The 115,343-nt window shown below is 68.9% G+C and carries 85 protein-coding genes and 2 pseudogenes (2 of these 87 running past the window's edge); 36 read left to right on the top strand and 51 right to left on the bottom strand.

Features of this window, described 5'->3' with window-relative positions:
• Positions 1 to 1,194: the 5' portion of a Glu/Leu/Phe/Val family dehydrogenase gene (locus BLU09_RS16105; protein ID WP_011555824.1), read on the bottom strand. Its footprint begins 36 nt before the window's first position; 1,194 of the gene's 1,230 nt are visible here — the first part of the coding sequence; the start codon lies at positions 1,192 to 1,194; its stop codon lies beyond the left edge, outside the window.
• A 71-nt stretch (positions 1,195 to 1,265) separates the two neighbouring features.
• Between BLU09_RS16105 and BLU09_RS16100 the strand changes: the two genes are divergently transcribed.
• Positions 1,266 to 1,778, top strand: a complete 513-nt coding sequence (locus BLU09_RS16100) for a helix-turn-helix domain-containing protein (RefSeq protein ID WP_090490414.1) — start codon at positions 1,266 to 1,268, stop codon at positions 1,776 to 1,778.
• A gap of 4 nt (positions 1,779 to 1,782) precedes the next feature.
• Here BLU09_RS16100 and BLU09_RS16095 read toward each other — a convergent pair whose 3' ends face one another.
• Positions 1,783 to 4,209 carry a DEAD/DEAH box helicase gene (locus tag BLU09_RS16095; RefSeq protein WP_090490413.1) on the bottom strand — a complete coding sequence of 809 codons (2,427 nt, stop codon included), beginning with the start codon at positions 4,207 to 4,209 and terminating at the stop codon, positions 1,783 to 1,785.
• A 68-nt stretch (positions 4,210 to 4,277) separates the two neighbouring features.
• Here BLU09_RS16095 and BLU09_RS16090 point away from each other — a divergent pair, with 68 nt between their 5' ends.
• Positions 4,278 to 5,384 (top strand): sigma-70 family RNA polymerase sigma factor, encoded by a 1,107-nt coding sequence (locus BLU09_RS16090; protein WP_090490412.1) that lies wholly within the window; start codon positions 4,278 to 4,280, stop codon positions 5,382 to 5,384.
• 92 nt (positions 5,385 to 5,476) lie between these two features.
• The gene (locus BLU09_RS16085; RefSeq protein WP_090490411.1) at positions 5,477 to 6,028 is read left to right on the top strand and encodes a hypothetical protein; all 552 of its coding nucleotides are present in this window, start codon (positions 5,477 to 5,479) and stop codon (positions 6,026 to 6,028) included.
• Positions 6,029 to 6,050: 22 nt separating this feature from the next.
• On the opposite strand, the gene BLU09_RS16080 is transcribed toward BLU09_RS16085, so the two are convergent.
• The 4 genes from BLU09_RS16080 to BLU09_RS16065 all read right to left on the bottom strand — a co-directional run bounded on the left by BLU09_RS16080 (position 6,051) and on the right by BLU09_RS16065 (position 10,153).
• Entirely contained in the window at positions 6,051 to 7,619 is a 1,569-nt protein-coding gene (locus BLU09_RS16080; RefSeq protein WP_090490410.1) for a beta-ketoacyl synthase N-terminal-like domain-containing protein, read from the bottom strand.
• Between the two features lie 19 nt (positions 7,620 to 7,638).
• Entirely contained in the window at positions 7,639 to 9,072 is a 1,434-nt protein-coding gene (locus tag BLU09_RS16075) for a DUF6250 domain-containing protein (protein ID WP_090490409.1), read from the bottom strand.
• An 80-nt stretch (positions 9,073 to 9,152) separates the two neighbouring features.
• Positions 9,153 to 9,857 carry a hypothetical protein gene (locus BLU09_RS16070; protein ID WP_090490408.1) on the bottom strand — a complete coding sequence of 235 codons (705 nt, stop codon included), beginning with the start codon at positions 9,855 to 9,857 and terminating at the stop codon, positions 9,153 to 9,155.
• Between the two features lie 32 nt (positions 9,858 to 9,889).
• On the bottom strand, positions 9,890 to 10,153 hold the full coding sequence (locus tag BLU09_RS16065; RefSeq protein ID WP_090490407.1) for a molecular chaperone DnaJ: 264 nt from the start codon (positions 10,151 to 10,153) through the stop codon (positions 9,890 to 9,892).
• Positions 10,154 to 10,210: 57 nt separating this feature from the next.
• Here BLU09_RS16065 and BLU09_RS16060 point away from each other — a divergent pair, with 57 nt between their 5' ends.
• Both BLU09_RS16060 and BLU09_RS16055 read left to right on the top strand, forming a co-directional pair.
• Positions 10,211 to 10,969, top strand: a complete 759-nt coding sequence (locus tag BLU09_RS16060) for a DUF4159 domain-containing protein (protein WP_090490406.1) — start codon at positions 10,211 to 10,213, stop codon at positions 10,967 to 10,969.
• 27 nt (positions 10,970 to 10,996) lie between these two features.
• Positions 10,997 to 13,276 (top strand): glutamine amidotransferase, encoded by a 2,280-nt coding sequence (locus tag BLU09_RS16055; RefSeq protein WP_090490405.1) that lies wholly within the window; start codon positions 10,997 to 10,999, stop codon positions 13,274 to 13,276.
• A 55-nt stretch (positions 13,277 to 13,331) separates the two neighbouring features.
• On the opposite strand, the gene BLU09_RS16050 is transcribed toward BLU09_RS16055, so the two are convergent.
• The 12 genes from BLU09_RS16050 to BLU09_RS15995 form a co-directional block, all read right to left on the bottom strand.
• Positions 13,332 to 13,886, bottom strand: coding sequence for a superoxide dismutase family protein (locus tag BLU09_RS16050; RefSeq protein ID WP_090490404.1), 555 nt, complete (start codon positions 13,884 to 13,886; stop codon positions 13,332 to 13,334).
• 115 nt (positions 13,887 to 14,001) lie between these two features.
• Positions 14,002 to 15,570 (bottom strand): HsdM family class I SAM-dependent methyltransferase, encoded by a 1,569-nt coding sequence (locus tag BLU09_RS16045; protein WP_186817840.1) that lies wholly within the window; start codon positions 15,568 to 15,570, stop codon positions 14,002 to 14,004.
• Between the two features lie 347 nt (positions 15,571 to 15,917).
• Positions 15,918 to 16,631, bottom strand: coding sequence for an MBL fold metallo-hydrolase (locus BLU09_RS16040; RefSeq protein WP_090490403.1), 714 nt, complete (start codon positions 16,629 to 16,631; stop codon positions 15,918 to 15,920).
• 149 nt (positions 16,632 to 16,780) lie between these two features.
• Positions 16,781 to 17,608: an ion transporter gene (locus tag BLU09_RS16035; RefSeq protein ID WP_090490402.1), complete on the bottom strand. Its 828-nt coding sequence runs from the start codon at positions 17,606 to 17,608 to the stop codon at positions 16,781 to 16,783.
• A 43-nt stretch (positions 17,609 to 17,651) separates the two neighbouring features.
• Entirely contained in the window at positions 17,652 to 19,286 is a 1,635-nt protein-coding gene (locus tag BLU09_RS16030; protein WP_090490401.1) for a sodium:solute symporter family transporter, read from the bottom strand.
• 7 nt (positions 19,287 to 19,293) lie between these two features.
• On the bottom strand, positions 19,294 to 19,578 hold the full coding sequence (locus BLU09_RS16025; RefSeq protein WP_011555808.1) for a DUF485 domain-containing protein: 285 nt from the start codon (positions 19,576 to 19,578) through the stop codon (positions 19,294 to 19,296).
• Positions 19,579 to 19,594: 16 nt separating this feature from the next.
• Positions 19,595 to 21,559 (bottom strand): acetate--CoA ligase, encoded by a 1,965-nt coding sequence (gene acs / locus BLU09_RS16020; protein WP_090490400.1) that lies wholly within the window; start codon positions 21,557 to 21,559, stop codon positions 19,595 to 19,597.
• A gap of 28 nt (positions 21,560 to 21,587) precedes the next feature.
• Positions 21,588 to 22,694 carry a hypothetical protein gene (locus tag BLU09_RS16015; RefSeq protein WP_244171756.1) on the bottom strand — a complete coding sequence of 369 codons (1,107 nt, stop codon included), beginning with the start codon at positions 22,692 to 22,694 and terminating at the stop codon, positions 21,588 to 21,590.
• Between the two features lie 154 nt (positions 22,695 to 22,848).
• Complete coding sequence (locus BLU09_RS16010) at positions 22,849 to 23,676, bottom strand: hypothetical protein (RefSeq protein WP_090490398.1); 828 nt, start codon at positions 23,674 to 23,676, stop codon at positions 22,849 to 22,851.
• A gap of 135 nt (positions 23,677 to 23,811) precedes the next feature.
• Positions 23,812 to 25,194 carry a sigma-54-dependent transcriptional regulator gene (locus BLU09_RS16005; protein WP_090490397.1) on the bottom strand — a complete coding sequence of 461 codons (1,383 nt, stop codon included), beginning with the start codon at positions 25,192 to 25,194 and terminating at the stop codon, positions 23,812 to 23,814.
• On the bottom strand, positions 25,191 to 28,163 hold the full coding sequence (locus BLU09_RS16000; protein WP_090490396.1) for an ATP-binding protein: 2,973 nt from the start codon (positions 28,161 to 28,163) through the stop codon (positions 25,191 to 25,193). The genes BLU09_RS16005 and BLU09_RS16000 overlap by 4 nt, the downstream gene beginning before the upstream one ends.
• Positions 28,160 to 28,354 carry a hypothetical protein gene (locus BLU09_RS15995; RefSeq protein ID WP_090490395.1) on the bottom strand — a complete coding sequence of 65 codons (195 nt, stop codon included), beginning with the start codon at positions 28,352 to 28,354 and terminating at the stop codon, positions 28,160 to 28,162. Before BLU09_RS15995 ends, BLU09_RS16000 begins: the two co-directional genes overlap by 4 nt.
• 221 nt (positions 28,355 to 28,575) lie before the next feature.
• On the opposite strand from BLU09_RS15995, the gene BLU09_RS15990 reads away from it, so the two are divergent.
• The 3 genes from BLU09_RS15990 to BLU09_RS15980 all read left to right on the top strand — a co-directional run bounded on the left by BLU09_RS15990 (position 28,576) and on the right by BLU09_RS15980 (position 31,700).
• Complete coding sequence (locus tag BLU09_RS15990; protein WP_244171755.1) at positions 28,576 to 29,763, top strand: GNAT family N-acetyltransferase; 1,188 nt, start codon at positions 28,576 to 28,578, stop codon at positions 29,761 to 29,763.
• Positions 29,764 to 29,840: 77 nt separating this feature from the next.
• On the top strand, positions 29,841 to 30,836 hold the full coding sequence (locus BLU09_RS15985; protein WP_090490393.1) for an NAD-dependent epimerase/dehydratase family protein: 996 nt from the start codon (positions 29,841 to 29,843) through the stop codon (positions 30,834 to 30,836).
• 3 nt (positions 30,837 to 30,839) lie between these two features.
• Positions 30,840 to 31,700 (top strand): WGR domain-containing protein, encoded by an 861-nt coding sequence (locus BLU09_RS15980; protein ID WP_090490392.1) that lies wholly within the window; start codon positions 30,840 to 30,842, stop codon positions 31,698 to 31,700.
• 67 nt (positions 31,701 to 31,767) lie between these two features.
• Here BLU09_RS15980 and BLU09_RS15975 read toward each other — a convergent pair whose 3' ends face one another.
• Positions 31,768 to 32,610, bottom strand: a complete 843-nt coding sequence (locus tag BLU09_RS15975) for a hypothetical protein (protein ID WP_244171754.1) — start codon at positions 32,608 to 32,610, stop codon at positions 31,768 to 31,770.
• 170 nt (positions 32,611 to 32,780) lie between these two features.
• Here BLU09_RS15975 and BLU09_RS15970 point away from each other — a divergent pair, with 170 nt between their 5' ends.
• Positions 32,781 to 33,983, top strand: a complete 1,203-nt coding sequence (locus tag BLU09_RS15970) for a substrate-binding domain-containing protein (protein ID WP_167371090.1) — start codon at positions 32,781 to 32,783, stop codon at positions 33,981 to 33,983.
• Positions 33,984 to 34,010: 27 nt separating this feature from the next.
• Here the strand turns inward: BLU09_RS15970 and BLU09_RS15965 are convergent, their stop codons facing one another.
• Positions 34,011 to 34,808, bottom strand: a complete 798-nt coding sequence (locus BLU09_RS15965; RefSeq protein WP_090490389.1) for a M14 family metallopeptidase — start codon at positions 34,806 to 34,808, stop codon at positions 34,011 to 34,013.
• Between the two features lie 93 nt (positions 34,809 to 34,901).
• A complete protein-coding gene (locus tag BLU09_RS15960) occupies positions 34,902 to 35,345 on the bottom strand; it encodes a Spy/CpxP family protein refolding chaperone (protein ID WP_244171753.1) in 444 nt (147 codons plus the stop codon).
• Positions 35,346 to 35,727: 382 nt separating this feature from the next.
• Here BLU09_RS15960 and dnaE point away from each other — a divergent pair, with 382 nt between their 5' ends.
• From dnaE to BLU09_RS15935, 5 genes are all read left to right on the top strand, one after another.
• Positions 35,728 to 39,285: a DNA polymerase III subunit alpha gene (gene dnaE / locus BLU09_RS15955; protein WP_090490387.1), complete on the top strand. Its 3,558-nt coding sequence runs from the start codon at positions 35,728 to 35,730 to the stop codon at positions 39,283 to 39,285.
• Between the two features lie 70 nt (positions 39,286 to 39,355).
• Positions 39,356 to 40,069, top strand: a complete 714-nt coding sequence (gene sitA6, locus BLU09_RS15950; protein ID WP_244171769.1) for a SitA6 family polymorphic toxin lipoprotein — start codon at positions 39,356 to 39,358, stop codon at positions 40,067 to 40,069.
• Positions 40,070 to 40,075: 6 nt separating this feature from the next.
• Positions 40,076 to 40,804 (top strand): SitI6 family double-CXXCG motif immunity protein, encoded by a 729-nt coding sequence (sitI6, locus tag BLU09_RS15945; protein WP_090490385.1) that lies wholly within the window; start codon positions 40,076 to 40,078, stop codon positions 40,802 to 40,804.
• 5 nt (positions 40,805 to 40,809) lie between these two features.
• Positions 40,810 to 41,637 (top strand): crotonase/enoyl-CoA hydratase family protein, encoded by an 828-nt coding sequence (locus BLU09_RS15940; RefSeq protein WP_090490384.1) that lies wholly within the window; start codon positions 40,810 to 40,812, stop codon positions 41,635 to 41,637.
• 81 nt (positions 41,638 to 41,718) lie between these two features.
• Positions 41,719 to 42,756 carry a prephenate dehydrogenase/arogenate dehydrogenase family protein gene (locus BLU09_RS15935; protein WP_090490383.1) on the top strand — a complete coding sequence of 346 codons (1,038 nt, stop codon included), beginning with the start codon at positions 41,719 to 41,721 and terminating at the stop codon, positions 42,754 to 42,756.
• A gap of 18 nt (positions 42,757 to 42,774) precedes the next feature.
• On the opposite strand, the gene BLU09_RS15930 is transcribed toward BLU09_RS15935, so the two are convergent.
• Positions 42,775 to 45,411 (bottom strand): U32 family peptidase, encoded by a 2,637-nt coding sequence (locus tag BLU09_RS15930; protein ID WP_090490382.1) that lies wholly within the window; start codon positions 45,409 to 45,411, stop codon positions 42,775 to 42,777.
• 118 nt (positions 45,412 to 45,529) lie between these two features.
• Between BLU09_RS15930 and BLU09_RS15925 the strand changes: the two genes are divergently transcribed.
• From BLU09_RS15925 to BLU09_RS15915, 3 genes are all read left to right on the top strand, one after another.
• Positions 45,530 to 46,333, top strand: coding sequence for an SDR family oxidoreductase (locus BLU09_RS15925; RefSeq protein ID WP_090490381.1), 804 nt, complete (start codon positions 45,530 to 45,532; stop codon positions 46,331 to 46,333).
• Positions 46,334 to 46,500: 167 nt separating this feature from the next.
• Positions 46,501 to 52,065, top strand: coding sequence for a lamin tail domain-containing protein (locus BLU09_RS15920; protein WP_090490380.1), 5,565 nt, complete (start codon positions 46,501 to 46,503; stop codon positions 52,063 to 52,065).
• Positions 52,066 to 52,221: 156 nt separating this feature from the next.
• Positions 52,222 to 54,174 carry a M3 family metallopeptidase gene (locus BLU09_RS15915; RefSeq protein WP_090490379.1) on the top strand — a complete coding sequence of 651 codons (1,953 nt, stop codon included), beginning with the start codon at positions 52,222 to 52,224 and terminating at the stop codon, positions 54,172 to 54,174.
• Between the two features lie 15 nt (positions 54,175 to 54,189).
• On the opposite strand, the gene BLU09_RS15910 is transcribed toward BLU09_RS15915, so the two are convergent.
• The 3 genes from BLU09_RS15910 to BLU09_RS15900 all read right to left on the bottom strand — a co-directional run bounded on the left by BLU09_RS15910 (position 54,190) and on the right by BLU09_RS15900 (position 58,569).
• Positions 54,190 to 55,263 (bottom strand): hypothetical protein, encoded by a 1,074-nt coding sequence (locus BLU09_RS15910; protein WP_090490378.1) that lies wholly within the window; start codon positions 55,261 to 55,263, stop codon positions 54,190 to 54,192.
• Positions 55,264 to 55,591: 328 nt separating this feature from the next.
• On the bottom strand, positions 55,592 to 55,996 hold the full coding sequence (locus tag BLU09_RS15905; RefSeq protein WP_244171752.1) for a nuclear transport factor 2 family protein: 405 nt from the start codon (positions 55,994 to 55,996) through the stop codon (positions 55,592 to 55,594).
• A 68-nt stretch (positions 55,997 to 56,064) separates the two neighbouring features.
• A complete protein-coding gene (locus tag BLU09_RS15900) occupies positions 56,065 to 58,569 on the bottom strand; it encodes a glycogen/starch/alpha-glucan phosphorylase (RefSeq protein ID WP_090490376.1) in 2,505 nt (834 codons plus the stop codon).
• A gap of 225 nt (positions 58,570 to 58,794) precedes the next feature.
• Between BLU09_RS15900 and BLU09_RS15895 the strand changes: the two genes are divergently transcribed.
• Positions 58,795 to 59,379 (top strand): DUF2378 family protein, encoded by a 585-nt coding sequence (locus BLU09_RS15895; protein ID WP_090490375.1) that lies wholly within the window; start codon positions 58,795 to 58,797, stop codon positions 59,377 to 59,379.
• Between the two features lie 47 nt (positions 59,380 to 59,426).
• On the opposite strand, the gene BLU09_RS15890 is transcribed toward BLU09_RS15895, so the two are convergent.
• The 4 genes from BLU09_RS15890 to BLU09_RS15875 all read right to left on the bottom strand — a co-directional run bounded on the left by BLU09_RS15890 (position 59,427) and on the right by BLU09_RS15875 (position 65,596).
• Positions 59,427 to 60,605 (bottom strand): M23 family metallopeptidase, encoded by a 1,179-nt coding sequence (locus BLU09_RS15890; RefSeq protein ID WP_186817839.1) that lies wholly within the window; start codon positions 60,603 to 60,605, stop codon positions 59,427 to 59,429.
• 266 nt (positions 60,606 to 60,871) lie between these two features.
• A complete protein-coding gene (locus BLU09_RS15885) occupies positions 60,872 to 62,365 on the bottom strand; it encodes a SpoVR family protein (RefSeq protein WP_090490374.1) in 1,494 nt (497 codons plus the stop codon).
• A gap of 35 nt (positions 62,366 to 62,400) precedes the next feature.
• Complete coding sequence (locus BLU09_RS15880; protein ID WP_090490373.1) at positions 62,401 to 63,510, bottom strand: DUF444 family protein; 1,110 nt, start codon at positions 63,508 to 63,510, stop codon at positions 62,401 to 62,403.
• 22 nt (positions 63,511 to 63,532) lie between these two features.
• Complete coding sequence (locus BLU09_RS15875; RefSeq protein WP_090490372.1) at positions 63,533 to 65,596, bottom strand: PrkA family serine protein kinase; 2,064 nt, start codon at positions 65,594 to 65,596, stop codon at positions 63,533 to 63,535.
• 1,034 nt (positions 65,597 to 66,630) lie between these two features.
• On the opposite strand from BLU09_RS15875, the gene BLU09_RS15870 reads away from it, so the two are divergent.
• Together BLU09_RS15870 and BLU09_RS15865 are read left to right on the top strand one after the other, a co-directional pair.
• Positions 66,631 to 67,473 carry a hypothetical protein gene (locus BLU09_RS15870; RefSeq protein WP_244171751.1) on the top strand — a complete coding sequence of 281 codons (843 nt, stop codon included), beginning with the start codon at positions 66,631 to 66,633 and terminating at the stop codon, positions 67,471 to 67,473.
• A gap of 80 nt (positions 67,474 to 67,553) precedes the next feature.
• Positions 67,554 to 69,140, top strand: a complete 1,587-nt coding sequence (locus BLU09_RS15865) for an ArnT family glycosyltransferase (RefSeq protein WP_244171750.1) — start codon at positions 67,554 to 67,556, stop codon at positions 69,138 to 69,140.
• Positions 69,141 to 69,170: 30 nt separating this feature from the next.
• Here the strand turns inward: BLU09_RS15865 and ruvX are convergent, their stop codons facing one another.
• Positions 69,171 to 69,626: a Holliday junction resolvase RuvX gene (ruvX, locus tag BLU09_RS15860; protein ID WP_090490369.1), complete on the bottom strand. Its 456-nt coding sequence runs from the start codon at positions 69,624 to 69,626 to the stop codon at positions 69,171 to 69,173.
• A 202-nt stretch (positions 69,627 to 69,828) separates the two neighbouring features.
• Between ruvX and BLU09_RS15855 the strand changes: the two genes are divergently transcribed.
• Entirely contained in the window at positions 69,829 to 71,259 is a 1,431-nt protein-coding gene (locus BLU09_RS15855; RefSeq protein ID WP_090490368.1) for a hypothetical protein, read from the top strand.
• 6 nt (positions 71,260 to 71,265) lie between these two features.
• A complete protein-coding gene (locus BLU09_RS15850; RefSeq protein ID WP_090490367.1) occupies positions 71,266 to 71,787 on the top strand; it encodes a tetratricopeptide repeat protein in 522 nt (173 codons plus the stop codon).
• A gap of 128 nt (positions 71,788 to 71,915) precedes the next feature.
• Here the strand turns inward: BLU09_RS15850 and BLU09_RS15845 are convergent, their stop codons facing one another.
• The 4 genes from BLU09_RS15845 to BLU09_RS15830 all read right to left on the bottom strand — a co-directional run bounded on the left by BLU09_RS15845 (position 71,916) and on the right by BLU09_RS15830 (position 76,587).
• Positions 71,916 to 73,109, bottom strand: a complete 1,194-nt coding sequence (locus BLU09_RS15845) for a M48 family metalloprotease (RefSeq protein WP_090490366.1) — start codon at positions 73,107 to 73,109, stop codon at positions 71,916 to 71,918.
• A 60-nt stretch (positions 73,110 to 73,169) separates the two neighbouring features.
• The gene (locus BLU09_RS15840; protein WP_186817841.1) at positions 73,170 to 74,282 is read right to left on the bottom strand and encodes a tetratricopeptide repeat protein; all 1,113 of its coding nucleotides are present in this window, start codon (positions 74,280 to 74,282) and stop codon (positions 73,170 to 73,172) included.
• A gap of 278 nt (positions 74,283 to 74,560) precedes the next feature.
• Complete coding sequence (locus BLU09_RS15835) at positions 74,561 to 75,676, bottom strand: ArsA family ATPase (protein ID WP_090490364.1); 1,116 nt, start codon at positions 75,674 to 75,676, stop codon at positions 74,561 to 74,563.
• Positions 75,673 to 76,587 (bottom strand): ArsA family ATPase, encoded by a 915-nt coding sequence (locus BLU09_RS15830; protein ID WP_090490363.1) that lies wholly within the window; start codon positions 76,585 to 76,587, stop codon positions 75,673 to 75,675. The genes BLU09_RS15835 and BLU09_RS15830 overlap by 4 nt, the downstream gene beginning before the upstream one ends.
• A 168-nt stretch (positions 76,588 to 76,755) precedes the next feature.
• Here BLU09_RS15830 and BLU09_RS15825 point away from each other — a divergent pair, with 168 nt between their 5' ends.
• Both BLU09_RS15825 and BLU09_RS15820 read left to right on the top strand, forming a co-directional pair.
• Positions 76,756 to 77,061: a hypothetical protein gene (locus BLU09_RS15825; RefSeq protein WP_020478456.1), complete on the top strand. Its 306-nt coding sequence runs from the start codon at positions 76,756 to 76,758 to the stop codon at positions 77,059 to 77,061.
• Positions 77,062 to 77,111: 50 nt separating this feature from the next.
• Positions 77,112 to 77,912: a ParA family protein gene (locus tag BLU09_RS15820; protein ID WP_043611587.1), complete on the top strand. Its 801-nt coding sequence runs from the start codon at positions 77,112 to 77,114 to the stop codon at positions 77,910 to 77,912.
• Positions 77,913 to 77,922: 10 nt separating this feature from the next.
• Here the strand turns inward: BLU09_RS15820 and BLU09_RS15815 are convergent, their stop codons facing one another.
• Positions 77,923 to 78,600, bottom strand: coding sequence for a polyhydroxyalkanoate synthesis regulator DNA-binding domain-containing protein (locus tag BLU09_RS15815; RefSeq protein ID WP_090490362.1), 678 nt, complete (start codon positions 78,598 to 78,600; stop codon positions 77,923 to 77,925).
• A gap of 166 nt (positions 78,601 to 78,766) precedes the next feature.
• Between BLU09_RS15815 and BLU09_RS39895 the strand changes: the two are divergent.
• From BLU09_RS39895 to BLU09_RS15805, 3 genes and pseudogenes are all read left to right on the top strand, one after another.
• Positions 78,767 to 78,865, top strand: a pseudogene (locus tag BLU09_RS39895) (zinc-ribbon domain-containing protein); the annotation flags it as partial.
• 1,467 nt (positions 78,866 to 80,332) lie between these two features.
• Complete coding sequence (locus tag BLU09_RS39385; RefSeq protein ID WP_244171767.1) at positions 80,333 to 81,199, top strand: hypothetical protein; 867 nt, start codon at positions 80,333 to 80,335, stop codon at positions 81,197 to 81,199.
• A gap of 6 nt (positions 81,200 to 81,205) precedes the next feature.
• The gene (locus BLU09_RS15805; RefSeq protein WP_090490360.1) at positions 81,206 to 82,000 is read left to right on the top strand and encodes a hypothetical protein; all 795 of its coding nucleotides are present in this window, start codon (positions 81,206 to 81,208) and stop codon (positions 81,998 to 82,000) included.
• Between the two features lie 30 nt (positions 82,001 to 82,030).
• On the opposite strand, the gene BLU09_RS15800 is transcribed toward BLU09_RS15805, so the two are convergent.
• On the bottom strand, positions 82,031 to 82,300 hold the full coding sequence (locus BLU09_RS15800) for a twin-arginine translocase TatA/TatE family subunit (RefSeq protein ID WP_171444987.1): 270 nt from the start codon (positions 82,298 to 82,300) through the stop codon (positions 82,031 to 82,033).
• A 69-nt stretch (positions 82,301 to 82,369) separates the two neighbouring features.
• Here BLU09_RS15800 and BLU09_RS15795 point away from each other — a divergent pair, with 69 nt between their 5' ends.
• The gene (locus BLU09_RS15795; RefSeq protein WP_090490358.1) at positions 82,370 to 83,095 is read left to right on the top strand and encodes a glycerophosphodiester phosphodiesterase; all 726 of its coding nucleotides are present in this window, start codon (positions 82,370 to 82,372) and stop codon (positions 83,093 to 83,095) included.
• 3 nt (positions 83,096 to 83,098) lie between these two features.
• Here the strand turns inward: BLU09_RS15795 and BLU09_RS15790 are convergent, their stop codons facing one another.
• The 3 genes from BLU09_RS15790 to BLU09_RS15780 all read right to left on the bottom strand — a co-directional run bounded on the left by BLU09_RS15790 (position 83,099) and on the right by BLU09_RS15780 (position 88,426).
• On the bottom strand, positions 83,099 to 83,995 hold the full coding sequence (locus BLU09_RS15790; RefSeq protein ID WP_167371089.1) for a hypothetical protein: 897 nt from the start codon (positions 83,993 to 83,995) through the stop codon (positions 83,099 to 83,101).
• Positions 83,996 to 84,174: 179 nt separating this feature from the next.
• Positions 84,175 to 87,393: an MXAN_5808 family serine peptidase gene (locus BLU09_RS15785; RefSeq protein WP_090490356.1), complete on the bottom strand. Its 3,219-nt coding sequence runs from the start codon at positions 87,391 to 87,393 to the stop codon at positions 84,175 to 84,177.
• 214 nt (positions 87,394 to 87,607) lie between these two features.
• A complete protein-coding gene (locus BLU09_RS15780) occupies positions 87,608 to 88,426 on the bottom strand; it encodes an EI24 domain-containing protein (RefSeq protein WP_090490355.1) in 819 nt (272 codons plus the stop codon).
• Positions 88,427 to 88,484: 58 nt separating this feature from the next.
• Between BLU09_RS15780 and BLU09_RS15775 the strand changes: the two genes are divergently transcribed.
• Entirely contained in the window at positions 88,485 to 89,822 is a 1,338-nt protein-coding gene (locus BLU09_RS15775) for a glutamate--cysteine ligase (protein WP_090490354.1), read from the top strand.
• A gap of 12 nt (positions 89,823 to 89,834) precedes the next feature.
• Here BLU09_RS15775 and BLU09_RS15770 read toward each other — a convergent pair whose 3' ends face one another.
• The 6 genes and pseudogenes from BLU09_RS15770 to BLU09_RS15745 all read right to left on the bottom strand — a co-directional run bounded on the left by BLU09_RS15770 (position 89,835) and on the right by BLU09_RS15745 (position 99,566).
• Positions 89,835 to 90,503, bottom strand: coding sequence for a hypothetical protein (locus BLU09_RS15770; RefSeq protein ID WP_090490353.1), 669 nt, complete (start codon positions 90,501 to 90,503; stop codon positions 89,835 to 89,837).
• A gap of 120 nt (positions 90,504 to 90,623) precedes the next feature.
• Positions 90,624 to 92,264 carry an Hsp70 family protein gene (locus BLU09_RS15765; protein WP_244171766.1) on the bottom strand — a complete coding sequence of 547 codons (1,641 nt, stop codon included), beginning with the start codon at positions 92,262 to 92,264 and terminating at the stop codon, positions 90,624 to 90,626.
• Between the two features lie 1,926 nt (positions 92,265 to 94,190).
• Positions 94,191 to 94,487, bottom strand: a pseudogene (locus tag BLU09_RS39380) (TIGR02266 family protein); the annotation flags it as partial.
• Positions 94,484 to 95,137, bottom strand: a complete 654-nt coding sequence (locus tag BLU09_RS15755) for a hypothetical protein (protein ID WP_090490352.1) — start codon at positions 95,135 to 95,137, stop codon at positions 94,484 to 94,486. The pseudogene BLU09_RS39380 and the gene BLU09_RS15755, both read right to left, overlap by 4 nt.
• Positions 95,134 to 97,830 carry an alanine--tRNA ligase gene (gene alaS / locus BLU09_RS15750; RefSeq protein ID WP_090490351.1) on the bottom strand — a complete coding sequence of 899 codons (2,697 nt, stop codon included), beginning with the start codon at positions 97,828 to 97,830 and terminating at the stop codon, positions 95,134 to 95,136. The genes BLU09_RS15755 and alaS overlap by 4 nt, the downstream gene beginning before the upstream one ends.
• An 896-nt stretch (positions 97,831 to 98,726) precedes the next feature.
• Positions 98,727 to 99,566: a hypothetical protein gene (locus BLU09_RS15745; RefSeq protein ID WP_090490350.1), complete on the bottom strand. Its 840-nt coding sequence runs from the start codon at positions 99,564 to 99,566 to the stop codon at positions 98,727 to 98,729.
• A 351-nt stretch (positions 99,567 to 99,917) separates the two neighbouring features.
• On the opposite strand from BLU09_RS15745, the gene BLU09_RS15740 reads away from it, so the two are divergent.
• Together BLU09_RS15740 and BLU09_RS15735 are read left to right on the top strand one after the other, a co-directional pair.
• Complete coding sequence (locus BLU09_RS15740) at positions 99,918 to 100,667, top strand: HEAT repeat domain-containing protein (RefSeq protein ID WP_090490349.1); 750 nt, start codon at positions 99,918 to 99,920, stop codon at positions 100,665 to 100,667.
• Positions 100,664 to 101,401, top strand: coding sequence for a methyl-accepting chemotaxis protein (locus tag BLU09_RS15735; protein WP_090490348.1), 738 nt, complete (start codon positions 100,664 to 100,666; stop codon positions 101,399 to 101,401). Before BLU09_RS15740 ends, BLU09_RS15735 begins: the two co-directional genes overlap by 4 nt.
• Positions 101,402 to 101,414: 13 nt before the next feature.
• On the opposite strand, the gene BLU09_RS15730 is transcribed toward BLU09_RS15735, so the two are convergent.
• The 6 genes from BLU09_RS15730 to trmB all read right to left on the bottom strand — a co-directional run bounded on the left by BLU09_RS15730 (position 101,415) and on the right by trmB (position 108,376).
• The gene (locus BLU09_RS15730; protein ID WP_090490347.1) at positions 101,415 to 104,381 is read right to left on the bottom strand and encodes a helicase C-terminal domain-containing protein; all 2,967 of its coding nucleotides are present in this window, start codon (positions 104,379 to 104,381) and stop codon (positions 101,415 to 101,417) included.
• A gap of 57 nt (positions 104,382 to 104,438) precedes the next feature.
• Complete coding sequence (locus BLU09_RS15725; protein WP_090490346.1) at positions 104,439 to 104,849, bottom strand: cupredoxin domain-containing protein; 411 nt, start codon at positions 104,847 to 104,849, stop codon at positions 104,439 to 104,441.
• Positions 104,850 to 104,893: 44 nt separating this feature from the next.
• A complete protein-coding gene (locus tag BLU09_RS15720; RefSeq protein ID WP_244171748.1) occupies positions 104,894 to 105,799 on the bottom strand; it encodes a hypothetical protein in 906 nt (301 codons plus the stop codon).
• Positions 105,800 to 106,124: 325 nt separating this feature from the next.
• A complete protein-coding gene (locus tag BLU09_RS15715; RefSeq protein WP_090490344.1) occupies positions 106,125 to 106,544 on the bottom strand; it encodes a nuclear transport factor 2 family protein in 420 nt (139 codons plus the stop codon).
• A gap of 56 nt (positions 106,545 to 106,600) precedes the next feature.
• Positions 106,601 to 107,644, bottom strand: a complete 1,044-nt coding sequence (locus BLU09_RS15710; RefSeq protein ID WP_090490343.1) for a diguanylate cyclase — start codon at positions 107,642 to 107,644, stop codon at positions 106,601 to 106,603.
• A gap of 111 nt (positions 107,645 to 107,755) precedes the next feature.
• Entirely contained in the window at positions 107,756 to 108,376 is a 621-nt protein-coding gene (trmB, locus tag BLU09_RS15705) for a tRNA (guanine(46)-N(7))-methyltransferase TrmB (protein ID WP_090490342.1), read from the bottom strand.
• Positions 108,377 to 108,451: 75 nt separating this feature from the next.
• On the opposite strand from trmB, the gene BLU09_RS15700 reads away from it, so the two are divergent.
• The 5 genes from BLU09_RS15700 to BLU09_RS15680 all read left to right on the top strand — a co-directional run.
• Positions 108,452 to 109,378, top strand: coding sequence for a bifunctional riboflavin kinase/FAD synthetase (locus BLU09_RS15700; RefSeq protein ID WP_090490341.1), 927 nt, complete (start codon positions 108,452 to 108,454; stop codon positions 109,376 to 109,378).
• Between the two features lie 204 nt (positions 109,379 to 109,582).
• Complete coding sequence (gene pilB, locus BLU09_RS15695; RefSeq protein WP_011555739.1) at positions 109,583 to 111,283, top strand: type IV-A pilus assembly ATPase PilB; 1,701 nt, start codon at positions 109,583 to 109,585, stop codon at positions 111,281 to 111,283.
• A 43-nt stretch (positions 111,284 to 111,326) separates the two neighbouring features.
• The gene (locus BLU09_RS15690; protein ID WP_011555738.1) at positions 111,327 to 112,445 is read left to right on the top strand and encodes a type IV pilus twitching motility protein PilT; all 1,119 of its coding nucleotides are present in this window, start codon (positions 111,327 to 111,329) and stop codon (positions 112,443 to 112,445) included.
• A 57-nt stretch (positions 112,446 to 112,502) separates the two neighbouring features.
• A complete protein-coding gene (gene pilC / locus BLU09_RS15685) occupies positions 112,503 to 113,756 on the top strand; it encodes a type IV pilus assembly protein PilC (protein WP_090490340.1) in 1,254 nt (417 codons plus the stop codon).
• A gap of 61 nt (positions 113,757 to 113,817) precedes the next feature.
• Positions 113,818 to 115,343, top strand: partial view of a two-component system sensor histidine kinase NtrB gene (locus BLU09_RS15680; RefSeq protein ID WP_090490451.1) — the 5' portion only. Its footprint extends 7 nt past the window's final position; only the first 1,526 of its 1,533 coding nucleotides appear in the window; its start codon is at positions 113,818 to 113,820; the stop codon falls past the right edge of the window.

The raw sequence follows: 115,343 nt of genomic DNA, 5'->3' as shown, positions 1-115,343 counted from the left end.
GCCAATCGCCAGGATGTACGCGGCCGTCCGCATGGAGACCTTCCGGGAGCGCGCCACCTGCGCCACGCGCTCGTAGGCCTCCTTCATGGACTTCTCCAGCTCCGCGTTGACGCGGTCCTCCTCCCACGACAGGTGCTGGAGGTTCTGCACCCACTCGAAGTAGCTCACCGTCACGCCGCCGGCGCTGGCGAGCACGTCCGGCACCACGAAGATGCCGCGCTTCTCGAAGATTTCGTCGGCCTCCGGCTGGGTGGGGCCGTTGGCGCCTTCGATGATGAGCTTGGCACGCACCGCGTGGGCATTCTCCCGGGTGAGCACATGGCCCAGCGCCGCGGGGATGAGGACCTCACAGTCCGCGCCCAGCACGTCATCGTTGCTGCACGAAGCACCCCCGCTGAAGCCCGTCACCGTGCCGGTGCGCTTCACGTGCTCGAAGAGGGAGGGGATGTCCAGGCCCTGCGGGTTGCGAACGCCGCCCAGCGCGTCCGCCACGGCCACCACCACGCCGCCGTCCTCCCAGAGGAGCTGCGCGGTGTGGCCGCCCACGTTGCCGAAGCCTTGGAGCGCGAAGCGCGTGCCCTTCACCGGCAGGCCCAGGTCGCGCAGGATTTCACGCGCTACATAGAGCAGCCCGCGGCCGGTGGCGGCCTCGCGGCCCTTGGAGCCGTAGAGCTCCAGCGGCTTGCCCGTCACCACCGCGGGAGAGTGGCCGTGGTAGCGCGAATACTGGTCCATGATCCACGCCATCACCTGGGGGTTGGTGTTGACGTCGGGGGCGGGGATGTCGCGCGTGGGGCCGATGACGTCCTGCACCTGGTCCACGTACTTCCGGGTGAGGCGCTCCAGCTCCTTGATGCTCAGCTGGGACGGGTCGCAGGCGATGCCGCCCTTGGCGCCGCCATAGGGGACATTCACCACGGCCGTCTTCCACGTCATCAGCGAGGCGAGCGACGCGCACTCGTCCTGGTCCAGCATCGGGTGGTAGCGCAGGCCGCCCTTCATGGGGCCGCGGCTGTTGTCGTGCTGAATCCGGTAGCCGAGGAAGGTGCGAATCTCGCCGGAGTCCATCTCGATGGAGACCTGGACCTTCACCTCGCGCAGGGGCGTGGCGAGCAGCGTTTCGATGGGGGTGCCTACGTCCATGATCCGCGCGGCTTTGCGGAAGTAGTAGTTGGTACCCTCGACGGCGCTCATGTGTCGGCAAGCTCCTGGATGGCGGCGCGCGAGACCTTAACAGAAGGGGTGCGCTACCATAGGAAACTGCCATGCCGCCCGAACCGTCGGACGCTTCCACCGTGAGTGGACACCTCCAGGGACTGGCCCGGCGCATCCGGACACTGCGGGAGCGGCGGGGACTCACCCAGGAGGACTTCGCCGCCCGCTGCGGCATCTCCGTGTCCTTCGCGTCCCTGCTGGAGCGAGGCGAGCGCAGCCCCAGCTACGAGACGCTGCTCCAGGTGGCCGCCGCGCTCCAGCTCCCGCTGTGGGAACTCTTGCGGCTGGAGGACACGCAGGACGCGGGTGTCCACCGGCTGGAGGCCTTCGTCCGGGGGCGCGGCCTGGCCCGCGTGGACGTGGACCGGTTGCTGTCGGTGGCGGAGGTGATGTTCAACGAGCCCGCGCGGGCAACGGAGGACCTCCAGGCCGTCCGGCCGGAGCCCGCCCGCTGCGGCGAGCCCGGCTGTGAGAAGCCCGTGCTCGCCCGGGGTCTGTGCGCCGCCCATTACCACCGCGAGCGGCGCCGGAAGGCCGCCAGTCCAGGGACTGGCGGCACCTGAGGGACTACTTCCGCTTGGCCTGCTCCACCTTGAGCGTGCGCTCGCCGTGGGGCTTTCCGTGCGTGGCTTCGAAGGCCGCCACGTCCTCGTCGGCGACGAAGACATACGCGTAGGTGGGGCGCAGGTCCGTGCGCAGCACCTTGCCGGCCGGAGCGCCCGCGGCCTCCAGCGCGGCGGCGACGCCCGCCTCGTCCAGCCCGTCCTGCTTGCCCAGACCCACCCACAGGCGCGTCTGGCCGGGAACCTCCGGCAGGGCCTCCGTGCGAGGACGGCGCTCCGGGCGCTGGCCGCGCGGACGGTGCCGCTCCACCTTCAGCGCCTTTTCTCCATGGAGCTTGCCGTTGACGGTCTCGAAGCCGGGCGCGTCCTCCTCGGCCACGTAGGCGTAGCCGTAGGTGGGGCGCAGCAGGGTGCGCAGCACCTTGCCGGCCGGAGCGCCCGCGGCCTCCAGCGCGGCGGGCAGCTTCGCCTCGTCCATGCCGTCGTCCATGCCCAGGTTGATCCACAGCTTCGCCTCGCCGGGGCCCGCGTCCGGGGACGGGGGCGGGCGGGGCGTGGCGTCACGCTCCGTGCGCGGCTTGCTCTTCTCCACGCGCAGCGTCTTGGTGCCGTGCTGCTTGCCGTTGATGGTCTCGAAGGCGGCGGCGTCCTCCTCCGCCACGAAGACATAGGCGAAGGTGGGGCGCAGCTCGGCGCGCACGACCTTGCCCACCGGGGCGCCCGCGTCTTCCAGCGCCGTGGCGATGCTGCCCGGCCCCAGGCCATCCGCGGTCCCCAGGTTCACCCACAGCTTCGCCTCGCCCGGACCGGCCTCCAGCGCCGCCGCGCCGCGGCCACTCTCACCGCCGCGCTCGCGCCGCGCGTCGTCCCGGCGGGGCCGGCGCTCGCGCTCGCGCTCGGAGGACTCGCCGCGCTTCTCGCGCCGGTCGTCGCGCTCCCGGTCGCGGCGCTCGCCACGCTCCTTCCGCTCGCCGCGCTCACGCCGGCCGCCCTCGCGGCTCTCGACCTTGCGCTCCTTCGGAGGCTCACGGCCTTCCGCCGCCATCGCCGCGGCGGCCTTCTCCATGCGCAGGTGGCTGAAGAAGTACTTCAGCAGGAAGGCGATGAGGTCGTCGGCGTCCGCGCGGGGCTTGAGCTGCGCGGCCAGCGGCAGGAAGCCCTCGAAGACGGAGCCGCCCGCGGCCTCCTGGATTTCGCGCACGTGGCGCTCCGTCCACAGGCGCATGGCCTCTTCCGGGGCCGGCATCTCGCGCTTGTCGAACTTGATGCCGTACTTCTTCTCCAGCGAGGTGTACGTGGCCAGCTCGCGCCCGGAGAAGAGGTTGATGGCGGTGCCCTTGTTGCCGATGCGGCCGGTGCGGCCCACGCGGTGCAGGTACACCGCCGGGTCCTCCGGCAGCGAGTAGTTGATGACGTACTCCAGGCCGGAGATGTCGATGCCGCGCGCCGCGATGTCCGTGGCGACCATGAAGGCCACCTCGCCGCGCTTCACCTTGCCCATGACCCGCTCGCGCTCCTTCTGCGGCAGGTCGCCATTGAGCAGCTCCGCGTCGAAGCCGTTGCGGTTGAGCACCGCCGTCACCAGCGCCGTGTCATCCCGCGTGTTGCAGAAGATGATGGCGTTCTGCGGCTCCTCCTTCTCCAGCACGTAGATGAGGTTGCGCGGCTTGGGGAAGGCGTCCGACACGTCGTAGCGGATGTGGTGGATGTGCTCCACCGTGAAGACGTCGCCCGACAGCAGCAGCGTCTCCGCGTTCGTCGTGTAGCGCGCGATGAGGTTCTGGATGTCCGTGGGGACGGTGGCGCTGAAGAGCAGCACCTGGCGCGTCTTGGGAAGGCGGTCGAGGATGCGCGTGACTTCCTCGTAGAAGCCCTGGTTCAGCATCTCATCCGCTTCATCCAGGACGGCGTGGTCACACGCGTCGAGCTTCAGGTTGCCGCGGTTGATGTGGTCGAACACGCGTCCCGGCGTGCCGACGATGATGGGGGTGCCTTCCTCCAGCGCGTCCTCCTGCTGCTTCATGGAGGCGCCGCCGTAGATGGCCGCGATTTTCAGGCCCTTGTGCTTGGCGAGCATCTTCAGCTCGTCCGCCACCTGGAGGGCCAGCTCGCGGGTGGGGCAGAGGATGAGCGCTCGGACGCGGCGCTCGTCGGCGGGAATCTTCTCGAGCAGGGGCAGGCCGAACGCGGCCGTCTTGCCGGTGCCCGTCTTGCTGCGAACGATGAGGTCTTTTCCCTCCATGGCGGGCCGGAAGGCGCGGGCCTGGACAGGGGTGGGGTTGGTATAACCGCGCTCCGCCAGGGCGAGGCGGATGGGCTCTGACAGGTTCATGTCGTCGAAGCCGATGTCCGCGATGTACTCGGCGGGACGTGTCGGGGCTTCGTCAGGCGCCGGACTCCCCGGCGCGTTTGGCTCTTGGATGTCGCTCATCAGGCATGGGCATAGCCCCTGCATTACCCTGTGGCAACAATCGCGGCACTTTGCTGTATGGAGCCCCCATGGCGAATGGGAGGAAAAGAACCAAAGGTACGTCCCCCCGACCCCGCGTGAAACGGCCGGCCTCGCCCGGGGCTGGCGACATCGTGGACGCCGAGGTGGAGGGGGCGGAGGTCGAGGCTCAAACGGACCCGGATTCACTGGAGCCGGACGCGGCGGAGCTGGCGGAGGTCGAACCGGAGGCCGAGCTGGACACCCCCGTGGCGCCCCCCCGGGCGCTCATCCGCTCGGCGGAGACGGGGCTCACGCCCAGGGACCCCCTCCAGGCCTACATGGCCGAGGTGCAGCGCCATCCGCTCCTGACGCGGGAGGAAGAGCTCCAGCTGGCCCGGCACTACAAGGAATCCGGGGATGTGAACGCCGCCTACCGGCTGGTGGCGTCCAACCTGCGCCTCGTCGTCAAGCTGGCCCACGAGTACCACCGCAACCCGCTGTCCCTGCTGGACCTGGTCCAGGAGGGAAACATCGGGTTGATGCAGGCGGTGAAGAAGTACGACCCCGAGCGCGGCGTGAAGCTGAGCAGCTACGCCGCCTGGTGGATTCGCGCGTACATCCTCCGCTACATCATGGATAACTGGAAGATGGTGAAGCTGGGGACCACCGAGGCCCAGCGGAAGCTCTTCTTCAAGCTGCGCCAGGAGCAGGAGAAGCTCGTCGCCCAGGGCTTCGAGGCCAGCCCCAAGCTGCTCGCCGAGCGGTTGAACGTCACCGAGCAGGACGTGGTGGAGATGGACCAGCGGCTGGGGCACGACGAGATGTCCATCGACGCGCCCCTGGGCAATGACGACGACTCGCGGACCACCCGGGCGGACCGCTACCTGCCATCCAACACGATGCCGGCGGACGAGCGCCTGGGCGCCGAGCAGCTCAAGGCCCTCTTCCGGGAGAAGCTGTCCGAGTTCGCCCGGACGCTGGAGGGCAAGGAGCGCTTCATCTTCGAGAGCCGCCTCGTCTCCGACGAGCCCCTGACGCTCCAGGACATCGGCGACAAGTACGGCGTCAGCCGGGAGCGGGCCCGGCAAATCGAGGCGGCCCTCATCAACCGGATGCGTGAATTCATGCGTGAACACATCCCGGACTTCGACCTGGTGGCCAGTCCCAAGGCCTGACGGCGGGGGGAGGGGGCGAGGCAGCCGGCCGCGCACTGGCGATATGCTGGGGGGCGCCCGGCCGTTCTCCTCGCACCCTCAGGAGCCCCCTCATGCACCGCTCCACCCGCCTCGCGGGAGTCTGTCTCGTCGTCGCCACGTTGCTGACGCTGACGGGTTGTTCCAGCTCGCTGCGCAAGAACTACGTGCGCGACAAGGCGGCCAACCACGTCTACCGCCAGGAGCTGGCGCAGCTGTGGCCCCACGTCCAGGAGGTGCTGCGGGGCCACGGTTACTCCTGGAAGGAGATGCCAGGCCGCTACGTCCTGGAGACGGAGTGGCTGGACTCCGGCGGAGGCAGCCTGGGCCCCGGCACGGCGTCTCGCTTCCTGGTGCAGGGCATCGTGCTCACCGGCGGCGGCACGGCCCTGCGGGTGATGCGCGGAGACCGCGTCACCCAGTCCATTGGCGTCGGTTACGTGGACAAGGAAATCAAGACGGACGAGGACTACGCCCAGGCCGTCCACGACAGCCAGGCCAGCGGCGTCCTGCCCACCCGGCAGAACTACTTCCGGGACCTGGAAATCGAGCTGGAGATTCTCCGCCGCAGTGACCCGGAGGCGGCCGCGCGCTTCGACGCGGACGCGCTGGCCGCACACCCCTGAGTCCCGCGCTTGGACCCCGCCCCTACTTCGACCAGGGGCGGGAGATGACGCAGGCGTTGATGCCGCCCACGCCCATGGACAGCTTGCCCGCGCAGCCCGCGGGCGCCTCGACGGCTTCGTCGAAGACGAAGCGGCCGTGCACGTGGGAAATCTGCTTGTTGAGCTCCGCTTCCTTCAGCGGCGTGGGGAACACCTTGCCCTGGCCGTAGCCCAGGTACTGCGCCGTCAGCTCCCAGCCGCCGCCGGCGGACATGCCGTGGCCGAAGGTGCCCTTGCGCGCCGTAATCAGCACCTGCTCGGGCAGCACGTCGCGCAGGTTCTGGACCTCCAGGTAGTCACCCGGGGTGGCGGTGGCGTGCAGGTCCCAGCTCCCCACGTCCTCCGGGGCGCAGCCGGCCGCGGCCAGGGCCTCGCGGATGGCCAGCGTGGGGCCTTCCTTGGACGGGGTGATGATGTGGTCGGCGTCCGCGGTGACGCCCACCGCGATGGGCTCCATGCCCAGCGGCTTGAAGCCCTTGGCCGTGAAGTGCTCCAAGTCACCCAGCACCCACACCACCGAGCCGCCCGCGATGTGCGTACCGCGCAGCGCGGTGAGGGGCTTGGAGACGGCGGCGTCCGCGGAGATGACGCGGGCGTTGTAGAAGCCGCCCACCGTGAGCGGCATCGGCGGCGGGTCCGTCATGCCCATGACGACGGCCTTCGCCTGGCCCAGTTGAATCGCGTTGATGGCCAGCCGCAGGCCGTAGCCGAACGACGAGCACGCGGCCACCGGGGCGAACGTCATGCCGGTGATGCGGCCCATCATCGAAATCTGCGAGGCCGGCGTGTTGTGGATGTTCCACAGCACGTTGGAGGACACGGCGTTCCACGGCGGCTCCGGCGACATCCACTTCTTCTGGAGCCGGGCGTTGCGCGTGCGCTTCTCCTTGATGACGGCCAGCTTGGCGGACTCCACGTCGCCATCCTCGGGCACGCCAATGGCTTCGATTTCGCGCAGTTCGTCCAGGTACTCGCGCAGCTCCGGCGAGCGGCCCGCCCAGAAGTGCCACCACGCGTCCTCGGCCTCGTCGCGCGTGGCCTCGTCCACCGTGGACGGCTCCGGCGGAAGGCCGGGCAGTGCCTCCTGCGTCTCACGCCACTTCCGCAGGGCGCCGTTGCGCTCCGGCGCGGACCAGAAGCGGTCCCACCGGCGCTGCGCGCGGTACAGGTCCAGGGAGATGGAGCGGATGGTGGGCAGGTCGCCCAGGCCGGTGCCCACGTAGACATGCGCGCGGGGCCCCAGCGCTTGCAGCTCCTGCTCCAGGCCCGGGTTCTGCGCCAGGGACTGGATGAAGGCGCCAATGGCGAACTGGGTCGGCTGACCCATCTTCCGCTCGAGCTGCGAGAAGCGGCTGCCCGGGAAGCGCGCGTCAATCCACGGCTTGTAGTCGGCCAGGTCGAACTCCGGCATGCCGACGAGGAAGTTGTCGGGGCCGAAGCCGTTGAAGGGGGACAGCCAGCTTTCGGACGACGAGAGGTTGCGCTCGAACGCCTCGATGTTCCTGGACCGGGGGGCGACCACGCCCCAGCCGAAGATGCCTACTCTGCGCACGTGTGATTGTCCTTCGCCGCTAGGGGGCGAGCGGCTGAATCTTCAAGTTGTCGAAGTGAACCCGGTTCTTCCAACCGGAGAAGCCGAAGTACTGATTGCGTGGGCCCTCCAGCGGGACGGGGTCCTTGAGCGTCAGGTAGGGCTGGCCATCCAGCTCCCACGCCAGGGTGCCGCCGTTGCGGGTAATCTTGATGTGGTGGCGCTTGCCGGGCACCACCGCGGCGCCGTCGCGCACCGCCCGGTCATTCGCGTGCTCGTTCTGCCGGGCGATGGCGGACTGGGTGTTGCGCCAGCCACCGAAGATGATGACGTACCCGGTGGCGGTGTACTGCAGCCGCAGGTCGCCCGCGTAGAACGAGCGCCCGTCACCCCACACCTCCACCTTGATGTCGCCCTCCGGGTTGTCCGTCCAGGCGTCGAATTCAATGGTGGCGTTGGTGGGGATGGGCTGCTTCAGCCACACCGGCCGGTTGTGCATCAGCTCCACCACCAGCGCCCCGTCCACCAGCTTCACCGCGGAGGGGTTGGTGGCGTTCCACGCGTCACCCAGCGTGTCGCGGTTGAAGTCGTCCGCGTAGGGGCCGGGGGGCGGCGTGGGCGCGCGCGGCGCCGCCGTGAAGGGCAGCCGGTCCGGCGTGTCCACCCGCAGGTTGTCGTAGAAAATCTGGGACTCGAAGCCGGACAGGCCCAGCCGGTCCTGCCCGGGGCCCTTGAGCGGGAAGGGGTCGTCCAGCTCCAGCATCAGCTCGCCGTCGACGAACCAGCGCAGCAGCGAGCCCCGGCGCTCGATGCGCCAGTGATACGTGCGGCCCGCCTGCACCGGCTGGCCTCGCAGCTCCACCCGGACCTTGGTGTTCTCCTTGAAGAAGCCGCTGGCCTTCAGGTCCACGTTCTCCTTGCCTCCGCGAGCGGCGCGGCGCCGGAGGGCGTCCAGGGAGGGCGCGTTCATGTCGCGCCGGCCGATGACGGACATGGCGTTGTTCCAGCCGCCCTGCACCAGCACGTACCCGGAGGCCGGGTCCACGCCGTTGCCAAAGAGCTCCACCCGGATGTCACCGGCGGGCAGCTCCGACCGAACGTCGAATTCCACGGCGACGTCATCCGGCAGCGGGGCCTGCAGCCACAGCGGGTTGTTCTTCACGCCGGGGGCGAGCAGCTCGCCCTGCAGCACGCGCCAGTAGCCACCCGTGGAGAAGAAGTCGCGCTCCACCACGCCCGGGTCGGAGAAGTCCTGCGTGTAGGGCAGCTTCGCCGTCACCTCCGCCTGTCCGCGCAGCAGCGCGTAGTGGATGAGCGGGTACTGGATGACGAGGATGAGGCCGACGAGCACGGCCCACCCCTTGCGAGTCAGTCCCGTCGGCTTCACCCACGCGGTGCTCGCGGGAGGCTCCTGCCGGGGAGCGGACTCCGTGGGGGACTCGTGCTGCTTCTCCTGACGCCTGGCCTGACCCATCAATCCTTCCGGGGGGGAAAGGCGGCGGAATCTACGCCCCGGGCAGGGGGACGTAAAGCACGGCCACCAGTCTCTGGGGGCTACTTGACCCCCCACCGTTTTTCGAGCGCATGTTGCTCCGCCTGCCGCACCTTGAGCCGCTCACGCTCCGCGCGAAGTTTGTCCGCCTCCTCGGGTGAGGGCCGGACGGCCAGCTGGTACACCGCGCCGGCCACGGCGAAGAGGCCCGCGGCGATGATGACGCCCCAGGGCTTGCTGGCCACCGCCTGCACCACGCCGCCCACCTGGTGGAGCGCCGCGAGCGCGCCGATGACGAACATCCACGCACCCACCGCGGAGGCCACCAGCACGGCCACCGGGCGTTGCAGCATCGCGCCCACCAGCCCGCCGATGATGAAGCCCGGCGCGAAGCCCAGCAGGAAGTCCTGCTGCCCGGCGATCTGCCCGGCCAGCAGCCCCAGCGGCACCCCCACGCCCAGGAAGGTGATGGCCGTGGGGAGCAGGAAACCCAGCGCCATCAGCACCGCGGCGGCGATGGTGGCCATCTTCGCCACGTCCGGCAGGCCCAGCTTCATGACGAGCACGGGCGTCCACAGCAGGCCCAGCACCGCGCCGATGGGGCCCGCGAGCACGCGGAACAGCTTGCCCCCACCGGCGACGAGCAACGTCACGCCAGCGACACAGCACACGATGCCGGCCCACATGGGCAGCATCCGGTAGACGGCCACCCAGCCGGTCGGATTGAACGTCTGGTAAGCCCCGAGGGCCTGGAGGAGGCCTTCCATGGCAGATTCTCCTTGATGCGGTCCGCCGAAGCTTACGCGTATCGGACGATTGCGAGTACGAGCAGGAGCACGAAGACGGTGGCGGCGAGCAGGGCGAAGCCGTACAGGGCGCGCGGGGTGGTGGTGCGCCGCAGCAGCTCCTCCGCCTCCGCGCGGTCCTCGGCGGACGGGCTGCCCGCGAGGATTCGCTCGGCGTCGCGCCGCGCCCCCGCCACGTCGCCCGCCTCCTTCCGGGCCCAGGCGGCATGGGTCTCCGCCGAGCCGGGCGCCGGGGGCGTCTGTCCGCCTTTCGCCATGACGCCGTTCTATACCGGGGAATGCGCATACCCGTCGACGGTATATAGATACGCCCTATGTCCGCGCGGCGTCTGACCCGTCGAAACCTCCTGCTCGGCACCGCCGCGCTCGCCCCACTGCTGGCGCGGCGGGCGCATGCCTTCGGTGAGAAGAACCGCTTCATCCCCGCCGTGGCCCGTCACAAGGGCCGCTGGGATACACGGCTGTCCGGGCTGCGCCGCATCACCTGGGAGCTCCAGCGCCGCACCTCCGTGGAGGTCGTGCCGGACGCGCGCCCGTTTCCGCTCAGTTCACCGGACCTCTTCGAATACCCGTTCCTCTACTTCGGCGGCGAGGGAGAGTTTCCCCCGCTGGAGGAGGCGGAGGTGGCCAACCTGCGCCGCTACCTGACGTACGGCGGCTTCATGCTCGCGGACGCCAACGACGCCAGCGACGGGGCCGGCTTCGACGCGTCCTTCCGCCGGGAGATGGCGCGGGTGCTGCCGCAGAGCCCGCTGGCCGAGGTGCCGTCGAAGCACGTGGTGTTCAAGTCCTTCTTCCTGCTGGACGCGGCGCCAGGGCGGGTGCTCAACAAGCCTCAGTTGATGGGCTGCAACCTGGGCAAGCGCGCCGCGGTGCTGTACTCGCAGAACGACTTGGCCGGGGCATGGAGCCGCAACGAGTCGGGTGACTACGAGTTCGACGTCTCGCCGGGTGGCGAGCCCCAGCGCGAGCTGGCGGTACGGCTGGGCATCAACGTGTGCATGTATGCCCTCTGCCTGGACTACAAGGACGATGCCGTCCACCTGCCGCTCATCCTCAACAAGCGGCGCTGAAGCCCCGGCCCTCCGCCGAAAGCCTGGATGAATTCCCCCACGTTCAACGCCTGGAAGCTCGTCACCCTCTCGCCATTGCCACCGTGGGCGCTGGTCCTGCTCGCCCTGGGGTTGGTGCTGGGCGTGGCGCTGGCCGCCTGGGGCGTGCGCCGGGAGCCCTCGCGCGGGCGCCGGGTCCTGCTCTGGGCCCTGCGTGTCGGCGCCGGCGTGGCCGCGCTCTTCTTCCTGCTGGAGCCCGGCATCCGTCACCTGCAGGTGGCGCGCATGAAGAACCGCGTCGCGGTGCTGGTGGACCGCTCCGCGTCCATGAGCTTCCCCGCGGAGGTGGGCGGACGCTCTCGCTCCGAGGAAGTGGCCGCGTTCCTGGAACGGGCCGCGCCGCGCCTGGCGGAGCTTCAGGACCGCTTCACGGTGGAGCTGTACGGCTTCGACCCGGAGCTGGCGCCGGCGACGCCGGAGACGCTGATGACGCCCGCGCGCGCGGGCACCACGGACCTGCTCTCGGCGGTGCGCGCCGCGGCGGGGGCGGGGCAGGGCTCGCGCAAGCTGTCCGGGGTGCTGCTGTTCAGCGACGGCGCGGACAACACCGAGCTCAAGGCGGGCGTGGTGGGCCGGGCGCGCGCGGCGCTGGCGGACCTGAACGTCCCCGTCTCCACCTTCACCGTGGGGCAGGAGACGCTGAGGGATGTCGCCGTGGAGGGGCTGAAGGTGGATGACTTCGCCTTCGTGCGCAACTCGCTCACCGTGGAGGTGGAGATTCACGGCCGCGGCTTCGCGGGGCAGGACATCCCCGTGGTGCTGAGTCAGGAAGGCAAGACGGTCGCCAGCAAGGTGGTGCGGATGGAGTCCGCGGACGACGTGAAGCCCGTGGCCTTCACCTTCACCCCGGACCAGACGGGGCGCTTCGTCTACACCGTGACGGTGCCCACCTTCCCGGGCGAGGCCGTGGCGGACAACAACACGCGCTCCTTCACGCTGAAGGTGATTCGGGACCGCGTGCGCGTGCTGCTGGTGGTGGGACGGCCCTCCTGGGACGAGCGCTACCTGCGTGGCCTCTTGCGCCAGGACGCCAACGTGGACCTGGTGTCCTTCTACATCCTGCGCACGCTGTCGGACGACCCGGGCGTGGTGAACGACCAGCGCGAGCTGTCCCTCATCCCGTTCCCCATGGAGGAGATTTTCGACACGAAGCTGGACACCTTCGACGTCGTCATCTTCCAGAACTTCGGGCACGCGGACCCGTCGCTCTCCATCGCCGAGTACGAGCGCAACCTGGAGCGCTACGTCCACAACGGCGGCGCCTTCGTGATGATTGGCGGCGACAGTGTGCTGGGCGAAGGCCGCGCCACCATGCCCACGCTGATGGAGGCGCTGCCTGTGGCGGCCGCGGGCCCCGCCAACCTGGACGCCTTCAAGCCGCGCCTGACGCCCGAGGGCCTGCGCCACCCGGTGACGGGCATTGGCATGGGCGCCGCCAGCACGGAGGCCGCGTGGGCGGAGCTGCCGCCCATCCCTGGCGCCAACCTGACGCAGGCGCGTCCGGGGGCCACGGTGCTGCTGGACCACCCGCACCTGACGGTGGGCGGGAAGAACGCGCCGCTGGTGGCCGTGTGGGACTACGGCCGGGGCCGCTCGCTGGTGATGGCCACGGACGCCTCCTGGTACTGGGCCTTCGCGGCGCACAAGCACGGCTCGCCCAGCCGCGCGTATGACCGCTTCTGGGGCAACGCGCTGCGGTGGCTGGTGAGGGACCCGGACCTGACGACGCTGAAGGTGACGGCGGACCCGCCGTCCGTGGAGCCGGGCCGGCCCGTGGGCGTCGTGGTGCAGGCGCGGATGGCGGACTACCAGCCGGCGCAGGACGCGCAGGTGCGGGTGGAGCTCTTCTCCGTCGCCACGCAGAAGCCGGTGGCGGTGCAGACGGGCACCACGGGGACGGACGGCGTGGTGCGGCTGGAGTTCGAGCCCCCCGCGCCCGGGCCCTACAAGCTGCTGGCCTCCGCGAAGAAGGGCGAGACGGACCTGGGCAAGGGCGAGGACGCGGTGGCCGTGCGCGCCGTGGGGCCCGAGCTGTCGGACGCGTCCGTGCGGCCGGAGTTGATGGCGCAGATTGCGAAGGAGACGGGCGGCAAGTCATACACGCTGCCGCAGGACGGCCTTCCGGATGTGCCGCTGCTGGACCCGCCGGTGGTGGAGGTGGGCCGCGCCAGGGACCAGCCGCTGTGGGACCGCTGGTACTACCTGGTGGCGCTCATCGCGCTGCTGGGCGCGGAGTGGTTCGCCCGCCGGCGCTTCGGCTACGTGTGACAGCGGCCTCTCCCTGTGCGAGGGAGAGGCCGGGTTGCTTCCCGCGCGGGGCGGGCTAGGTCTTCTCCACCACGCCGCAGGCGATGCGGCCGCCCGCGTCGCCCGTCGGGTCGGTGTGGTAGTCGTCCTCCTTGGCGTGCACCACCATCGCGGAGCCGTCCTTGTCGAACAGCGACTTCACGGTGAGGCCGTTCTGCGAAAAAATGTCGAACTGCACCGTGCCGTCCTGGGCCACGTAGAGGTTGGGCAGGTCGCCGTGGTGCTTGCCCTTGGGCGCCAGCAGGCCGTGGGCCTTCTTGCTGGGGTTGAAGTGGCCGCCCGCCGTGGTGAAGGCGGGCCCCTCGCACTTGCCCACTTCATGGATGTGGAAGGCGTGCTGGCCCGGCGGCAGGTTGCTCAGCTTGCCCTTGATGAGGATGCCTTGCTTGGTCTGCTCGAGGGTGATTTCGCCCACGTCCTTGCCCTCGGAGTCCTTCACCTGGGCCTTGGCCGTCTGGCCCTTGGGCGGCGTCTTCTTGTCCGCTGGCGGCGGCGTGCCCGCGCCCTCCTGAGCCAGTGCGGGGAGGGCGGCGGTCAGTGCGGCGGCGGTGAGCAGGGCTCGAATCTTCATGAGTGTGTCTTCCTCCTGGGGTCGTGCGCTACGGAGCGAAGGTGGACACTAGCGGTTGCTCGTGCCCGCCGCAGGGGAAAGCAAGCGGGCATCCGAGCCATCTGCTCTGTAGCGCTCACTCCTCCGCGAGGGGCACGGGCACGACGCGGGAGGCACCAAAGGCGGGCGCCCAGATGCCTTGGACTTCCGCCCCGTTGAGGAAGCGGACCAGGGCCTGGAAGGCGGGCAGGGGGCCGCCCAGGCGTTCGGCCCATGCCAGGCCCCGGGGAGAGAGGTTGGGCACCAGCGGGCCCAGTTCGTCCCGTGTCTTCACGGACCGGGTGAGGCCCAGCCCCTCGTCGCGCAGGCGCTGCGGCACGTAGAGCGGGGCGAAGCGCGCGTGGCGGTGGTCATGCACGCAGCCTTCGTCTTCCAGCAGCGCGGCCGACAAGGGCAGCTCTCGCACGTTGAAGAGCAGCTTCACCGCGCCCAGGTGCGGGTCGTAGGGGCCGCGCAGCCGGTGGTCACCGCGGGGGACGAGCCGCCGGTCCAGGTAGCAGTAGGCGCGGGCCTCGGGGGGCACGCTGCCGCGGTGGCGCGCGCCGCCGTAGCGGTAGAAGGGCCGTATGTAGCTGGCGTCCACCTCCAGCGGCGGACCGGCCTTCAATGCGCGCAGCTTGGGCAGCAGCTCTTCGGGCAGGCCGTGGGCCTTCGCGAACTCGGGCAGGGCTTCTTCGGGCGTGGCCGCGAAGTCCTTCACGCGGGTGAGGAGCCGCTCCGGGTCCGCGTCCACCAGCAGCTCGTCGAAGCGTGTCTTCACGCCGGGGAGGCTGACGGGGACGAGCCGCGTCAGGGGCTCTCCACGCTCTCTCCAGCGGGCATCCAGGGCGGACGCCTCGGGCGCGGTGGGGGCGAGCCGCCACTCGGGGGGCTCGGGGGTGAAGTGTTGTCCGATGCCGCGCCGCTCGAAGCGCGGGGCGGGGTGGGGGCCCGGGAGAGAACTCCACACGGTGATGCAGGTCCGCACCTGGGTGCCCGCGAAGGCGCCGGGGCCCAGGTCCACCACCTCGCGCAGGGAGAGTGTCTCCAGCAGCGACTGGCGCAGCGGCGCGTACATGAAGGCGTCGAGGAAGCTCGCGGGGATGATGAAGGCGAGCGCGCCGGGACGGGTGGCCAGCCGGTGCGCGGCCACCAGGAGGAAGAAGGCGAAGTCGTCTCGCAGGCTGGTGCCAGGCATCAGCGCCAGTGGGAGCAGGGCGCGCAGCCGCGCATAGGTGCCCGGGTCCTTCAGCACGGAGGAGGTGCCGTTGTAGGGCGGGTTGCCCACCCACAGCTCCTGGTGGTCCGGCGGAATGGTGGCGAGCAGGGGCTCCAGTCCGTCTCGCAGCGCGTCTCCCGCGCGCACAGTGGCCTCGGGCACGCGGGCCTGGCAGAGGCGGGCGACCTCGGGGTCCAACTCGAGGCCACAGAGCCGGACGCCGGGCCGCAGCCGCGAAGCGGCGGTGAGGAAGGCGCCCGCGCCGCACGAGGGGTCGACAACGGTGAGGGGGCCTCCGCCTACGTGCTGGAGCGCGAGCGCGAGGGTGCGTTCCGCCAGCGGTGCCGGCGTGAAGAACGCACCCACGGCCTTACGGTCCAGGCTGGGGAATTGAAGGACGAGCTTCTCCTCATCCACTTCCAGCGGCCTATGCGCGGTGCGAGGCATGGAACCGCATCCTACCCAGCGTGGTGCGGAGTGAACGTCGGGGGCCTGCTTTCTGGCGGATGTTTCATCGAGTTGTGCGTTTGGCATCAACAGACCTGCCCTGGAGTCGCAGGCCTGTGTGATGTCTGGGTGGGGCTCGCTGCCGTGTTGTGACAGGTGGGCCCAGGAACGTGACAGGTGCGCCAAGATTCCCAGAGGCTCGCGAGTCGATGTCGTGGCGTGCTTGCGCGGGCTCCGGGCCGGATGGGCAGCTTGCTGTTCGGAAATGTCGGGGGTTTTCGCGCCACAAATGTCCCGACATTTCCGAACAGCAAGCCTTGAGCCGGTGCCGCCCCCCTCCCTGTACCTCAATGTGTGAGGCTGCCTTGCGCGCGGACCGGTGCCGTCAGTCCACAAGCGCGGTTGGCGGGAACCGCCACGTCGATGAGCTTGGGCTTCGGCAGGCCCAGGTTGTTCATGAGCTGGATGAAGCCGTCGCGGCTCCGGCCGGCCACGCGTGGGTTGTGTCGCTTCTCCTCGCCGATGGTCGTCACCGTCAGCCCTTTGTAGTCATGGGCCGGGTACACGAGCGTCTCATCGGGAAGCGCGAACAGCACTCGGGTGATGGAGTCATACAGGGTGCCGGCGTTCCCATTCTGGAAGTCTGTCCTGCCATTGCCCCGGATGAGCAGGGCATCCCCGGTGAAGACACGGTCTCCCAGCAGGTAGCTCACGCTGTCATCCGTGTGGCCCGGCGTCGCGAGCACCTGGAGCGTGAAGGTCCCGGCGCGCAGCGTGTCGCCATGCTTCACGTGGATGTCAGCGCAGGGTGCCCCGGCGATGCCACCCACCACCTTGGCGCCCGTGCGAGCCCGAAGCAGGCCAGACGCAGTGACATGGTCCGCGTGCACGTGCGTGTCGAGCACATGGGTGAGGGAGAGGCCAAGCTCCCGCAGCAGCGTGAGGTCCCGGTCGAGCTTCTCCGCGACGGGGTCGATGAGGAGTGCCGTTTCTCGCTCCTCGTCCCCAAGCAGATAGGTGTACGTCGACGACGTCGTGTCGAAGAGCTGGCGGAAGAGCATGGTTGCCTCCAGGGCATCGAGAGCCAGGGCTCCGTCGATAAGCTTCACCCTATGAGGGGCATTGGCTGGAAACGGACGTCCGTTCTGCCTCCGTCCGGCCCAGGAAGCGCCCGGCCGCCGGTACGGGGGACGATGCGAGCGCTCGCGACCTAGAGCCCGTGGCCGCAGTGCTTGCAGAAATGCGCATCCAAGTCATGCCCCTGCTGGCCACAGGCGGGGCATGCCCGGTTGTCCACCGCGTGCCGCGTGGCGGCGGCCAGCTCCACGGAGACGATGCCCGTGGGCACCGCGATGATGCCGTAGCCCATCACCATCAGAATGGAGGCGATGAACTGCCCCGGCACTGTCTTGGGCGTGATGTCGCCAAAGCCCACCGTCGTCACGGTGACGATGGCCCAGTACATGGCGCGGGGGATGCTGTCGAAGCCGTTTTCCTGGCCCTCCACCACGTACATCAGCGCGCCCATGATGACGACGATGGTCAGCACCGTACCCAGGAAGACGATGATTTTCGGGCGGCTGGCGCGCAGCGCGGTGAGCAGCACCTCCGCCTGTCCGAGCAGGTGCGTCAGCTTGAGCACGCGGAAGACGCGCAGCAGCCGCAGCACCCGAATCACCAGCAGGGATTGCGCCCCGGGGAGAAGCACGCTCAGGAAGGTGGGCAGGATCGCCAGCAAGTCCACCAGCCCGAAGAAGCTGCGGGCGTAACGCAGCGGCTTGCTGACGGAGAAGAGCCGGAGCAGGTACTCCAGGGTGAACAGGCCCGTGAAGAACCACTCGACGCCGAGCAGCACGCTCCCGTACCGGGCTCGCACGGAGGCGACGCTCTCCAGCATCACCGCGATGATGCTGAAGAGGATGGCCCACAGGAGGCCGACGTCGAATGCCCTGCCCGCGGGCGTCTCCGCCTCGAAGATGATTTCGTGCAACCGACCGCGGAGGCCCTCGGTGGGGCCCTGCTCTGAGGCGTTGGACACGGGCCCAGTGTAGGCGACCCGTGCCCCAGGGGAATGCCCGTCCTCAGGCCTTGGCCTCGCTGCCCGTGGCGGCGGGGCGGGGCGGCCCATCCGCGGGCTTCGAGGCCACGGCGGCCACCGCGGGAACCGGCTGGGGCACCCCCACGTGCATCCGGTGCTTCACCTCGGCGAAGCGGGCGGCGGACTCGTGCTCGGGGAAGAGCAGCGACACCGCCGCGCCCACGATGAAGGCCAGGGGAATGGTGATGACGCCTGGGTTGCGCAGGGGGAACAGCGCGGACGTGTTGCCCAGGAGGTCCACCTGCACCGTGGGGGACAGGAAGATGAAGAGCACCGAGCTGATGGCGCCCGTCAGCATGCTGGCCACCGCGCCATTCGTGGTGAACTTCTTCCAGGCCATGGACAGGAGCAGCGCCGGGAAGTTGGCGCTCGCCGCGATGGCGAAGGCCAGCCCCACCATGAAGGCCACGTTCTGCCCCTTGAAGGCCACGCCCAGGATGATGGCCAGGACGCCCAGGAAGAGGCTGGCCAGCCGGGCCACCTTGAGCTGCTCCGCCTCGGGGGCCTGGCCCTTGCGCACCACGCTGGACCACAAGTCATGGGACAGCGCCGCCGCGCCGGACAGCGTCAGGCCGGCCACCACCGCCAGAATCGTGGCGAAGGCGACGGCGGAGATGAAGCCCAGGAAGCCCGTGCCACCCACGACTTCGGCGAGCATGGGCGCCGCCATGTTGCCGCCCTTGTCCACGCCGGTAATCGCCTGACGGCCCACCAGCACGGACGCGCCGAAGCCCAGGATGAACGTCACCAGGTAGAAGTAGCCGATGAGCCCCGTGGCGTAGAAGACGCTGCTGCGCGCCGCCTTCGCGTCCGGCACCGTGTAGAAGCGCATCAGGATGTGCGGCAGGCCCGCGGTGCCGAACATCAGCGCCACGCCCAGGGAGATGGCCTCCAGCGGGTTGTTCACCAGCTTCCCAGGTGCCAGCACCTCCGCGCCGTATTGGGTGGCGGCTTCGTTGAAGAGCCGCAGCGGGCTGAAGCCGAACCTGGACAGCACCATGCCCGCGAGCCCCGTGGCGCCCGCCAGCAGCAGCACCGCCTTGACGATCTGCACCCACGTGGTGGCAATCATCCCGCCGAAGAGCACGTAGAGAATCATCACCGCGCCCACGATGACGACCGCCATCTCGTAGGACAGGCCGAACAGCAGGTGGATGAGGTTGCCGGCGCCCACCATCTGCGCAATCAGGTAGAAGCTGACCACGGTGAGCGTGCCCACCGCCGCGGACAGGCGCACTGGCGTCTGCTTCAGCCGGTAGGCCACCACGTCCGCGAAGGTGTACTTGCCCAGGTTGCGCAGGGGCTCGGCGATGAGGAACGTCACCACGGGCCAGCCCACCAGCCAGCCCACGGAGTAGATGAGCCCGTCGAAGCCGGACGTGGCCACCAGGCCCGCGATGCCCAGGAAGCTGGCGGCGCTCATGTAGTCGCCCGCGAGCGCGAAGCCGTTCTGCGCCGCGCTCACGCCGCCGCCCGCGGCGAAGAACTCCGAGGTCGTCTTCGTCTTGCGCGCCGCCCAGTACGTAATCGCCAGGGTGACGCCGACGAAGAGGAGGAAGAACAGGATGGCCGTCGCGTTCGGCTGGCCGAGCTGCGTCGTCGTTTCTGCGGTGTTCATGCCTGCCTCACTTCCCACCGCGGAGTTGGTGCAGGGCGCGGTCGTACTTCCCGTTCGCCCACAGCATGTAGATGCCCGTCAGCGCCCAGGCCGCGACGATGACCAGCGCGCCCAGCAGGATGCCAATGGACAGGCCGGGGACGAGCTGCTGCCCCATGAGCGGCTTGTCGAACGCCACCAGCAGGATGAAGCCCAGGTACGCCACCAGCGTCGTCACGGTGAGCACGCCGGCCACGCGCCAGCGCGCCGCCGCGAGCGCTTCCAGCGCTTCCTCATTCGGATTCGTGGACATGGGATGTCTCCTCCGGTCAGCGCTTCGCCTGTGGGGGCGTGGCCTTCGCGAGCAGTTCGTCGAGCACCGACGGGTCCGCCAGGGTGCTGGCGTCACCCAGGTTCTCCACCTCGCCCGAGGCAATCTTGCGGAGCATGCGGCGCAGAATCTTCCCGGAGCGGGTCTTCGGCAGGCCGTTGACCAGCACCACCCGGTCCGGCGTGGCGATGGGGCCAATGACATGCCGAACCTGCTCCTTGAGCGCGCCCACCATCTGCTCGGAGGCGGACTCCTGCCAGTCCGGCTTCACCGTGACGAATGCGCACACGCCCGTGCCCTTGAGGTCGTGCGGGAAGCCCACCACCGCGGCCTCGGCGACGGCCTCATGGGCCACCAGCGCGCTCTCCACCTCGGCGGTGCCCAGGCGGTGCCCGGAGACGTTGAGCACGTCATCCACGCGGCCGGTAATCCAGTAGTACCCGTCCTCATCGCGGCGGCACCCGTCACCGGTGAAGTACAGGTTGGGGAAGCGCGCGTAGTACGTCTCCTTGAAGCGCTGGTGGTGGCCGTACAGCGTGCGGGCCTGTCCCGGCCACGAGCGCGCCAGACACAGGTTGCCGCTGACGCCGTTGCCTTCGATGACGCGGCCCTCGTCGTCCACCAGCACGGGCTCCACGCCGAAGAAGGGCAGGGTGGCGGAGCCCGGCTTGGTGGGCGTGGCTCCCGGCAGCGGGGCAATCAGGATGCCGCCCGTCTCCGTCTGCCACCACGTGTCCACCACCGGGCAGCGGCTTTCGCCCACGACGTCGTGGTACCAGCGCCACACCTCCGGGTTGATGGGCTCGCCCACGCTGCCCAGGAGGCGCAGCGACTGGCGCGAGGACTTCTTCACCCACGCGTCACCCTCCTTGATGAGCGAGCGCAGCGCGGTGGGGGCGGTGTAGAGAATGGTGGCCTCGAGGTCGTCCACCACGCGCCACAGCCGCCCCGCGTCCGGGTAGGTGGGCGTGGACTCGAACATCACCGTGGTGGTGCCGTTCATCAGCGGCCCGTAGAGGATGTAGCTGTGTCCGGTGACCCAGCCCAGGTCCGCCGCGCAGAAGTAGACGTCCTCCGGCTGGATGTCGAAGACGTAGCGGAACGTGGTGGCCGCGTAGACGAGATAGCCGCCGGTGGTGTGCAGCACGCCCTTGGGCTTCCCCGTGGAGCCGGAGGTGTAGAGGATGAAGAGCGGATCCTCGGAGTCCATCCACTCCGCGGGACAGACGCCGCGGTGCTTCGCCATCTCCGCGTCCAGCCAGTAGTCGCGGCCGGCGAGCATGGGCACTTCCTTGCCCGTGCGGCGCACCACGAGGATGGACTCCACCAGGGACAGGCCCTCCACGGCCTCGTCCGCGATGGCCTTGGTGGGCACGAACTTCGGGCCGCGAGGCCCTTCGTTGGCGGTGATGAGCACCTTGGCGCCGGAGTCGAGAATCCGTTCGCGCAGGGCCTCCGATGAGAAGCCGGCGAAGACCACGGAGTGCACCGCGCCGATGCGCGCGCACGCGAGCATGGTGTAGGCCAGCTCCGGCACCATGGGCAGGTAGATACAGACGCGGTCGCCCTTGCGCACCCCGTGCGCCTTCAGCACGTTGGCCACGCGGCCCACGTGGTGCTGGAGGTCGCGGTAGGTGATGGATTCGTACTCGCCCGGCTCGTTCTTCGCCCAGATGATGGCGACCTTGCCGGGGCGCTCCGTGGCGTGCCGGTCGATGCAGTTGTAGGCCGCGTTGAGCTTGCCGCCGCCGAACCAGGAGAAGTCCACCTGCTCCGCGTTCAGGTCCATGATGGCGTCTGGCTTGTGGAACCAGGTGAGCTGTTCGGCCATCTCGCTCCAGAAGGCCTCGGGCTGCTGGATGCTGCGCTGGTAGAGGCGCTGGTAGTCCTCCAGGCTCTTCACGTGGGCTTTGCGGCTGAAGGCGTCCTTCGTGGGAATGAGCGCGTCCTGCGTCTGGGCCATCGTCGGCTTCCTTGGGAGTGGAGGAGGGTTAGTAGAAGAGCTGCAGCTGGCTCGTGCCCGTGACGGAGGCACGTGCCTGGGAGATGTCGCCCGTCCACGCGACGGCGACCTCTGTCCGGAGGTTGAGCGTGTGCTTCTGGAACCAGATGTTGAAGCCGGGCTTGAGCGCGAGCAGGTCCTGGCCGGCCACGCGCGCGTTGAAGTACTCGCCGGAGATGAGCGGTTGGAACTTGCCGAAGCGCCAGCCCGTCTCCGCGTAGAAGCCCGTGCCGCTCTGCGGGTTGTCCAGGCCCTGGCGGTAGTGGAAGAGGGTGGCGTTGAAGACGAACTCCTGGTCGTTCGCCAGGGGCACGTCGAGGAATACGTCCGCGGCCGTGCCCAACGCGTCATGGAGACCGGATTCGGTGGCCACCGCCTGGGGCTGGTAGTCGGCGCCGATGCCCACCGACAAGCGCGGCTCGGAGGCGAAGTAGATGCCTTGGAAGAAGAGGTCCTCCTCGCGCGTGAAGAAGTTCCAGCGCGCCATCGCCGTGACGCGAGGCAAATCGTCCGGGTTGAGCACGGTGCCCTCCGGGGTCGTCTTTCCGTTGACGCCATTGAAGATGGCGGCCCGGAATCCCAAGGGGCCGGCGAAGCCGCGGACCTGCACGCCGATGTCCCGCCACACCTTGCCCACGCCAGGTGCCCAGCGGACCAGGCTGGAGTGGTAGTCCACTGCCTGCAACGCGACGGCGCCCTGGAGGACATGGCGCGTCAGCGGTGGCAGCAGCATGCCCACGTCAATCCAGACTTTCTCCGCCATCTCATAGGAGATGAACGCGTCCTGGATGAAGAAGGCGACGTTCCAGTCGCCGTTCTTGCCGAAGTTGGGCTGGTCCGTCTCGGCGAAGAACGACAGCTTCTGGGTGACGTGGCCGAAGACGAGCAGGCGCGTGCGCCGCAGGAACATGTCGGAGCTGGGGCCGCCGGACGGCGCGCCTTCGTCGACAAGCTGGAGCTGCGGCTGCAGGAGGATGGCGACGTTGAGGTAGGACTCCTCGCTGATGGGAATCTTGAATGCGCTCGACGGCGTGGCTGACAGCAGGACCGCGAGCGCGGCCATGAACGACAGCATGCGTGCGGGGGCAGTGCGCATGCCCCAGCACAGAGCAACGTGTCTGCCAACACGCCGCGCTCGGAGATTCAAGACGTTGCAGGTTGGCCCGGCGCGTCAGGACGTTACCGAAGGTGACGTTCGCGTTACCGTGGTAACGCTTCATGCGCTGCGTCGTAACGCTTCGCGCGCGGCGTCAGGTCTGCTTGGAGTTCGAGTGGTCGCCTGTCTTTCCTAGCAGGTATCCACCATGGCTGATGGCCAGCAGGGCGAGCATGCCTTGCGACAGGGCGGGCATCGCGTGGGTCGTCCCGCGCGCCACCGACATGGCCACGTCCATGAAGTAGCCCACCGCGGCGATGAGCGTGAAATAGAACATCTGCACCTTGGCCAGGTCGATGTGCGCGGTGTTGCCCACTTCGTCTCCCTGGAACATGTCCGCCATGCGCGCGTCCGTCATGTTCGCGTTGGCGTAGAGCACGCCCTGGCGGTGAGCGTCGATGTCCGCGGGGGCCTCCGCGAGCTGGACGGAGGTGTTCTGCACCAGCTTCTCGTCCGGGCTGCGCGCACGCTTGCCGCCCAGCACCAGCGGTGTGCCCAGCAGGGACGTGGTGGAGATGCCCATGGCAATCCAGAGCTCCTGGGGGATGTCGACCCCCACGGCGTTGGGCGCGCCCGACTTCACGCGGGAGAGTGTCATCGTCAGGTAGCCCGCCATCACCACCACGGTCCACACGAGCGCCTGGAATCGGGAGAGGCTCATCAGGTTGCGCTCACTGATGAGCAGCGCCAGCGGCACGCCCGCGATGGCCTTGCCCAACACCAGCAGGAAGCCGGTGAGCATGGCTGCCGTTCCGAGCAGGTTCCATCCCGGCGGCAGGAACCACGTCGTGGTGATGACGGCCATGGGCATGACCGTGGTGAGCACCACCATCCGCCCGTACTCCGCGCGAGGAATGACGCCAACGCCTTCCCCCGCGCGATTGCCAGCCCCACTGCCAATCACAGGCACGCTGTCTGCCATGAGCTCCCCCTGCGGTGTGTTGGCGGAAATCCTAGCGATGGGGCGCGGCAGGCGTTCCGCCGTGCCGGGGCTGCGCCCCTGGCGGACGGGCTTCCAGCACTGGAGGGCAGTGGACAGGCGCGAGGGCGACGTGCCTCAGGCGCGCGTGCGAGGGATTCCCAGCTTCTGGCGCTTCTCCCACAAAGCCTTGCGGCTGATGCCCAGGCGCTTCGCCAGCTCCGTCTCGCCCATGCGCTCCTGGTGCTCCATGACGAAGCGGCGGAAGTACTCCTCCATGGAGTCCGGTGAGGCGCAGCTGGCTTCCTCGGCGGCGGCAGGGCTCGTGTCGGCGGACTCGGTGGACGCTCCGAAGCTGTCCGCCGTGTCGGGCAGCTCCAGCGCCAGGAGTCCCGCTGTCACCACCGGGCCATCCGCGAGGATGACGGCGCGCTCCAGGGCGTTCTCCAGCTCGCGCACGTTGCCCGGCCAGGGATGGGAGGTGAGCGCTTCCAAGGCCTCGGGAGACAGGCTCGCCGTGGGGCGGCCAAGCTTGCGGCTCGCCTTCTCCAGCAGGTGCCTGGCCAGCGCGGGCACGTCCTCCGTGCGCTCGCGCAGCGGCGGCAGGCGGATCTCCACCACGCGCAGGCGGAAGTAGAGGTCCTGACGGAAGGACCCCTCCTGTACCCGGCGGGGCAGGTCCCGGTGGGTCGCCGCGACGATGCGCACGTCCACCTTGCGGGGCCGCGTCGCGCCCACTCGCCGCACTTCGCCGTCCTGGAGCATGCGCAACAGGCGCGCCTGCGCGGGGGCGGGCAGCTCGCCAACCTCGTCCAGGAAGAGCGTGCCGCCGTGCGCCGCCTCCACGAGCCCCGGGTGCGCGGCCTGCGCGCCGGTGAAGGCGCCCTTCTCGTGGCCGAACAGCTCACTCTCCAGCAGGCCTTCGGGAATGGCAGCGCAGTTCACCGCCACCAGCGGCCCGTCCGCCCGGGGGCTCTGGGCGTGGAGGGCCCGCGCCACCAGCTCCTTGCCGGTGCCGGACTCGCCCAGCACCAGCACGGTGGCGGGGGAGGGCGCCACCTTGCGGACGCGCTCGAAGACCTCGCGCATCGCGGCGCTGTTGCCCACCATTCCGCTGACGGGGTGGGCCTGCTCCACCTCGCGCTTGAGCGCCGCGTTCTGCCGCGTCAGCAGGCCTTCGCGCAGCACCCGCTCCACCTGCATCAGCAGCTCGTCATGGTCGAAGGGCTTGGCGATGTAGTCCACCGCGCCCAGCTTCATCGCGTCCACCGCCGACTTCACGGTGGCGTAGCTGGTCATGATGAGCACCGGCACGCCCGGACACATGGAGATGATGTCCGTCCCCGGGGCGCCCGGCAGGCGCAGGTCCGACAGCACCAGGTCGAACGAGTCCAGCGGGTAGTCGCTCGACGCCTCGTGCACGGAGCCCGCTTCGGACACGTCGTGCCCCGCGCGCACGAGCAGCCGGCGAAGCTCCGTGCGGATGATGGGCTCGTCTTCGATGACCAGGATGCGGCTCATGCCGGGGCCTCCCGCTCGGGGTTCACGCTGGCTTCCATCCGGCGTGGCTCCGGAAGGCTCACCACGACGCTAGTCCCTCCCCCCTGCCGCTTGTCCACCTGCATCGTTCCGCCGTGCTCCCGGACGATGCCCGCCGCGAGCGCCAGGCCTAGGCCCGTTCCCTCGCCGGGGCCCTTCGTGGTGAAGAAGGGCTCGAACACGCGCTGCGCCAGCTCGGTGGGAATCCCGTGTCCCCGGTCCATGACGCGCAGCCGCACCGCGCCACCGTCGATGTCCGCGTCCAGCTCCACCACGCCGTGCTCGGGTGAGGCGTCCATCGCGTTGGTCAGCAGGTTGACGAGCACCTGCTCCAGCCGCTGCGCGTCGCCTTGCACCTCCAGGCCCTCTGGACAGCGATGCTCGAAGCTCACCCCATGCTGCTTGCGCGCCAGCCGCGCCAGTTGCACGGCTTCGCTCAGCAGTGGCGCCACGGCGACGCGCGTGAAGGGCCGAGCCTGTCCGCCCACCGTGCCTTCGTGGCTGAAGCCCACCAGCGTCCGGACGATGGCGTCGATGCGCCGGCACTGCTGGAGGATGAGCCCCGCGCGCTCCTGCACCGCCGCCGGGTCCTCCAACTCGTACTTGAGGTTCTGCGTCAGGCTGGCGATGGCCGTCAGCGGGTTGCCAATCTCATGGGCCACGCCCGCGGCCACGCGCCCCAGCGAGGCCAGCCGGTCCTGATGCGCCATGCGCGCGTCCACGGCCTTTCGTGCCGTGAAGTCCTCCACCAGGAGGGCCATGCCCTCGGACGTGCCCGTGCCCTGCTCCGCGGGAGAGAGCCGCGAGCGGTGCAGCCGGAGGATGCGCTCGACGCCCGACACGGTGACGCGCGTCTCCGTGTCCCCGTCCACACCGCTGGCGAAGCCGGACAGCAGCGGGCCCCAGGGGGCGGGCAGGGCCTCCAGGGGATGGCCGCGCACGGTGTCCACCGGCACGCCGGAGAGCTGCTCGAGCGTCGCGTTCCAGAGGACGACCTCGCCATCCGGCCCCACCGCGCAGACGCCCACCGGGAGGTCCTCCAGGATGCGGCGCAGGTAGCGGCGCACGGCCTCCAGCGCGGGCACCGGGCCTTGCAGCCCTCGCGCATCGCGGAGGCGCTCCTCGACGAAGCGGAGTTGTTCGGCCAGGGCCGTGCGCGCGCCGGGCTCCAGCCGCAGCGCCTCCTCCACCGTCATGCGCGCGAGCACGGGTCCCAGCAGGCCCGACAGGTTTCGCTCCACGCCGTCGCGCAGGCGGCGCAGCTCGGAGGGCCGGCGCTCGTCCTGCGGCAGCGACAGGGACTGCAGCGCCCGGTTCACCTCCGCCGTCGCGGCCTCCTCACCCAGCAGCGGGGCCAGCTTGCGGCGGAACTCGTCGGGCGAGCCCGCCACCACGCCACCCGCGGCGGGCGCGGCCTCCTCGCGTGTGCAGGCCCGCGCGGCCTCTGCTTCCTCGGCGGACTGACGCGTCGCCAGCGACACGCCGATGAAGGCCAGCCCGTTGAGGCTGAGCGAGGCAAAGGTGGCGAAGCCCCAGGGCTCACTGTCGGAGAAGCCGAGCAGCGCCGCCATGCGGTGCGTCCACGCGACGACGCCCGGTGACGCCCACAGGGGCACCACCAGCGTCAGCAGCCACAGGCTGGCGCCCGCCACCAGGCCCGTCAGCAGCCCGGCGCGCGTGCCCCGCTTCCAGAACAGCAGCCCCAGCACGCCCGGGATGAACTGCGCCACCGCGACGAAGGACACCAGCCCCAGGTCCACCAGTCCCGTGCCGCGAATGTTCAGCAGCCAGTGGAAGCCGTAGCCGGCCAGGATGATGATGCCGATGAGCAGCCGGCGCGCCCACAGCAGCCAGCCGTAGAGATTCGGCTGCCCGCGTGCGTAGCCCAGGGGCAGCACCAGGTGCGTGAGGCACATGGGCGCCAGGGCCAGCGTGGTGACGATGACCATGGCGCTGGCCGCGGAGACGCCGCCCAGGAATGCACCCAGCGCCAGCCACGTGGCGCCGCGTGACGCGGGCACCGCCAGCACGTGGAAGTCCGCGGGCCAGGGCAGTCCCAGCGCCTCGCCGCTCCAGAGCACCACGGGGACGACCAGGTTCATCACCAGCAACAGCAGCGGGAAGGCCCAGGTGGCGGTGGCCAGCCCCTCACGCTCCGGGGCCTCGGTGAAGGCCACGTGGTAGCTGCGAGGCGTGAGGAACGCGGCCGCGCAAGAGAGCACCAGCAGCGGTGACCAGGAGGCATCTCGCGCCGGGCGTTGAAGTGCGTCGATGGCCTCTGGATGCGCGTCGACCCAGGCCAGCAGCCCATCCACGCCGCCGAATACGTTGGAGACCGCCCAGACGCCCACGGCCACCAGTGCGACGAGCTTCACCGCGGACTCGAAGGCGATGGCCAGCATCAGGCCTTCGTGCCGCTCGCGCGGGGTGAGGTGCCGTGCGCCGAAGAGGACGGAGAAGACGGTGAGGACCGCGCAGAAGCCCAGGCCCACCAGCGTGGGAGACGCGGAGGGACTGAGGACGCGCGCGGACTCCACGACGGCCCGCACCTGGAGCGCCAGATAGGGCAGGCTGCCCGCCAGCAGGAACAGCGTCACCGCCGTGCCGGTGGATTGCCCCGGGTAGCGGAAGGCCAACACGTCCGCTAGCGACGTGAGCTGCAACTCGCGGGACAGGCGCAGCAGCGGGCGCCACAGCACGGGAATCAGCAGGCACGCCAGGGTGACGCCCAGGTAGATGCCCAGGTAGCGGAAACCATGCCGGGCCGCGTAGCCCACGCTGCCGAAGTAGGACCACGACGTGGCGTACACGCCCAGGGCCAGTGCGTAGACGAGCGGATGCTGGGTGATGCGCGCGGGGATGGCGCCTCGCTCCGCCGCGTAGGCCACCAGGAAGAGCACCAGCAGGTAGGCGACGGACGCGGCGACGAGCGAGCCGAGCTCGAGCGTCATGGGGCACGACTCCGGTGCGCAGCCCAGCCGCCCAGGAGGATGACGCCCAGCCACACCGCGAAAGGCAGGTACCCCGGCGCGCCCTCCGCCAGCCACAGTCGGCGCAGGGGCGAGCCGAAGAGGAGCACCGCGACGGCGAAGACGAGCAGCGACGGCATCACGGGGGCGTCGGGCTCGGTAGGGCGCTTCATGGCGGCGAGGATACCAGCCGTGTCGCCTTCGGGTGACGCAGCCGCCACGCGCGTCGTGTGGAGGCGGTGGGCCTGTTCGCCGGGCGCGGGAGGCGCACCTGCTGTCCGGACGTGGGCGCACGGGCCTGCCTGGTCGTGGATTGTGGCTCGACAGGCAGGCCGGGCCGTCCTGAGAATGCGGGCGGCCGAGCGGTGCCTGCGTGCGCCGTCGGGGAACGGAGATGCGAGTGGAGACGCAGCCTGGCGACTTCGGACCGCCGAGAGACGAACGTGAGATGGCCGCCGTCGCGGACATCATGATGCAGTCGTATGCCCTGTCCCCCGCCGACACCGCAGCCTGGGTGCAGCGAGCGTCGCGGCCGGACCTGCGGTTGTTGCGCGAGGGCGGTGAGGTGGCGGCCACGCTCGTGTTCATCCGCATGGGGCAGTGGTACGGCGGGCGCAGCGTGCCCGTCATCGGCGTGGGGGGCGTGGGTGTGTCTCCCGTCCACCGGGGACGCGGCACCGCCACGCGACTGATGCAGCACCTGCTGCGCGAGGCTCGCGCGACGGGCGCTCCGCTGTCGGTGCTCTATCCCGCGACGCAGCCGCTCTACCGGCGCGTGGGGTACGAGCACGCGGGCACGCGGCAGGAGATTCGCATCCAGGTCCCATCGCTGGACTTCAGTGAGCGGGCGTTGTCGCTCCGGGCCATCGAGGAGAAGGACACGCAGGCTATCGTCCTGAGCTACCAGCGCCACGCGCGTCACCGGCCGGGCTGGCTGGACCGCGGGGACTTCTCATGGGGCCGCGTCCGCAACATGCGCGGCGAGGTGGCACATGGCTACCTGGTGGAGGGCAGCGCCGGTGTGGAGGGCTACCTCTACGTCATCCGCCGGCAGCTCAAGGACTTCAATCAGGAGCTGTTCCTCACCGACGTCGTGGCCCATACGCCCGCGGCGGCGCGGAGGATTCTGAGCTTCCTGGGCGACCACCGTTCCCTGGCCACGGATGTCTTCTGGTACGGCGGCGTGGACGACCCGCTGCTCCTGCTGCTTCGCGAGCAGACGTACGCGGTGAAGCAGGCGACGCACTGGATGGTGCGGGTGCTGGACGTGGCCTCCGCGTTGGAGGCGCGCGGCTGGCCGGAGGGACTCTCCGGCACCCTCCATCTGGACGTCGAGGACGACCTCTTCCCGGAGAACCAGGGCCGCTTCGTGCTGGAGGTCTCGGACGGTCAGGCGCGCGTGCGCCGTGGCGGCGACGGCGGCCTGCGGCTGCACGTGCGGTACCTGGCGCCGCTCTACACCGGCCACCTGTCCGCGGCGTCGCTGCGGGCCATGGGCGTGCTGGAGGGGGATGATGCCTCGGTGCGCGCGGCGGGCAGTCTCTTCGCCGGGGCGCCGCCCTCCCTGCGCGACATGTTCTGACCCGGGCCGGGCGCTCTATCGGGCCCGGCGCGGGAGTGCTAGGAGCGCAAGCAGTCCTTCACAGGAGCGTGCAGGCAATGCGGGCATTCGTCACCGGTGGTTCAGGCTTCGTGGGCAGGCACCTCCTCACCGCGCTGAAGGTGCGCGGGACGCCCGCTCGGGCCCTGGCGCGCTCCGCCGCGGCGCTGGCCTCGGTGACGGAGGCCGGCGGGGAGCCCTTCGAGGGCGACCTGTCGGACGTGGAGAAGCTGAAGGCCGGCATGGAGGGCTGTGACACCGTCTTCCATTGCGCCGCGGTGGTGAAGGGCTGGGGCGCGCGCAGCGCGTTCTACGAGACGAACGTGCGCGGCACGGAGCGGGTGCTGGAGGCGGCGCGAGCCGCGGGCGTCAAGCGACTGGTCCACGTCAGCACGGAGGCGGTGCTGGCGGATGGCTCGCCCCTGGTGCGGGTGGATGAGACGATGCCCCTGCCCGAGCGCCCCATTGGCGACTACCCCTCCACGAAGGGCGAGGCGGAGCGCCGGGTGCTCAGCGTGAATGCGCCGGACTTCGTCACCGTGGCGGTGCGTCCCCGCTTCATCTGGGGCGCCGGTGACACGTCGCTGCTGCCGCAGTTCCAGGAGGCGGTGCGGACCGGGCGCTTCCGGTGGTTCGGCGGCGGCCGTTACCTGACGTCCACCTGCCACGTGGCCAACTGCGTGGAGGGCATGCTGCTGGCGGCGGAGAAGGGCCGCGGCGGCGAGGCCTATTTCCTCACCGACGGGGAACCCGTGGAGTTCCGGGGCTTCATCACCGCCATGCTCGCGACGCAGGGCGTGGACGCGGGCGAGCGCACCCTGCCATACGGCGTGGCCGCGACGGTGGCCACGGTGGGGGACTTGCTGTGGGGCACCTTCGGCCTGGGCGGCCGGCCTCCGCTCACCCGCACCGAGGTGCTGCTCATGGGGCGGGAGGTGACGGTGCGAGACGACAAGGCCCGCCGGGAGCTGGGGTACGAGGGCCGCCGCTCCCGTGAAGAAGGGCTCCGGGAGATGAAGGCGGAGCATCAGAGCACGGCGTCGCGTATGCTCTGAAGCATGCGAAGGTTCGAGTTCGTGGAAGGCTCCAGCTCCAAGTTCTGGGAGCCGGAGCTCAAGGGCAACACCTTCATCGTCACCTTCGGCCGCATCGGCACCGCCGGTCAGCGGCGGGAGAAGGCTTTCGCGGACGAAGCCGGCGCCCGGAAGGAATACGAGAAGAAGGTCGCTGAGAAGCTGCGCGAGGGCTACCTCGAGGTGACGGAGGGCGGCGCCGCGGAGGCTGCGCCCGCGCCACCGCCCGCGCCGAAGAAGGCGGAGCTCCCCCGCCGCGTGCCCGCGGCCACGCCCACGCCCGAGTCGCTGAAGGCCGCCGCCGAGGCGCTGGCCGCGCTCCGGGCCCGGCTGGGGTGGCGGAGCTGGGAGGTGACGTCGCGGGCCCGGCGTGCGAAGCGCGCGCTGCGGGCCCTGGGCGGCGTGGACCCCGCGGCCCACTCGGAGCTGGCGGGCACCTTCACCGCGTTGATGGAGCGCGTCGTCGCTCCCAAGCAGGACGGCCGGCTCCCGCTGCGGCACGCGCTCGCGTTGCTGGGCGAACTGGACGTGGCCGCCTTCACCCGCGCGGCCGAGGTGTGGCTCGCCGCGCCGGACGCCGTCCCCGCCGCGACGACCGTGGCCCGGCAGGCGTCGGCGCTGGGGCAGCCCGAGCTGGCGCTGCGCATGGGCATGCTGCTGGCGGAGCGTCCCGGTCAGGCGGGCGCGCCTTCCGAGGAGGGGTGGAGCAAGCGGTGGACGCGCCTGCGGCCGCACGTGGAGGAGCAGCTGTCCTCCAGCGGCGGCTCGCTGGCCACCTGGGCCCAGTCCATCGATGCCTCGAAGGACGCGCACCTGGCCAGCCGGTTGGCCCGCCTGGAGGCGTGAGGCGCCGGCGTCGCTGGCTTTCAGGAGCGCGTGGGAGTGCCCCACGCGCTCCGCGAGAGGCGGTGGGCTAGCCCGGGCCGCCGTCGCTGGGCGCGGACGACTTCTTGGCGGCGCCCTGGCCCGAGGACGGGACGCTGTCGGGCTGACGGTCCATCTCCGCCGTCGGATAGGCGCGCGCGGCATCCAGGTAGGACTGGGGCTTGATGCGCCGGCGCATGCGCCACGTCAGGTTGTCGGGCTGCACGAGCACGGGCTCACCTTCGGCGCGCTGCTCCACCAGGTGTCCGTCGCAGAAGCGCCAGAGCTTGCGGCCGTCCACCTCCTGCCGCGCGTAGAACAGGTCCGTCTGCCCCACCTGGGGGTTGGGCGGGCACCAGGTGCGGCGGGCGGCCTCCTCCCGCTCGGGCATCTCCTCGCGCCACTGCCGGCGGGCATCCTTCAGTGCCACGGCGGCCAGCACCTTGGGCCCTTCTTCCAACCGGGCATCCACCTCCGTCAGCAGCTCCTGGCCACGACGGGCAATCTCCGGGAAGGCCCCCGTGTTGCGGAAGCTGCACTCCTTCAGCCGGTTGAGCGTGTAGCGGTGCACCTCCATGAGGGGCGGAAGCGAGCCGGTGGCCTCTCGCATCATCGCCAGTTGGCGAGCGTGGTCCGGCGCGTCCAGCTTGGAGAGGTTCTCCGTCTCCCGGAGGAAGCGGGCCATGGTTCCATTCACCGTCGTCAGCTCGTCCGCCAGCCACCGCGGTTCCGAGGACGCACAGGGGTCCGCTTTCGCCTTCTTGTAGTCCCGGTACTCCGCTCGGGACATGCCGAGCGAATAATGCTCCACCGGAGGAGCGGGCTTGGTCGCGCACGCGCTCAGCGCCGTGCCCAGGCCCGCAAGCACGAGCTGCCGAATGTTGGGCGTCATCCGCCCATTCTGGCATGTCATTTGTGTTCAAACAAACGTGTAGAAGCGGACATTTCGGATTCCAGGCCTGGGTTTCGAGGCGGACGTGCCGCCCCTGTACGGCGTCGCGGAGGTTGCCTACAAGGATGCTCAGGCGCAGAGCACCCGTTCCCAGAAGTGCGAGCCGGTCCATGAAGCCCGCGGTCCTCATCATCATTGGGGTGCTCACTGCGTTGGGTGGGGCCCTCTACCTGTCGTCGCGGCGCGCCGCGGAGCGAACGGAAGAGGCGCGTCCCGCGGCGCAGGCGCCCGTCTCCACCCGCGCGGTGCGGACGGAAATCACGTTCCTCTACAGCACGGAGAAGAAGGCGTGGGTGGAGGAGGCCGCGGCGGACTTCCAGAAGGCGCATCCGCTCATCCGGGTGAACCTGGTGGGCCAGGGCTCGCTGGAGGCCGCGCGGGCCATCCTCGAAGGCCGTGAGCGGCCCACCGTGTGGAGCCCCGCCGACAGCGCGGTGCTGCGGATGCTGGAGTCGGACTGGGCCACGGACGCCACGCGTGAGCCGCTGTTCGCCTCGGAGGGCGAAGCGGCGCCGCGGCCGTTGGTGAAGACGCCGCTCGTCTTCGTGGCGTGGGAGGACCGGGCGGAGGTGCTCCTGCGCGCCAGCGGCGGGGGCGCGGTGTCCTGGAAGGTCATCCACGACGCGGTATCCAGTGACCAGGGCTGGCCGGCGGTGGGCGGCCAGCCGGAGTGGGGCTTCGTGAAGCTGGGCCACACGGACCCCACGCGCTCCAACTCCGGGCTCCAGGCGCTGCTGCTGGCGTCGCTGGAGTTCTACGGCAAGCAGAGCGGATTGACGGTGGCCGACCTGCTGGAGCCGCGGTTCCAGACGTGGCTGAGCCAGTTGGAGCGGGGCACGGGCCGCTTCGAGCAGTCCACGGGCGCGCTGATGGCGGACATGGTCCGCTTCGGCCCGTCCCGCTACGACATCGCCGTGGTGTACGAGAACCTGGCCATCGCCCAGCTCTCCCAACCGCCGGGGAACTGGGGGGCGCTGAAGGTCCTGTACCCGACGCTCACGTCCTGGAGCGACCATCCGGCGGCGGTGCTGGACGGGGACTGGGTGCTGCCCCGCCAGCGTGAGGCCGCGCTGGAGTGGCTGCGCTATCTGCACAGCCGGCCGGTGCAGCAGCGCGCGCTGGCCTTCGGCTTCCGCCCCGCGGATGCCTCCGTGCCGCTGACGCCCCCCGGAGAGGCCAGCCTCTTTCCCCCGCTGGCCGCGCGGGGCCTCCAGGTGGAGGTGCCGGACGGCGCGGAAGTCCCCGAGGGCGCGGTGGTCCGCAACCTCCTCACGCTGTGGACGCGCCGGGTGGGCAACGCGCGGTCGCCGTAGCCCGCCGCTTCGTCCGGTGCTCCGCCCTCAGCCGCCGCGCGCCACCAGGTCGATGAAGCCGCGAATCCAGATGAGATTCACCGCGTCACAGACGTCACGCGGCGTCGGCGTCGTCGTCTCCAGCGCGGCCGTGTAGGGCACGCCCTGGCGCGCGTACCAGTCGGTGACGCTGCCGTCGTGGTACTCGATGAGGCCGTCCGCGTCGGCGAAGCTGTGGTCGTCCACCTTCTGGCTGCGCACCACCGCGACGTGCTTCGCGCTGGCTTCCACCAGCGGGCGGTAGGCGGCCTTGTCTCCGAAGGTGTACGCATACGTCGACGCCCCGCCCAGGTAGTCGTCCTGGTGGATGTCGAGCGCGGCGGCCGGAGCGGCATAGCGCGCCAGCTCGCTGCGTATCGCGCGCGTCTCCTTGGGGCCTCCGTCATACAGCGCCCAGCGGAGGATGGGGCGCGCGACGTTCAATTCGCCCACCCACTCCCCGGGGGCGACTTCGTAGCGGAGGAAGTCGTTGTTGGGCTTCTCGCCGCTGCGGTTGTACCGGGTCCCCGCCTCGAAGCCGGACGGGTTGATGCAGGGGTAGACGCGCAGCCCCACGCCGCGCTCCACCGCGTACGCCGCCACCGCCGGGAAATGCTCGGCCAGGGTGAGGGGACCGGCGGGTTCCTCCCCGTGGAAGCCGGAGGTGATGACCAGCCAACGCTCCCCCGGGACGACGAGCCGGAAGAGGGGGTAGTCCTGGTCCCCCTCCGTCACGCGGCCGTATTCGGAGACGTCCGCGACCTGGGCGTGGGCGCGGATCCGCTTTGCGTAGTCGGTGTAATTCACGCACCTAAACTAGCCGTGCTTCGCCGCCCCGCCCACCCTTTCCCGCAAGCACACACCCCACCTGTCCTGACGCCACGGTGGCGTGCGCGCGGACTACGGGCCTACGTGCTCGCGGAACTGTTCGGCCAGCGCCTGGCGCTGCTGCGGCGTCAGCGTGCCGTGGACCTCCAGGGCGGCGTCTGTCGCCTGGTGAGCGAAGGCGCGCATGGCCTCGATGCGCGCGTCCACCAGGGCGTGGAGCTTCTGCTGGTCTGGCGTGTCCGACGCGAGCTGTTGGAAGGCCTCCTCGCGCACCGCGCGGTGCTCCTGCATCAGCTGCACCCCGTCGGAGAAGAGTCGGTCCTTCACGGCGTGGATGGACTGGCGCTGGGACTCCGTGGCGTCCAGCGTGTCCAGCTTGTCGTCGAGCTTCCACGTCACGAGTTGCTTCACGCGCTCCGGGTCCTTGCCCCAGCGGGGGCCTCCCCGCAGCGCGAAGCCGCTGAGCAGCGCGACGGCGAGCATCGCGGAACCGACGACGGCGAACCTCTTCATCATGGCCTTCTCCTGGGTGGAGCGCGGACGGCTCCACGTGAAGTCGCCACCCCTCGCGGCGACGATGGGCAATGTGCCGGCCCGCCGTTGCTGGGACTTGTACGAGGCGTGAAGAAGTATGAAGCCGCCCGTGCGCTCACCGGCCCAGGGGCCACGTCCCGGCGTCTGAGGGTTGGACGCATCGTGAGTTCCACGGAGACGGGCGGTGGGGAGGGCGGGCCGTTAGCGTTCCGTCCAGGGCTTCCGCTCATGGCGGAACGCCGCAAGAGGCCGATTTTCCGGCTTCCCCCGCGCTTCTCCGCCAGGGGCAACACTGGACTGGCGAGCAGGGGAGCACGGCCCTAGTGTTCGGCGGCACCCCGGCCTCCAGGAGCGGAACGCGCTTATGTCCTTTACCCACCTCCACCTGCACACCCTCTACTCGCTCCTCGATGGGGCGATCCGGATGAAGGACCTCATCAAGACGGTGAAGGAGAAGGGGATGAGCAGCGTTGCCGTGACGGACCACGGCAACATGTTTGGCGCCATCGACTTCTACAAGAAGGCGAAGGACGCCGGCATCAAGCCGATTCTGGGCATGGAGGCCTACGTCGCCGGACCCAAGGGGCGTGAGGACCGGTCCGAGAAGGTCTCCCACCACCTCATCCTGGTGGCGAAGAACGAGGAGGGTTACGCCAACCTGCGCTACCTCTCCTCCACCGCATACATGCACGGGTTCTACTACCACCCGCGCATCGACAAGAAGGTGCTCGCCGAGCACAGCAAGGGCCTGTTCGCGCTCACCGCGTGCCTGGGTGGTGAAGTCACCAGCGCGTGCTTCCGCGGCGACATGGACCACGCCCGCCGCGCCGCGCAGGAGTACAAGGACATCTTCGACCCGGGGCACTTCTTCCTGGAGGTGCAGTCCAACGGGATGCCGGAGCAGGACAAGGCGAACGAGAACCTCAAGCAGCTCTCGCGCGACCTGGACATCCCGCTGTGCGCCACCGCGGACGCGCACTACATCAAGCGCGAGGACGCGCGTGCCCACGAACTGCTCATGTGCATCGCCAGCGGCAAGACGCTGGCGGACGGCAAGCGCATGAAGCACTCCACGGACAAGCTCTACGTCACCAGCCCCACGGAGATGCTGGAGTTCTTCAAGGACACGCCCGAGGCGGTCCACAACACCCAGCGCATCGCCGAGCAGTGCAACCTGGAGCTCAAGCTGGGCAAGCCGATGTTGCCCACCTTCAAGGTGCCCGACAGCCACACGCCGGACAGCTTCATGGCGGAGCTGGCGTACGAGGGCCTGCGCGAGCGCTTCAAGGAGCTGGCGGCCACCGTCACGTACCCCATCGACCGCGAGCAGTACCAGGCGCGGCTGGCGCTGGAGATTGGCGTCATCCAGAAGATGGGGTTCAGCGGCTACTTCCTCATCGTCCAGGACTTCATCAACTGGGCGAAGAAGATGAACATCCCGGTGGGCCCGGGCCGTGGCTCCGGCGCCGGCAGCCTGGTGGCCTACGCGCTGCGCATCACCGACGTGGACCCCATCCCGTACAACCTCCTGTTCGAGCGCTTCCTGAACCCGGAACGCGTGTCGATGCCCGACTTCGATATCGACTTCTGCCAGGACCGCCGGGACGAGGTCATCCAGTACGTCGGCCGGAAGTACGGCGAGATGAACGTGGGGCAGATCATCACCTTCGGCTCGCTCAAGGCGAAGAGCGTGCTGCGCGACGTGTGCCGCGTGTTCGCGCTGCCGTTCAGCGAAGGCGACCGCATCGCGAAGCTGGTTCCCGAGGTGCTCAACATCACCTTGAGGGAGGCCATCGAGATGGAGCCTCGCCTCAAGGAGATGATGGAGACGCCCTCCAACATCGGCGAGGTGGAGGGCAAGCCCGTCACGACCAGGGACGTGCTCGAAATCGCGCTCGCGCTGGAGGGCCTGCACCGCCAGCCCGGCATGCACGCCGCAGGCGTGGTGATTGCCGACAAGCCGCTGTGGGAGTTCGTGCCCGTCTACCAGCCGCCGGGTGAAAAGACGCTCATCACCCAGTTCGCCAAGGACGAGGTGGAAGCGGCCGGCCTGGTGAAGTTCGACTTCCTCGGTCTGAAGACGCTCACGGTGATTCAGCACGCGCTGGACCTGGTGAAGCGCAACCACGGCAAGGACATCCCGCGGCACGAGATTCCGCTCAACGACGAGAAGACCTGGGAGTTGATGGCCAAGGGCGACACGGCCGGCATCTTCCAGATGGAGTCCAGCGGCTTCACGGAAATGGTCGTGAAGCTCAAGCCGAACTGCTTCGAAGACGTCATCGCCGCCGGCGCGCTCTACCGCCCGGGTCCGCTGGACTCCGGCATGGTGGACGTCTTCATCAACCGCAAGCACGGCCGGGAGAAGGTGTCGTACCCGCACCCCGCGCTGGAGCCGGTGCTCAAGGACACCTACGGCGTCATCGTGTACCAGGAGCAGGTGATGCAGATTTCGCAGGTCCTGGGTGGCTACACCCTGGGCCGCGCGGACCTGCTTCGCCGCGCCATGGGCAAGAAGAAGGCCGAGGTCATGCAGGCCGAGCGGGCCGGCTTCCTCGAGGGCTGCGCGAAGAACAACGTCGACCTCAAGGTCGCCGGTGAAATCTTCGACCTGATGGAGAAGTTCGCCGAGTACGGCTTCAACAAGAGCCACTCGGCGGCCTACGGCCTGGTCACCATCCACACGGCCTGGCTGAAGGCGCACTACCCCTGCGAGTTCATGGCGGCCCTTCTCTCCAGCGAGAAGGACAACACGGACAAGGTGGTGAAGCACATCGGCGAGGCGCGCGAGTCGGGCCTCGAGGTGCTGCCGCCGGATGTGAATCAGTCCGACATGGAATTCGGCGCGGTGAGCGGGAAGATTCGCTTCGGCCTGGGCGCCATCAAGGGCGTGGGCGAGGGCGCCATCGAGTCCATCCTGGAGGCGCGCAAGGACGGCCCCTTCAAGAGCCTGTTCGACTTCTGCGAGCGCGTGGACAGCCGCAAGGTGAACCGGAAGGTGATGGAAGCGCTGGTGAAGGCGGGGGCCTTCGACTTCGAGAAGCGCTCACGCCGGCAGATTTTCGACACCATCGAGAAGGCGATGAACCGCGGCTCGGCCAGCCAGAAGGACAAGGCGGCCGGCCAGAGCTCGCTGTTCGGCATGCTGGCGGGTCCGTCCTCGGACGGTGGTGGCGGCGGGTTGAAGGACGACTACGTCGAGGTGGAGGACTGGTCGGAGAAGGAGCGGCTGTCGCTGGAGAAGGAGGCCATTGGCTTCTACGTGTCCGGCCATCCGCTGCACCAGTACGACAAGGAGCTGAAGCGCTACGCGCGGCCGATTACGGCGGTGCAGCGCGCGCGCAAGGACGACAAGCTCACGGTGGCGGGCATCGTCACGGTGCTGCGCGAGCGGCCCACGAAGACGGGCAAGCGCATGGCGTGGGTGACGATTGAGGACTTGTCCGGCTCCATCGAGCTGGTGTGCTTCCCGGGCAAGGACGGCACGCGCAACGTGATGGGCCGGGACGGCAAGTGGGCGAAGCAGGGCCCCAAGCCGGGCTTCGAGAACTGGGAGCACCTGCTCAAGTCGGACGACCCCATCCTGGTGTCGGGCACGGTGCAGATCAGCCAGCGTGACGAGGACACGCCGACGCCGGAGCTCATCGTCGACGACATCCAGAGCCTCAAGGCGGTGCGTGAGAAGCGCACCAAGCGGCTGGAGCTGCGCGTGCCGGCGGACCTGCTCACGGAGGAGCGGGTGGCGAAGCTGCACGAGTTGGCGAAGAAGTACGCCGGCGCCACGCCCGTGGCGGTGAGCGTGCTCTTCAAGGGCGAGGGCGAGGCGCTCATCGGCAACACGTCCATCAAGGTGCAGGTGAATGACGACCTGCTGCTCGCGGTGGACCGCCTGTTCGGCATGCGGGTGGTGGAGTTCGGCTGAGCCGGGGCTGATTTCTAAAAGCCGGATTCCATGACGGCTGATGGGCCAGCGCCAGTACTGTGGCTGGCCCATGGAGCTTGAGTGTCGTGGATGGCTGCTGCTGCCTGGGCTCGTGAGCCTGCTGTTGGTGGGCTGTGCGTCGACGGCACCTGGGCTCGCTTCGCTAGGCGAACCTCTTTCCTCGCTGGAGTGCGAGCGCTCGGATGAGGGCGCCTGCGTGGTCCTCGCTTGCGAAAGCGGGACGTGTGGGCTGTTCGATTGCGAAGACGTCGCGCTGGAGGCAGAGGCGCAGGCCGCATTCAGGCCGGTGCTGGCTGGAGCGTTTCGCCCACCGGCACGTGGAGTTCCCTCGTTTCGCCACTGGCGGAATCTGGGGATTCGCTCCGGTTCACGGCCACGGATGACGTTCCACTTCCGTTACCGGGAGGGCTTTCTCCCCGCGCTGCCGAGAGGTCCCGGCAAGTTGGTGCATCACCACCTGTTTCCTCAACAGCCAGAGCTTGCGAGGTGGTTCAGGTCGCACGGCGTCGACATCCACAAGTTCACCATCCTCATTCCCGAGCACATCCACCGCCAACTCCATAGCGGCAAGGGGCGGGGTGGTATGTGGAACCAGGCGTGGCGGGATTTTCGGGACAGCCAGCAGGGGCGTTCGATGACGTCAGAGGAACTGCACCGCAAGGCGGTGGAGTTGATCTTCCGCTTCGAGCTGACGGGGCCCGTCGTGCCATACAATGCGCCGGTCTCGCCCTATCAAGCAGTGCCATCCATCCGTGCTCCGTGAGGAACCTTGAAGTTCTACCGAGTTCATCCAGACACGGCGTCGGGCTACACGGGCTCTGTGGACGCGGTGAACAAGTGGTGTCTTCCTGGCGTGCATCCCTGTCCCGTTTGCCGCGCGGGCGGAGGGGCTCCCTGGCTCGCATACCCGTGCGTGGACCTGTCCAGCCTTCCTCGCGACGAGTTGAAGAAGCTGTCCGACCCCTGGCCGGTCTCTCGTGAGGAGTTCTCGCGATTGAAAGCGTTGATTGCGCCCCTGGCTCCGTCGTGGGCATTGCTGGAGCCAGGGGCCCAGTTCGGACCGTGTGAAGGGAAGGGCGCTGGCCGTTTCGGCCCGCTCTTCATGCAGGACGCACCCACGCTGTTTGTTCAGCGGGCCGCTTTCGAGCGATTGAACGCCGCGGGCGTGCGAGGGCTTCAAGGGGCGTTGGTCGAGGTGCGTTTCCGTGGAAAGGCTCCGCCCGAACTGCTCCAACTGCAACTGGAGTTGCATGGACTGCTGCATCAAGCCTGTCTCCCGAAAGAACGCGAACCACCATGCCCGGCATGCGGCGCCAGCAAACAGGCCTGGCCCCGCACCGTCGTCCTCGACGCAGCTTCTTTGCCGGGAGACCGGGACGTCTTTCGTCACCGGCAGGGCTGGGCAACCGTCATCGTCAGTGAGCGCTTCGTCGAAGCCGTGAATGACCTCGAACTGGATGGCGTGACGTTCGAGGAACTCGAAGTCCGGGAGGGCTGAGCTGAATGGACGGGACCTACAAGTCGCTGCGCATCGAGAGGAATGAAGGCGTCGCCGAGTTGGTGCTCACCGGCCCTGGCAAGGGCAACGCCATGGGGCCCGACTTCTGGCGGGAGATGCCCGAGGCCATCCGCGCGCTGGATGCGGATGACTCCGTCCGGGTCGTGCTGGTTCGCGGCGAGGGCAAGCACTTCACCTTCGGCCTGGACCTCATGGGGATGATGGAGTCACTGGGGCCGCTGCTCACCGGCGAAAGCAACCTGGCCCTGGAGCGCTTGAAACTGTTGTCGCTGATTGGCGACATGCAGCAGGCCACCGAGGGCATGGCCCGCTGCCGCAAGCCCGTCATCGCCGCCGTGCACGGCTGGTGCATCGGTGGAGGCATGGACCTCATCGCCGCGTGTGACTTCCGGTACTGCTCCCAAGACGCGAAGTTCTCCCTGCGCGAGGTGAAGGTGGGCATCGTCGCCGACCTGGGCGCGCTCCAGCGGCTGCCTCGCATCATCGGCGAGGGCCACACGCGCGAGCTGGCCTACACCGGGGGGGACGTGGATGCCGCCCGCGCCCTGCGCATGGGGCTGGTGAACGAGGTGTTCCCCACGCCGGAGGCCCTGCTGGAGGAGGCCCGAGCGACCGCGAAGCGAATCGCCGAGAATGCCCCGCTCGTCGTCCAGGGCGCCAAGCAGGTCATGGAGTACTGCGCGGACAAATCCATCGCGGATGGCCTGCGTTATGTGGCGGTGTGGAACTCCGCGTTCCTTCAGTCCCATGACCTGGCCGAAGCCTTTTCCGCATTCGTGGAACGCCGCCCCCCTCACTTCCAGGGGCGCTGAGCCCCTCGGCCGAGGGGCTTCCTCCGCTTGCGCTGGCGATGCGAGAATTCCAGGAACATCTGGAATTTGGAGTCCGGCGACATGACGGAAAGCATCGCGCTGCTGGGGTACGGCCGCTTTGGCCGTGCCTTGTCTGGCCTCCTGCTGGAAGCGGGCCTCCCGCATCGGGTGTTCGAGCCGCGTCAGGATGACGTGCCCGACGCACTGAAGGCACCGACGCTCGCGGAGGCTGTGGAGGGCGCGGGGCTGGTGGTGCTCGCCATGCCCGTGTCTGGAATGCGCTCGGTGCTGGAGGCGCTTCGCCCGCGCCTGTCCCCCACGCAGACGGTGCTCGACGTCGGAAGCGTCAAGGTGCGCCCTGTGCAGGTGTTGGCCTCCGTGTTGGGGCGAGACATCCCCTGGGTGGGCACGCATCCACTGTTCGGCCCAGCCAGTCTGGCGAGGGGCGACCTGCCTCGCCGCACGGTGGTGTGCCCGAACGAGCTGCACCCAGAGGCCGTGCGCAAGGCCCGGGGACTGTTCGAGCGCATCGGCTGTGAAGTGACGGAGTTGTCGCCGGATGCGCACGACGCGCTGATGGCGCGCACGCACGTGCTCACCTTCTTCCTGGCCCACGGGTTGCTCAAGGCGGAGGCCGGAAAGGACCTGCCCTTCGCGCCGCCCAGCTTCCAGCCGGTGGCCCGCCTGGAGGAGTACGCACGGCTGGAGGTGCCCCACCTCTTCGGCGTCGTGCAGTCGGAGAACCCCTACGCGCGGGACGCACGCGTGCGGCTGCTGGATGCCCTCACGCAGCTCCACCTGGGTTGTGAATCAGGGCGCTCGGGCGCGCCGGAGCCTGTCGCCGCGCCGCCCGGGCTGACGGACGTGCGGGAGCGCGTGGATGCGTTGGACCTGGAGCTGGTTCAACTCCTGAATCGTCGCGCCCAGCTCATCCAGCAAGCAGCACACCTGAAGGCCGAGCACGGACTCCCGCTGCCAGACGCGGAGCGCGAGGCGAGCCTGCTGGAGACCCGGCGCCAGTGGGCCGAGGAGCAGGGGATGGACGCGGACGACACGGAAGACGTGTTCCGCGCCGTCCTGCGCTTCTCACGCCGCGCCGTGCCCACGGGCTCCCGCTGAACGCGGTGGGCTTCGGCGTCAGCGCTGTACGGTGAAGGTGGGGTTGAGCACCTTCATCGTGCCCTTCGTCACGCCGAACTGTTCGTGCACCGCCGCGCGGCGCACGGCCTCCGCGGGGGAGATGCGACCGGCCAGCAGCTCCTGGTACGCGGAGAGCACGCGCGAAGCTTCCTCGCGGGACTCGCGCACGAACTCCACCCGGAAGCGCCGCATGCCCCGCGTGAGCAGCGACGGCACGAGCGACGCCGCGCTCTGCGCCTGCGCGTTGAACACCGTGTTCCGGCACCCCACGTCCACCACCACCGGATGCTCCAGCCCCTTGTGGTCCCTCAGGGACACGCGGTGCTTCTCGCATGGCCGTCCACAGCTCCGGTAGTCGCGCCCGTGGGACAGCGTGTGGGAATACACGCAGTGCTCGGTGTGGAACGTGGAGATGTGGTGATGCACCGTCACCGTGAAGCGCTCCGCGGGCAGGTGCTCCAGCATGGCCCCCAGCTGCACCGCGTCCAGGTCATGCGCGAACGTCAGCGTGTCCAGCCCAAGCCCCAGCAGATGCAGCGCCGTCACGGAGTTGGTGACGTTGAGCGAGAAGTCCGCGTGCAGGGCGGGGCGCGTCTCCCCGGGCGCGGGCGGACGCTCCAGGAAGTGCATCATCGCGCCCCAGTGCCGCACCAGCACCGCGTCCGGCTTCAGCTTCGCGATGCGCGCGTCGTAGCCTTCCTCGCCCGGCTTCTGCACGCGCACCGTGGCAATCGTCACGCGCAGCCCCGCCGCGCGCGCACGCTCCACCGCGCGCTGGAGGCCCACCAGCTCCATCCAATCCAGCTCGACTTCGGGCAGCCCCGCGGCAATCACCGCTTCGAGCTGCTCGTCCGTGCGGCACAGCGGCAGCAAACGCACGTCCTCCACGGCGCGGGGCGTCGGCTGCACGCGCTCACGCAGCGACGCGCGCAGGGACTCCAGCGTGGAGCCTTCGTTCACGGTCCGCACCGGACCGCGCGCCACGGCTTCCGACAGCTCCGCCACCAGCCGGCGCCGCAGCGCCTTCATCTCCGACACCGGCAAATGGAGCCCCGCCGCGAGCCCGGACGTATCCAGCCCCGTCAGCGTGAAAGGCGTTCCGCCCAGCGCCGCCAGCTTGTCCCGCAGCAGCGCTTCGTCGATGCCGCCACCGCGCGCCTCGGCCAGCGCCACCTCGCTGGACACCGAATAGACGTGTCCACCGCGCGCCCGGCCCAGCACCGTCAGCGGCGAACCGGCGGCGCCTGTCACGGTGAGCTCCAGAGGCACGCGGCCTTCAGGCTCGCCGCGCCCCAGCAACTCCTCCGTGCGCTTCGCCAGGGCCGGGTCGCTCGTCATCCAGACGCGCTGGCCCGGCTTCACCCGGCCCAGGTCCGGACCGGGATTGCCGAAGCCCAGCACCCATCCACGGCCCTTGCGCTCCACTCGGAACAGCGGACCGCCGGGTTCGTGCTTGTCCTCGGGGTGCCCGTCGTCGAATACCACGCCCATGCCGGGGCGGGGTGACACCTCGGCCGCCACCGGTGTCTCCGTCTCCAGCGGAGAGGACACCTTGCCCACGGGCGCATCCGGACGCATCTTCTCGTCGTCCTGGCCCAGCCCGCCCGTCCAGGGACGGCCCTCCGTGTCGTCCACCACGCGCACGTCACGACCGTGCACGGACTCCACGCGGCCCAGGTACGCGCCCCGGTGCTTCGGGAAGCGCCCCTCCACCAGCGTCTGGTGGTCCGAGCCCGCGAAGAAGCCGTGTGAGAAGCCCCGGCTGTACGACAGCGTCATGTCCGCCAGGTCCTTCCGCAGCGCCCCCGTGTCCGGCGTCCCCGCGGACACGCCATCCACCCAGCGCCGGTAGCCCTGCACCGCCGTGGCGACGTACTGAGGCCCCTTCTGCCGACCTTCAATCTTCAGCGAGTGGACGCCAATCTCCACGAGCTGCGGCACCGCCATCACACCCGCGAGGTCCTTGGGGCTGAGCAGGTACTGCACGTCGCCCAGCTCCCGCGTCTGGCCATCCACCACCAGGTCGTACGGAAGCCGGCACGACTGCGCGCACTGACCGCGGTTGGCGGAGCGTCCCCCCCACGCCTCGCTGGTGAGGCACTGACCGCTCCACGACATGCAGAGCGCGCCGTGGATGAAGACCTCCAGCTCCACGTCCGTCTCCGACGCCAGCCGGCGAATCTCCGCCACGGACAGCTCGCGCGGCACCACCACGCGCGTGGCGCCCAGGCCCTTCGCGAAGCGCGCGCCCTCCGCGCTCGAAATGGTCATCTGCGTGGAGGCATGGACCTCCATCTGCGGACACACCGCGCGGGCCACCAGCGCAATCGCGGGGTCCTGGACGATGAGCGCGTCCACGCCGGCTTCGGCGATGCGGCGCAGGATGTTCTCCACCACCGGGAGCTCGGGCTCGAAGACCAGGGTGTTCAGCGTCAGATAGGCGCGGGCGCCGGCGCGGTGCACGAGCGCCAGCGTCCCCGGCAGGGTGGCGAGCGAGAAGTTCTCCGCGCGTGCGCGTGCGTTGAACCCTTCGTCCAATCCGAAATAGATGGCGTCCGCGCCACTGGCGAGCGCGGCCTTCATCGAGTCGAGGTCCCCAGCGGGGGCGAGGATTTCGGGGCGGCGGCGGGTCATGGCGCGACCTCTAACACACGGCCCCGGGTTCCGCTGTCCGTCCGGCGAACCTCATGGACGCAGTGCGGCAGGTTTGTTCAAGTCCCTGCCCGGTTGCTTCCACAGGAGACGGGTCCAAATGGCTGATGGCGTGTTCCGGGACGGGCTGCTCGCGGGCAAGGTGGCGTTCATTTCTGGCGGCAGCAGTGGCATCAACCTCGGCATCGCCGAGGCCTTCGTGAAGGCCGGCGCCAAGGTGGCCATCAACGGCCGCAACGTGGAGAAGCTCGAGGCCGCGGTGAAGGGGCTTCAGGCGCACGGCACCGCCATGGGCGTGGCCGCCGACGTCCGGGACTATGCCGCGGTGGAGAAGGCCCTCCAGACGGTGCGCGAGGCCTACGGTGAGCTGGACGTCGTCGTGTGTGGTGCCGCCGGCAACTTCCCCGCGCCCGCGCTGGGCATGTCGTCCAACGGCTTCAAGGCCGTCATGGACATCGACGTGCTGGGCACCTTCAACATCAGCCGCGCCGCCTTCGAGCATCTGCGCAAGCCGGGCGCGTCCCTCATCAACATCTCCGCGCCCCAGGCCTATCTCCCCATGGCCATGCAGGCCCACGTCTGTGCCGCCAAGGCCGGCGTGGACATGCTCACCCGCGTGCTGGCCATTGAATGGGGTGGCTCCGGCGTGCGCGTCAACGCGATTACTCCCGGCCCCATCGACGACACGGAAGGCATGCGCCGGCTCGCCCCCAGCGACGAGGGCCGCGACAAGCTCGCCCAGGCCCTGCCGCTCCAGCGTTTCGGGAAGAAGCAGGACATTGCCCAGCTCGCGCTCTTCCTGGCGTCGGAAGGCTCGTCCTACATCACCGGCTCCATCATGGTCTGCGACGGTGGCCAGTCCCTGCTGGGCGGCGGCGCGCTCATGGCCGCGCTCGGCATGTAGTGGGGACGCACTCAACGGGGCATGGGTCACGATAGCCCCGTGGGTTCCACCCGGGATGCAAAGCTCTGGTGGAGGTCTACGTGGTGAAGGGACTTGTCTGGTAGAAGTCACTGGGACCTCGCGAGTGCTCTCTTCCGTGCGGGGTCCGTTCGTTCCCGGAGCCGCTCATGTCCCGTTGTCCTCTCGCGCTCACCCGGTTGCTGGGGTTGGGCGTGCTGTGCCTCGGCGTTGTGCTGGTGGGGTGTGGTGACAGCGCCACGTCGCCGCTCCCACCGCTAGCGAAGTCTCTGCCCGACGCGGCGCTCTCCACGGTGCAGGTGGACCGGGTGGAGCAGGTGCTGGCGGACGGCGTGGACCGGGTCACCATCACCGTGACGGTGCGGCAGAAGGACGGCGCTCCCATGGAGGGCCGCACGGTGCGGGTGGAGGTCTCCGGCGACGGGAACACCGTGACGCAGCCCGCGGACCGGACGAATGCCCAGGGCATGACCACCGCGTCCGTGGTGTCCACGCGAGGCGGCTCGAAGCGGGTGACGGCCTCGGTGGATGCCGAGGGAGGCGCGGTGGTGCTGGGCTCGCGTCCCGTCGTCGGCTTCACCGTGCTGCGGGCCTCGAGGCTGGCCTTCGCGGCGGCCTCGCTGTCGGCCCGAGCCGGTGCACCCATTGGCGGGCTGGACGTCGAGTTCCGGGACGCTGACGGCCGCCCGGTTCCCTCCGTTACGGGGGAGGTGACGCTCTCGTTGGCCGCGGGCCCGGGTGGGGCTTCGCTGGGAGGCACGCTCCGGGCTCAGGCCGTGGACGGCGTCGCCCGCTTCCAGGAAGTGGTGCTGACGCGCGCGGGCCTGGGCTATCAGCTCAAGGCCGAGGCCACCGGCGTCGAGGGCGCGGTCAGCCCTTCGTTCGACGTGACGCCGGCCGCCGCCGCCACCGTCGAGGTGACGGGGCTGCCGCAGACCGCCATCGCGGGCTCCACGCATGATGCGGAGGTGACGGTGCGTGACGCGTTCGGCAACGTCGCCAGTGGCTATCGCGGCACGCTGAGCGTGCAGTCCTCGGACGCCACGGCCACGCTGCCGGGTGGGCACACCTTCACGGAGGTGAACGCGGGCCGCTTCCGTTTCACGGGCATCACCCTGCGGCGGGCGGGCACCCAGCGTGTCGATGTACAGGACGCCGCGCAAGCGGGACTGGCGGGGCGCCAGGACGTTCGCGTCGCGGCGGACCGGACCTCGGCATTGGCTTTCGCGCGCGTGCCCTCGCATGCGTCCGTTCGTGCCGCGCTGACCGCCGTGGAGGTGGTGCTCCAGGATGCGCATGGCAACCAGACGCCCGTGGGCGCGCCTTCGGTGACGCTGTCCCTGGTGCCGGCGGGTGGCGTGCCACTGCGTGGTGTCACCGAGGTGGCGCCCCTGGAGGGGCTGGCGTCGTTCTCCAGCGTGCACGTGGACACGGAGGGCCGCTTCCAGCTTCATGCCACCGCGGATGGACTGACGCCCGCCACGAGCACGGACATCGACATCATCGATGATGTGTTCCCCGCCATCCCTGTCCTCGCGGCGACCGCGGCCACGCCCGACAGCGTCACGGTGTCCTGGATGGCCGTGGGTGATGACGGCGACCAGGGGCGGGCCGCGTCGCATGCCCTGCGTTACTCGCTGAACCCGATTGAGACGGATACGGACTTCAACCAGGCGACGCCGGTGGGCGGTCTGGGCGAGCCCGCGGAGGCCGGTACGCAGGAGTCCGCCGTCCTCACGGGCCTTCAGCCCGGCACGAACTACTATGTGGTGCTGCGCGTGGCGGACAACCAGGGCAACGCGGTTCGCTCCTCCAGCTTGATGGTGCAGACGCAGGTGCAGGGCGTCACCCGGCTCGTCTTCTCCCAGCAGCCCGCGGATGGTGACGCGGGTGCCACGCAGCCGGACATCCGCGTCTCGTTGCTGGATGACGACGGACAGGTCGTCACCACGGCCACTTCGCCGGTGACGCTCACGCTGGAGGATGAGCCCGGCTTCACGCCGTTGCAGGTGGCGGCGGTCGCGGGCGTGGCGACCTTCTCGGGCGTGGTGGTGGAGCAGGCGGGAACGCACCGCTTCATCGCGGCGGCCACGGGGTTGGACTCGGAGCCCAGCGACACGTTCACCATCGCGCCGGGCGACGCCGTCCGTCTGGCGCTCACGGGCCTTGTTTCACCCGTGGCCGCGGGCGCCGCGGGCAGCGTCGTGGTGACGGCCCATGACGCCTTCGACAACGTGGCCACGGGCTACACCGGCGCGGTGCGCTTCTCGTCCACTGACGCCGAGGCGGAGTTGCCTGGCGACTACACGTTCACCGTGGCGGATGCGGGCCGGCGGACCTTCAGCGGCGTGAGGCTGCTGACCTCTGGGCCTCAGAGCGTCGCCGTGGTGGACACGGCGCGGCCGGGGCTGACCGACATGCTCGATGTGGAGGTGAGCACCGGTGCGGTCGCCGTGTTGGAGCTGAGCGCGCTTCCCGCGGAAGTGGAGGCCGGCGAGGCGCAGAGCCTCACCGTCACCGCGCGCGACGGCTTCGGCAACATCGTCACGGGCTACACGGGCACGGTGCACTTCGAATCGGATGACCCGGGGGCGACGCTGCCCGCGAACTACACCTTCGTTCCCGGGCAGGACGCGGGGCAGCGCGCGTTCTCGGTGACGCTGGTGACCTCCGGCGCGCGTTCGGTGACGGTGCGGGAGGTGGGCAACACGGAGCTGGCGGCGACGGTGAACACCCAGGTCCTGTCTGGCCCCGCTGTGCAGTTGACGGTGCAGTTGGACTCATCGACGACCCGCGCGGGCGAGCCCGTGGGGGCCACCGTGTCGGTGCGGGATGTCCACGGCAACCTCGCCTCGGGCTACCGGGGCACCGTCCACTTCGAGATTCCAGGGGACGCCCAGGCCACCGTGCCTTCGGACTACTCCTTCACCGAGTTGGACGCCGGTCAGCGCCTCTTCAATGTGGAGTTCGCCACAGTGGGCACGGGTCAGCTCGTCGTCGCGGACACCACGACGGCGACGTTGACTGGGAATGCCTCGGTGACGGTGCAGCCCGGGCTCCTCGCGGCGTTGTCCGTGGCGGGGCCGACGGAGGCCATCGTCGCGGGCGAGCCTCAATCCTTCACCGTCTCCGCGCGTGACCGCTTCGGCAACGTGCTGACGGCGTACGAGGGAACGGTGGCGCCCGCGTCCACGGACCCGGAGGCTGCGCCCCTGTCGGCGCACGTGTACACCGCGGCGGACCAGGGAGCGCACACCTTCACCATCACCTTCGAGACGGCTGGAGCGCAGTCGGTGACGTTCACGGATGGCGCTGCCTCGGTGTCCGGTACGTCCGACTTCACCGTGGAGGCGGGCGCGCCCGTGCAGCTCGCGTTCGTCGCGCCTCCGGAGCCGGGCACCGTCCTGGAGCCGCTGTCCGCGACGCGGGTGGCCTTGCAGGACGCGTTCGGCAACGTCTCGAACGTCACGGCGCCGTCCGTGACGCTCCAGTTGGTGGGGGCGGTCGGGGTGACGCTGGGAGGCACCTTGACGGTGGCGCCGGAGGCGGGCGTAGCCGTCTTCAGCGACCTCACGGTGGACCAGGCGGGCAGCTTCGTCCTCTCCGCGACCACGGAGAACCCGGCGCTGCCCTCCGTTGACACGATGGTCACCATCACCGACGACGTCGCGCCCGCCGAGCCCGTGATGAGCGCCAGCCTGGTGGACAACACGACGGTTCGCCTGACGTGGCTGGCCACGGGAGACAACGGCGTCGTGGGCAACGCCGCGCGCTACGAGCTGCGCTACAGCGCGGGGCCCATTGACCCGCAGAGCTTCGCGCTGGCCAGCGAGGTGCCCACGGCGGCGCCCCGGGCGCCGGGACAGGCGGAGGAAGTGATTCACGCGCTGCCGCCGTCCCAGGCGGCCACCTGGTACTTCGCGCTCCGCGTCTTCGACGGCGCGAACAACGGCAGCACCGTGGCGTTCGTCTCCATCGCAGTGCCGGGCCCCTGCGGCGATATCGTCTGCGCGCCTCGCGCGCCGGAGTGTGACGAGGACGGCGTGCAACGCGTGGCGTACGCGGAAGCGTGCGTGGTGACGGCGGGCCTGGCGGAGTGCCAGTACACGGCTACCCCGGAGGTCTGCCCGGGGCAGGACGGCGTCTGCATCGCCGGTGTCTGTGACACGGCGCCCGCGCCCGTGGCGGGGGAGTTGGTCATCAGCGAGGTGATGCACCGCCCGGACGCGAACACCACCGAATACATCGAGCTGACCAGCACCGTCGACGGACCGCGGGACATCGCGAACCTGCGCATCCGCTTCGACAATGGCGCGGGCAGCGAGACGGACTTCAGTGTGCTGACGCCGGGCGACCGGCCCCTCATCGTCCCGGGCCGGGGCACCTTCGTCCTCGCGAGCAACACGGATGAGGCCACCAACGGCGGCGTGGTGGCGCAGTACGGCTACGGGAGCACGCTCTTCGAGCTTGGCCACTCGGGGCACCTCTTCGTCGAGATGGGCGCCACCGTGGTGGATGACGTGGCGTACTCGGCCTCCTTCCCGCAGACGACGGGGCGCTCGATGAACCTGTCGTCCGTGGTGGTGGGCACGCGGGCCAGCCAGCACGCCTGGTACTGGTGTGACTCGGAGGAGGTGCTTCCTGGCGGTGGACGGGGCACGCCGGGCGGCGCCAACGCGTCCTGCGGTGTGGAGATCTCCAGCCCGGTGGACCACTGCGCCATTCAGTATCCGAAGTCCTTCGCTACCCCCATCCGGGCGGGCCGCGCGGAGTCCGTCTACAGCCAGTTTTATGAGCCCCAGGTGAGCACCCGGAACCAGAACGGCAACGACGGCTTCCCTCACCTCGTGGCGGAGCTGGGCTACGGAACCGATGCCTCGTCACCCGCCTCGTGGACGTGGGTGACGGCGGAGCCGAACGCGGGCTTCGCCACGCCGGGCAACGACGATGAGTTGGTGGCTCCGTTGAACATCGCGGTACCGGGCAGCTTCATCTATGGCTTCCGCTACCGCTTCACCCAGGGGCCCGCGGCGGCCCAGGCGTGGGTGTACTGCGACCAGGACGGCGTCGTCGCGGAGGGGAGCACGGGCAATTACGGCACGGTGACGGTGGTGCCGCCGCCGGCCGTGGCCAATCACGTCGTCATCAGCGAGGTGAGCGGCGGCAACGGAGGCGGTGCCGCGGCGACCGATGAGTTCATCGAGCTCTACAACCCGACGAACGTCGACGTGAACATCGGCGGCTGGCTGGTGCAGTACAAGTCTGCAACAGGGTCCCCTTACTCCACCATCATCACCATTCCCGCCGGGGCTGTCATTCGTGCCCACGGGTACTTCCTGCTGGGGGGCGCCAACTACAGCGGCCCCGTGGCGCGGGATCTGGGCTATTCGTCCGACATCTCGGCGTCCACGTCGGGTGGGGGGCATGTTCGTATCGGTCCTGGCCTGACGACCGCCGTCAATGCCGTGGCGGTGGACAAGGTGGCGTGGGGCACCGGGAACTCGCCCGAGGGCATCGCCGCGCCCAATCACCCCGCGGCGGGCGGCAGCCTGGAGCGGAAGGCCCTGAGCACCTCGACCTCCGCCACCATGGCGGCGGGCGGCGCAGACGCGTCCTTCGGCAATGGCTGGGACTCGAACAACAACAGCGCGGACTTCGTCACCCGAGCCATCCGTCAGCCACAGAACGCCCTGAGCCCGACGGAACAGCCGTAGCCGGGCTGGAAGCACCGCGTTTCTCACGGAGGCCGCCGGGCGTGCATGCGCCGGGCGGCCTCTCGCATTTCCGCCGCCAATCCCTGCTGCTCCCCGGCGTCCGGCGCATTACCTTTGCGGCCGTACATTCGCCGTCATCACGTCCAGGAGCAGATTGTGTCAGAGAGCCAAGTCCCCGACGCCGCCCGCCTCGTCACCTGCCCACCGGCCGAATTCACGCGTGCCGGTGAGGAGGCCATGGCCGCCGCCCGAGCGGGAATCGCCCAGCTCAAGGCCCTCCGCCCCCCCTACGTCACGCGCGAGGTGCTGGAGCTCTACGACGAGGCCACGGCCGCGCTCGACGATGCGGGAGCCCGCGCCAGCGTCGCCCGCCATGCGCACCCGGACGCCGCCATGCGCGAGGCCGCCGAGGCCGCCGAGCAGGCCCTGGAGACGCTCAGCAACGACATCCGCATGGACCGGGGCGTCTATGACGTGCTGGCTGCGCTGGATTTGTCCGGCGAGGACGCCGCCACGCGGAAGTGGATGGAGAAGGTGCGGCGGGAGTTCCGCCGCGCGGGCGTGGACCGGGATGACGCCACCCGCGCCCGGGTGAAGGCGCTCCAGGAGGAGCTGGTCCGCATCGGTCAGGAGTTCAGCCGCAACATCCGCCAGGACACGCGCACGGAAGCGCTGGCGCCGTCCGCGCTGGAGGGCCTGCCTGACGACTACGTGCGCGCCCACCCGCCCGGGCCGGACGGCAAGGTGCGCATCACCACGGACTACCCGGACATCGTCCCCTTCATGACGTACTCGCGGGATGCCCAGGCCCGCGAGCAGATGTGGCGCGTCTTCCGCCAGCGCGGCCATCCCGCCAACGCGGACGTCCTGCAGCGCATGGTGTCCCGCCGGAACGAGCTGGCCACGCTGCTGGGCTACCGGAACTGGGCGGCCTACGCGACCGAGGACAAGATGATTCGGGACGAGGGGGCCGCCTCGGACTTCATCGAGAAGATCGCCGCCGCGTCCGGTGCGCGCATGGAGCGCGACTACGCCACGCTGCTGGAGCGCAAGCGCCGTGACGTCCCTGGCGCCGAGCGCGTCAATCCGTGGGACCAGGCGTACCTGGAGGACCGCGTGAAGGCGGAGCAGTACGCCTTCGACTCGCAGGTGGTGCGGCCCTACTACGAGTACACGCGCGTGAAGCAGGGCGTGCTCGACCTGACGGCGCGCCTGTTCGGCGTCACCTACCGCCGCGTCGCGGACGCGCCGGTGTGGCACCCGGACGTGGAGGCCTACGACGTGTTCGAGGGCGCCACGCTGCGCGGGCGCTTCTACCTGGACATGCACCCGCGCGACGACAAGTACAAGCACGCGGCCCAGTTCACGCTGACCAGCGGGAAGTCGGGCCGGCGGCTGCCGGAAGGGGTGCTGGTCTGCAACTTCCCCCGTCCTGGCGCGGAGCCCGCGCTGCTCCAGCACAGCGACGTGGAGACCTTCTTCCACGAGTTCGGCCACCTGCTGCACCACATCTTCGGCGGCCACACGCGCTGGGCGGGGGTGTCCGGCGTGCGCACGGAGTGGGACTTCGTGGAGGCGCCGTCGCAGATGCTGGAGGAATGGGCGCGTGACACCGCCAGCCTCCAGACGTTCGCGAAGCACTACCAGACGAACGAGCCCATCCCCGCGGACGTGGTGGAGCGCATGCGCCGCGCGGAGGAGTTCGGCAAGGGCCTGTGGGTGCGCCAGCAGATGTTCTACGCGGCGCTCAGCCTGGAGCTGTACCGGCGCAAGCCGGAGGGCGTGGACGCGGTGTCGCTCGTGCGCGAGCTCCAGGGGAAGTTCACGCCCTTCCCGTACGTGGAGGGCACCTACTTCCATCTCTCCTTCGGCCACCTCGACGGGTACTCGTCCAACTACTACACGTACATGTGGTCGCTCGTCATCGCGAAGGACCTGTTCACGGTGTTCCAGCAGAAGGGGATGCTGTCCCCGGAGCCCGCTCAGGCCTACCGGCGCGCGGTGCTGGAGCCGGGTGGTTCGGACGACGCGGCCCGGCTGGTGAATGCCTTCCTGGGGCGCGACTACGACTTCCGCGCCTATGAGGAGTGGCTCAACCAGGCGGCGTGACGTCCCGTCCGCGTTTCAGTTGCGCCCCCACTGCCGGGGGCGCGTGAAGCGGAAGAGGCCACTGGCCTCTTCCTGGGCGATGACGTCCGCCTCGGTGCCGAAGTAGCGGGCGCGCACCTCCTGGAGGCGGGCCTCCAGCGCGTCGCCGGAGAGCGTCCGTGCCAGGGCTGTGCGCTCCGCCATGTACTGGAGGCCCGCTTCCCAGCGGGCATCCCGTGTCTGGTCCAGCGCGTCCCATCGCCGCAGCGCTTCGTCATTCAGCCCCATCTCCTGGCGCACGGCCCACAGGCTGCGCGCGCGTTCGGCCGATGTCATGCCCGTCAGTTCACGTTGGACGGAGGGCAGCGCCAGGAAGCGATTCATCGTCTCTTGCGGATGCCGGGCGAGCTGCGCTGGTGCCCCGTCTCCGTAGACCGCTCCCAGCCGCGCCTTGTAGGCAGACAGCTTCTCCGTGAGGGGCAGGTCCTGCCTCGCATCAATCACCTGGAGCGCGTCCACCAGCGCCTGGTGCTTCAGCTCCGAATCCCAGAGGCGTTGCGCCGTCTCCTTCCCGAAGAGGCGGTTGCGCGCATCCCAAACGGCGGCACGGCGCTGCTTCGAGTCCAACCCTCGCAGGTAGGCGTCGTTGTCCTTCACCCACTTCTCGTAGTCCAGGCGGTCGCGCAGCAGGGTGGCCAGCGCTTCGTACTGGCCGGGAAAGGCCTTGCGAAGGAATGTCTGGAGTTCTTCTCGCCACCGGTCCGGTGAGCGCGTCTGGAAATACCGCATGAGCTGCTCCAGCATCCGGAGCTGGACGGACGGTTCGTGCAGGCGCGAGCCGAAGCGCTCGATCAGCGAGAGGCGCAGTACCTCCAGCTCCGAGGCCAGGGCTTCTGCCGCAGGGGCTGCTGCGTTGACGGCGCCTGACATGGGCGGCGCACGGCCCGCCGGGGTGCCCACAAGCGTAGGACGGGCGCGGTCGCGGGGACTCGTGGTGCCAGGGGAGGGAGGTGCGCCAGACGTATGGCCAGCGGGGAGGAGTCGCCAGCCCACGAGCAGGCCCAGGATGGCGGCGCTCGTTCCCAGCACGCGTTTGGCTTGCAGGCTCATGCCGTCAGGTCCTCGGACGGGACAGCTCCAATGCCAATCACCCCCCAGTCCTTCGAGCGGAGTCGGAGGCCTCGGGCGTCCGCTGATGCTCAGCGGACCATCGTGGATGTGTTCCGTATAACGCAGTGGGTGGGTTGGGATGCTGGCGGCTCGACGCTGACCACGGCGGAGCAGGCTGTCTGTGAGGGCTACGGCCTTGGCGCCATCTGCTCCGTGGGAGTTCGCAGGTGGCGTCGCCTGGGGCGACTGTCAGGACGTGGCGAACTCCAGATGCGGGGACACGGCCTACGGCGCCCGCTGGAGCCGCTGAGCCCGTCCCGGCCTGACCTCAAGGCCTCCCACGTCGCACCAGGGGCAGCCCGGCCTGGGCGTACGTCCGCTTCTCGCGCAGACGTCCAGCTTCCCAGCGCAGGACGTCCAGCCCGTACCAGCCGAAGTGCTGGCCGTACATCAGCCGGTACATGAGCTGGCGCGGGCCGCGGCGCGCGGACACCTCGTGCTGACAGCGCCAGCGCAACACCACCTTGCCCGCGGGCGCATCCACCACCATGTCCTCGGTGAGGAATCGGATGCGCCCGAAGTCACCGCGAAACTGCGCGGCGAAGGCCTCACGTACCTGCGCGAGGCCCCGGCACTGCTTCCCGTCGTACGTCTCGTACAGCGCGTCCGGCGTGAAGTACGCCATCACCGCATCGAGGTCGTCGCGGTTGAAGGCGTCAGTGAAGGCCCGCACCACGTCCTCCAGCGCCCTCCGGCCGGCGTCGTCACCGGATGGGAGGGATGGCGATGCGGGCCCTGCGCTCACGGGTCCACCGGCGTCTGCTGGATGCGCCAGATCTCCTCGGCGTACTGCTTGATGGTTCGGTCCGAGGAGAAGATGCCGCCGCGCGCCACGTTGATGATGCACTTGCGCGCCCAGGCGTCGGCGTCCTTGTAGGCGTGCGCGACGTCCTCTTGCTTCGCCATGTACGACGGGAAGTCCGCCAGCATGAGGTAGCGGTCCTCCTCCAGGAGGCTGTCCACCAGCGGCTTGAAGAGGTGCTTGTCCTCCGGCGAGAAGAAGCCGGTGGAAATCAGGTCCAGCGCCTCGCGCAGCTCCTGGTGCTGGTTGTACTCGTCGCGCGGGCGGTAGCCCTCGCGCTTGCGAGCAATCACCTCGTCCGCCGTGAGGCCAAAGAGGAAGAAGTTCTCATCGCCCACCGCGTCGCGAATCTCCACGTTGGCGCCGTCCAGCGTTCCCAGCGTCAGCGCGCCGTTGAGCATCAGCTTCATGTTGCCGGTGCCGGACGCCTCCATGCCCGCGGTGGAGATCTGCTCGGACACGTCGGCGGCGGGGATGATGCGCTCGGCCAGGCTCACGCGGTAGTTGGGGGCGAACACGACCTGCAGGCCCGTGGTGCCCGCGTCGCTGTTCACCACCTCGGCGATGCCGTTGATGAGCCGGATGGTCAGCTTCGCCAGGTGGTAGCCCGGCGCCGCCTTGGCACCGAAGATGAACGCCCGCGGGTGGATGATGGTGGACGGGTCCCTGCGCGCCTTCATCCACAGCGCCACGATGTGCAGCGCGTTGAGCAGCTGGCGCTTGTACTCGTGCAGGCGCTTGATCTGCACGTCGAAGATGGCATCCGGATTGAGCTGCACCCAGCGCAGGTCACGGATGTGCCGGGCCAGGTCTTCCTTGTTGGCGCGCTTCACCTCGCGGAAGGCCTTGCGGAACTCCGGATCCTCCGCGTGCGCCTCCAGCTTCGTCAGCTTGTCCAGGTCCGTGACCCAGCCCTCGCCGATGCGGGACGTAATCAGCTTGGACAGGCGGGGGTTGCACCAGGCCAGCCAGCGGCGCGGCGTCACGCCATTCGTCTTGTTGTTGAACCGCTCCGGGTTCATGGACGCGAAGTCCGTCAGCACGTCCCGGCGCAGCAGGTCGGTGTGCAGCGCGGCCACGCCGTTGACGCTGTGGCTGCCGACGACGGCGAGGTGGGCCATGCGAATCTTCTTCTCGGCCCCTTCCTCCACCAGGCTCATCCGCTGCATTTTCTCCTGGTCGTACGGGTAGCGAATCTGCACCTGCCGCAGGAAGCGCGAGTTGATTTCGTAGATGATTTCCAGGTGTCGGGGCAGCAACCGCTCGAAGAGCGTCGCCGGCCACTTCTCCATCGCCTCGGCCAGCAGCGTGTGGTTGGTGTAGCCGAACGTCTCCTGGGTAATCGTCCACGCCTCGTCCCAGAGCAGGCGCTTCTCGTCCACCAGCACGCGCATCAGCTCCGCCACGCCAATGGCCGGGTGGGTGTCGTTGAGCTGGATGGCTGCCTTGCGGGAGAAGTCCTTGAAGTCCGTGTGGTTCTTCAGGTAGCGCCGGACGATGTCCGCGATGGAGCACGCGACGAAGAAGTACTGCTGCTTGAGCCGCAGCTCCTTGCCGGCCTGGAACGCGTCGTTGGGGTAGAGGACCTTGGAGATGACCTCCGAGTCGTTCTTCTCCACCACCGAGCGCTCGTAGTCGCCCGCGTTGAACAGCAGCAGGTCGAACTCCTCGGAGGCGCGCGCCTGCCACAGCCGCAGCGTGTTGACGGTGTTGTTGTGGTACCCGGCGATGGGCGTGTCATACGGAACGCCCACCACCGTCTTGCCGCCCACCCAGCGCGCCACGGGACGGCCATCCGGGCCCTGGTGGTGCTCCACGCGCCCGAAGAAGCGCACCGGCACCGCCTTCTCCGGCCGGACGATTTCCCACGGGTTGCCGAACTTGAGCCACTCGTCGGCGCGCTCCACCTGGTACCCGTCGACGATGTCCTGCGTGAAGATGCCGAACTCGTAGCGGATGCCGTACCCCATTCCGGGGTAGGCCAGGGTGGCCAGCGACTCCATGAAACACGCGGCCAGGCGCCCCAGGCCGCCGTTGCCCAGGCCCGCGTCCGGCTCCATCTCCAGCAGGTTGGTGAGGTCCACCCCCACTTCCTGCATCGACTCGGCGGCCGCTTCGTACATCCCCAGGTTCAGCAGGTTGTTGCCCAGGGCCCGACCCAGCAGGTACTCGGCGGAGAGGTAATAGGCGCGCTTGACGTCCTTTTCGTAATACGTGCGCGACGTCTTCACCCACCGGTCCGCCAGCCTGTCACGCACCGCGAGCGACAGCGCCATGAAGCGGTCATGGGGCGTGGACGACTCGTAGTTCTTTCCGCGCGAATAGCGGACGTGGTCGAGGAAGGAACGGCGCAAGCTGGCCGCGTCGTGCCCGAGCCCGCTGTCGTCGGTCGTGGCCGGCTGGGCGGGGCGGGGCTGCTGGGAGGCGGAGGCAGGAGGGGCCATGGCGCTGGGTATCTCTGGACGGAGTTGCTGCGGGTTCATGGTTTCGCGGCCACCGGGGTTTCCCGGGTTCGCGAAGGTGCGTCAGGCTAGCGCAGCCGTGTCTCGCATCGCACCGGTAAAGCGCGTCCCAGCCCTGGGGGACAGCTCACCTGGAAGGGCGGCGGACTGCCTGCCGGTGGATGGCGCGCCAACCCGGAGACGGATTGATGTAGAGAGCAATCCGCCATGGGCTTTCCGCAGAACGACCTCGAACAACGGTTGGCCGTCATCCGTCCCGACGACACGGTGCGCGGGCTCGTCTTCAACGCGGTGTTCAACCTGACAGAGAAGCAGCTGGGCGTGGAGGCGGCCACGCGCCTGCGTGAGCCCTTCTTCAAGCGCTCCCCGGTGGACTTCTTCTCCTACCCGGCCGTGGATGCCCTGCGCCTCTTGTACGCGACGTCGGAAGCGCTCACGCCCATGTACGGCTCCATGGAGGACGCGGTGCGGGCCTGCGGGGCCGCGGCCGTCACGCACTTCTTCCAGTCCACGGTGGGGCAGACGCTCAACCGGCTCATCGGCAAGGGCGACCCCAAGCGGCTCCTCTCCCACGCGCCCACCGCGTACTCGACGCTGGTGAACTATGGCCGGCGCGAATTCGCCGTGCTGGGAGACAAGCAGGTGCGCCTGGCCTTCCACGGGGACATGCAGCCGGTGCAGTACCACGAGGGCGTCTTGAAGGAGGCGCTGAGCGTCGTCGGCTGCAAGAGCCGGGTGGTGGGCACGCCCCGCGGCGTGACGGGCGCTGACTACGTCATCACCTGGGAGTAGACCCGCGGCGCGCGTCCCACGGAGGGGACGCGCACGGCGTCACCGCGTCACGGCATGGCCGCGGCCTGCCCGGCGACGGCGGCCACGGACACGGCCTCCATCTGCCCCGTCAGTTCCTGCGCCTTGGCGAGGAAGTCCGGCAGCAGCTCCTTGGGCAGTGGGTCCGCGCGGGGGAACTGCTGGTTGAGCGGGTTGGTGTACTGGCCGTTGCGCTTGAGCCCGAAGTGCAGGTGCGGCCCGGTGGAGCGGCCGGTGTTGCCGGAGTAGGCGATGACCTGCTTCTGCCGCACGCGGGCGCCTGCGCGGACGCCTTCGCCGAAGCGCGACAGGTGCATGTACTGCGTCTCGAAGCCGTTGGCGTGGCGGATGACCACCATGTTGCCGGCGGCGCCCGCGTAGCCCGCCTGCGTCACCGTGCCGTCCGCCACCGCCCACACCGGGGTGCCGATGGGGGTGCCGTAGTCCACGCCATTGTGGGCCTTGAGGTACTTGAGCACCGGGTGGAAGCGCGAGCCGAAGCGGCTGGTGACGTTGGCGTACTTCAGGGGCGTCTTGAGGAAGGTCTTCTTCGCGCTGGCGCCCTCCTCGTTGAAGTAGTTGGGCTGCCCGTCCGGGAGCACGTAGCGGTACACCTTCTTGTTGCCCACGAGCCCGCCCGCGTACGTCGCCGCCAGCACGTCGCCGTAGCGCAGCAGGCGGCCCTTGGAGACGAACTTCTCCACCAGCGCGCGCGCCGTGTCGCCCTTGCGCACGTCACGGTAGAAGTCGATGTCCCAGGCGAACACGTCCGCCAGCACCATGCCGATGGCCGGGTCCTCGCCGGCGGCCACCGCCGCCTCGTACAGCGACGACTGGATTTCCAGCGCCACCACGGCGACCTGCTTCTCCACCTCGATGGCGCGCTTGCTGCCCACGTACTTCTCGCCGTCGCGGCGGACCTGCCACTCGTCCACCATGCTCTGGCGGTAGTCGAAGAAGTCCAGCTCCCCGTCGCGGATGACGAGCCGCAGCTGGTCGCCCACGCGCGACTTGCGGAAGTCGAACACGCCCTCCAGCGCGGAGATGACGGCGGCCACCTGCGCGTCCGGGAGCTGCGCGTCGTGCAGCGCCTTCGCGAGCGTCTGGTTCGGCTCGATACGGCGGTTCTTGATGACGTGACGGACCGCGGCTTCGGACGTCGAAGCCAGCAGCGCGGCGGCCAGGCAGAGCAGGGGAGCGATTCTCATGGGGCGGCGGCCGAGTGTAGTGGACACCCTGGCGCTCGCCCAGCGAAGGGCCGGGAAATTTCCGGGCTCGGCTGCCTGGCTGCTTGAAGTCTCCGAGGAGCGCCTGGCCCGGCCTCCCTTCGCCCCCAGCGGGAGACGCTGCCCACCCGGTGTCCTCAGGGCCTCCGGCGCATCGACGAGGCCCATGTCGGCGGGCCCGCGCTACCTCGAGCAGGCGATGCCGTCAGTGAGCCTTTGGCGCACCGCCCGGGGCCGGGCGCGGCTGCTCAGAGTTCCACCTTCCGCTCGGAGTGGCTCTGCCCGTCGAAGCGCAGGATGACGCCCTTGTTGTCGTACCGCGTGAGGATGTTGACGGGCCGGCGCCACAGGGACTGGAGGTTGCGCAGCGTCTCGCGGGCGTAGTCGCCCTTGAGGTCCTGTCCGTCGTGGCGGTGCGCCAGCAGCAGTTCGCTGCGGTTCTCGAAGTTGCCGTCCACCACCTCGATGATGGGCTGGCCGAAGTTGGTGAGTCCCTGGAGGAGCTTGTTCTTCACCTTCTTGAACTCGCGGTCGAGGATCTCCCACGAGTTGCGCTTGTCGTTGAAGCCGTACACGAAGAGCTTCTGCTCCATCGCGAACTCGGGCGTCAGGAACGTGTCGATGAAGGTGATGTCGTTGTAGTGCTTGCGGACCTCGAAGATCTTCTCGCGGCCGGCGCCCAGCTTCTTGTCCCAGGCGCGGCGCGCGCGCAAATCATCGCACTCGTCCCATTCCTTGCCGAAGCGGCCCTTGTTCCACCGCTCCTCGATGTCGCGCCACAGCTCGATGCCGAGCTTGTACGGGTTGATGGCGCCAGGGCGGGTCCCCATGGTGCCGGAGTGGTGGTCCGCGTAGTCGATGATTTCGTCGTCCTTGAGGGCCCGGCGCGTCATGATGGTGGAGTGCCAGTAGCTGGCCCACCCCTCGTTCATGATTTTCGTCTGGCCCTGGGGCGCGAAGTAGTAGGCCTCGTCGCGCAGAATCGCGAGGATGTCCGCCTCCCACGGCTCCAGCGGCGCCTCTTCCAGCAGGAAGAGCAACACGTCGCGCTGGGGGCGCTCGGGGAACTTCTTGGCGCGCTGCTTCTCGTCCTCCACCTTCTTGCGCTGTGAGTCGAGGAACTCGGACGGGTTGATGTAGCCGCGCATGTATTCGCGGCCCACCTTGAAGCCCTCTACGCGCTCGTTGGCCTTGAGCTCGTCCTCGGCCTTCTTCGGGTCCGGGTTGCGCCGGATGTGCGGCGCGTGCTGGTCGATGAGGTTCTCCAGGCTCAGCGTCCGGTCGATGAAGTCCTCGACCTTCTCCACGCCAATCTTGTCCACCCAGCGCCGCACCCGCGTGGCGTGGTTGGCCATCTCATCAATCATCCGGCGGTTGGTGTGCCGGAAGGAGAAGTTGTTCTTGAAGAAGTCGCAGTGACCGTAGACGTGGGCCATGACGAGCTTCTGGTCCACCTCCGGGTTGCTCTCCATCAAGTAGGCGTAGCAAGGGTCGTTGTTGATGACGAGCTCGTAGATCTTGCTCAGCCCGTACTCGTAGCCCTTGGCGAGCTGCTCGTACTCCATGCCCCAGCGCCAGTGGGGATAGCGGGTGGGAAAGCCGCCGTAGGCGGCCACCATGTTCATCTCGTCGTAGGACACCATCTCGAAGTGGGTGTCGAAGAAGTCCAGGCCGAACTCCTTGGCGTAGCCATGGATTTCGTCGCGGAGCGAGGCGAGGCGAGGGGGGAGGCTCTTGGGCATCGGGCAGTCGCTCCGGTGGGACAGGACCGCTGAAGTCAGCGGCCCTTGCCGAGGAAGTCCTTGATGGACGCGTAGATGGCGTCCTTGTCCGCGATTTCGCTCAGCGCGACGTTGGGCGTGTCCCCCACCGCCTCGCGCAAATCCTTGATGAACTGGCCGCTGCCGTAGGGGGACTCCACCTGGCCGTAGGCGAACTGGTTGACGTTGGGCAGCACGTCGTTGCGCAGCATCTCAATGCACTGCCGCGTGTCGTCCGCGCTCCAGTTGTCCCCGTCGCTGAAGTGGAACGGGTAGATGTTCCACGCGCTCTTCGGGTAGTCCGCCAGGATGATGTCCCGGCAGAGCTTGTAGGCGCTGGAGATCATCGTCCCGCCGGACTCGCGGGTGTGGAAGAACGTGTCGCGGTCCACCTCGCGCGCCACCGCGTCGTGGATGATGTAGCGCGCCTCCAGGCCCTTGTATTGGTGGCGCAGCCACGTATCGAGCCAGAAGCTCTCGATGCGGACGATCTCCTTCTGCTCGTCACCCATGGAGCCCGACACGTCCATCATGTAGATGATGACCGCGTTCGTTTCGGGCAGGTCCTGGAGCTTGTAGCTGCGGTAGCGGCGGTCCTCGCGCGTGGGGATGATGACGGGCCGCGCCGGGTCATACGTGCCAGCGGCAATCTGCCGCCGCAGCGCCTGCTTGAAGGTCCGCTTGAAGTGCCGCAGCGACTCCGGGCCGGTGGTGTTGACGCCGGTGTAGCGGATCTTCTGGGTGATGATGCGCTCGTTCTGCCGCCGCTCGATGTTGGGCAGCTGCAGCTCCTCGCCCAGAATCTGGGCGAGCTCGTCGAGCGTGACGTCCACCTCCATGGCGTGGTCGCCTTCGCCCTGGCCGGCCTGCTTGCCCTCCCCGGGCTCCACCGCCCCGGGCCCGAGCTGCTGGCCGACCTCGCCGTCACCCTGCCCGACGCCACCCTGTTCCTTGTGGCCGTACTTGAAGCGGGGGATGTCGATGAAGGGGATGGGGATGGAGATGGCGTCCTTCCCCTTCTTCCCAATCATCTCGCCCTTCTGCACGTACTTGCGCAGGTTGGCTTTGATCTTCCCCCGGACGATCTGTTTGAAGCGGGAGTGGTCCTGGTGGATCTTCAAGGTCACGACGGCTCGCCCCTCTCTGGTGTTACTCCTTCGCGTCGCCGCGGGCGAAGATGCTGGCCACGAAGTTCAGCACGTCCGTGGAGCAGATTTCGCAGTAGCCGTAGTTCTTCATCATCCGGTCCTTCACCAGGTCGATCTTCTCCTGCGTCTCCTTGTCGACGACGGAGGACACCAGGTTCTTGAGCTTGATGCTGTCCTTCTGGTCCTCGAACAGCTTCAGCTCCAGCGACTTGTGGAGCCGCTCGTTGGTCCGGTAGTTGAAGGTCTTCCCCTCCACCGCGAGCGCGCCGATGTAGTTCATGATTTCGCGGCGGAAGTCGTCCTTGCGGGTATCGGGGATGTCGATCTTCTCCTCGATGGACCGCATCAGCCGCTCATCGGGCTCTTCGTAGAGGCCGGTGTACTTGTTCTTGACCTTCTCCTTCTGGGTGTAGGCCTTGATGTTGTCGATGTAGTTGCCGCACAGCTTGGCGATGGCGTCCTCGTCCGCGGAGATGGCGCGCTGGACCTCGTTCTTGACGATGTCCTCGTACTCCTGCTTCACGGACGTGAGCAGCTCCTTCATCCCCTTGCGCGTGTCCTCGCTGTTGATGAGGGAGTGCGTCTTGAGGCCGGCCTCCAGCTCGTTGAGGACCATGAAGGGGTTGATGCAGCCCTCGCCCTTGTCGCTCACCAGGGCGTTGGAGATCTTGTCCTGGATGTAGCGCGGGGAGATGCCTTCCAGGCCCTCGCGGTTGCTCTCCTTGCGCAGCTCCTTGATGTTGTCCTCGGTGAAGTTCGGGAGCGTCTTGCCGTTGTAGAGCTTGAGCTTCTGGAGCAGCGACAGGTTGTGCTTCTTGGGCTCCTCCAGGCGCGTGAGCACGGCCCACATGGCGGCCATCTCCAGCGTGTGCGGAGCGATGTGCTTGCCCTTGATGGCGCGGGAGTTGAAGTCCTTCTCGTAGATCTTCACCTCTTCGGACAGCTTGGTGATGTACGGGACGTCAATCTTCACCGTGCGATCTCTCAGGGCCTCCATGAACTCGTTGTTCTCGAGCTTCTTGTACTCGGGCTCGTTGGTGTGGCCGAGGATGACCTCGTCGATGTCCGTCTGCGGGAACTTCTTCGGCTTGATTTTGTGCTCCTGCGACGCGCCGAGCAGGTCGTAGAGGAACGCGACGTCCAGCTTCAGCACCTCGACGAACTCGATGATGCCGCGGTTGGCGATGTTGAACTCGCCGTCGAAGTTGAAGGCGCGCGGGTCGGAGTCGGAGCCGTACTCGGCGATCTTCCGGTAGTTGATGTCACCGGTGAGCTCGGTGGAGTCCTGGTTCTTCTCGTCCTTGGGCTGGAAGGTGCCGATGCCCACGCGGTCCTTCTCGCTGAAGACGAGCCGGTTGACGCGGATGTGGCTCATGACCTTGGCGAAGTCGCCCTGGTACTGCGTCATCAGGTCCTTGAAGACGAAGCGGCAGGCGGGGCACAGCTCGGAGCCATCCGGAATGGTGTACCCGGACTCGGGCGGAGACAGCTCGGCGTAGATTTTGGAACGCCACTCCCGGGGGATGAGGTTGAGCGGCTCCTCGTTCATCGGGCACTTCATCTTCTCCTTCACCGGGGCGCCGTCCGAGCCCTTCTTGTCGGTGAGCCAGGAGAAGGTGTACGCGGCGCCCTCCGGCGTTTTGGAATAGTCCTCCGTGCCCTTCTTCAGCAGGCGCGCGATGGTGGACTTGGACGAGCCCACGGGGCCATGGAGGAGGATGACGCGCTTCTCGGTGCCGTAGCCCTGGGCCGCGGACTTGAAGACGTTGACCAGCTTCATGAGCGGGACATCGAGCCCGAAGATGGCGTCACGGCCGCCGAACTTCTCGTCGCTGAAGAAGTGGTAGCGGATGAGCTTCTTCTTGTTGTCGATGTACTCCGTCTTTCCGTGGCTGAGGATCATGTCGTAGATCCTCTGGAAGGCGGTGCGGGTGACCTTGGGGTTCTGCCGGACGATTTCGAGGTACTCCTCGAACGAGCCTTCCCAGTTGAGCTCCGCGTAGGTCTTCACGTCCTGCAGCGCAGCGATTCTGGAGACCCACGAACCCTTCTCAGCGTCCTTCATGTCTCTCCCTCGGAGCCACCCGGGGACGCGGAAAGCCGCGCCGACAGGGGGGCCAAAATGGTCAACCTGGAGGGCATGACTGCCATTCCACACCCACCCCGACGAGGTCCCAGGCACGACAGCCCTGCTGCCCCTTCGGGACCCCGCCGCGGAGTGGGACCGCGCGTTACGCTCGTGTCAGGGGTGGAACGCCCGAAAGCGCACCCCCTCCACGGGGTGAAAAGGCATCTTGATTATAAGGGCCCTCGCCCACGGGGGTAGGCGCACACCGGCTGCACGAAGGGTAGTGAACGCCTGAACGGTCATTTCCCCGGCGCCCGGCAGCAGCAGTGCTCGTGTGGGTTGTGGGGCAGCGTGCCCTTTCACTCCACATGTCGGCGCGGAGCCTTCACGGGCGAGGCTGGCGTCGCATGCATGAAAGCAGGCGAGCAATCGTGCGGGATGGGCGTCGGGTACCGGGTGAGTGTCGTGCGCCGGACGCGCGTCCCATGAGGTGACAACGGGATGATGCGCCGCTCACGTCACGGCGAGGCGCTACGGACATCGCGCACGCCATGCCAGGTATCGGGCAGTCGGGAAGGGGGCCCGTGGCCCAGGGGCTCGTCGTCACCAGGCATGCCGAGTGAGACATCAGGGCGTGTAGGAAGGCGACCCGTGGCTCGAAGAGGTGCCGCCAGAAGCCGGATGGAACCTCAAAGCTTGCCGGCAGGCGGCTTGTCGCCCGCATTCAAGCTCATCGCATGAGACATCAAGACCTACGGAAGGTGGCTTGTCGCAGGCGCGCTTTGCTGTGAATGAAACGCGACACGGCGCATCCGCGTCTGGCGCGGCGCAGCCCCTGCTTCACTCGAAGGGTCTCCCATTCTGGACGGCTCGGGGGCGTGCACGAGAGGAAGACCTCTGAGCATGGCGTATGCAATGGGGGCATGGCGCCTGTCCTTCCTTGGAGCCTCCTGGTGCCCGTCCTGCTCGTCGCAACCTGTCTTCTTGGCGCATGGGTCCAGGCAACAGTCCCTCCTGCGGAAGGAGGCGTGGTGGCGACGGCTCTGCTCGATGCAGGGCGTTCACCTCGCCGCGCGCTGCGGCTGGAGCAGCGGCCAGGGTGGGGCCAGGGCATGGTGGTGTCTGTCTCTCCCGAGGTTGAGACGGTGCTGGGCGTGGGGACCGGCCGCGAGCTGCGAACGGAGTATGGCCCCGAGGTCTCGGTGCCGCTCTACGTGGAATGGCAGGCAGGGGCCGGGAGGGGACAGGCGCGCTACCACGTGCGGGTGGGTCGTCCCGAGGTCCGCGCCGTGGACGATGAGGGGATGGAGCCCGCGTGGCGGTTGGCGGAGGAGCTGGGCGCGGCGAGTGGCCGGGATGGCGCCGTGGTGCTCTCCAACCGGGGGGCGCCGGTTCAGGCATGGGTGCAACTGGGGCCCGGGGCTTCCGCGGCATTGAGCAGCATGGTGCGGGCGGCGCTGTCCTCGGACTGGCTCGTCACCCCACGGCTTCCGGAAGAGCCGGTGGGCGCGGGAGCGCGCTGGGTCGTGGCGCGAGCCCAGGAGGAAGGGCTGGCCGTCATCACCTATGAACTGGTGGAGCTGGAAGGAGCCCGCGGCCGGGTGCGCTTCCTCCTCCAGTCCCAGGGAGCGGAAGGTCCGCCGGCTCCCAGGGCCGAAGGCGAGCTGCGTTTCGACCTGCGCCGCCCATTTCCCGAGCGGCTGGAGGTCCTCTACACGTCGCGCGCCGAACTGGAGACGCAGGGCCCCCGGCGGCTGGAGGTGGTCCGCCGCACGCGGGTGACGCTGGAGTCCGGCAGCCCCTTGGCCCCTGCGCACCCTGAAATGATTGCAGCCCCCTGGATATCGGAAGGGGAGCAGGTTCGCGCACCGTGAAGTCGGCCGCGCTTCCCGAGCAAGGGAACTATGGGCGTTGGCTTGGCTTTGGGCCGTGCCTGCGTATCCTGCCGCGCGTCATGGCCACCGCCCCCGCCCCCTTCTCCGTTTCGCCTCCCCACGCACCTGGCCTGTCGGCGGTGCCTGCCCCTCAGCACGAGCCAGGCACCCGGCTGCTCGTCGGGCTGTTGCTGGTGGCGGCGCTGGTGCCGCGGCTGGGCGTGTTCTTCGTCAACGAGAACCTCTTCGGTGACGCGGTGGTCCGCACGGAGCTGGCGGAGCGCTGGTTGCGGGCGCCGCACCTCATCACCGCCTACGGGGACGGGGCCTACCAGTTCGGTCCGTTGCACATGTACCTGGTGGGCGCGGCGCTGTCGGTGTTCGACCGGGAGGTCGCGGGCCGTGTGGTGAGCCTGCTGTTCGGCGTGCTGTCGGTGGTGCCGCTGTTCGCGCTGACGCGCCGCCTCTTCGGCTGGCGCGCGGGCGTGGTGGCTGGCCTGTCCTTCGCGGCGTGGGGCATGCACATGCAGTTCTCCACCACGGCCAGCAGCGAGGCGGTGTCCCTCTTCTTCATGCTGGCCACCTTCGCGCTGTACGCGGAGGGCGTGGATGACAACCGCTTCCTGCCCCTGTTCCAGGCGGCGTTGATGCTCAACCTGGCGTGCGCGCTTCGCTACGACGCGTGGATGTACATCCCGCTGCTCACGGTGGCGCTGTGCTTCAGCAGCCAGGACAAGGTCGTGTCGCTGACCCGGGCCGTGGGCTTCGGCCTGGTGTGCCTGCCGTTCCCCCTGTTGTGGATGCAGGGAAATGAGCTGATGCATGGCAACCCGTTCTTCCCGGTGATGGCGGTGGAGGACTTCCACCGTAACTGGGTGAAGTCGTCCCTGGGCTCGGGGTCGAACGTGCTCTGGCGGCTGCAGCAACTGGGGTTCTGGCCCGGCATCGCCTTGCTCACGCTGTCGCCTCTCGTCGCGCTGCTGGGCATGGCGGGCATGGTTCGCGCGTGGCGCTCGCGTCCGGACACGCGCTGGCTGGTGGCCGCGGCGGTGCTTCCCGCTGCCTACTTCACCTTCCGGGCGGCGGTGCTGCTGACCTTCGTTCCGCTGGGCCGCTTCACGGTGACGCAGGTCGCGCTGCTCCCCGTCTTCGTGGCCTTCGGCTTCGCCGGGCTGGTGGCGACGCGTGGAGGGCCCGTGCTGCGCAAGGCCCTGGCGGGCGTGACGGTGCTGGTCGCCGTGGCCGTGCCGGTGACGATGGGCATCTACACGTTCCGTGCAGATGGACCGCTGCAGACCACGATGCGCCCCATCAGCCCCACGTCCACGAATCCCGTGGCGCTGATGCAGGTGGCGAAGTTCCTGAAGGCGGAGGTCGCCGCCAAGGGTGGGGCCGCCGCGCTCGACATCGACCCGAACTACATGGACCTGCAGCTGGCCTTCTTCTCTGGCCTCCCCGAGGAGCGGCTGGCGCGCGTGCGCTGGGACACCTTCCGCCAGCGCATGCAGGAGGCCCGTCCGGAGGTGCTGGTTCGCTTCGACGGTGGTGAGCTGGCGAAGGCCGCGGGCGTGAAGCTGGAGGAGCGCTCGCTGGTGCTGGACGGCGTGGCCTACCAGAAGCTGGATGGCTTCACCGCGCCGCTGCACGTGTACCGGCGTCAGCCGTAGTGTGGTGACCTGGAGGGGTCCTCAAGCCCCTCAGGGCTCCGAGTCGTAGTCGTCGGGGTGATAGTCGGTATCCGGCGGCCGGTGGGCATCCAGCCATCCCTGGAGGATGAACTGCGCGGCCACCTGGTCGATGACCTCTCGGCGGCGGGCCCGGCTGACGTCCGCCTCGAGCAGGGTCCGTGTGGCGGCCACGGTCGACAGCCGCTCGTCCCAGAGCTCCACCGTCACCCCCAGCGACTGGGCCAGGGTGTCCGCGAACTTCCGGGACGCCTCGGCGCGCGGGCCCTCGCTGCCGTCCATGTTGAGCGGCAGGCCCAGCACGACGTGGGTCACCTCGTTTTCGCTCGCGACGGTGGCCAGCGCCGCGAGGTCCGCCTTGAGCGACGTGCGGCGAACGGTGGTGACGCCTTGGGCCGTGAGGCCCAGTCCGTCCGAGACGGCCACTCCAATGGTTTTGGTGCCCAGGTCCAGGCCCATGGTGCGCATGCCGCGGAACTTAACCGCAATCCTTCGTCGTGGACCGCTCCGTCCGCGCCTGGGGACGTGCCCCTGCTTCGGTGAGTGCTAACCGCCGGAATTCGCTGGGTGCCTCTCACGCCCACGGACGGCACCGCCGCTGCAATCCAGCGGTCCCGTCCGAAGGACGACTGCGCGGCGTCCACTTCAACCCCGTCGCGCGAGAGGGTTCATGCTCGACTTCCTCAAAGGTGCGGCCAACCTGCTGGCTGGCCCCATGTCCACCGCGGTGGATTTCGCGGGCAACGCGCTGGGATTGCCGCCGCTCATCACCAACTCCATCAAGGCCGCGGCGGGGGCCGCGACGGGCAACGTCATGCTGGCGGCCAGCGGCGCCATGGGCGTGGCGCAGGAGCTGTCGAAGAACCCGCCCGCGAAGACGGAGTACCACGCGTCCTCCTCGGGCAGCTCGAAGGCCGGCAGCGGCTACGCGCCCTCCGCGTCCTCGTCGCCCATCCTGAATCCGGGCAGCAGTCCGCTGGACCCGAAGATGCTCGACTACGCGGACGCCTTGAAGGTGCTGGAGGCGAACTTCCAGCAGTTGGACCTGCTGGACGGCAAGAAGAACGGCTCGCTGTCGAAAAAAGACCTGCAGCGCATCTCCACGGACTCCAGCCTGTCTCCCCAACTGCGGGACGCGGCCCGCTTCATGGTGGAGAACACGGCCCTCTTCGAGCGGCTCGACCGGCAGGGGCCGCTGGCGAGGATTGGCGTCTTCTCGCCGCTGTACAACCTCGACACCTTCTCGGTGCAGGACCTCCAGCGCGAGCTCAAGGCGGTGGATGCGGAGTTCGCGCGGTATGGCCGGCCCGTGCGCCCTGGAAGCGGTGGCACGACGCCTCCCGGGACGGGCGGCACGTCCGGCGGCGGTGGCTCCGCGCCTGTGTCGGGCAGCCCGCCGACGTCGGCGCCGAGCCCGCTGGACCCTGACTTCCACGAGTACCACGACGCCTTGCGCGTGCTGAGCGCGAACTGGGACACCTTCGATACCGCGGTGGGGGCCCGGGACAACGTGCTCACGCGCGACAACTTGGACGCCATCCTGAACAGCCCGGGCGCATCGTCGACGCTGAAGCGCGCCGCGCAGTTCTTCAAGGACCACCCCGCCTACTACGACCGGCTGGAGATGGCCGCGGGTGTGGGGCCGCGGGACGGCATCGTGGGCCGGCCGGATGTCACGGCCGCGCTGCGACAGGCGGACGCAGCGCAGGCGTCATCCGGAACGCAGCCCGCGAGTGGCGCTGGCGGAAGCCGGCCGGTGGGCGGCACTTCGTCGAATGTGCGGAGCATCGTCGACAACCCCAACATGAGCATCGAGGACAAGATTCAAGCCATCTTGATGTCCATCTCCAGCGACACGGACGAGGAGATTCTCGACGTGATGGAGCAGATGGCGAACGTGCGCGACCAGCGCGCCTCGCTGGGCAACGGTGAGGCGGACCGGAAGGCGGGCGCGAAGCTGGAGAGCAGCATGCAGGAGCTGGAGTTGCGCCTTCAGCGGCTGGTGGAGAAGCGCAAGGCGATGTTCGACCTGATGAGCAACATGTCCTCGAAGTTCCACGAGATGGCGAAGACGGCCATCTCCAACCTGCGGAGCGCCTGAGCCGTCATGGGACGCATCATCAAACACGAGGGAGCGGTGGCCATGCGGATGCAGCGCGGCGCGGTGCAGGGCTTGAAGGCGTTTGCCCGGGGAGAGGCGACGTGGGCCGAAGTGGAGGGGATGACCTTCGAGGAAGCGAAGGCCATTGCCCAGGTGGGGTGTGACCTGGCGGCGGCGGGACGTCTGGAGGAAGCCCGCATCCTCTTCGAAGGCCTGGTGGAGGGAAATCCGAAGGACGCGGCGGCGCGGGCGGCGTTGGGCACCGTGTACCAGAAGCTGGGCAAGCTGGATGACGCCATCGCCGAGTACAGCGCCGCGCTGGAGCGTGAGCCCGACAACCCGGTGGCGCTGGCCAACCGGGGCGAGCTCTACCTCCGCAAGGGAGAGCGCCAGGGCTTCACCGACCTGGCGAACGCGGTGGAGGCGGACCCGCATGGCGAGACGGCGGGCGGCCGCCGGGCGCGGGCGCTGGTGAAGGCCATCACCTTGGTGGCGGTGGAGAAGCTGAAGGAGGACTCGCAGCCGTAGCGGCGGAGTCGGGGGGCGTGGGGCCACCCGGCTGTCGGGGAGTGGCCGGGTGGAGGCAGTCGGCGGGTGGGCTCGGGGAGGAGGCGTGGCCGGAAGGGGAGGGGGGAGCCCGCCTGTCGACCGCTGTTTCAGGGCGTGGGAAGCGACGCAATCCGTTCGCCGATGGGCGGATGGCTCATGCCCTTGAGGACGACCCAGCGGGGGGGCTCGGGGTCCATCTTGTTGACGCGCGCGGCCTTCACCAGCATGCGCCGGAAGGCGTCTACGTCACCCGTGAGCCGCAGGGCATAGCGGTCCGCTTCACGCTCACGTTCCCGGGAGAAGGCGCCCGAGATGGGCTTGGCCGTCAGCACGAGGAGGAAGAAGAGCAGGGAGATGAGGGGCAGGTTGCGGATGTCCGCGAAGTGGGTGGCGCCGAACCAGCCCCGCGACGCGGACAGGCGCAAGAGGCGGTCGAGCGCGAAGAGCAGGGCCACCAGCATCAGCGATGAGGCGATGCGGGCGGGCCACTTCGACTCGTTCACATGGCCCGCTTCGTGTGCCACCGCGGCCAGCACTTCGTCCTCCGAGAGCTCCTTGAGGATGATGTCGTTGAGGACGATGGTGCGCGTGGGGCCCTGCCCGGCGAAGTAGGCTTGCAGCCGGCGCGAGGCGACGGAGGTTTCCTCCACGAGGACGTCGGCGAAGGTGATGTCCGCCTGCTCCATGAGGTCCACGATGCGGGTGCGTAGGGGCCCCTCAGGCAGTGGTTTCTGGTTGAAGAAGAGCCTGCTGCGATACGGGTCCAGCGCCCCGGAGACGAGGAGCAGCAGCGCCACGGGCACGCCCAGCACCAGCCACCACTGGCGCAGCTTGCGCGCCAGGCCGAACATGCCAATGACGAGCGCGGAGAGGGCGAAGGCCGCCAGCAACTGGGCCTTGACCATGTCATAGGCGAAGGTGGCGGGCGTCTGCGTGGACATGCCGTGCCGGTGCTCCAGCGTGTAGCTGAACCAGACGTCCACCGGCAGGTAGACGAGCGACACGAACAGGTCCGTGAAGAGGGCGAAGAGCACCGCCGCGCCCCAGCCGGGCTTGCCCCACAGCCGGTCCATGGCGTGGAAGAAGGCGCGGCTGACCGGCGCCGTCCGAAGGAAGCCGAGCCGCCGCTCCAGGCCCGCGGCGGCCGCCACGGCCAGACGGTGGAGCGGTTGGACGAGTACACCCAACATGAGCAGCATCAGGGCCAGGTTGGCGAACGGGCCCACTGCGGCCCGGATGTAGTAGGGCCGGTGGAAGGCGTGAATCTCCGACAGTTGCTCGGGCGTGAAGAGGGGCTCCATGGAAGCCCCAGGCTACGCCGTGCGCCCCGGCCTGCCCAGCCAGGGGCGTTGCTGCTGCGCTCAGGTATGGGGCTCGCCCATGGAGGAGGGCGCCGCCGACGCGGGCTCGCCCTCCGCGTCCGCCAGCAGCAGGGCCTTCACCTTGGCCAGGCTCTCACGCGTGCGGTCCACGAAGGTGCTCTGCGAGCCGATGCGCTCGGCCGTCTCCAACGTGCGCTCGTAGATGTTGATGGACTTGGTGAGCAGCACCCGAATCTTCTTCCGCAGCTCCTGCCGGTAGATTTCGGCCTCGCTGGCATCCAGCTCAGCGGGGGCGGGCGAGTTCACCATGTGCTCGTAGAGGTTCTCGTAAAGCGAACCAATCTGCGTCCCCGCGGCGGTGGCCCAATAGCCGTTGCCCACGCGGATGGAGCGCAGGTAGTGGCCCTGCGCGGACAGGAGCAGCTCGGCTTTGTAGTTGAGGTCCTGTGCGAGCTTGTCCGCGCCCTTCGCCGGGTCCAGCTTCACACCCTCGTAGTGGAGCCGGTACAGCTCGCCGATGAAGAAGTGGGCCTGGGCGGGGAAGTAGTCATCCACCTCGCCCTTGTCCTCCAGTGCGTCATAGGTGGAGAGCGCCTTGCGCAGGGTGACTTCAGCGGTTTCCGGCGAGCCGCTCTCCAACTGGCAGATGCCCTGCTGGACCTGCGCTTCGAGGCGGCGATTGAGGGGGAGGTCCTCTCGCGCGGCGATGATGCCCAGCAGCTTCGAGGCCTGTTCGTAGCGCTCCAGGTGGTAGTCCACCTCCGCCACGCGGAAGGCCGCGTCCAACGCGTCCCCCTGGCCCCTGGCCGGGTCCGACAGCTCGGAGAAGCGGTGACCGGCTTCCTCCCACTCCTTGAGGCGCTGGTGGGCAAGGCCCGCGTTGTAGAGCGCCGCGCGGCGGTGGCGGCTGTCGGGGAAGAAGTCCACGAGCCGGCCGAAGTAGCGCGCCGCCTGTTGGAAATCGTTCGCGGCGAAGGCCGACGTGCCGCCCGCGAAGAGCTCCTCGTCGTTGAGCTTGTCCAGCTCCAGGTCCGCCGTCACCGTCACCGCGTCGAAGTGGAGCTCCTGCCTGGGCGACTTCGCCTGCGGCTCCTCCCGCGCGGCGGAGCCCGTCGTCCGGCACCCGGACACGACGACGCCCAGCGCGGCCATCCACCACCACCGGCTGACAGGCTTCTGCTTCAGCGCTCTCCCGTTCACCACATCATCCTCCTGGACCGGCTCCCCCCTCCCGGACAGCACCGGGCACCGAGGGGTTCCCACCACCGTCATCGGGCCCGCCAGTTTAATGCGCCCGACCTGTGCGCGCTTCCCCGGCCGGCTGCTTCCCGCGGACGGCAGGACTGAAGAAATGCGGCGGTTTCGCACAAGCACCGTGCGAAACAGGGAAACGCGGCAGGGGCCCGAAGCGTGTGGGCCCCAGGCCGTGGTCAGCCGAGAGTCTCGTCGCCCACCAGGTAGCGTCCGGTACGCCACAGGGCGGAGATATCGTGCACATCCATCGCGAAGCGGGGCACCTGGACGATGGGGACACCCGGACAGGCGGCCTGGAGCTGGTTGATGCCGGTGCGGTCCTGCTCGGCCATGATTTGCTGCTCGCGCAGCGTCTCTTCCACCTTGGCGCGGCGGCTGGGCGTCAGCGTGGCCGCGTCCGCCCACAGCGCCTCCGTGGGCATGGGGTGCACGCGGTTGACCACCAGCGACACCACCTCCATGCGGTGCTGCTTGAGCATCTTGTGGAAGTGGATGGCTTCATCCATGCGCTCGGGGTGGGGGCTCGTCACCAGCACGAAGCCGGTGTTCGGATCCTCCAGCAGCTGGCGCACGCCCCGGGCGCGCTCGCGAAAGCCCTCGTTGAGCGAGGAGATGGCGAGCATGAAGTTGGAGAGCTCCTGGAGCATCTCCGTGCCGGTGAACTTGGCCAGGCCCCGCATGACATAGCCGCCGCGGTTGAACAGGGACATCCCCAGCTTGCCGGCCTTGAGCGCCGGGGTGAGGAGCCACTTCGCCGCGTCGTTGTCCAGGAAGTCCAGCACGCGGTTGGGCGCGTCCAGGAAGTCCAGCGCGTGCGCGGTGGGCGGTGTGTCCAGGACGATGAGCTCGTAGTTGCTGCTGCGGCGCAGCTCCCACAGCTTCTCCATGGAGATGTATTCCTGGCTGCCCGCCAGGGCCGTGGAGAGCGACTGGTAGAAGCGGTTGGACAGGATGCGCTCGCGCTGCTCGGGCGGAGCGACGCGGGTGATGAGCTCGTCCCACGTCTGCTTCATGTCCAGCATCATCGCGTACAGCGACGCGCGGGGCTGGACGCCCAGGGGCTCCAGCGCGGTGGCGGGGACGCGCGTCTCCGCGTTGCCCAGCGCCGTGAGGCCCAGCGAGTTGGCCAGCCGCCGCGCCGGGTCGATGGTGCACACCAGGCTGGAGCGCCCATCCACCGACGCGCGCAGGGCCAATGCGGCCGCCGCCGTCGTCTTGCCCACACCGCCGGAGCCCACGCAGATGAGGACGCGCTTGCCCGCCAGCGCGGGCGACAGGGCCGTCGTGCTCACGCCGCCCCCGTCACGAGAGGTTCGAGGTGCTCCATGACCTGTTCAATCGCCTTGCGCCCGAACTCGGGCGTGAAGAGCCGGGGGACAGGGTAGACGGGCGCGTGCAGGTTGCGCTCCAGCTTCGTCCCGGCGAGCACCGCCTGTGCCGCGCGGTCGTGGTGTGCCTGGGCCACGGCGAGCAGCTCCGGATGGCCCCCCAGGGCCTCCAGGTCCGCTTCGGTGAAGCGCTCCGGAAAGGCCTGGTTGAGCACCGCCGCGTGCGTGCGCAGGCTCACCTTGTCCCGCAGCGCCGCGTGGAGCTCCAGCGCTTCGTTCACCGGCATCTCCTCGGGGAGCGCCACCAGCACGGCGGCCGTCACCGCCGGGTCCACGAGGAGGTCGCGCATCTTCTGGGCCTCGCGGGCCATGGGCCCCGGCGGCACCGTCTGAATCAGCACCTGCGGCACGCTGAGGAAGGAGATGGCGTGGCCCGTGGCCGGCGCGTCCATGATGACGGTGTCGAACCGCCAGCGCCCGTCCGGGAGCTTCTCCTGCAGGTGGAACATGATTTTTCCCAGCAGCACCAGTTCCTGCAGGGACGGGATGAAGCGGAGGAACTGGCGCACCAGCCGGTTCTCGAAGACCGTCTTGTAGAGGGTCTCGAAGCGCAGGACCATGAGGCCGTACTCACGCATGGCCTCCTGGGGCCGCACGTTGACGGCCCAGAGGTTCTGCTCCAGTTGGGCCACTTCGGGCCCGGCCTCGGGGCGCTCCAGGAAGCGGCTGACGCGCTCCTGGGTGTTCACTTCGCACACCAGGGTGCGCTTGCCCGCGCGCGCCGAGCGCAGGGCCAGGGCCGCTGCGACGGTGCTTTTGCCGACTCCGCCCTTGCCGGAGACGATCCACAGGCGCTTGTCGAGTAGTCCGGCCATAGGTTGAGAGCGGCGAACCGTAGGAATCGTGTTCACGGGAGTCAACGCGTTTGGCCTCGGCTTGTTGCGCTGCTTGACACGTCGCGTTGCCCCCTCGCAGAGTGCGGCGTTTTCTTCAAGACTTCCAGATGGCCCGGTAGGGCTTTGCTCGCGAGGACGCGCGTTTTCATGCTCAAGAACAACCCGGTGATGAAGAAGCTCGTGGAAACGGGCGAGGAGCGCATCGGCAAGCTGGCGCAGCAGCTGCTCTCGAACGAGAAGTTCGTGGCGGCGGTGCAGACGCTGGTGTCGCGCTCCCTGGCGGCGAAGGGCACCCTGGACAGCGCGCTGCGCACGGCCCTGTCCGCCGCGAACCTGCCGTCCACCGCGGACCTGGAGCAGCTTCGTTCGAAGGTGGACGACTTGGAGCGTCTGCTCTCGTCCGTCGAGGGCAAGGTCGACACGCTGCTGGCGGCGAAGTCCCCGAAGAAGTAGTCCGCACGTCGGAAGCCGCCACCTTCTCGGTGGATGAGGAGTGCCCGGGCATGAGGCGCATCGCGTTCATCAATGAGAAGGGTGGGACCTGCAAGACGACCCTGGCGGTGAACACCGCCGCCTGGCTGGCCAAGGAGCGCGGCCTGCGGGTGCTGCTGGTGGACCTGGACACGCAGGGCCACGCGGGCAAAGCCCTGGGCGTGGACGTGCGCACCTTGCCGCGCAACGTGTTTCACCTGCTGACGGACACGTCGGTGCGCTTCGAGGACGTCGTCCAGCGCTCGGCCCTCGAGGGCCTGGACGTGCTGCCCGCGTACAAGGAGATGGCGGACTTTCCCGTCGTGGTGGCCGCGGATGAACGCCGGGCCCACCGGCTGGCGGACCGCCTGCGCGCGGCGGAAGCGGCGGGCTATGACGCCATCGTCTTCGACGCACCCCCCTCCATGGGGACCACCACGCGCAACATCCTGGTGGCCGCCACCGAGGTGGTGGTGCCGGTGGCGCTGACGTACCTGGCGCTGGATGGCTGCGCGGAGGTGGCGGACACCGTGCGCCAGGTGGGCGAGGCGGAAGGGCGGCCGGACCTCCGCGTCACGAAGGTGGTGCCCACGCTGTACCGGAAGACGGCGCTGGCCACGGCGATTCTGGAGCGCCTGAAGGCCTACTTCCCGGATGCGCTGGCGGCCACGCCGCTGGGCTACGACGTGAAGGTCGACGAGGCCCAGAGCCACGGTCAGACCATCTGGGAGTACGCGCCGCGCAGCCGGGGCGCGCAGATGCTGGCCGCCATCGCCGCGGAGTTGCACGGAGAGCCCGCCCCCAAGCGGAGGCGGGCCTCACAAAAGGCCTGAAGCGGCGCGGCTACTCCTGCTTCGGCGGGCCCTTCTGCTGCTCGGCCTGCTCCAGCTTCTTCTCCAGCTCGTCAAGGCGCTGGGTGAGCGAGGCCATGTCGCGGCCAAGCGCGGGCAGGTTGCCGGTCAGGTTCTCCACGACGTGCTTCACGCGCTCGTCGATTCGGCGCTGCCACTCCTCGAAGGCGCGCTGGCTGGCCTTGAGCAGGTCGGCCGGGCTGAGCCCCGCGGCGGCAGCGGTGTCCGCGGCGGTGGTGTCCTCGGCGGCGGCGACGGGGGCCTCGGGCTCTCCCTCTGCCCGGGGGGCGTTCTCGTCCCGGCGCAGGAGCTTGTCGAGGCGGGACTCGGCCTCCTCGCGGATGGAGGCGACTCGCGGGGAGACCTCCTTCTGGATGAACCCGGAGATGGACTCGCCGGGGTGGCGGATGATTTCCCGCAGCACCGACAGCGGCATCTGGTTCTTCTTCTTCTCCTCTTCGAAGATGATCTGCGCGAGGGTGACGGAGGTCAGGTCCTCCTTGGTACGATTGTCGACAATCCGTACCTCGGTGCCCTCCTTGATCATCGCTGCGATCTCATCAAGGGTGACGTATCGGCTCTCCACGGTGTCGTAGAGCTTCCGGTTCGTGTACCGCTTGATGATCTTCGGCTCCTTGCTCGGAGCGCCTGCTTGCTCAGCCTCGCTCATGTGTCTCTCCGCCCCTTTTGGGCTCGACATCAAGCCACGTGCCCCGCCTGAGTCTCGCAGGGGCGTTTCTCGTAGCAGAGGGGGTGGGGGCGAGCAAGCAACGTGAACCCGGCTCGCCGTGCCTACCCCGTCGTCCTATACTCGTGCTTCCAGCCGGGCCTGCTGAATGATCGTCAAGTGTGAGCGGTGCCAGACGCGGTTCAAGATCCCCGACGAGAAGGTGACCGAGAAGGGGGTCAAGGTCCGCTGCACCAAATGCCAGAACACGTTCCGGGTCACCCGCGAGGCCGCCGCTGGCGCTCCGGGCGAGCCGCCAGCCCCCTCCTCGGGCGGGCAGGTGGACCCTTTCGCCCAATTTGGGGTCGCGCCAGACCCCACGTCGGTGGACGTCACCAAGCCGGGCTACTTCGAGCTGGGCGTCGAGGCGAGCAGGCCGATGCCTGCCCGCCCCGGTCCTCCCGGGCCGAGCTGGAACAGCATGGACGGGGACCTGGGCTCGGAAGACGGTGTCTTCCGGGAGCCCACGCGAATCACGTCGCTGCCGCTGCCTCCCGCCGCGCGTCCGCCCGATGCGCCGGTTGGCCGCGCGCCACCGCCGGGCGCCTTCGTGGTGCCAGGTCCTGAGCGTTCGGGGCGTGCCCCCGCCGCGGTACCTGCGCCCCCTGGCCCGGGAAGCGCACCTGCGCGAGCGGCGGGGGCCCGAGGTGCGGGTGGCCCCGCTGGCATGGAGGACCGCTCCATGCCTCCCGTCCCCGAGGCTGCTGGGCCCTCCGTGTCCCCGGCCAGTGCTCGCCGCGCCGCAGCGCCGCCGCCGGTGGCCGACCCGTTCTCGGAGCTCTTGGGACCGCCTTCGCCTGCCGAGCCGTCGGCTGCGAATGCGCTCCGCCGAAGCGCGATGACGCCGCCTCCGGGGGGCGCGCCCGCGGGCGCCGTGGCGCTTGGGACGATGCGCCCAGGCGCGGCTCCGCCTCCCGCTGCTCCGCCCGCTTATGGTGGGGACGACCCGTTCGCGTCCATCGACATCGATGATGCGGCGGCGATGCCAACGATGGCCACGGGGGCGCCGCCTCCGGCGGAGAACGACCCGTTCGCGTCCATCGACATCGACGATGCGACGGTTCCGTCGGCGGCGCCCGGGCTGCCTCGGCCCGTGGGGAGCGACCCGTTCGCGTCCATCGACATCCATGCGACGGGGCCCGCGAAGTCCCCGAGGGTTGCCTCACCTTCAGGAGGAAGCGGTCCTCTCGCGGCGGCCGACATTCATGCCGCTGGGCCTGCGAAGTCCCCGAAGGCTGCGGCACTTTCAGGAGGAAGCGGTCCTCTCGCGGCGGCCGACATTCATGCCGCTGGGCCTGTGAAGTCCACGGCACCTTCAGGAGGAAGCAGTCCTCTCGCTGCGGTCGACATTCACGCCGCCGGGCCTGCGAAGTCCACGTCGCCTTCAGCGGGGAATGGCCCTCTCGCGGCGGTCGACCTCCATGCAGCGTCGCCAGCCGCTGCGGGCAGTAACGACCCCTTCGCCGCCATTGACCTTCGGGCACCTGCCGCGTCGACTCGGAAGGCCGAGCCGCCGCCTGCCGGAAGCGACCCGTTTGCAGCCATCGACATCCATGCCGGTGCTTCCGCCGCGTCCGGCAGCGCGCCTGTTCCAGGCGGGAGTGACCCGTTCGCGTCCGTCGACCTCCACGCCGAATCCTCGGCCGCGATACCACCTCCCGCGAACCCCCGAGACTTGTTCGACCTCGGCTCGGACGTGGGCGGGCACGGTGAGGATTCCGGCCTGCTGCCCACGGACACGGGCCGCGCCGCGCTGTTCGGGACCTCGGATGCCTCCGATGCCTCCCTGCTTGGCGATGTCCCCCCCGCCGTGGATGACGCGGAGGCCTTTGGCGTCACCCTGGGGCGGGTCGGGGCACCCAGTGGCGTCCAGCGCGAGGTGCTGGACATGGACGGGCTGCCGTCGAAGCCCGTGGTCACCGTGGCCAAGCCCACCGCGCGTCCCGAGGACGTGGGCATCCCGCAGAGCCGCCCGTCGAGCCGGCTTCGCAAGGCGTTGGGCTTCACCGTCAACTTCGTGTTGGCCGCGGCCCTGGTGGCCGTGCTGGGCACGGTCGGCCGGGTGTACCTGAGCGAGGGCCGCCTCGACGTGTCGGCCCTGTCGCTGGACTCCCTGCGCGCGCTCTTCGTGCCCGCGCCGAAGCCGCTCGTGGCCGTGGATGTGACGAACGGGCTGTACGAGACGCGCGAGGGCAGGTCGCTCTTCTACGTCCGCGGGGACGCGGCGAACTACTCGGACACCGCCGCCCGCATCCGCGTGCGCGCCGCGCTGTATGACGGCAGCCAGCGCGTGGCCTCCGCCGAGGCGCTCGTGGGCGGGGTCCCCACGCCCGAGGAACTCTACGGCGTGGGCTCACCCGACGCGGCGGTGGCCCTGCGCCAGCGCGTCGACGAGGCCGCCGTCTCCGTGGCGCCCGGCGCCAAGGCCCCCTTCGTCGTCATCTTCCCCGAGCACCCCGCAGACCCGGGGGGCTACCGGCTGGAGCTGACCCTGGAGCCCGAGCGCTCCAAGTCGGCGGAGGCCGCCCCCCGGACGGAGTGAGCCACCATGCCCACGCAGGAGGATGCCCGGACCGTCGCGCGCTTCATCCACGCCTTGAGCGGTGGGGCGGAGGTCCGTCGCAAGGCCGCCGCGCGGGAGCTCGCCTGGAGGGATCCGCTCGACTCCAACGAGCTGGTGGGCCACCTCATCGCCCTCTCGCGCGCGGGGTGGGGGCCCGCCTCCTGCGCGTTGTCGGACTTCATGGCCGCGCTGGAGCAGGAGGCCGAGCACATCCCTCACGTGGAGTCGCTGCGGCGGCTCGCGCACGTCCAGTCGCTCGACACCGTGGCGGACCTGTTCGCCCAGGGCCCCGCGAAGCTGGAGATGGACCCGGACGCCGCCGCCCGCGCGGACGCCAACGCCTTCTCCCAGTCGCTCGGGCACCTGAAGCAGCAGGCCCGCCTCACGAGGGACCCGGACACCCTGTCCCGCCTGGCCACCGTCAGCAATCCCACCGTCCTGCGCAACGTGCTCATCAACCCCCGGCTCACCGAGGAGTTGGTGGTCCGCATCGCCGCGCGCCGCCCGGCCCGGCCCGAGCCGCTCATCGAAATCTGGAAGTCACCGCGCTGGTCCGTGCGCCACGCCATCCGGCGCGCGCTCGTCCTCAACCCCTACCTGCCGCCGGAGACGGGCGCGAAAATCGTCCCGCTGCTCAACACGGCGGACTTGAGGGAACTCGTCTTGAACGCCGCCCTCCATCCCGCCCTGCGCGCGCAGGCCTCCCGGCTGCTCGCCGAAGGGAAGGGAACAGGGCCTGCGGCCGCGTCACGCATCCCCAAGCATCGCGGGTATGACTGACGGGCATCGCATCCTGGGGAGGGGAGGGGCCTAGCGGCGGCGCGGGTGCTCGGGCTCCGTGAACTCGGCGTCCGTGGTGCTGCGGCGGCCCGGAGGCAGCGGCTTCGCATCCACCAGGTCCTCGCCGCGCGACGCCTTGCGGAACGAGTACACGAACTTGCCCACGGCATTGCCGAGCTGACCCATGCGGGCGGCCGAGAAGACCACCAGCAGGATGAAGCCGAGGACGATGATTTCTCCGAGGCCGAGGCCCAGCATGATGGAGCACAGTGCAGCAAAGGGCGGGGGGAGGCAAGCCATGCGTCCACCGCCGCACGCCCGGTTGGACTTCTGCTGCACGGCGGCGGCCACCCGCGCAGACTGGAGGGCATGCTCCTGCTTGCCCACCGTGGCGCCAGCGCCGATGCCCCCGAGAACACCCTGGAAGCCTTCGCCGAGGCGGTCCGTCAAGGCGCGGATGGTGTGGAACTGGACGCGATGCTCTGTGGCTCGGGGGAGGTCGTCGTCTGCCACGATGAGCGCCTGGAGCGCCTCGCGCGGCTGCCGTGGGAGGTTCGCCTCACCCCGTGGTGGAAGCTCCAACGGGCGGACGTCGGCTCGCCGCTGGGCTTCGCCCCCGCCCGAATCCCGCTGCTGGAAGAGGTGCTGGAGGCCCTGCCACCGCAGTTCCTGGTCAACATCGAGCTCAAGTGCGAGCGCGCCGACGACGGAGGCCTGGCGGAGCAGGTGGCGCGGCTGGTGCGCCGGCGCGGGCTTGCGGGCCGGGTCGTCATCTCCAGCTTCAACCCGCTGTGTCTCTTCCGCCTGGCGGCCGCGGCACCGGAGCTGCGCCGGGGGCTGCTCATCGACCCGGACAAGTCCTGGGCCCTGCAGGCCTACGGGGTGAGCCCGCTCGTGTCGTCACACTCGGTCCACCCCTTCCACGAGGCCTGCACGCCGGAGCGGGTGGCCGCATGGCGCGCGGCCGGGATGCGCGTGGCGGCGTGGACGGTGGACGACCCCCAGCGCGCCCATGTCCTGGAGCGGATGGGGGTCAGCTACCTCATCACCAACCGGCCGGGGGCGGTCCGTCAGGCCCTGCACCCCGCCGCGTAGCGCTCAGAAGTCCAGGCCGAGCGTGGTGTTGAAGGCGAAGACGGCCGGCAGGCCCCGGTCCACGGTGCTGCCGTTCTCCTCGTAGGAGACGCTGCCCGTGCGCGTCAGCGACAGCTCCGCGCCCAGCTGGAGCACGCCGCCAATGAAGCGGACGCCGCCGTAGATGCGCTGGTTGATGTTGCTGCCAAAGGAGACCTTCCGGTACGCGGCGGTATCCGTCAGCGCCGCGCGCGAATCGTCCCCCGTCGTGTCATCGAAGCTGCGGTCCGGGTTGAAGTCGATGCGGCTGGACGTCGCGCCGACGAAGCCCAGGTCCAGGCCGCCGTAGGGCGTCAGCGTCACCATGCCGCCCAGCGGGAACTGCTTGCCCACGCCGAAGTCCAGGCCCATGACGGTGAGGCCCAGGTCCCGGGCGCCGAACAGCTTCGTCACGTGTCCGCGCACGCCGAAGTCGGGCAGGTAGGTGAAGCCCTCGTTGGCGGCCCACTTCAGCTCGCCGGTGGCCACCACCTGGCTGCTCTTCTCCACCCAGCCGACGCGCCCACCCAGCTCCAGCGAGAAGGGCAGGCCCTTGCGCGCGTGGAAGGAGGGGATGAGCACCGTGGAGGGCTGCTCGTTCTGCGTGGGGATGTTCACGCTGCCGGGCAGCGACACCACGGAGAGCTCCGCGTTGATGGCCCAGGCCGAGTGGCCCGTCGTCTCCGGGGGCATCAAGTTCACGGAGGTGATGGCCGCGCCCATGATGCGGGCGAAGGCCTGGAAATCCGCGTCGGCGGACGCCACGGGGTTGTCACCCGTGGGGTTGCCGAACCGCGCGATCTGCAGGTCATTGGGCGCCGCGACAACGGACGTGCCTGCCGCCCAGGCCGCGAGAGCCACCCACCGACTGAACGTCCGCATTCGAGTCACCGCCTCCAGGGCGCGCGACCGGCCGGTAAGGCGCCCACCGCGCCGGACGGTAACGCCTGCTCGCAAGGAGCGTCAACAAAACGGGCGGCCCCTCCCGCGGTCTCCTCTCAAGGAGTCCCGCTGGAAAGGCCGCCCGGAAGGAGGCGGCGCGCCAGGTGGGCGCGGGGCGCCTACTGCGGCTTGTTGGCGGGGCTACCGGCAGGCGAGGCCATCTTCTGGGCGACCTCGGCCGGGCGGCGGCGGATGACCAGCGTGCGGCGGCTGGCGAAGTCGTTGTCCTCGCGCGCCACCACCAGCACGTTGTTGTTGCCCTCCTTCAGCGCGAACTCCGTGGAGAACTTCAGCGTGTTCGGCTCGGCGCCCTTGGGGTCCACGCCCTTGAAGTAGACCTTCTGGTCGTTCACCAGCACGTAGACGTCCAGCAACCCGTGGGGGTCCGTCACCACGCCGGAGAGCGTGAACTTGTCCCCGTTGGCCACCATGCCGCCAGCGGCCGGATCCACGTCCAGGCGGATGTCGGGCGGGCGGTGGTTGGTGGCCAGCGTGGCCTTCGGCGTGGTGGCCTTGCCCGTCTTCAGCTCCTTCGCGTCCTGGCTGCGCACGAAGGCGAAGCGGTCCTTCTCCAGCTCCACGCGGTAGTAGCCCTTGGTGACCGCCTCGGCGGGCAGCACCGTCGTCCCGCTCAGCTTCGCCACCGCGCGCGCGCCCTGCGCGGGGGCGCCATACAGGTCCACCTTGTCGCCCACGCGGACGAGGCCCTTCTTCGGCTCCATCGTGGCGATCGCGGCGTCGGTAACGGGCAGCTCCAGCTTCTCCATCACGAACTCCTCGAGCGGCTCGTCGATGATGGCCAGCTTCAGCGGGAAGGTGTTGCCCTTGAAGCCCTTCTTCACCTCCAACTGGAAACGCGCCGTCTTCGTCTCACCGGGCTTCAGCTCGCCCAGTTTGAAGCGGCCCTTTTCGATGAAGATGTTGGCGTCACCGCCATTCTTGATTTGCGTGAAGGAGTCGAGCGCCGTGCCGGTGCCCGCGTTCGTCACGTCGAGCAGCACGGAGACCGTCTCCCCGCGCTGCACGGTGCCGTCGCCGTTGCAGGTGGCGCAGTCGTCGATGACCTGCCAGTTGAAGGCGAAGGCGGGGCGGGGCAGCTCCACGAAGTTGAGCTCGGCCACCCGCGTCTCAGGCAGGGCGCCGTGGTCATCGAAGAAGCGCACCGTCACGTCGTCGCGGCGGCTGGTGAGGTCCTTGGGCAGGCGCACCTTCACCTTCCACGTCTTCTTCTCACCCGGCGCCAGCGCACCGAAGAGGAACTCGCGGCGGTCCAGGAAGGCGTTGTCGCTCTCCGTCCAGGCGCGCACGCGCTTGAGCGGCTCGGTGCCACGGTTCTCCGCTGTCAGCGCCATCTCCATCACCTCGCCCGCCAGAATCTTCGCGTCCGGGCCCGGCGTCAGCGACACGGCCATCTGCACGTTCTTCGGCGTGGGACCCGCGCTCCAGTCCACGCCCAGCGCGGCGATGGCGGCGTTGATGCGGGACTCCTCCTCGGCGCGCTTCTGGTCGATGAACGCCTTGCCCTGCTTGAGCTGCTCCTTGCGCGTGGTGGCTGGAGCGCGCAGCACGAAGTCGCGGGCGAACTGGACCTCGAAGTCCTCCTTGATCTCCTCCTGGGCCTCGGCGTCGAGCTGGTCGTCCAGGTCCTCACCCATGCCAGCCACGTCCACGTCCAGCAGCGGGTCCTTGTCCCCGTGCTTCTTGGCGTTGGCGGCCGTCTTCGGCGGGGCCTTGCCCTCGTCCTTCTTGGCGGTGGCCTGGGCCTGCTTCTCATCCACCTTCAGGTACTTGAGGCTCTCCAGCGGCTTCTCGCGGTTGAGCACGTCCTCGCGCTTCTTGGCGACGGTGCTGGAGTCCGGGTTGCCGAAGTGCTGATCCAGGTCGGCCTCGCCCATGGAGCGGCGCGGCGCGAACACGTCCACGCGCTCATCGGTGGCGCGGGTGGGGACCAACTGGATGTCCGGGACGATACCGACCTCCTGGATGGAGACGTCGCCCGGGGTCAGGTACTTGGCGATGGTCAGCTTCAGCGCGCTGTCATCCGGGAAGTCGTACAGCACCTGCACGCTGCCCTTGCCGAACGTCTGACGGCCGATGATGGTCGCGCGGTCGAGGTTCTTCAGCGCGCCAGCGACGATTTCGGACGCGGAGGCGCTGCCAGCGTTCACCAGCACGGCGATGGGGTAGCTGTCCTCTCCGTCCGTGGCGCGCGCGCGCTTCTCCTCGCGCAGCTTGTCGGACAGGCCCACCGTCGCGACGATGGTGCCGCTGGACAGGAACGTGTCGGACACCTGGATGGCCTGCTCCAGGAGGCCGCCCGGGTTGCCGCGCATGTCGAGCACCAGGCCCTTGAAGCCGCCCTTCGCGTCCGCCTGCTTGCGCAGCTGCGTCAGCGCCGCCTCGAGGTCGCGGGTGGTGTTGCCCTGGAAGTTCTTCAGGCGGATGTAGCCCACGTTGTTGGAGAGCATCTTGTGCTGCACGCTCTCGATGGAAATCATGGCGCGCGAGAGCGTCATGATGCGGGGCTTGTCCCAGCCGTCGCGCTCCACGGTGATGGTGATGCGGCTGTCCACCGGGCCGCGCAGCTTCGACACGGCCTCGTTGAGGTCCATGTTGACGGTGGACTCCTCGCCAATCTTCTTGATGCGGTCGTCCTTCTGGATGCCGGAGCGGTGCGCGGGCGTCTTCGGGATCACCTTGACCACGGTGAGGTTGCCCTCGCGCATCTGGATGACGAAGCCCAGGCCGCCGAACTCACCCTTGGTGGACAGCTTCATCTCCCGGTACAGCTCCGGGCGCAGCAGCACCGAGTGCGGATCCAACGTGGACAGCATGCCGTTGACGGCCGCGTACTCCACGTCGCGCGTGTCCTCGATGGGCCGCATGTTCTTCGACAGGAAGTCGAAGACGTCCTTGAGCGCGAAGGACATCTTCCACAGCGAGTCCACGTGGGCGATGTCGAACTCGCGCTGCTTGCCGTTCACGTTGACGTTGAGCTTGCCCGTCTCCGCGTTGCCGTCCACGAGCACGTCGGGAACGCTCTTCTCGACGTACTCCAGCGAGGCGATCATCATCTCCTTCGGCTTCACCCGCTTGGGGTCGACGTAGTTCTCCTTCACGTAGAGGATGACCTTCGTCAGGACGCGCAGGCTGTTGAGGTCGTGCGGGGCCTTCTCGCCTTTGACGGTAGGAAGACTGCCGTCCCACGAGCCTTGCCCGGCCTCGGCTGCACCCATGGTCAGCGGCAAGGGAGCCCGGTCACTGCCCACCAGGGCCCAGGCGCCGAGGAGCACGGCAACGGCTGTGATTCGGCGGAGGAAACGCGGCATTTGGTTCATCCAAGCTGGGGCGCGCTGTCCGGCACCCCGGGTGTGGCGAGAAGCCTTGAGATTTCGACCGTTTATACCGAGTAGGCGAACACTGTAAGCGGCCGGGCAAGCCTAATCACGGGCTCCTGGTGCTTCAAGGCATCGCCTCTCTGCTGGTGGAGCAGAACGTCCCTGGCGGGCATTGCGTTCCCGGTTCCCCGGGTTCGACACCCGGCTCGGGCGTTTATTTCAACGCAGCGGTAGTGGACTCCCCAGGGGGGGGCGCCAGCAGCCGGGCCTCGCGCAGCCCGCCATAGAGCAGGGTGCCGGCGACGATGGCCACCGGGAGGAAGAAGGCGTTGAGGATGGGGACCCAGAGCAGCACGTAGATGCCCGCGCCCAGGCCCAGGCAGAGCGCCCGGCGCTCGCGCAGCATCCGGCGCACCTCGGCGAAGGGATACAGGTGACGCGTCATGGGGGCGGCCAGGTACTCACCCGCCATCCACGTCATGGTGTACAGGCTGGCGAGGACCGTCCACAGCACGCTGCCCACCCCCGGTATCAGGTGGAGGGGCAGGAGCACCGCCAGGCCCGCGAGGAGGAAGAACAGCCGCGCGAGCGTATGGGCGATGCCGGTGACGAGGCCCCGGACGAAACCCGCCACGGTGAAGGAGGTGCCCGGGCCGCCGCCACAGGCCTCTTCGGTCAGCTCGGACAGTGGATCCTGGAGCGGGGCCAAGAGCAGGGGCGGCAGCACGTTGGCGCCCACGACCCAGAGCACCAGGCCGGACAACACCAGCACGGTGCTCCAGGCGGCCTTGCCGTACCAGCTCTCCGGGCGGGCCCAGACGGATTCCAGGGCACCGGGGGCGTAGCGCCACAGCAACCAGACGAGCCCCACGAGGGCGGCGGCGGTGACGGCGGCACAGAGCGCGGACAGCAGGAACAGCCGACGGTCGCGCAGGATGAGGGAGAAGGCCCGGCCGAGGAGGCCCATCCCCTGGAAGAAATCGGACAGGCGGGGCTGGGGGGAGATGGTGGGGAGGGTGGAGTGTGGGCTCATAAAGGCCAGTGCGCAAATCCGGGCGGGTCCAAAAGTCTAGGTTATATAGGGCGCGCCCATGTCACTCGACCTCAAGCGCGCGGCCTCAGAGCCCATCTCCTCCGTCGACATGCTGTTGGCTGGATTCCGAGCCGCCGAGAAGCCCAGCGGTGCGCACCGTCTGGGGCTCGAGCATGAGAAGTTCCTCTACCCGGTGGGCGCCGCGGAGCCTCCGACCTATGAAGGCGAGCGGGGCGTCGGGGCGCTGCTGAACCGGGTGGCCTCGGCGGGCTACACGCCGTTCCGGGAGACGCCGGAGTCGCCCGTCATCGCGCTGCAGCGCGGTGGCGCCACCATCTCCCTGGAGCCCGGCGGCCAGGTGGAGCTGTCCGGAAGCCCCTTCGTCACCGCGCGCGAGGCGCATGCGGAGAACCTGACGCACCTGTCGGAGGTCTCCTCCGCCGCGAAGGCGCTGGGCTTGCGGCTCGTCTTCCTGGGCTACCGCCCCTTTGGCACGACGGCGCAGATGCCGTGGATGCCGAAGACGCGCTACCTCATCATGCGCCGCACGCTGCCGGAGCGCGGCCGGCTGGCGCTGAACATGATGTTGATGACGTCCACCGGCCAGGTGTCCCTGGACTGGGCGGACGAGGCGGACTGTGTCCGCAAGACGGTGGTGGTGGCGCGGCTCGCCCCGCTGATGAATGCGTTGTACGCCAACAGCCCCATCGTGGAGGGCAAGCCGTCGGGTTACCTGTCCTTCCGCAACCGCGTTTGGGACGAGGTGGACCCCACGCGCTGTGGTTACCTGCCCGCGTTCTTCGACGGCTCGTTCTCGTATCGCGCCTATGTGGAATGGGCGCTGGACGCGCCGCTGCTCTTCCTGCGGCGCAACAACGAGTACCTGTACCCGAAGCTGACCTTCCGGCAGTTGATGAAGGAGGGCTTCGAGGGCAAACCGCCCGACCTGAACGACTGGACGGACCACCTGTCCACGCTCTTCCCCGAGGTGCGGCTGAAGACGGTGATCGAGGTGCGCGGCGCGGACTGTGTGAATCCCGCGATGACGGGAGCGCTCGCCGCCCTCTGGCGCGGCATCCTGTACGACGCCACCGCGCTGGAGGAGGCCGAGCGCCTGTTGCCGAAGCTGACCTACGCCGAGCACCTGGCTTTCCATGATACGGCGCGGCGCGAGGGACTGGGCGGCCGGCTGGGTTCGCAGGAGCTGCACCGCCTGGCGGCGGAGATGCTGGCCATCTCCCGCCGGGGCCTGATGCGGCTGGATGCGCAGGATGCGCCCCTGCTGGATGCGCTGGACGCGGTGGCCGCGTCGGGGCGCTCGCCCGCGGTGGCGGTGCTCGAGGCGTGGGAGAAGAATCCCCGCCCCGAGGCGCTGCTGGACGGCTTCAGCCTGTGACATGGAGGCGGGCTAGAACTGCCCGCCAATCATCACATTGCCGTTGAAGAGACTGCCTTTCTCGTCGGCGTTGGTGACGGGGTTTCGGAGGAGTCCCTCCCCGCCGACGAACCGGTACGTGGCGCGCGCGCCGGCCACCAGGTTGCCGAAGCGGTAGTCCAGGCCCGCGGCCAGCGGGAGCTCCGTCTGCCAGTCATTGTTGTAGAAGCGGTCCGCGCCGTCCGAGGGGTTGAGGTAGCTCAGGCCGACGCCCGCGCCGACGAAGGGGCGCCACTTCTCGTCGATGAGCGGCCCCGCCTTGGCGAGCAGGGTGGCGTTGTGCCGCCAGACGCCTTCCCCATCGCCGTTGTCGCGCAGGCGTGAGTCGTCGATGGGGAAGCGCTGGCCTTCGTAGCCGACCTCGACGCCGCCGTACTGCCAGGGATAGGCGCTGGCGTTGATGCCCAGCAGCGGGCCCACCTTGGTGTTGCTGCCGAGGTCGCCGGTGAAGTCGCCGAGGCCCAGTCGCACGTCGATGCCCACCAGCGGCCGCTCCTCGACGCGCAGCCGCTCGCCCACCTGCTGTGCCTCGATGGCGAAGGCGGGTCCCGCCATGCCCAGCGCCGCCGCGGCGACTCCACCCACAATCGAACGTCGCATCGCATTCCTCCCCGGAAAATCAGTCACCGGAAAGCTGGCCATCTGTCGCCACGGCTACAGAGAGAGAGCCGCAGGGACGCACGGTGGCCTGGATGGCCGCAGGCACATCGGCCCATGGGGCGAAGGGCGCCGTGACTTGTGCGCGGGCGAGCGAGCAGGGGCTCAGCGGCGGCCGAAGAGCTTCTTCAGTCCGGACAGCACGCCACCTGGGCGTCGCTCCGGCTCAGGGACCAGCGGCGAGCGGGCGATGAGCGCGTCGAAGGTCGCGTCGTCCAAGTGCTCCGCGGACAGAGACACCGCGTGCCGCTTCACGCCCGGCAGGGTGGCCTCGAGCGACAGGGCCCCATCGACTGAGAGCGCGAGGTGCAGCTCCACCTCACCCGCGCGCTCCACGTTGAGGGTGAGCCGGCCGAGGTACTCGGCGTCGGACGCCTGCGTGGCTGCCCCCTGGAAGAGGGCCAGCTCGAGCGGACCCGGCACAGTGGGAAGCACCAGCGTCTTGGTGGCGGGCAGGCGGGTGTTTCGGTCGAGGACGCGGCGCAAGGTGCCACCGCGCTCGGCGACGGCGAGCGGCGAGGACAGCACCTCGGAGACAGTGGCCGCGGGCTTGCCGGCTGCGGCGAGCAGGAGCCCCTGGCCGAGCAGCGCGGCGCCCAGGGCCACGCTGCCTCGAGTGTCCACGTCGTCGCGCACGCTCACGCCGAGGCTCTCTTCGAGCCGGCGGCGGACCAGGGGCGCGGCGCTCTGCCCGCCGACGAGGAGCACCGCGTCCAGCCCCTGGGGGGAGAGCGCGTTGGATTCGAGCACGTCGCGGACCACGGTGGTGACGCGCTGGGCGAGGTCGGCGGTGAGGGCTTCGACTCGCTCCCGGTTGATGGGGGGCACGGTTCCCGAGGGGAGGGTGACGTCCACCTGCTCCTGGCTGGAGAGGGCCACCTTCGTGGACTCGGCGGCGGTGCGCAGGGGGGCCCAGTCGAAGGGATGGTCCGGCTTGGGCACGCCCTGTTCCGAGAGGTCGCTGGCGATGGCCTCGGCGATGCGCGCATCGAAGTCCATGCCGCCGAGGGTGGCGTCGCCTCCGGTGGTAATGACCTCGAGGTCATCGCCTGTGACTTGCACCACGCAGACCTGGAGGCCGCCACCGCCCAGGTCCACGACGAGCACCCGCTTTCGCGCGAGCCCTCGGCCATGTGCATACGCGAGCGCCGCCGCCGCGGGGGCGATGAGGATGCGCTGGGCATCGAGCCCCGCGAGCGTGGCGGCTTCGCGAAGGGCCGCGCACTGGCGGTCCGTGAAGTGCGTGGGGGCACAGATGACGGCGCGGGTTGCCTTGCGGCCCAGGTGCGTCGCGGCGGCATGCTTCAGCTCGCGAAGCAGCATGGCCGTGAAGAGCGTGGGTGAGATGACGCGGCCCCGGACCTCCACGGCGGAGTCCCCATTCGTGTCCGTGGTGACGGGGAAGGGGAGCAACGGGGCGAGCCAGCGAAGTTGCGGAGAACGCGGCTTCAGGCCCAGCAGTCGCTTGAGACCGGAGATGGCACGGCGGGGGGCACGTTGGCCTTCCGTCTGAGCCGTGGCGCCGACGACGAGGTCGCCGGTGCCGTTCACCGCGATGAGCGCGGGAAGGTCCGTGGTGGTGGTGCCGGGGAGGGGAATGAGCTTGGGCATCCCGTCCTGGACGACGGCGACGCGCGCATGTGAGGTGCCCAGGTCGATGCCCAGCACGACCTCGGGGAGCGCGGGCGTCGAGGCCGGTTGAGGAATGGGGACCTCGAGCAGGGCACGGCGGCGGTTGCGTGGCACGTCCGCGTCCTGAGGGACGGGGTGCGTGGGCTCGGATTCGGTACGGACTGGGGCTGCTTTCGTGTTGGACAGAGAAGCATCATCCGAGGCCACGGGGGGGAGCACGCTTTCGGGAGCGGCGGTGCGCCCATGCGGCTCGGCAGTCGCGTGTGTCGGCTCTGGGGGTGGACTCGACTCGGCCGCGGGGGCTGCACTGGCTGCCGCCTGGGGCGATGTGTCACCTGATGTGGAGGCGTCCTGCGAACGCTCAGCGGACTTCGCACCCGGAGCGGCGGGCGCCGTCTTATCGACGCCAGGTGCGCTCGGGAGCGCGGCCATCGTCTGTGCGGATGAAGCCTCGCCGGGAGCACTGCCGGACGGGTCATCCGTGTTGGCCGTCGTCGTCGATTCGGACGCGATACCCGGGCCACTTTTTTCAGTGGTCGGCGCTGCTGCTTTGGGCTCGGTCGCTGCCTCGTTGCTTGCCTCGGCGACGGGCGCATCGCCCAGTGGTGACGTCGCGGCGGGGGGCTGCGCGGTGGATGCGTCACCTGTTCCGGCGTCGGACTGTGCATGAGGGCGCGCGGCCGTCTCGGACGCCTCCGGGGATGCTGCGTGACCTGCCTCGGTGGTGGGCTCGACGCTTGTGGTCGAAGTGGCAGTTGGCGTTTCAGTCCGTACTGCGCCGCCTGCTTCGGCATCGCGCGTTTCGCTCGCGGGCGCCGCCGTCCCGGAGGATGTCGTGGGTGCTTCGTTGCCCTCATCGGTGACGGGCTCGACGCTTGCGGTCGATGCCTCTGCGGTTGCTCGAATCGTGGATGTATCGCTGCCCTTGGCGGTGGGCTCGGAGCTCGTGGTCGCAGATGTCGCTGAGGGTTCCGTGGCTGCTTCGTTGGCGGGAGCAGTGCCCGTAACTGGCGTCGTCGCGGAGGGTTCCGTCGTTGCAGGCGTGCCAGCTTCCGCGACGATTGGGGTGTTCGCCTGAGAGACAGATGCTCCGTGGGGCGCCGCTGCATCTGCATCCGGCGCCGGGGCGGAAGAGTCGTCACCGACGGCTTCGTCGAGTTCAGCGGGCGCGGGTCCACCAGGACCATGCGGGGAAACAGGGACCGCGGAGGGCTCGGCTGCTGCATGCGCATCGTCGCCTGTCTCCAGCGCGGGCGGGACACGAAGCAGCGTTTGAGGCGGCTCCACTGGCTCGCTCGAGGCCAGCGCGACGGAGGCTTTCGCCGTCAGGTCCGGAGTCGCGGTCGCTGTCGGCGCAGTGCCGGCGCCGGTTGACGAATCCTCCGGGACGAGTGGCGCTTTGGCGGGCTCACCGAGGCCGTGTCGCTCGGCTACGGCATTCGCATTGCCACCTTCATCCTCGGACGCCGCGAGGCTCGCGGTGATGGCGAAGTCGAGCCCGTCACTCGAATCAGCTTCAAAGCGCGGAGCGACAGGTCCCGGACGCGCGTCCGCGTCTTGAGTGCTCGGAGCCCCTGAATCAGTGAAAGCACTCCCACCGAACGCGTCAGAGGCATCAAGTGAGCCCGTGTCCGCCTCACCGGACACCGCATGCGCGTCCGTGCTGGACGCAGGCTCATCCGGTACTTGCTCGGACTCGGAGGACGGAGCAGCCGTGCCGGAGTCCGGCACTTCCGCGCGTGCGTCATCATCCGCCGTAGCTGTCTCGGAACTGGGCGTGAGTTCCGGCACCGCCACCGTGCTCGCGAGAGCGGCTCCGTTGGCAGCCACCGTGTCAGGAACTCCCGTCGGCGTGCCTTCGACGCGCGCCTCCTCCCGCGAGGGCTCGCGGGGGGGAACCGAGGTACGCACCGCATTCGAAACCTTCGCGCCGGGTGTGCGGCGAACGAGTCCCGGGGGGGGAGCAGGGGCCGGAAGAGGGGGCGTGACTTGGGCGGGAGCTTGTGGCTCCACGTTTCCGGTACGTTTCGACACCACCCGGTCGATGAGCGCCTTGCTTGCTGCGTCCAGCTTCACGAAGCGCACCGTCATGCCGGTACGCCCGCCCACCGCGTCCACCTGGGCCTTCACGACGACGCCTTCGCCGCGAAGCAGGCGTGTCCCATCTGCAAGGACGAACTCGAACGCCAGCCCGGTACCTTCGGGCTTCATGGCGCGCGTGGCAACGAACACGCCGCCGCGCGCCACGTTCAAGCCGTACTTGTCGATAAACTCCTCCTCCGTCGTGTACGGGAGGCGGATGCGAAGCGGGAGGAGCTTGGACGCTGTCCCGCTCATTTCAAGGGAATCCGCACATCCCCCCCGGAGCCCTGAAGCAACAGGTGTAGCCCGTCGTCCCGAAGGGCCTCCGGAGGAAGCTCGAACAGGAGGACCACGTCGGTGCGCTCATCCGGAGCCCAGGTGCGCCGAAGGGGGCGGGTGCCCCCGACGACCTGGGCATCCCGGGCCACGGTGTACGACTGGCCTTCAGCCCCGAAGAGCTTCGCCCCGTCCAGGTCCAGGGTGAGCGGCGCGCCGCCCACGTTCTGCGTCATGAGCTGCACGCGGAAGAACAGGTCCTCGGAGGTCAGGCTCACCTTCCCCGAGCCCTTCACCGAGTGCGACGCGTCCAGTCCGGTGAGCTTCACGGACAAGGTCTCCAGGCGCACGGCATCGTTGGGAGAGGGAAGCTCCCATGCGCGCTCGGTGGGGACGTTGATCCCCGCGGCCAGGCCCGCGAGGTTCGCGTTCGGGTCTCCGCGCGTGGCCTCGGGGCCCTGGGAGGGACGGCCGCCCTGGTTCACCCGGTCCACTTCCTGGCGGAGCTTCTGAAGCGTCCGGTCGTCACCCGTACCCGCGTAGTCAGGCACGGCCTCCTCCTTGCAGCCACCCAGGACGAGGGTGGCCGCCAGGAGCGCTACGGAAGCGGAGGCCCGGTGGTTCATCACGCGGTGCCCACGCCCTTCACCAACTCGTACAGCTTCTCCAGCGCCGCGGGGAGCTTCGAGGCATCGGGCCCGCCGGCCTGCGCCATCTCCGCCTTGCCGCCGCCCTTGCCGCCGACTTCCTTGGCCATCTCGCGCACCAGCGCGCCGGCGTTGATGCCCTTGGCAACGACGTCCTTGGTGGCCGCGACCAGGATGATGGCCCGGCCGTCCTTCTCGCCGCCGATGGCGACCACGCCCGAGCGGATGCGGTCACGGAGCTGGTCCGCCATGCCGCGCAGGACGTTGTCGTCCGCCGCGTCCACCTGGGTGGCCAGGACCTTCATGCCATTCACATCGCGAGCCTGCTCCAGCAGGTCCTTGCTGCTGGCCGTCTGCGCCTTGACGGCCACTTCCTCGACCTTGCGCTCCAGCTCCTTCACGCGCTTCTGGGTCGCCTCGACGCGCTTGGAGACTTCCTTCGGGTTCGACTTGAGCAGCTCGGCCACCTTGCGCAGCTCGTGTTCCTGCTCGCGGACGTACTGGAGCGCGCCGATGCCCGTCAGCGCGACGATGCGGCGCACGCCGGACGCCACGCCGCTCTCGCTGGCAATCTTGAACAGGCCGATGTCACCGCTGCGGCGCACGTGGGTGCCGCCGCACAGCTCGGTGGACTCGGGGTGTACGGTGACGACGCGAACCGTCTCGCCGTACTTCTCGCCGAACATGGCGACGGCGCCGGACTTCTTCGCGTCCTCCAGGCTCATGATGCGCGTCTCGGCCCCCGCGTTGTCGCGAATCCAGCCGTTGACCAGGTCCTCGACCTGCTCGAGCTGCGCGGACGTGGCGGGCGAGAAGTGCGCGAAGTCGAAGCGCAGGTAGTCCGGCGCGACGACAGAGCCCGCCTGCTTCACGTGCTCACCGAGCACGAGCTTGAGCGCCTTGTGGAGCAGGTGCGTCGCGGAGTGGTTCGCACGGATGGACTTGCGGCGCTCCGAGTCCACACCGGCCTGGACCATGTCGCCGACCTTGAAGGTGCCCTCGGAGACTTCCACCGAGTGGACCACGAGGCCCGGCACGGGGCGCTGCGCATCGGTGACCTTGGCCACCGCCTTGCCGCCGTGGCCGACGATGCGGCCGGTGTCGCCCATCTGGCCACCGGACTCGCCGTAGAAGGGCGTGCGGTCCAGGACCAGCTCCACCGTGTCGCCTTGCGTGGCCTGCGTGACTTCGGCGCCGTCCTTGACGATGGCCCGGATGCTGCCTTCGCCTTCGTGTCCCTCGCCCTCATAGCCGAGGAACTCCGTCGTCCCGAGCCGCTCCGCCAGCTTCAGGTAGACCTCGCCCGTGGCCTTGTCGCCAGAGCCCGCGAACTTGTTCTTGTCCGCCTCTTCCTTGAGGCGCTCCTCGAAGCGGACCAGGTCGACGTCGAGGCCGCGCTCCCGGGCGATGATTTGCGTGAGGTCCCACGGGAAGCCGTAGGTGCCGTGGAGCAGGAAGACGACGTCGCCGGAGAGCTGCTTGCCGCCGGCCTGCTGCAGCTCGGACAGCTCCTCCTCGATGAGCTTGAGGCCGCGGCTGAGCGTCTGGCGGAAGCTCGTCTCCTCGTGCCGGCAGACCTCCAGGACGAAGGTGCGGCTCTCCCGGAGCTCGGGGTAGGCGTCGCCCATCAGCTCGATGACGCGGTCGACGACCTTGAAGAAGAAGACGTCCTCCAGGCCCAGCTGCTGGGTGCCGTGCCGGATGGCGCGGCGCATGATGCGGCGCAGGACGTAGCCGCGGCCCTCGTTGGATGGCTGGACGCCGTCCGAGATGAGGAACGCCGCCGCGCGGCTGTGGTCCGCGACCACGCGCTGGGACGCGCCGGACTCCTGCGAGTAGGGCTTGCCGCACAGCTCGCTGACGGTGGCGAGGATGTTCTGGAAGAGGTCCGTCTCATAGTTGGACCGCTTGCCCTGGACGACGGAGGCGATGCGCTCCAGGCCCGCGCCCGTGTCGATGGACGGCTTCGGCAGGGGGATGAGGGGCCCGTCCTTCTCCTTGCGCTCGAACTGCATGAACACGAGGTTCCAGATTTCGAGCCACCGGTCGCAGTCACAGGCGACGCCCTGACACTTCTTGCCCTCGGCCTCTTCGACACAGGGGATGTCGTCGCCCTGGTGGTAGTGGATTTCGGAGCAGGGGCCGCAGGGGCCGGTGTCGCCCATGGCCCAGAAGTTGTCCTTGAGGCCGAGCTTGTAGAGGCGCTCGGCGGGGACGCCCTGCTTCTTCCACAGCTCGTAGGCCTCTTCGTCCCAGGGGGTGCCGCCCTCGCCGTTGAACACGGTGACGGCGAGCCGGTCGGTGGACAGGCCGAGCGTCCGGGTGACGAACTCCCAGCCGTACGCGATGGCGTCGGCCTTGAAGTAGTCGCCGAAGGAGAAGTTCCCGAGCATCTCGAAGAACGTGTGGTGCCGGGCGGTGAAGCCGACGTTGTCGAGGTCGTTGTGCTTGCCGCCGGCGCGCACGCACTTCTGCGACGTGGTGGCGCGGCGGTAGTCGCGCGTCTCACGGCCGGTGAAGACGTCCTTGAACTGCACCATGCCCGCGTTGGTGAACATCAGCGTCGGGTCGTTGGCGGGCACCAGGGAGGAGGACGCCACACGGCGGTGGCCGCGCTCCTCGAAGAACTTGAGGAACGCCTCGCGGATCTCGGAGGCGGTCAGGGCGGAAGGCATGGTGTGGGTATATGCCACAAGAGGCGGCTTCGCAGGAGTTCTTGGAGGTTGCATGAGGTGCCGGACGACCCCGGGAATACCGGGCTGACCCGGCCGTGGCCCGGGATGGGGGCCAGCGGGACGCGGGTTGTGGGAGTCAGGGCGATACCGGCGGCGCATCAGGTGCGAGACGTGGGCGCCAGCATTGCCCTCGCTGTTTCGGCTCCAAGGATTCCCGCCAGGCGGGTGACCTGACCGGCGTGCGCTTGAGCGGCAGGTGAGGCCGTACCGTTGTCACGGGCCACGGATGGCGCTCGGCTTTGCCCAGCCCTCTCGCCGTGAGTCATTGGCGTATTGGAGGCCCGGTGCTTCGATTCGCGTGGCCTGCCTTCGTTGACTGCGTGACGGTATCCAAGGGTGAGGGATGCAGGTTCCGTGACTGCCCGGAGGGCTGGAGCGCGTAGCGTGTAGTCAGTCGAGTACACGGACTGCCACTGGAGTGAGGCAGGACGTTTTCGGAGGGCAAGGCGACTTCGATGGAACCAAGGCTTGTTGCCCAGGTTCCGTGCTCGCGTGTGACCTCATTGCCTGATTCGGCGACACATGAGTCGTCGCTGCAGAGGGAACTCGGGCAGGCGGCGTCGTTTGAGATTGCCGAAGAGGACGGAGCCTTCCTGATGTTTGTCTGGGGCAGCTCCGGCAACTGCTTGGGCGATACATGGCACCCAAGCCTGGAAGGTGCGATGCATCAGGCTTGGGTTCAGTATGGCGTTCACTCTGGCGCATGGGCGATTGCGCGATACGCCAGGGACCGTTCAAACCGAGTGATGGTGGCCTCAACAAAGTGTCTGCTCGCGATGGGGTGAGGCGAGGACGGAGCGTCTCGCGCCCTACGGCCCATCGCGGCTGCTCGCCGTTCAAGTACCTGAAGAGGCGTTCCCGAAACGACTCAGCATTTCTTCCACGTACTGGACGCCCCGAGCCGTGATGGCTTTACCCTTCTGGGTGTCCTGTGCGTAACCACCGTGCAGGCGGAGCGCCTTGGCCGCGTTCGGTGCGGCGTAGGTGACACCCAGCTCCCCCCAGAAGCGCGACGTCGTTCCAGAGGTCACCTCGAACTCCGCATCCAGCGAGCGTGCGAGATAGAGGGGGATGAGTGACCGCACGAGCTGGTCCTTCTGCTTGCCTGCCGAGATGAAATCCTGCTGCCGCGGATGGCTGCGCAGCGCGGAGAGCAACTGGTCCACGGCCGTGCTGCCATTCCCGGTCGCGGGCGAAGCGGTCTCCTTCGCGGGGCGGGCTCGCTTCTTGACCTTCGTAGTCGGGCGGGCCGTCCGCTTCTCCGACTTGTCTCCCGTGCTGCTCTGCGCCTGCCGTGCTGCGGGCTTCTTCTTTTTCGTCCCCGTGCGAGGCGCCTTCGCCGTCACCTTTCGGGAAGGCTCAGGCGTAGCGGCCTGGGCAGCCGAAGGTGCGACAGCGTCGGTGGTTACCGCACCACGCGGTGGGGTGCGCTCTGCCACGGTCGGCTCCGGCGGCGGCGCGTCGGACGGCTGGGAGACGACTGGCCTGGGGCGCGGCGTGCGCTCGACCACGGTCTGCTGCGTGGCGCCACGGGGAGGAGGTGACGGGAAGTCCGAGGCCCGGGGCGCGGATGTGTCTCGGGACTCCTTGAGCCCGAGGCGCGCGCGCACCTCACCCACGATACCGCCCAACCCCACGTTCTGGAGCAGACCTTCCAACCGGGACGTGAAAGACACCTGGTGAGCCCTCCTGGAGACGCGCACATTACCCCATGAAGGCCACATCCCCGAGCGGATGGCTCGATTCCTGCCGGTCCTGCTGCCGTGGAGGGGGCGGGAGGCACCGGTTGTGGGGCCTCAGGGGCCGAGCCCGAGCCGCTGTGCCGTGGACATGCCGCCCGGGTTCGCGCCCCGCGCCGTGCCCTTCCCAGCGCATCCCCAGGTCTGAACAGACACCCGGACGGACAGAGGCGGGGACGGCCCTCCAGGGCGGGAGTGGCCATGACCCACTGTCTTCCATGTGCAAGGCCATGCAACTGTTCGCCAATCGTCAGACGGCGTTAGACTCTCCGGACTCCTTCCCTGCGCATGCAGCTGCTTTCCTCCGCCCTCGTCCTGTTGCTCCTCGCGCCTTGCGCGGCCCTGGCTCAGGGTGACTCCCGTATTGCCTTCCTGGGCAAGCAGCTTCAGAAGAGCAAGGACCCGCGCTCGCGTTCGCAGGCGGCGCTGGTGCTCGGCGCCACGGAGGACCCGGAGGCCGTGCCGCTGCTGTGCAACGGATTGAAGGACGAAAGCGAGCTGGTGCGCGCGGCCGCGGCGAAGGGGCTGGCGAAGCTGCTGGAGCCCGATGGGCTCGACTGCCTCCAGGCCCACAAGGCGGACGCGGACGCGTCGGTCCAGGCGGCGGTGCGCGAGGCCGTGGGGGCCCTGAAGGAGTACCAGTCCCGCCCGCCGCGCTTCTACGTGCATCTCGAGGCGGTCAAGGACCGCACGGGCAAGCTCCCCGCCGACCTGGTGAAGGCGACGGAGGCGCGGCTGCGCTCGCGGCTGATGCGGAGCGGGGCCCAGCTCGCGCCCGCGAAGGAGACGAAGGCGGCGGCGAAGGGCACGCTGAAGAAGCTTCGGGTGCGGGGCTACCGCATCACCCCGGAGCTTCATGCGACGGACGGCGGCGGACTGCGGGTGGCGCTGGTGTGCCTCACCTACCCGGACCTGTCGCTGATGGGGCAGGTGGAAGTGAATGCCGCGGGCGCTCAGCCTGGCGATCTCCTCAAGGCGCTGGTACCTCGCGCGGTGGAGGAAGCGGCGGAGACCTTCGAGTGGAGCAGCGAGACATGACGACGACCACGGCGCCCCTGACGCCAGCCAAGCGGCGCTGGCGCAACTTCCTTCTCGAAACGGGCTTCCAGCTCAAGCTGACGGCGTACATCGTCTCGGTGACGCTCGTTCTGTCGGCGCTATTGGGCGTGTTCCTCGTGAGAGGCGCGCAGGCGCTGATGCGCGAGACGGCGACGGCGGTGGAAGCCCGCTCCCGCGCGGCGGAGGTCAGCCGCGAGCTGTCCGGCGCCACGCTCTCCAACGAGCTGCTGACTCGGATGGACGACCCCACGTTCGAGGCGAGCTTCCGCGAGAAGGCGGGGGCCATCGACGCGGCCTACGAGGCCGAGCGTGCCGCCATCGTTGCCCAACGCGCTGAGCTGGAGCGGCAGCAGAAGCTCACCTGGTGGGCGCTGGGGGGCTTTCTGGTGGCCTTCATCGCGGTGGTGGGATTGGGGACCATCGTGGTGACGCACAAGGTGGCGGGCCCACTCTTCCGCATCCGCCGCATGGTGCAGGAGGTCCACGACGGCCGGCTGCGTCCACCCCAGCACGGGCTCCGGGATGGCGACGACCTCCAGGACCTCTTCGATGCCACGCGGAAGATGGTGCAGCGCCTCCGCGAGCAGAACGAGGAGGACGCGAGGACCTTGGCGAACGTCCTCCTGGCCGCGGAGCGCACGGGCGCTTCCCCCGAGCTCCTCTACGAACTGCGCGCCCTGGATGCGCGCTATCGCACCCGGCTCGAAGACTGAGCCCTTCCGGGGCTCACCCCCAGGACCGCGCGGGTCCTGACTCCACGGTGAGTCCCGTCTCTTTCAGCATCGCGTGGATGCGCAGGCGCGCTTGGGCCCACGGAAGCGCCTCGACGCGATAGCCCTCCAGCGCGTTCATCAGGTGGCCACGGTAGCTGGGGTGTCCCGGGTCCGAGATGATGACCACGCCCCGGTCCGTCGTCGCCCGGATGAGCCGGCCCACGCCCTGGCGCAGTTGCAGCAGGGCGCGGGGAAGCCGGTAGTGGAGGAAGCCCATGTATTCGCCGCCGCTGCGAGAGAGGGGCTCCTCGCGCGCGGCCACCAGCGGACGCATGGCGGGCTCCAGGGGCAGCTTGTCGATGAACACGCAGCCGACGCCGCGACCGGGGATGTCCACGCCCTGCCAGAAGCTCTTGGTCCCCAGCAGCACGGTGCCCGTGTCCTTCTCCTGCCGCGCCGCCAGCGAGCGGCTGTGCCCGCGTGACTGCCGCAGCACCTCGATGCCCAGTGGGTCCAGCCGTCCGCGGACGCTCGTGCCCACGCGATCCATTCGGCGCGTCGATGCGAACAGCCCCAGCACCCGGCCTCCCATCGTCTGGGCCAGGCCCGAAATCCGGAGCGAGGCCCACTCCACGAAGGCTTCCTCGTGCGCACGAGGCGCATCTGTGACGAGCACGACCAGCGCCTGCTCATGCAGCTTGAAGGGCGTGGCCGCGCGGACCAGTCGGGGCGCAGGTCGGCCTCCACGCCCGTCGAGCCCCAATCGCCGGAGGACGAAGGGGAAGCCGTCGCCAGTGCCCAGCGTGGCGGACGCGAGCACCAGCGTGCGCTTGCTCTCCGCGAAGTCCTTCGACACGTAGGCGGAGACATCCACTGGCTGGGCGCTCAAGCTCCACCGCTGCCGCTTCGGTTCCGCGGTGGCCGCGTAGCACCGTCCTGGCGCGGCTTCTCCGGACAGTTCGCCCGCGAGCACCGCCAGTTCGCCAAGCTCGGTGTTGGCACCTGACAGCTCCCGCTCCAGCGCGGGTTGTCGAGCCGCCAGCTCAGGGAGAGCGGCCAGTACGCGCACGGACAGCAGGACATGCAGCGCCTGGAGCGCGCCGCGCACGCCTTCCAGTCCTTCGCGTACCGGCTCCCAGGCGGGCAGGGCGCGCACGGTCGCGGTGATGCGCAGCTCCGGAGAGTACGCACTTTCATCCGGGTCTTCGCCCACGGCTGTGGCGGTGGGCTCGCACAGCTCCGTCACGCGCGCACCGAGGTCACGTGCGTCGTCAAGCAACCGGCGAAGGCCATCCTCCACCTCGCCCATCAGCGACCGCGTCTCCGTCCGGCGCGAAGCGCTCAGCGCCTTGCGTAGCTCGGCGAACAGGCCGCGCCGTCCGTCCCTGCCATGCAGCCGCTCGGTGAGGCGGAGGAAGGCCAGGTCCGACAGCTCCAGCGTCAGCGCAGTGGTGGCGACATCCTCCACCTCGTGCGCCTCGTCGAGGACCAGGTGGTCCAGCTTCGGGTAGCGCGCGGGCCACGCGAAGGCGAGCGACTGGTTGATGACCAGCACGTCCGCCTCACGGGCCTGCGCCACGGCCGAGTGATAGAAGCAGCGGTGGAAGTGCGGGCACTTCTCGCCGAGCGTCGTCGATGCCTCGGAGCGCACGGCGGGCACCAGCGCCATCAGCACCGGGAAGCGCTCGCGGAACCAGTGGCTCAGGCGGTCCAGGTCTCCTTCGCCACTGCGGCGCAGGTACGCACGCAGATACGCCCGGGGGGCGCGCGCGGAGTGCCCCATGCCGGGCTCCACCCGAGTGGCTTCCAGCGCGCGGCGGCGGCACAGGTAGTTCGTCTGGCCCTTCAGCAGGGCGTAGCCGAAGGCGCCCTTCGTGGCGCGGTGAAGCCGAGGCAGGTCCTTCTCCAGGAGCTGGTCCTGGAGCGTCTTGGTGTGCGGCGCCACGCCGACCTTGCGTCCGTTTCGCGCCGCGAAGAGGGCGGCGGGAGCCAGGTACGCCAGCGACTTGCCCGTGCCCGTGCCGGCTTCCACCGCGAGTTGCCCGCCGTCCGACAGCGCCCGCGCCACCGCCTGCGCCACGTCGAGCTGCGCGGCCCGGCTCATGAATCCTTCACCGGCCTGCTCCAGCGCGCCGCCAACGCCCAGCAGCGCTGAGACCTCGTCCGGACGCACGGGGAGCACGGGGGCATCCGCCTCTGGCTCGGGTAGCGCCGTGGCGCCTCCCGCGCGCCGCCGCTCCGGCTTCCCACGAAGGAAGCCCTGGGCCTCCAGCGACAACGGCGCAGCTTCTTCACGGCACGCGGCGGCCAGACGCGACAGCAGGTCCACCAGCGGCCATTCCTCATAGTCGAACGCGCCGCTCGCGCCGTCCTTCAGGCCCACGCCCTCCATCGCCAGGCGCAGCTCCGCGCCCTTGCGCGGGTCCAACGCGGCGAGCAGGTCCACCACGTCATCGCCACGGCCCTCGCGGACGCAGCGCTCCATGGCGTGCACCAGCACCGAGTACACCGCCTCGCAGTCTGACACCGCGCGGTGCGGCTGGCGCAGTGCCAGCCCGCCCCAGCGCAGCAGCGACTCCAGCGAGTGGCTGGGCAGCTCTGGGTGCAGGTAGTGCATCAGCTCGCACGAGTCGAGCACCGGGGCGCGGATGGGCCCCAGCAGGTCCGGCAGGAAGCCTTTTTCAAAGGGCGCGTTGTGCGCCACCACCGTCCAGCCGGAGAGCTTCTCGCGAAGCTCGGCGATGTCGGTGCCGAAGCGCGGATGCCCTTCGAGGTCCGCGTCCGTCAGGCCCGTCAGGCGCCGGATGGTGAGGGGGAGGGGCCGCGACGCCGAGTACAGGCGCGCGAAGCGTTCCACCTCGCGCCCGTTCTCGAAGAAGATGCAGCCCAGCTCGATGACCTCGTCCACGCGCGGATCCAACCCCGTGGTTTCGAGGTCGAGGAACACATGCCGGGTGAAGAGCTCCGCCGCGCCGCCCATTCAGGCCTCGGAGACTACTCCTCCCGGCGGCGCTGCCTAGAAATCGACCAGCGTCCGTCAGTCGACCATGAAAACGCCGGAAATCATCTTGTTCATGGCGCAGCCGTACACCAGCTTGCCGGACTCCTTTGGCGTGAAGGTAATCTCCACCGGCTGGTTGAGCGGCAACGGCGTGTTGATGTCGTAGCCGTCCATGACGACCTCGGTGGCGCAGGTGTGGTCCGTCTTGCGCGTCACCACCAGCTTCACCGGCTCGCCCTTCTTGAGGCTCACCGGGCTGGGCTCGTAGCCCTTCTCGGTGACGGAGAGCTCGACGATGCGCACGCCGTTCTCGCGCTTCTCGGGGACCGCGGGCGCCTTCGTCGCGTCAGCGTCCTTCGTGCACCCTTGCTGCGTGATGCCCACCATGGCGGCCGTCGCGGCCAGGGCGAGCCAGGGCTTGATGATGCGGGAGATGAACTGACGCATGGATGTCTCGGCGGTGTGGGGCGTACGCCCCGCGGGGATGGCCCTCAGGCCTCGTCCGCGGGGGCACTCTCGTCGGAGGTGGAGGTCACGGGCTCGAAGCGCAACAGGGCGTGGAGCGGGACGAAGACTTCGTGGCCCTCCTCGCCCAGCAGCAGGTCGAACCGGCCCACGCGCATCAGCGGAAGCTGGAGGGTGATGCCGTTGCGGAGCACCATCCGCACCGTCTGCCCGATGTGGTCCAGGAAGGCGCGCGGGTCCGAGTGGGGGCGCTTGTCCGGCTGACGCGCCACCGCGGACGGCTTCTGCGTCAGCTTGGCATCGCGCTCCAGACCGGGCAGCAGCCGCTCCCAGTCCGAGCGCCGGGCCAGCAGCACCACCTGGAGCTTCTCCAGGCGGCCCGTGCGCTCCAGCGTGAAGGCGATGGGCTCCTCGGCCTGCAGCGTGTCCAGCAGGGAGCGCTCCGCCAGCACCACGGAGACTTCTGCCTTGTCGCTGATGAGCCGGGCCAGGAAGTCCGCCACCACGGCGTTTTCGACCTCGCCGCGCGCCTGCTTGATGGCCGCCTTGCGCTGGGTGCGCTCCTTGCGGGCCATGAACTCGGCCACCGTCATGCCGCTCTGGAGCACGCCGAAGGCGTCACCCAGGGACAGGCTGGGCGTCTGGCCCATCAGCTCGTACACTTGGTCGAAGCGCTTCGCCTCCTCGGCGTGCAGCTTGCGCCAGATGCGGCACTTCATCTTCCCTTCCAGCTCGCCCTTCGCGATGCGGGCGGGGACGCGCTCACGCACCGCCAGCGCCTGAATCTGCTCGGGCGTGGGGGGCGGCCGGGGCGTGGACGGCCGGAAGCCGCCGGGGCGTCCGCCGAACCCACCACCGGGGGCTCTGCCCGGAGGCGCACCCGTGCCAGGGCCGGAGGGGCGAGGAGCCAGCGGGCGGGCGCCAGGCGTCACGCTCGTCGTCGGGCGGGGCGCGGGAGCCGCTGTCGCTGGCGCTGCCACCGGGGCGGGGCGGGGCACCGGAGCGGTCCCCGTGGGCGCGGGACGAGGCGTCGGCAGGGGCGCCGAGCCAGCAGCAGGCCGGGGCGTGGGCGCCACGCCCGTGGGGCGCGGGGTAGGCGTGGGGCGCGGCGTGGGCGCCGGAGTCGGGGTCGGAGCGGCAGTGCCGGGCGTCGTTGCCGGGCGCCGGATGACTTCGACCGCGGGAATCACCCGCCGTGTCTTCCTGTCGTTCACAGTCGTACGTTACCTGATGCGAGTTTTCCGGGCATGCCCGGCTTTACGGCTGGAGGGATGCTGAAAGGTCGACCTTCCACCCGGACGGCTCACGGACCATCCGGACCTCGTGGGAGCTTTCTCCCGCGCGCACGAGCACTGTCGCGACGTCTCCCTCCTCCCGGACCAGTGAGACCTCCGTAACATCCGGAGGCGGAGGGACATTCGCGAAGAAGAGGGCCATGGGCTCCGGTTTTTCTTCACCCCCGGATGCCTCTCCCACCACCTGCGCACGCTTCGCCAGCGCGTCCTGGGTGGGCTTGGACAGCGCGCCCCACGCCTGCTGCAGCTCCCCTCGCTTCACCAGCCGGTGGAAGGACGTGTAGGCGTCCTGCGGGGTGCCGAAGCGCGGCCGGTTGCAGCCACCCAGGCTCAGCAGCAGGACCAGCGCTACCAGCCAGGGCATCGTCGCGGAGAGACGCATGGGGACAGGGGTTTAGGTCAAAGCGCCGCCGGGGGAAAGCCCGAGGTTCGGACATGTCACGCGGCGTGCTGATGGACGCGATTGCGGCCTGCTCCCTTGGCCGCATAGAGGCTGGCGTCGGCAGCCCGCAGCAGCGCCTCCGCGCTCGGGAGGTCGCCCGACGGCACCGTGGCCACGCCCAATGACGCGGTCAGCCGCACGCACTGCGGCTTGCCACTCCCGCCCACATACTCCAGTTCCAGGGCGGCGATGGCGTCGCGCACCCGCTCGCAGACCCGGAGCGCGTCCGCGGGACCTGTCTCCGGGAGCAGGGCGATGAACTCCTCGCCGCCGTAGCGCGCCAGCAGGTCCACTTCCCGCAGCCGCGCCCGCGCCGTCTGGGCCACGGCCTTCAGCACGTGGTCTCCGAAGGGGTGCCCGAAGCTGTCGTTGATGCGCTTGAAGTGGTCGATGTCCAGCATCACCAGGGACAGGGGCGCTCCATAGCGCCGCGAGCGGGCGAACTCGTCGTTCAGCCGCTCTTCCAAGGCGCGCCGGTTCGACAGGCCAGTGAGTGCATCCGTGCGGGTGAGCGCCAGCAGCTCTTCGCGCCGCGCCGCCAGCTCCTTGTTGGCGCGGTCCAGCTCCCGGTTCTTCTCCACCACCGCATCCTGCAACGCCTTCAGCCGCAGCATGGACTTCACGCGGGCCGACAGCTCGAGCATGTCGAAGGGCTTCACCAGGTAGTCATCCGCTCCCAGCTCCAGTCCCTCCACCTTTCCCGCGGCCTGCCGGGCCGTCATGAGAATCACGGGGATGAAGCCGAAGCCGTCCTCGCCCGCGTTCGCCTTGATGATGCGGCACACCTCCACGCCACCCAGTCCCGGCATCTCCACGTCCATGAGGATGAGGTCGGGGCGGGACTCCCGGATGGCGGACAGCGCCTGGGCGCCGTCATGGGCCTCGGCGAAGACGTAACCGTGAGGGGCCAGTCCGTCGCGCACGTGCCGGAGATGCACCGGGTCATCGTCCACGAGGAGCACCGTGCGGCCACTGAGTTCCCCAGCGGGGGGGGCACGGCGGGCGACCTCCAGCGTCCTCTTCCGTTCGCCATCCGCCATGAATGTCTCGCCCCCGGGTGCAATCGTCCCGCGCGCGGTGCGGGGTTGCCCGCCATTCTCACTGCCCGCACCTGGGATGCAAGGGGCTCGGCGCGCGCCCGCGGCGCGACGTCAGGCAGGCTTCAGTAGCCGCGCCCGGTACACGGGCTCCCCGCTGGCCAGGTAGCGGCGCTCACGCGTGGAGGGCACTTCCTCCGGGTCATAGGGATGGAAAACACCTGAACCCAAGGGGTTCTTGAAACCAGCGGATTCCAGGATGGCGAGCATCGTCACGCCGCGGTCCTGGACATCGGTGCGCATGTCGAAGAGTCCACCCGGTGCGAGCTTGCCGTACAGCAGTTCGGCGAACGCGGGCTGAATCACGGCGCGCTTGGCGTGGGAGCGCTTCCACCAGGGGTCGGGGAACTGGAGGTGGATGGCGGCGAGTGAATCGGGCGCGAAGATGCGGGGCACGATGAAGCGCGCGTCGGATTCGATGACGCGCAGGTTGCGCAGGCCCGCCTTGTCCGCGCGGTCCTGGGTGTCGCGCGCGTACTTCTTGCGCCACTCGAAGGCGACGAAGCGTACCTCGGGGTGGCGGCGGCAGTACTCCAGGGCGTGGCCGCCCGCGCCGGAGCCGATTTCCAGCTCGAGCGGTCCGCTGAAGCCGAATTCGGCGTCCCAGTCCGGCGGGGTCTCCAGGGTGACGAACTTGAGGCCGACGGGCTCGGGGAGCAGGCGAGGACGGGACATGGGCGGGCGCCACCAACCATGGCGACGACGGGTTTGGCCAGGGAAAAACGCGAGGCCTGGAGTATACGGGAGCCCATGAAGGTCTTCCCTGCGGTGGCGGACGCGGGCCGGGCGCTGGCCGGACAGGCACTCGCGCTGGGCAACTTCGACGGTGTGCACGTGGGCCATCAGGCCCTCTTCGCGGAGGCGCGCCGCCACGGGCGGGCCGCCGCCTTCACCTTCCATCCCCATCCAGGCAAGGTGCTCCAGCCGGAGCTGGCGCCGAAGCTCATCACCCTGCTGCCGCGCAAGCTGGAGCTGTTCGAGGAGCTCGGGTTGGACGCCGCGGTGGTGCAACCCTTCTCGCGCGAATACGCGCGCACGCCGCCCGCGGACTTCGAGGCAGCGCTCTTCGACGCGCTCGGCGTCGCGCACGTCGTGGTGGGCAGCGACTTCACCTACGGCTCGGCCCGGCGCGGCACCGCGGAGACGCTGCGCGAGGCCGCGGCCCGGCGTGGCGCCACGGTGCACGTGGTTCCGCCCGTCACGGTGGATGGCGTGGTGGCGTCGTCATCGCGCGTTCGCGAGTACATCCTGGAGGGGCGCGTGTCCGCGGCGCGGCGGCTGCTGGGCCGTCCCTTCGATCTGGACGGCACGGTGGTGACGGGCGCGGGGCGGGGGCGAGGCATCGGCTTTCCCACCGCGAACGTGGATACGCAGAACGAGCTGCGCCCCGCACCGGGGGTCTATGCCATCCGCGTCCATCTGCCGGGCGAGTCAAAGGGCACCTGGCATGGCGGTGCGGCGAACATCGGTGTGAAGCCTACCTTTGGCGGCACGGAGGTGACGATCGAAGCGCACCTGCTCGACTTCGCCGGTGATCTGTACGGGAAGGAGCTGCGCGTGCAGTTCCTCGACCGCCTTCGCCCCGAGCAGCGTTTCGGTTCGGTGGTGGAGCTGACGGGGCAGATCAAGCGTGACGTGGAGGCCGCGCGCGCCGTGATTGCGCGCGAGGAGAGCTGAGCAATTTTCCCGTGTCCGTTCAACGGTTTGTGACAGCAGGGGAGCAGGCGAGGGCGCCTTGACGCGCGCGCGCGGCTCCCCTCTAATTCGCAATCAGGAACCGTGCCATGGGGTGAGGATCACCCGGGCACCGCTCCAGCGTCTTTGAGCTCGGAGGCGGGCCCCCGCCCGCTTCTTTCTTCTTCAAGGAAGAGGCATCAACGAATGTCCGGTCGACTCGGTGAACTGCTGGTTCGCGAGAACCTCATCTCCGTGCAGCAGCTGCGCAAGGCCCAGGAAGAGCAGCAGAAGAACGGCACGCGCATCGGCACCGCGCTCGTCAAGACGGGCGCCATCGAGGAGTCGAAGCTGACCGACTTCCTCTCCAAGCAATACGGCGTGCCGGCCATCAACCTGAAGGACTTCGACGTCGAGCCGGACATCATCAAGCTGGTGCCGAAGGAAGTGGCGGAGAAGCACCTGGTGGTGCCCGTCAACCGCGCGGGCCCGTCGCTCATCGTGGCCATGTGCGACCCGTCCAACATCTTCGCGGTGGACGACCTGAAGTTCCTCACCGGCTACAACATCGAGACGGTGGTCGCCTCCGAGGTCTCCATCCGCGAGGCCATCGAGCGCTACTACGCGGAGAAGGGCCCGTCGCTGGAGGACATCGTCGGCGACGTCGGTGACGACATCGAGGTCACCAAGGAAGAGACGGAGAACATCGATGAGATGGCCAAGGCCGCGGACGACGCGCCCGTGGTCAAGCTGGTGAATCTCATCCTCATGGACGCCATCAAGAAGCGCGCGTCCGATATCCATGTCGAGCCCTACGAGAAGGACTTCCGCGTCCGCTTCCGCATCGACGGTGTGATGTACGAGGTGATGCGCCCGCCGATGAAGCTGCGCAACGCGATCACCTCGCGTTTGAAGATCATGGCCTCGCTGGACATCTCCGAGCGGCGCCTGCCGCAGGACGGCCGCATCAAGATCAAGATGGGCGGCGGCAAGGAGATGGACTTCCGCGTGAGCGTGTGTCCCACGCTCTTCGGCGAGAAGGTCGTGATGCGTCTGCTCGACAAGAGCAACCTCCAGCTCGACATGACGAAGCTGGGCTTCGACGCGCAGCCGCTGGCCTGGTTCAAGGAGGCCATCGACCGGCCCTACGGCATGGTGCTGGTGACGGGCCCCACGGGCTCGGGCAAGACGACGACGCTGTACTCGGCGCTCTCCAGCCTCAACGGCCTGGACACCAACATTTGCACCGCGGAGGACCCGGTCGAGTTCAACTTCGCCGGCATCAATCAGGTGCAGATGCATGACGACATCGGCCTGAACTTCGCCGCGGCGCTGCGCTCCTTCCTCCGCCAGGACCCGGACATCATCATGATTGGTGAGATCCGCGACTTCGAGACGGCGGAAATCGGCGTGAAGGCGGCGCTCACGGGCCACCTGGTGCTCTCCACGCTGCACACCAACGACGCCCCGGGCACGGTGAGCCGTCTGCTCAACATGGGCATCGAGCCGTTCCTCGTGACGGCGTCGCTGAACCTCATCCTCGCCCAGCGTCTGGCGCGCCGTCTGTGCCCGGCCTGCAAGAAGCCGGCGGAGAACGTGGACGAGCAGGCGCTCATCGACGCTGGTGTTCCGCCGGACAAGATTGGCACCTTCACGATGTACGAGAAGGTCGGCTGCCGCGACTGCAACGACCGTGGCTACCGCGGCCGCGTGGCCATCTACGAGGTCATGCCCTTCTGGGACGGCCTCAAGGAGCTGGTCATCAACGGCGCCTCCGCCGCGGAGCTGAAGCAGGAGGCCATTCGCCTGGGCATGAGCAGCCTGCGCATGAGCGGTCTTCGCAAGATGATGGACGGCGCCACCACGTTGGAAGAGGTGGTGGGAAACACCGCCCCGGACCGCTTCTAGTCAACCTTCCTCCCACCGCACTCCCCCCGAAGGACATCCCCCCGTGGCCAACCTGCACCAGCTCCTCAAGGCGATGGTCGAGAAGGGCGCTTCCGACCTCCACGTCACCACCGGCTCTCCGCCGCAGCTTCGCGTCGACGGCGAGCTCGTTCCCTTGAAGACGGCGCCGCTGACCCCGGTGGAGACGAAGCAGCTCTGCTACTCCATCCTCACGGACGCCCAGAAGCACAAGTTCGAGGAGGACAACGAGCTGGACCTGTCCTTCGGCGTGAAGGGCCTGTCGCGCTTCCGCGCCAACATCTTCATGCAGCGTGGCGCGGTCGCCGCGGCGTTCCGGACCATTCCCTTCAAGATTTTGACGTTCCAGGAGCTGGGCCTGCCGCCGGTGGTGGCGGAGCTGGTGAAGAAGCCGCGCGGGCTCATCCTGGTGACGGGCCCCACGGGCTCGGGCAAGTCCACCACGCTGGCCTCGATGATCGACAAGATCAACACCGAGCGTCATGAGCACATCATGACCATCGAGGACCCCATCGAGTACCTGCACCCGCACAAGAACTGCCTCGTGAATCAGCGCGAGGTGGGGGCGGACACGCGGAACTTCAAGACGGCCCTCAAGTACATCCTCCGCCAGGACCCGGACGTGGTGCTGGTCGGTGAGCTCCGCGACCTGGAGACGATTGAAGCCGCGCTCACCATCGCGGAGACAGGCCACATCTGCTACGCGACGCTACACACCAATAGCGCGGTGCAGACCATCAACCGCGTGCTGGACGTGTTCCCCCCGTACCAGCAGCCGCAGGTCCGCGCGCAGATGTCCTTCGTGCTGGAGGGCGTGATGAGTCAGGCGCTGGTGGCGAAGGCGGGCGGCCCTGGCCGCATCCTGGCGCTGGAGGTGATGGTGCCCAACCCCGCAATCCGGAACCTCATCCGCGAGGACAAGGTCCACCAGATCTACTCGTCCATGCAGGTCGGCCAGGCGAAGTTCGGCATGCAGACCTTCAACCAGGCCCTGGCGGCGCTGCTGCTGCGGCGGCTCATCACCCAGGACGAGGCCTTCGGACGTTCTAGCGACGCGGAGGAGTTGCGCAACATCCTGGCCACGGGCGGCGGCGGGGCCCTGCCCGGAATGCAGCGGCCAGGCGGGGGAGCGGGTGGTCGTTAGTTCCGGGATTCGGAGATCAGCGGTTAGAGTGGCGCGGCACCCGCGGAGGTCCAGCTCATGGCAGCCCCAGCAGTGAAGTCGGCATCAACTCCCAAGAAGGCCACCGCCCAGTTCCTCTGGGAGGCGAAGACCAAGAGCGGGGAGTCGAAAAAGGGTGAGATGGAGGCGATGGACGTCGAGGCCGTCAACGCGCGCCTCAAGTCCCTCGGTCTGAACCCCATCAAGGTGCGCAAGAAGAGCATTCTGGACGGGGATATCGTCATCCCCGGACTGGGCGGTGTCGAAGGCAAGGACATCCTCGTCTTCACCCGTCAGTTCGCCACGATGATCGACGCCGGCCTCCCGCTGGTGCAGTGCCTCGACATCCTGGCCAGTCAGATGGACAACCCTGCCTTCAAGAAGGTGCTGTTCGCCATCAAGGGCAAGGTGGAGCAGGGCAGCACCTTCGCGGACGCGCTGAAGGAGCACCCCAAGGTCTTCGACGAACTCTACGTCCAGCTCTGCGCCGCAGGCGAGGTGGGCGGTATCCTCGACGCCATCCTCAACCGGCTCGCGGCGTACCGGGAGAAGAACGAGAAGCTCAAGTCCAAGGTCAAGAGCGCGATGACCTACCCGGTCATCGTGATTTTGGTGGCCATTGGCGTGACGGCGGTGCTGCTGCTGAAGGTGACGCCCGTCTTCGAGAAGATGTTCGCGGACTTCGGCTCGGAGCTGCCGGGGCCGACGCAGATGATCGTGAACTTCTCGCACCTAGCGCAGGAGTACTTCTTCCATGCGGCTGGTTCGATTGCCGCGGTGGTGATGTCCTTCACGTGGAGCTACCGCCAGCCGCGTGGCCGGAAGTTCTGGGACAAGGTGTTCCTCTTCATGCCCGTCTTCGGCCCCGTGCTCCGCAAGGTGGCCGTGGCTCGGTTCACCCGCACGCTGGGGACCATGATTTCCTCGGGCGTGCCCATCCTGGACGCGCTGGACGTCACCGCGAAGACGGCCGGTAACCGCACCGTGGAAGACGCCATCATCTACGTCCGCGGGAAGATCGCCGAGGGCAAGAACATCGCGGGGCCGCTGGCAGAGACGAAGGTGTTCCCGTCGATGGTGGTGCAGATGATCGGCGTGGGTGAGGCGACCGGCGCCATGGACACCATGCTCAACAAGATCGCCGACTTCTACGATGACGAAGTGGACGCGGCCATCAACAGCCTCACGGCGATGATTGAGCCGGTGCTCATGGTGTTCCTCGGCGGCGTGGTCGGTGGCTTCCTCATCGGCATGTACCTCCCCATCTTCTCGCTTGCCGGCGCCATCCAGTAACGCAGTGGTCGTAGGAGGGCGCCCCCTGGAGGGGGACGCGTTCAGGTCGCGGCTCGTATGGCTGGTGCTGTTCCGTACGGTGGCCGCGAGCTTGTCGCTCGTCATCACCCTTGCGCGGCTCCTCCTGCAGCCCACTCAGGAGCTGAGCGGGGCTGACACCCTGTCGCTCGGGGTCATCGTCAGCGCGTACGTCTCTACGCTGGTGGTGGGGCTGAGGCTGCGGCGCGGGCGTGGTGGGCTGCTCGATGCATGGGTGCAGGTTATTGGCGATGTTGTCATCGCTACTGGGCTGGTCTACCTCAGCGGCGGCGCGGACTCGCCCCTGACGTTTCTCTACAGCCTGTCGGTCATTGGCGCGGCCGTCGTCTTGGACCGGCGCGGTGCGCTGTGGGCCGCCGCGGCGTCCGTGTTGTGCTTCGCCACGTTGGTCATGGGAGCCCGGTTCCTTGGGAGTGTGCCTGGGGGGCTGATGCCTCCGTCCCGGGTGATGTTCGTCCTGGGGAGCAACGCACTGGCACTGGTGCTCATCGCCGTGTTGGCGGGCTATTTGTCTCGCCAGCTCTCGGTGGCCGGTGGCGCTCTGTCTGCTCGCGAGGCGGACCTTCAGCGGCTGGGACGCCTGCAGCAACAGATCCTGTCCTCCATGCCATCGGGACTCGTGACATGTGATGCGGGGCACCGCATCACCTACGTCAATCCCGCAGGCTGTCTGATTCTCCAGGTGGATGCCACGCAGGTCGTGGGAACGGATGTGGAGGCACTCCTGCCGGGTGTGCTCGGGCTAGCTCCCCGTTCGCCTCGGAGCGAGCTGGTGGTGGGCAAAGGCCTGAAACGGCGCATTCTGGGGCTGTCCGTGACGCCGTTGGATGGAGCGCCTGGCTCCCTGCTCATGGTGTTCCAGGACCTCACTCAGCTTCGGCGAATGGAGGACGACCTCAAGCGCGCGGACCGATTGGCGAGCCTAGGCGCACTCTCTGCGCAGCTCGCGCACGAGCTGCGCAATCCGCTCGCGTCCATGCGCGGGTCAGCGCAACTGCTGGCGCAGGACGCGCAGGATGCGATGGCTCAGAAACTTACCAACATCTTGATTCGTGAGGCGGACCGACTCGCGCGGTTGGTGGAGGACTTCCTGCGCTTCGCGCGTCCTCCGACGCCAGTGCTCCAGCAAGTTGCGCTGGCGTCATTGCTGACGGAGACGGTGGACATGCTCCGCGTGGACCCGTTGGCTCGGGACGTGCGGGTCGAAATGGCCACTCCCGTGGTGATGGCGGTCTCCGTTGACCCGGATCAACTCCGCCAGGTGCTTATCAACCTGGTGCGCAACGCGTTTCAGGCAGCGGGGGCTCGAGGCCACGTGAAAGTGGCACTGACGCGGGCCGAGAACGAGGCGAGAATCCGCATCTGGGACTCGGGGGGGAGCATCACGGAGGAGATGATGGGGCACTTGTTCGAGCCGTTTTTCACGACGCGGGATGGAGGCACCGGGCTGGGGCTGTCCACTGCGCACTCCATCATTCGGGCACATGGAGGATTCATCCGTGTTCGGTCCAACCCTGAAGAGGGGACCGAATTCGTGGTGGGGCTTCC

Origin of the sequence: Myxococcus virescens, assembly GCF_900101905.1 — a bacterium.
Lineage (GTDB): Bacteria > Myxococcota > Myxococcia > Myxococcales > Myxococcaceae > Myxococcus > Myxococcus virescens.
This window is presented reverse-complemented; position numbering and strand designations above follow the sequence as displayed.

Excerpts from the sequence above, each read along its gene's own strand:
- BLU09_RS16100 (WP_090490414.1), top strand. The coding sequence starts at position 1,266 with ATGCCGCCCGAACCGTCGGACGCTTCCACCGTGAGTGGACACCTCCAG.
- BLU09_RS16095 (WP_090490413.1), bottom strand. The coding sequence starts at position 4,209 with ATGAGCGACATCCAAGAGCCAAACGCGCCGGGGAGTCCGGCGCCTGAC.
- BLU09_RS16090 (WP_090490412.1), top strand. The coding sequence starts at position 4,278 with ATGGCGAATGGGAGGAAAAGAACCAAAGGTACGTCCCCCCGACCCCGC.
- BLU09_RS16085 (WP_090490411.1), top strand. The coding sequence starts at position 5,477 with ATGCACCGCTCCACCCGCCTCGCGGGAGTCTGTCTCGTCGTCGCCACG.
- BLU09_RS16075 (WP_090490409.1), bottom strand. The coding sequence starts at position 9,072 with ATGGGTCAGGCCAGGCGTCAGGAGAAGCAGCACGAGTCCCCCACGGAG.
- BLU09_RS16070 (WP_090490408.1), bottom strand. The coding sequence starts at position 9,857 with ATGGAAGGCCTCCTCCAGGCCCTCGGGGCTTACCAGACGTTCAATCCG.
- BLU09_RS16065 (WP_090490407.1), bottom strand. The coding sequence starts at position 10,153 with ATGGCGAAAGGCGGACAGACGCCCCCGGCGCCCGGCTCGGCGGAGACC.
- BLU09_RS16060 (WP_090490406.1), top strand. The coding sequence starts at position 10,211 with ATGTCCGCGCGGCGTCTGACCCGTCGAAACCTCCTGCTCGGCACCGCC.
- BLU09_RS16055 (WP_090490405.1), top strand. The coding sequence starts at position 10,997 with ATGAATTCCCCCACGTTCAACGCCTGGAAGCTCGTCACCCTCTCGCCA.
- BLU09_RS16050 (WP_090490404.1), bottom strand. The coding sequence starts at position 13,886 with ATGAAGATTCGAGCCCTGCTCACCGCCGCCGCACTGACCGCCGCCCTC.
- BLU09_RS16045 (WP_186817840.1), bottom strand. The coding sequence starts at position 15,570 with ATGCCTCGCACCGCGCATAGGCCGCTGGAAGTGGATGAGGAGAAGCTC.
- BLU09_RS16040 (WP_090490403.1), bottom strand. The coding sequence starts at position 16,631 with ATGCTCTTCCGCCAGCTCTTCGACACGACGTCGTCGACGTACACCTAT.
- BLU09_RS16030 (WP_090490401.1), bottom strand. The coding sequence starts at position 19,286 with ATGAACACCGCAGAAACGACGACGCAGCTCGGCCAGCCGAACGCGACG.
- BLU09_RS16025 (WP_011555808.1), bottom strand. The coding sequence starts at position 19,578 with ATGTCCACGAATCCGAATGAGGAAGCGCTGGAAGCGCTCGCGGCGGCG.
- acs (WP_090490400.1), bottom strand. The coding sequence starts at position 21,559 with ATGGCCCAGACGCAGGACGCGCTCATTCCCACGAAGGACGCCTTCAGC.
- BLU09_RS16015 (WP_244171756.1), bottom strand. The coding sequence starts at position 22,694 with ATGCGCACTGCCCCCGCACGCATGCTGTCGTTCATGGCCGCGCTCGCG.
- BLU09_RS16010 (WP_090490398.1), bottom strand. The coding sequence starts at position 23,676 with ATGGCAGACAGCGTGCCTGTGATTGGCAGTGGGGCTGGCAATCGCGCG.
- BLU09_RS16005 (WP_090490397.1), bottom strand. The coding sequence starts at position 25,194 with ATGAGCCGCATCCTGGTCATCGAAGACGAGCCCATCATCCGCACGGAG.
- BLU09_RS16000 (WP_090490396.1), bottom strand. The coding sequence starts at position 28,163 with ATGACGCTCGAGCTCGGCTCGCTCGTCGCCGCGTCCGTCGCCTACCTG.
- BLU09_RS15995 (WP_090490395.1), bottom strand. The coding sequence starts at position 28,354 with ATGAAGCGCCCTACCGAGCCCGACGCCCCCGTGATGCCGTCGCTGCTC.
- BLU09_RS15990 (WP_244171755.1), top strand. The coding sequence starts at position 28,576 with ATGCGAGTGGAGACGCAGCCTGGCGACTTCGGACCGCCGAGAGACGAA.
- BLU09_RS15985 (WP_090490393.1), top strand. The coding sequence starts at position 29,841 with ATGCGGGCATTCGTCACCGGTGGTTCAGGCTTCGTGGGCAGGCACCTC.
- BLU09_RS15980 (WP_090490392.1), top strand. The coding sequence starts at position 30,840 with ATGCGAAGGTTCGAGTTCGTGGAAGGCTCCAGCTCCAAGTTCTGGGAG.
- BLU09_RS15975 (WP_244171754.1), bottom strand. The coding sequence starts at position 32,610 with ATGACGCCCAACATTCGGCAGCTCGTGCTTGCGGGCCTGGGCACGGCG.
- BLU09_RS15970 (WP_167371090.1), top strand. The coding sequence starts at position 32,781 with ATGAAGCCCGCGGTCCTCATCATCATTGGGGTGCTCACTGCGTTGGGT.
- BLU09_RS15960 (WP_244171753.1), bottom strand. The coding sequence starts at position 35,345 with ATGATGAAGAGGTTCGCCGTCGTCGGTTCCGCGATGCTCGCCGTCGCG.
- dnaE (WP_090490387.1), top strand. The coding sequence starts at position 35,728 with ATGTCCTTTACCCACCTCCACCTGCACACCCTCTACTCGCTCCTCGAT.
- sitA6 (WP_244171769.1), top strand. The coding sequence starts at position 39,356 with ATGGAGCTTGAGTGTCGTGGATGGCTGCTGCTGCCTGGGCTCGTGAGC.
- BLU09_RS15940 (WP_090490384.1), top strand. The coding sequence starts at position 40,810 with ATGGACGGGACCTACAAGTCGCTGCGCATCGAGAGGAATGAAGGCGTC.
- BLU09_RS15935 (WP_090490383.1), top strand. The coding sequence starts at position 41,719 with ATGACGGAAAGCATCGCGCTGCTGGGGTACGGCCGCTTTGGCCGTGCC.
- BLU09_RS15930 (WP_090490382.1), bottom strand. The coding sequence starts at position 45,411 with ATGACCCGCCGCCGCCCCGAAATCCTCGCCCCCGCTGGGGACCTCGAC.
- BLU09_RS15925 (WP_090490381.1), top strand. The coding sequence starts at position 45,530 with ATGGCTGATGGCGTGTTCCGGGACGGGCTGCTCGCGGGCAAGGTGGCG.
- BLU09_RS15920 (WP_090490380.1), top strand. The coding sequence starts at position 46,501 with ATGTCCCGTTGTCCTCTCGCGCTCACCCGGTTGCTGGGGTTGGGCGTG.
- BLU09_RS15910 (WP_090490378.1), bottom strand. The coding sequence starts at position 55,263 with ATGAGCCTGCAAGCCAAACGCGTGCTGGGAACGAGCGCCGCCATCCTG.
- BLU09_RS15900 (WP_090490376.1), bottom strand. The coding sequence starts at position 58,569 with ATGGCCCCTCCTGCCTCCGCCTCCCAGCAGCCCCGCCCCGCCCAGCCG.
- BLU09_RS15895 (WP_090490375.1), top strand. The coding sequence starts at position 58,795 with ATGGGCTTTCCGCAGAACGACCTCGAACAACGGTTGGCCGTCATCCGT.
- BLU09_RS15890 (WP_186817839.1), bottom strand. The coding sequence starts at position 60,605 with ATGAGAATCGCTCCCCTGCTCTGCCTGGCCGCCGCGCTGCTGGCTTCG.
- BLU09_RS15885 (WP_090490374.1), bottom strand. The coding sequence starts at position 62,365 with ATGCCCAAGAGCCTCCCCCCTCGCCTCGCCTCGCTCCGCGACGAAATC.
- BLU09_RS15875 (WP_090490372.1), bottom strand. The coding sequence starts at position 65,596 with ATGAAGGACGCTGAGAAGGGTTCGTGGGTCTCCAGAATCGCTGCGCTG.
- BLU09_RS15865 (WP_244171750.1), top strand. The coding sequence starts at position 67,554 with ATGGCCACCGCCCCCGCCCCCTTCTCCGTTTCGCCTCCCCACGCACCT.
- ruvX (WP_090490369.1), bottom strand. The coding sequence starts at position 69,626 with ATGCGCACCATGGGCCTGGACCTGGGCACCAAAACCATTGGAGTGGCC.
- BLU09_RS15855 (WP_090490368.1), top strand. The coding sequence starts at position 69,829 with ATGCTCGACTTCCTCAAAGGTGCGGCCAACCTGCTGGCTGGCCCCATG.
- BLU09_RS15850 (WP_090490367.1), top strand. The coding sequence starts at position 71,266 with ATGGGACGCATCATCAAACACGAGGGAGCGGTGGCCATGCGGATGCAG.
- BLU09_RS15845 (WP_090490366.1), bottom strand. The coding sequence starts at position 73,109 with ATGGAGCCCCTCTTCACGCCCGAGCAACTGTCGGAGATTCACGCCTTC.
- BLU09_RS15840 (WP_186817841.1), bottom strand. The coding sequence starts at position 74,282 with ATGGCCGCGCTGGGCGTCGTCGTGTCCGGGTGCCGGACGACGGGCTCC.
- BLU09_RS15830 (WP_090490363.1), bottom strand. The coding sequence starts at position 76,587 with ATGGCCGGACTACTCGACAAGCGCCTGTGGATCGTCTCCGGCAAGGGC.
- BLU09_RS15825 (WP_020478456.1), top strand. The coding sequence starts at position 76,756 with ATGCTCAAGAACAACCCGGTGATGAAGAAGCTCGTGGAAACGGGCGAG.
- BLU09_RS15820 (WP_043611587.1), top strand. The coding sequence starts at position 77,112 with ATGAGGCGCATCGCGTTCATCAATGAGAAGGGTGGGACCTGCAAGACG.
- BLU09_RS15815 (WP_090490362.1), bottom strand. The coding sequence starts at position 78,600 with ATGAGCGAGGCTGAGCAAGCAGGCGCTCCGAGCAAGGAGCCGAAGATC.
- BLU09_RS15805 (WP_090490360.1), top strand. The coding sequence starts at position 81,206 with ATGCCCACGCAGGAGGATGCCCGGACCGTCGCGCGCTTCATCCACGCC.
- BLU09_RS15800 (WP_171444987.1), bottom strand. The coding sequence starts at position 82,300 with ATGGCTTGCCTCCCCCCGCCCTTTGCTGCACTGTGCTCCATCATGCTG.
- BLU09_RS15795 (WP_090490358.1), top strand. The coding sequence starts at position 82,370 with ATGCTCCTGCTTGCCCACCGTGGCGCCAGCGCCGATGCCCCCGAGAAC.
- BLU09_RS15790 (WP_167371089.1), bottom strand. The coding sequence starts at position 83,995 with ATGCGGACGTTCAGTCGGTGGGTGGCTCTCGCGGCCTGGGCGGCAGGC.
- BLU09_RS15785 (WP_090490356.1), bottom strand. The coding sequence starts at position 87,393 with ATGAACCAAATGCCGCGTTTCCTCCGCCGAATCACAGCCGTTGCCGTG.
- BLU09_RS15780 (WP_090490355.1), bottom strand. The coding sequence starts at position 88,426 with ATGAGCCCACACTCCACCCTCCCCACCATCTCCCCCCAGCCCCGCCTG.
- BLU09_RS15775 (WP_090490354.1), top strand. The coding sequence starts at position 88,485 with ATGTCACTCGACCTCAAGCGCGCGGCCTCAGAGCCCATCTCCTCCGTC.
- BLU09_RS15770 (WP_090490353.1), bottom strand. The coding sequence starts at position 90,503 with ATGGCCAGCTTTCCGGTGACTGATTTTCCGGGGAGGAATGCGATGCGA.
- alaS (WP_090490351.1), bottom strand. The coding sequence starts at position 97,830 with ATGCCTTCCGCCCTGACCGCCTCCGAGATCCGCGAGGCGTTCCTCAAG.
- BLU09_RS15740 (WP_090490349.1), top strand. The coding sequence starts at position 99,918 with ATGCAGCTGCTTTCCTCCGCCCTCGTCCTGTTGCTCCTCGCGCCTTGC.
- BLU09_RS15735 (WP_090490348.1), top strand. The coding sequence starts at position 100,664 with ATGACGACGACCACGGCGCCCCTGACGCCAGCCAAGCGGCGCTGGCGC.
- BLU09_RS15730 (WP_090490347.1), bottom strand. The coding sequence starts at position 104,381 with ATGGGCGGCGCGGCGGAGCTCTTCACCCGGCATGTGTTCCTCGACCTC.
- BLU09_RS15725 (WP_090490346.1), bottom strand. The coding sequence starts at position 104,849 with ATGCGTCAGTTCATCTCCCGCATCATCAAGCCCTGGCTCGCCCTGGCC.
- BLU09_RS15715 (WP_090490344.1), bottom strand. The coding sequence starts at position 106,544 with ATGCGTCTCTCCGCGACGATGCCCTGGCTGGTAGCGCTGGTCCTGCTG.
- BLU09_RS15710 (WP_090490343.1), bottom strand. The coding sequence starts at position 107,644 with ATGGCGGATGGCGAACGGAAGAGGACGCTGGAGGTCGCCCGCCGTGCC.
- trmB (WP_090490342.1), bottom strand. The coding sequence starts at position 108,376 with ATGTCCCGTCCTCGCCTGCTCCCCGAGCCCGTCGGCCTCAAGTTCGTC.
- BLU09_RS15700 (WP_090490341.1), top strand. The coding sequence starts at position 108,452 with ATGAAGGTCTTCCCTGCGGTGGCGGACGCGGGCCGGGCGCTGGCCGGA.
- pilB (WP_011555739.1), top strand. The coding sequence starts at position 109,583 with ATGTCCGGTCGACTCGGTGAACTGCTGGTTCGCGAGAACCTCATCTCC.
- pilC (WP_090490340.1), top strand. The coding sequence starts at position 112,503 with ATGGCAGCCCCAGCAGTGAAGTCGGCATCAACTCCCAAGAAGGCCACC.